Below are 115343 nucleotides of genomic sequence, written 5' to 3' on the forward strand. Positions count from 1 at the left end.
CTTTACCTTTAGACTTACCAGTAACGTCAACTTTGTGCACGTCATTGAATAATTCTACAGTGATTTCTTGAGCAAGTGCGAACTCACCCTCATCACCGTTAAGGCGAAATTCCCACAGACAAAGCCCAGCTTCTACGCCAGCTTTAGCAAAATGACCTGCTTGTGGTTTGTTAACGCGACTCGCTTTTTTAGAGCCTGTAGTTACTTGAAGAGCGCGGTAACCGTCTATCTCAAGAGTTTTTACTTGAGTTACACGGTTCGGCTGAACTTCAACAACAGTCACTGGAATTGATACACCGTCTTCTGTGAAGACGCGTGTCATTCCAACTTTACGACCGACTAGACCAATAGCCATTGTTATAACCTCTTACCGTCTTAGGGTTAACCTAAGCTGATTTGAACATCAACACCAGCAGCCAAATCTAAACGCATTAAAGCATCAACAGTTTTTTCTGTTGGCTCAACGATATCGATTAGGCGCTTATGAGTACGGATCTCATACTGATCACGCGCGTCTTTATTAACGTGCGGTGAAGTCAGTATTGTGAAACGTTCTTTACGTGTTGGTAAAGGGATCGGACCACGAACCTGAGCGCCAGTGCGCTTGGCCGTTTCCACGATCTCGCCTGTAGACTGATCGATCAACTTGTGATCGAACGCTTTAAGGCGGATACGGATTCTTTGGTTTTGCATTACACCAAACTCCAATCTAAATTTACACGACAAAAAAAGCCCCTCACACATTCATATCTAATAGATTGAAAGCGGAGCGCTATTTTCACTAATTCGACCCCCTATCGGGGCCGCTGTTGCAAACCCAACCTTGCGGTTGGCACTTGATGAGATATAACCTAATTAAAAGCTTCTCAACAAGCGGACGCATATTATATGTGCAATTATGTAAATACACAAGCTAAAAATACGTACGTTTTCTATTTTATAACCTGACTGCTAATTGCCGCCAAGCTAACTTCGATTCTATCGAAGGATGGTCGCATATCATACAGCCTTTGCTAAATACATCAAGCAATAAATTAGCGGTTCAATGACAAACCGCTAACGCTGTAGTTTCGACTAGCTAAAACTAATTGAGCCTCGACCGCCACGATTACCACTGCTGCGCTTGTTGGCACCGCTTTGTGATTCACTATTACCAGACTTATGGCGTGGGTTGCTGCTTTTTGGCTTATGACCGCGGGCATTGTCACTGCTACGTTGACCATCTTGATGATCAGCATGCGGCTTCTTCGGACGGGCATCTTTAACAGGTCGAGTATCGAGTTCTGTAACCGGTACCTTATGGATCGGGTCAAAGGCTTCGATTGGACGACGCTCGATAACTTGCTTTGTAAGGCGTTCAATGTCTTTTAACTGCTTCATTTCATCATTACTGACTAATGACACGGCTTCACCGGTGGCACCAGCACGGCCAGTACGACCAATACGATGCACATAATCTTCAGCAACATTAGGTAAATCAAAGTTAACAACATGTGGTAACTGGTCAATATCAATGCCACGTGCAGCAATATCAGTTGCCACTAAGATTTTAACTGAGCCATCTTTAAAAGCAGCCAAAGCTTTGGTACGTGCGCCCTGGCTCTTGTTACCATGAATAGCAGCAGCGGTAAGGCCTTTGCTTTCTAAATGTTTTGTTAAACGGTTGGCACCGTGCTTGGTACGGGTAAAGACCAATACTTGCTGCCAGTCATTTTCTTTAATAAGGTGGGTTAACAAGGCCGACTTACGGCTCTTATCAACTGGACATAACCACTGCTCAACACTTTCAACTGTGGTATTTGCCGGGCTAACCGAAATTTCGACTGGGTTATTGATCATACCCTTGGCCAGTTTTCTGATGTCATTTGAGAATGTTGCAGAAAACATCAAGTTTTGACGATTCTTTGGTAAAATATTAAGGATTTTACGAATGTCATGAATAAAGCCCATGTCTAACATCCGGTCAGCTTCATCAAGCACCAATACTTCTAACTGGTTAAACCGAACAGCACGTTGGTTATAAAGATCCATTAACCGGCCTGGTGTCGCGACTAACACGTCGACCCCTTGACGTAATTTCATCATTTGTGGATTAATTTTAACCCCACCAAACACTACAGCAGAACTTAATGGCAAATGCTTACTATAAGTTGCAACGTTGTCAGCAACCTGAGCCGCTAGCTCGCGAGTTGGGGTTAAAATAAGTGCGCGAACCTGATTGTTTTGTGCCCGTTGGCCTTGTGACAGGTTTTGCAAAATTGGTAAGGTAAAACCGGCTGTTTTACCAGTGCCAGTTTGCGCTGCAGCCATTACGTCTTTACCTTCAAGTACCGCAGGAATAGCTTGTGCTTGAATAGGAGATGGCGTGTCATAACCTTGTTCGGCAACTGCCTTTAAGATTTCAGCGGATAGGCCAAGGGTATCAAAACTCATAAGTTGTCTCTTTATATTGCCATGACATAGTCCACGGCTTTAACGAACGGCGACCGGATTATCTAAGCAGTATAGATCGCCAATCGACAAAAGGCGTGTATTCTACAGTAACTCCCAGCTAAGTGTTAGCGATAACAGTCGGCGCCAGATAATTACCAAGGCCAGCACATTATAATTTAGATATCGGCGTTTTATTTAAACGCTGCTGCCATGAGATAATTACTCGGGCCTAACATATTTTGCTTTTATACAGTCTTTTCCTTAAAATCTGCGCACTTTGCTTTATTAAATCGTTAAAAACCGATGGATCAATTATTTTTTATTACTGACTCTAACCTTGAACAGCTAGAGCTAGTGTTTGCTCCTGCCATTATTGGGATCAGTTATCTGGTAGTGATAGCGGCTGAAATGGGTGACAAAAGCCAGTTAGTCTGCATGGTACTTGCCGCTCGCTATCGCGCTGGGCCTGTCGTGGTAGGCGCAATTGCCGCCTTTGTCTTTTTAAACTCGATGGCCGTTGTGATTGGGCTGACATTAACCCAGTTAATAGAATTGAAATACCTCAGTGTTGTGGTTGCCGTGATGTTTTTGGTCTTTGGGATCCAGACATTGCGCCACATCAATCAATCACATGATCAAACTGACACTGTTGATTTTTCAGCATCTCGACTCGTGCTAACGACTTTTGTTTTAATTACGGTTGCTGAATTTGGCGATAAGACCCAGCTAGCAGTCGTAGGACTTAGCACAACACAACCACCACTTTCAGTTTGGATTGGCGCAACGCTAGCACTAATATCTACCACCCTGCTAGGTGTTTGGTTAGGCCGCACGCTGTTACAGCGGATTTCGATGACGTTGTTACATAAGGTAAGTGGCAGCTTGTTTATTATCTTAGGTTTAACCGCTGGCTATCAGGCATATCAGCTGTTTAGATAAATCAGCACGGGCCGGTCAATGACCGACCCGTTGATGAAACTAACTATTGATTTGATTATACCGATTGCATTAAATGATCACATACTTAATGCAATCGGTATTACAAACTGTACCCAGACTCTTCATGCTCTGAAATATCAAGCCCGGTCATTTCTTGCTCGACATCCACCCTTAAGCCATTGGTAAAGTGAGCGACTATTTTAAATAAAATCCAACTGACCACTGCGGTATAACCAAAAGTTGCGACAACCCCGATCACCTGCACCCCAAATTGTTCCGCCATGGTTTCATTGCCAGCAGCAAAACCATAGCCACTAAACACGCCCAATTCGGTTGAGCTAAAAATTCCAGCTAATAAAGTTCCTAAAATACCGCCAACACCATGAACCGGAAAAACATCAAGCGCATCATCGATTTTTAGTTTTTGCTTGATATATACCGTGGCATAAAAACAGACAAAGCCAGCAGACAAACCAATAATCAACGCGCCGCCAGGACCGACATAACCTGAAGCAGGCGTGATGGTACCTAACCCAGCGACCATGCCTGTAACAATGCCTAACGCACTTGGCTTACCAAATTTTTTCCATTCAATTGCCGCCCAAGTAATCGCGCCCATCGAGGCAGAAATATGGGTCACAATAATCGCCATCGCGGCATCACCGTTAGCAGCCAGGGCACTGCCGCCATTAAAGCCAAACCAACCGACCCACAACATGCCAGCGCCGGTGACCGTCATGGTCATGTTATGCGGCAACATTGCAGTCGTTGGAAAGCCTTTACGTGGCCCGAGCATTTTTGCCGAAACCAAGGCTGCGACACCGGCTGTAATGTGCACCACTGTACCACCGGCATAATCGTATAAACCCAATTGCGCTAACCAACCACCACCCCATACCCAGTGGGTAATTGGTGCATAGACTAATAACATCCACGCGGCGCAAAATAACAATACCGCAGAAAACTTCATGCGCTCAGCAAAACCGCCAATAATCAGCGCTGGTGTTATTATCGCAAAGGTCATTTGAAATAACATGAATAAGGGTTCAGGAATATCGCCAACTAAATCATCGCGGCCAATACCAGCCAATAACACCTTATCAAGACCGCCAATAAAGCCATTGCCGCTGTCAAAGGCCAATGAATAACCAATCACTAACCATAAAACAGAGCCGATGGCTGCAATTGAAAAACATTGCATCAAAATCGACAACACATTTTTACTGCGAACTAGGCCTCCGTAAAACAATGCCAAACCCGGCAGAGTCATGAATAACACTAAAGCCGACGACGTTAATACCCACGCAGTATTCGCACCATTTAACGATTCTTGTTGTGCGGTTGCACCAAATGAAAACAAACCAAAGGCAACGGCTAAAAACTTTACCAGCATTGTCATTTAAATAGCCTCTGGACCTTCTTCTGATGTCCTGATCCGGATCACCTGCTCAAGCTCGGTCACAAATATTTTGCCGTCTCCGATCTTTCCGGTATGGGCAGCTTTAACAATCGCCTCAATCACAATCTCTTCACACTCATCGGTAGTCGCAATTTCAAGCTTTACCTTAGGTAAAAAATCAACGACGTATTCGGCACCACGATATAACTCGGTATGACCTTTTTGGCGGCCAAAGCCTTTGACTTCAGAGACCGTAACGCCCTGAACACCAACATCGGCTAATGCTTCTCTTACATCATCAACTTTAAAAGGTTTTATAATTGCAGTTATTAGTTTCATTGCGCATTCCATTATCGTTAGGTGAGAGTCATTTAATGCAGGATTCAAACCATAAGTATTTTATGTTTAAAATCAAACAAATAAGCAACTAACACTTTAATCAAAGTCACGCAACGCACCAATAAAGAGCATCAACAAGGCTTATTCGACCCATTATCGTGCAACAACTAAACAAATTGAGCCATTTTAGCGCGTCGTGCACTTTATTGGTGATGGCATCATAACCACCACGCACCCAATCACTGATGATTGCTTATCGAAATCAACATGCTATGTTTAAGTAAGCGAAGGTACGCAAATAATAGACGGGAGCGCTATCATGATGATAATTTTCGGCGAACAAGAAGTCAGTTCAGATCTCGACAAGGGAACGCTCGAGTGTCCTGTTTGCCAGTGCCAGCAAGCTTTTTCTCATCAGCAAACCCAGCCGTATTTCTATGTGTTTTTTATAAAAACCTTCAAATTATCGCTCAAAAGTGATTTTTTACTCTGCAGCCACTGTGGCTCTTGTTATGATCCGCAACGGCTTGAGTCTCCCAGTGATTACCAACAAGCCATTGATAAAATGGTGCTGTTACGGGTACTGTGTTATCTAGCGACAGGTTACGGCGATACCACTTACAGTCGCCAACGTCTAATCGATATCTATTTCGAACACACACAGATCACCATTGCAAATAGTGATATTACCAATCAAATGATCGCAATTGCTAACGGTCAAAGCCCGACCTTACCTTACCTGCAACAGCAAAAGATTTTCCTGAGCCACCAAGCCAAACAAAAAATAATTTTAGCCAGTTACCAATTTGCTAATCAATCGTGCTTGATGGAGCCAACGGATCAAGACAGAATCAATCAAATTGGCGCAAACATCGATGTCTTACTGCCAGAAATAGAGTATCTGATCGGGTCAATCACCAGCCATTAATTGCAACAGGCTTAATGATCAGGTTAATTTGCGCTACAATTGTTTCTTTTTATTCGGAACATCCTGATGCAATTAGACCAACAAACTCAAGATCAGTTAGACGCTGCCGCCTTTCGTCGCCTGCTTAAGCACCTTGACCACAACAAAGATGTTCAAAATATCGATTTAATGATTTTGGCCGATTTCTGTCGTAACTGTCTCGGTAAATGGTATAAAACCGCTGCCGACGAGCAAGGCGTTGAGATGTCGGATGAACAAGCCCGTGAGCGGGTTTATGGTATGCCATACTCACAGTGGAAAGCCGATCATCAATTACCAGCAACGCCGGAACAGCTGGCCGCCTTTGCTGCAAAAAAATCATGATCGTAAGCCTGCACCAGCAACAACTGGTCGAGTTATTTGCCAACCAGAGAAGTTGGGAAGATCGTTATCGGATGATTATGCGTTTAGGCAAGGCCTTGCCTGCGTTAGACGATGAGCAAAAAACAGATGATCGACTGCTTAGTGGTTGCGAAAGCAAAGTCTGGTTTATCGGTCATTACGACCAAGCTAGCATGCACTTGAACCTAACTATAGATTCCGACGCCAAGATAATTAAGGGCTTAATTTCAATTATCATTAGCGCACATCAAGAGCTAACGTTCGAACAAGTTCAACAATTTGATTGCGTCGAATTTATCGAACAACTCGGTTTGCTTAGCCATTTAAGCCCTTCTCGTGGCAATGGCATTAAGGCAATTATAGAAGCGATTAGGTTATTACAGCCGTGTGCTTAGCTCGTTGGCTCTTTAACTTGAGTTAACTTACTAATCACCCGCGCTACGGCAACAAATCCAAAAGTTGCCGTCACCACGGTGGCAGCACCAAATCCTGACGAACAATCCATTTTCATTGGCCCATCAGTTTGAGATTTTTGCTGGCACACTTCGCCACTCGCGGTCGGATAAACCAACTGCTCTGATGAAAAGACACATTCAATTTGAAAGCGACGTTTCGGATTTTTAGTAAAGTTATGAAAGCGGCGTAACTCATTTCGCACTTTAGCTGCCAGTGGGTCTTGATATGTTTTGGCTAAATCTGCCACTTGAATTTTGGTAGGATCTTGCTGACCACCGGCCCCGCCGACAGTAATAATCTTAATTTTGTTGCGCTTGCAATAAGCTAACAAGGCAACTTTAGCCTTGATGCTATCGATTGCATCAATCACATAATCAAAATCTTTAGTAATTAATTGTGCCAGATTGTCAGGATCTACAAAGTCTTCAACTTGATTAACCACACATTCAGGATTAATCGCCTTAATGCGCTGCGCCATTACCTCAACCTTTGACTGGCCGACAGTATCGACGGTAGCGTGGATCTGACGATTAGTATTGGTAACACAAATATCGTCTAAGTCAATTAAGGTGATTTCACCTATCGCGCTGCGTGCTAAGGCTTCTGCTGCCCATGAGCCAACACCACCAATGCCGATAACACAAACATGCGCTTGTGCTAACTTTGCTACGGCCTGTTCACCATAAAGCCGCTTGGTGCCACCAAAACGAAGATCAAACTGACTAGACATTACCATCCACCAATACTGTACCACTAAAATTAAGTGGGGCATTATCCTCGTTTTGATTATCGAACGCCAGCATCATCTGCGCAGAGTTAGCACTAGCGCAGATGATGCGGTGTAGTTATTGATTAACGGCAGTTTAGGCTGATTTTTTCCAACAATGACATCGCAATATTATTGTCATAATAAGCCGCTTCATTAATAAAAGATCCATACACCGTTTGTTCGCCCTGATAACAAACCTCTTCGCCGGCAAAAGTGACAAAAATCGGCTGGCCAGGTGCAATGGCAGCAAAGTCCTTATCTTGAATATCGCGATGGATCATGCCGGCACGTTCGCCAGACTCGGTCAGCGGTAAATTGATGCACTCAAGGTAACGATATGCGTCAACGGTTTCAGGCAGTTCAGGTAAACGCCCGGTATTATCAAGCTCAATAAAATCAAGGATCAGTGAGGTCATTTTCTCACTTTGATCAAAGACATCATGGCGGATCACCGATTGTGGTACCGGTCCCACTTCAACCATCACACTCATCGGTGCAATGCTCGAAAGAAAATGATGCTCGTCATTGGTTTTATGATCTTCATCGCAACAAATCACCAATTCAGGCATGTGCATTTTAACGTAAGCGGCCAGCTGATTATAAAACTTACCTTTAGCGGTCAATAATAAGGTCGGTCCCATATTCGACGTGGTCGTATGCAGGTCAATAATAAAATCAACTCGCGCGTCCCCCTTAGGCCCGAGCAACTTATTTATTTCCTTAGCTCTTACTTCTTCAACACTGGTTAAACCCGGCTGCGCTAATTCATCACGGTTAAAGCGTCGGTTAAGATCATTATCGACATAACGTTTATTTTCTTGATGCGCCTGAGGGTTACCAAACAAGGTTTCAGTAACAAAGCTGCTACGCTGGATTAGTTCTAGATTTTCTTGCCACTTCTTTAGCAGGTAAATTCCAGTGAACTCATTGCCATGAGTACCACCTACAATCGCTAACTGTTTGATCATTTATCTATCCTTTATCATCGATGACTCAGTACATATTTACTTTGTTACATCTTAACCAATTTTTGTCCGCTTTATCATTACCTATTATGGTAAGTAATTACAATTAGTTATAAGTAAAATTGAACGCATTATGCGGGTAAACTTAACACATAATAAAGCGCATTAACTATCTGCAGCACGCTTAATACCTGCAACATTGGCTTAAGCACTCGTTTAATCGGCAAGTGCCACTGCAGCATCAATGACGAAAACTCATGATCATGCGCTTTTTTTGCTAAAGCGACTGCGATTAAGGTGCCAAGAAAAATAATCCACACTTCCAAGGACAGAATAGCCGCAAAAGCCGCATAGAAAAATGTCATCTGCGCACTAAAGTGCTGGCTCTCTTGAAATATAGGTACACAAGCGGCTAAATATGCCCAAGCGATCACCAACCATAATTTGGTTAATACCGTATATTGAGCTGTGCCAGCAGCCTCACCTTTAAGAGCGACGGCAACCCCCAGTACCCCCCATACCAAAGCAATATAGGGAAATACTTCTAAATAGTTCATCTAATTCATAATCCTTAAAAATAATCTGCCCGCTGTTGGTAGGCACGACCAATATGCTCAATCAACAATCTGACCTTCTCAGGCTGATGGCGAGTATAAGGATAAACAGCGTAGATCCCTAACGAACGTGGTTTATAATCGGTTAATAGCGCAATTAAATCACCATTACACAAATCTTGATATACGCAACAACGAGGCACATAAACGATACCGCACCCAGCCAATGCAGCTTTTCGTAACGCCTGCGCATTATTAGTCGAAAAATTTCCTGAAATTCTAACCGAATGCTCTTGGCCATTTTTTCTCAAACGCCAATCACACGCCCCTTGGGCCTGATAAGCATAAGCAAGGCAGTTAAACTGAGCCAAATCGTCAATAGTTTGTGGCTGACCATTAGCCGTGATGTAACTAGGTGCGCAGCACACTACCCAATTTGATTCCATCAGCGGTTTAGCAATCAAACTGGAATCAGCCAACACCCCGGTCCTAATGGCCAAGTCGAGCCCTTCTTTCACTAAATCAACAAATTGGTTTTCAAGCCGCATATCTATGGTTAAATTCGGATGCTGCTGACTAAACTGTGCCACCGCCTCAGACAATAACAACTCGCCTGAAATAGTCGGCACAGTCATTTTTATTACCCCATTCAAGCCTTGACTAAAATTACTCACAGCGCTCACGGCATCATTTACTTGACGATGAATATCTTTAGCGTGCTGGTAAAGAATTGCTCCGGCTTCGGTTAAGTGTAAACGTCGGGTCGTGCGGTGCAGCAGCTGCACCCCTAACTCATTTTCTAATTTAGTAATTTTTTTACTCAGGGCTGGGGTGGAAATACCCGCAATTTTGGCTGCTTTATTAAATGATTTGGCCTCGACCACAATAGAAAATAACGCGAGTTCATTAGCATTCGACATTAATTACACCGTTTTATGAAATAATAAATTAATTTACAGGCTATATATTAACAATATTTTTAACGATAAATTAAACCCTCGTTAATTTATTGCCAAAAAAAGTCTAATGTCACTAGGGAGCAGTTGTCAGACCAAGATGACATTATGTTTTGACCATAAATTTGTTAAGGTTAAGCGCAATTAATGAGCTGTAAATAGTAGCCCTGAATCAATCTAAAGAAGGCGTATGTATGCTGGCGAAGAAATATCAAGAATTTAGTAATCTAATCACCGAATTTCTGCCGCAAGAGCGGGTAATATCAAACCTAGCTAAATGCTTAGCTTACGGTACTGACGCCAGCTTTTATCGTCTAACACCACAGTTAGTCGTTCAAATAGATAATGAAGTCGAGTTAGTAAAACTCGTTATCGCCGCGCAGTCGGCAGAACTCGCTGTTACTTTTCGTGCCGCAGGCACCAGCTTGTCAGGACAAGCGCAATCAGACTCTATTTTAATTATGCTAACTAATAGCTGGCGTAAGCATCAGGTCCTAGATTTAGGCCTTAAGATAAAGCTTGATCCTGGCGTTATCGGCAGTGACGCCAACAAATACCTCGCGCCTTACGGCCGAAAAATAGGTCCCGATCCTGCGTCGATCAATACCTGTAAAATAGCGGGTATTGCAGCTAACAATGCCAGTGGTATGTGCTGTGGCGTCGCCCAAAATAGCTACCATACACTTGCTAGTATTCGGGTTGTTTTGAATGATGGCGCGATATTAGATACAAGTAATAGTTCCAGCATAGAACAATTTAAAATATCTCATGCCCCGCTACTTGCTAGTTTGAGCCAATTGTCCCAGCAAACAAAAAACAACCAACAATTACATCAATTAATTGAGCACAAATATCGGCTTAAAAATACCACAGGTTATGCGATTAACTCGTTAATCGATTTTGAAGACCCGATCGATATCTTAGCCCATTTAATGATAGGTTCAGAAGGCACCTTAGGGTTTATTTCCTCAGTGACCTACCATACCGTTGTTGAGCACAAGCATCGGGCGTCATCACTGGTATTTTTTCCGGATATCGAAACAACCTGTAATGCGGTCAAAGCCTTAAAAAAAGCCAATGTTGCGGCGGTTGAATTACTTGATCGACGCTCCCTGGCCTCGGTTAGCCAAATGCCTGGCTTACCTGATTTTATTAATCAACTCGACAGTAACGTTGCCGCACTATTAATTGAAACCCGCGCTGCCAATCAACAATTATTAAGTAACCAGACCGCGGAGTTAGTTGAGATATTAGCGCAATTCGAACAAACTAATTGCATCGACTTTACCAGTGATGCCGAGAAATATTCAGCATTGTGGGCAATCCGTAAAGGCACGTTCCCTGCCGTTGGAGCCATGCGCGAAACTGGCACTACTGTTATCATTGAAGATGTCGCCTTCCCCGTTGAACACTTGGCGGCCGGGGTTAAAGACCTGCAACAGTTGTTCGATAAATATCATTACGATGAGGCGATTATTTTTGGCCACGCCCTTGAAGGTAATCTGCACTTTGTGTTCACTCAGGATTTCTCAACTGAGATCGAAATAAAACGTTATCAAGATTTTATGGATGATGTTTGTCATTTAGTTGCGGTGGAGTATCAAGGCTCACTAAAAGCCGAACATGGCACGGGTCGAAACATGGCGCCATTTATTGAACTGGAATGGGGACAGCAAGGTTATCAGCTAATGCAGCAGATTAAATTGTTATTTGATCCCAAAAATCTGATTAATCCTGGGGTCATTATTAATGACGATCCTAAGGCGCATATCAAACACCTTAAAGCGTTACCCGCCGCCGATGAAATTGTCGACAAATGCATTGAGTGTGGCTTTTGTGAACCCGTGTGCCCGTCTAATCAACTCAGTTTTAGTCCGCGACAACGGATCACCAGCTACCGTGAAATTCAACGCTTGCGTCGCAGCAACCAAGACCCTGAACTGTTACATCAACTAGAACAAGATTTTAGTTATTTAGGAGTCGAGACCTGTGCTGCAACCGGGTTATGTGCTGATCGCTGCCCAGTTGGCATTAATACCGGCGATCTTATCCGTAAAATCCGCTCACAAAACAATGCCAAGCACCAGTCGCTCGCCACCAGCCTTGCGAATAACTTTAGCCGCATTGAAGCGGCTAGTAGGATAGCACTGACTGTCGCAGGTCTGAGTCATAAACTGCTTGGCAACAAACTAATGACTCGCATAACGGGCAGCCTGCGCCATTTAACCAATAATAGTTTGCCGCTGTGGACAACATATACGCCAACCAAAGCTAAAACCAAACACAAAACTATTAAAATTGAATACAATAATCAAGCGCCAAAAGTAGTTTACATGCCAAGTTGCGCCAGTCGCAATATGGGGCCAGCGGTTATTGCCGCAGAGCAACGCTCTTTGCCAGAGGTCACTTATCAATTATTGAAAAAAGCAGGATTTGAAGTTATCCGCCCCGACTTCTCTGGTCAGTGTTGCGGCATGCCGTTTAATAGCAAAGGCCTGTTTGAACAAGCGGACGCCAAACGTCACTCTTTGACTCAGCAGCTACTTAATCTTAGTAATAACGGCGAGTACCCTATTTTATTTGATACCAGCCCCTGCAAGTCGATGATGCTTGAGGATCCCGCGGCGGCTTCGGCCCTAAAGATCTATGAACCAGTAGGTTTTATTAACGAGATCCTCAGCCCGTATCTAACATTTACCCCGGTTGATGAAACGGTGATGTTGCATGTGACCTGTTCAAGTCAACGGATGGGTCTGCATCAGCAAATGGTTAATTTAGCCGAACGCTGCTCAAGTGATGTGGTGGTGCCAGAGAACATTGGTTGTTGTGGATTTGCTGGTGATAAAGGTTTTACCACGCCCGAGCTTAATGCCAGTGCGCTCGCCACGTTAAAAGCCCAGGTTCCTGCGGGTTGCAGCAACGGTTATAGCAACAGCCGAACTTGTGAAATAGGCCTGTCACACCATGCGGGCATTGATTATCAATCGATTATTTACTTGGTTGATAAAGCCACCAGCGTTAATGAAGCGACTTAAGCCCTACTATAATTAAAGGTTTGGGGTGATATATTCACCCCAAATCAGCTTAAGCGCGGTCCTTAAACTGTAATGGACTCTTAAAGAAGTTTTTACTGATCGCGACCAAATGATTCCAGCGGCCCAGTAACTTTTTTTGATAACGCGTTTCGTAATCAAGCGCCGTCCGATCATCACTAACCCAGCTGTCGTTTAATAGCTTTTTTGCGTACATCACCGCGTCGGGTGAACGCTGAGTTAGCTGCTGAGCAAACTCTAATGCTTGCGCATAAGGATCATCACAAACCTTAGTGACCAAGCCGTACGATAATGCCTCACTGGCGTCGAATATTCGCCCGGTCATCGTCAGCTCTTTGGCAATATCAATCCGAGTTAACTCACGTAAGGTTACGGCCAAACTCATGTCTGGGATCAGGCCCCATTTAGCTTCCATAATTGAGAATCGACAATCGGGCGATGAATAACGAAAGTCAGCGCCCAAAGCAATTTGCAGGCCGCCGCCAAAACACGAACCATGAACAACCGCAATCACCGGCATTGGCAATGAACGCCATAAATAGCCAACATCTTGCGCAAGGTTTGACGGGGAATTATCTGTCTTTTTTAACAGAGTATGGACATTGAGCGGATTTTTCATCACCGAGGCCATATCAAGCCCAGCACAAAAACCTTTGCCCTGCCCTTTGAGGATCACCGCACGGATACTGCGGTTAGCTTTAAGTTCAGCTATCGTCTTGGTAATAGCATCGAACATCGCCATGTCGAGGGCGTTATATTTGTCAGGTCGGTTAAGACTGACAATGGCGATGTGTTCTTGGTATTCAATTTCAACTCGATTGCTCATAATGCACTCTATTGGCCAGACCAGTAGGGTGAATTAAAACACCTATTTGAATTTATTACTACTTAATTAGCCTAATGTTTAAGCTAATTATACCCGTGACCATTGGAAATTCAGGAGTTTGTGGTGTGAGTAAAATTCTATGTACAAGGCGCGCGATTGAGCAATAGCTGGCTATTGTGATTGAGCGCAACGCCGTAAATAGAGTTTTAAGCCGCTATAAAACCTGCAACATTTTTGGCTGAAATTTTATTTAAGCCTATTTAAGAAAAGTGCTGTTCGAGTTCGTCGGCGCCACCAATGAGTTGACCACTGATAAATATTTGCGGCACGGTGCTGCTGCCACTAATAGCTCGCAATGACAACAAGCTTGCGTCTTGCCCAATTACTACTTCTTCAAAGCTTAACTGCTTATCGCGTAATAATTGCTTGGCTCTGGCGCAATGCGGACAGCCGGCTTTAGTAAACAAGCTAATATCAACTGGGGCAACCGCGTCTTGATTAATATAGCTGAGCATAGTGTCGGCATCTGATACTTCAAACGGGTCGCCAGGCAAATCAGGTTCAATGAACATTTTCTCAATCACCCCATTTTTCACCAACATTGAATAGCGCCAGCTGCGTTTGCCAAAGCCAATATCCTGTTTGTCGACTAACATGCCCATGCCTTGGCTAAACTCACCATTGCCATCGGGGATTACGGTAATATTGTCAGCTTCTTGATCGGCCAACCAAGCGTTCATCACAAAGGTATCGTTAACAGAGATACAGACAATTTCATCAACGCCATTGGCCTTAAAAACAGCCGACAGTTCGTTATAACGCGGTAAGTGAGTTGATGAACATGTTGGGGTAAATGCGCCAGGCAAAGAAAAAACCACCACGGTTTTATTGGCAAAAAGCTGATCAGTTGTAATGTCTAACCATTGATCATTGGCTCTGGTTTTAAAGGTAACCGCTGGTACTGTCTGACCTGATTTGTCTGCTAGCATAATCTGCACTCCGTAATGAATTAATATTGCTTAAGTTGGTTTCACCAGTATGGACACTAATTGCCATTTGCACTAACCGGAAATTACTATCTTAACCATAGGTAAAATCTATCATTGAGTAATTTACGATTAACGATCATAACGAATAGCGTTGATATACCATAACTTATCACCACTAGGCGTCTTTACGACCACTTCGTCATCAACTTCCTTGCCGATAAGCGCACGAGCCACCGGCGAATCAATCGTAATGTGTTGGTTAGCGACATCGATTTCATCAGGCCCAACAATCCGGTACGTCACGGCTTGCTCTTGCTCATCTTCTATTTCGACATAAGCACCGAAATAAACTTTTCCCTCTTGCGATGGGGCGTAATGAACAATGGTTAACTCATCGAGTCGCTTCATCAAAAAACGCAAGCGTCGGTCAATAGAACGCAATTCTCGTTTGCCTTCTTTATACTCGGCATTTTCACTGCGGTCGCCCAAGGCTGCAGCCTCTGAAACCGCCCGAGTCACTTCAGGGCGTTTAATTTTCCACAAGTATTTCAACTCTTGATCAAGCTTATTCCAACCGCCTAGCGTCACTAAATTTGTTTTCATATTATTTGTTTTCAAGTCTAACTTAGGCTGATTCTAATACAATCGAATTTTATTAGGTATACTGATCGCCAATAAAAATTGTCGCGAGTTACCAATGTCATTAATAGTCAATGCCCTAGCCAGTGAATTAGCGGTTGATCCCACTCACATTAAAACGGCGATCAACCTATTAGACGGAGGCGCAACCGTGCCTTTTATCGCCCGTTATCGTAAAGAAGCAACCAATGGCTTAGACGATACCCAACTACGTCTGCTGGCTAAACGCTTAAGTTATTTACGCGCCTTGGCCGAGCGCAAGCTCACCGTAATAAATACTATTAGTGAACTCCGTAAATTAACCCCGGCGCTTGAGCGACAAATTAATCAACTCGACAATAAAACACAATTGGAAGACCTCTACCGGCCGTTTAAGTCGAAACGTCAAACCAAAGGCCAAATTGCTATCGCGGCAGGCCTCGAGCCATTAGCAAATAAGCTGTTGGCTGCGCCACAGACATCACCGCTGCAGCAGGCCAAGTTATTTATTAATCCCGCCCAAGCAATTACCAGCGCAGCTCAAGCACTTGACGGTGCAACGGCCATATTAATTGACCGCTTCGCCAGCGAGCCACAATTAATGGTCCAGATCAGAGATTACGTTTGGCACAATAGTCAATTAGAGTCCAAAGCCGCGCGCAAAAAGACCCCGCCGCTGGCCACTCAATTGGTCGACAAGTACCGTAATTATCTCAGTTATAGCGAGCCGCTAAAAAGAGTACCGTCGCACCGGGCTTTAGCAATGTTACGCGGCCGTAATGATGGGGTGCTCCAGCTCACTCTCAATTGTGATCCCCACCAGCAAGGCAATCGTTGCCTTCATGCTATTTTAAAAAAGTTTAACATTAATAACCAAGGTCGAGCGGCCGATGACTGGTTAATCGATGCGGCGACCCAATGCTGGAAAACCCGTATTTACCCTAGCATCGAAAATGAGTTGCTGGCGAAAGTCCGAGAGCAAGCCGATCAGCAAGCGATTGAAGTATTCGCCACTAACCTTAGTGACTTATTGCTCGCAGCACCGGCCGGAGAACATATTACCATCGGCTTAGATCCCGGCATTCGAACCGGTGTTAAGGTCGCGATTGTCGATGGTACGGGTAAAGTACTGGCCACCGACACCATTTACCCGCACCCGCCACGCAATCAATGGCAACAATCGATGACCACACTGGTTAAATTAGTTAAACAGCACCGAGTTAGTTTGATTAGCATTGGCAACGGCACTGGCTCACGCGAAACTGAAAAGTTAGTGCTGCAATGTAAAAAGGAGCATCCAGATTTTACTTGCACTAGCCTAATGGTCAGTGAAGCGGGCGCTTCTGTGTATTCCGCCTCTGAATTGGCCGCCTTGGAATTTCCACAAATGGATGTCTCCTTGCGTGGCGCAGTTTCTATTGCGCGGCGACTGCAAGATCCTTTAGCTGAGTTGGTTAAGATTGAACCCAAAGCCATTGGCGTTGGTCAATACCAGCACGACGTCAACCAAACGCAACTATCACAGCGTTTAGATGAAGTCGTTGAAGACTGTGTTAATGCGGTTGGGGTTGATTTAAATATGGCATCAGCACCGTTGTTATGTCACATCAGTGGCCTTAACAAAACGCTCGCGGCTAACATCATTGAGTATCGTGAAACCCACGGACGTTTCACCAGCCGCCAACAGTTACTCAAAGTGACACGGCTCGGCCCTAAAGCTTATCAGCAGGCTGCCGGTTTTTTACGGATCAACCAAGGCAAAAATCCACTCGACAACTCATCGGTTCATCCCGAGGCTTATGCTGTAGTTAAAGCGATGGCCACCAGCTTAGATCAAAGCGTCGGACAACTGATTGGCAATAGTCATAAATTAGCCCAGCTCAGTCCGGCCCAATTTACTGATCAGCAATTTGGCTTGCCGACCATTGAAGATATAATTGAAGAGCTCGACAAACCAGCGCGTGACCCCCGCCCTGAATTTACCACCGCCAGCTTTAAAGAAGGCATTGAGTCGATAAAAGACTTACAGCCAGCAATGATCCTTGAAGGCATTATTACCAATGTCACCAACTTTGGCGCTTTTGTCGATATTGGGGTTCACCAAGACGGCTTAGTACATATCTCAGCGTTAAGCGATCGTTTTGTCAGTGATCCCCGAACCGTGGTTAAAACCGGGCAAATTGTTAAGGTCAAAGTGCTCGAAGTCGATTGTCAGCGAAAAAGAATCGCCTTAACCATGCAACTTACCGCATCAGCATCAGAAAAAGAAAAAGTTGCAGCCGTGCAAAAAAACCAACAAACAAGCCGCAGCAACCTGCGCATAATAGTGGTTTTGCCGATGCATTTTCACGCGCTAAAAAAGGCAGTTAGTTAACCTGAGTTTGGATAAGCATTAAATTTGTTGTGATAAAGAACTGGCATTTAAGGGTTGTGATGCTTGGTTGTAAAAGGCATCGATATGACTAGACCGTCTTTTTAGGGTTGCTTGAAATTCCGGATCTTGCGACAGATTAATTCGGCGGTTAAAGCTGTCTGATTCAATTTGATGTAACGGCCGATATCCATCTTCAGTTTCATCACGCCCGGCGGCCAGTATGTCCTGACGGGCTTGTTGGGCCATCTGATCAGCCTTCATCGCCACCCGGCGATCTTGGCTTGATGGCTCAGCTGGCGCTAAAGCGGCGGCCTTTATTTGACGAGCTTTTCTTAAGGTCGCTTGCGGATCGTTAGCCACTACTGATGTATCTATTGACACCTCGCCTGATACGGCATATTTACCGCCATCAGGGCCAGTTTCATAACTGTAATTTGGAGCGCCCGCATATTGACCACCGGTTGCTGAGTGCGCCATTTCATGAGCCACCACTACCGCGTCACGCTGAGCCAATTCTGTTATTTTATGCTGTTCAGATTCGCTATAGCGACCACTGGGTTCATTAGCTTCGTCTGGAGTGGTTGGCGGGTTTTCTTCGGCCTGTTCTTTATTCTCAGGATCTTGTTGCGAGCCCTGCTGATTACCTTGCTGCTCTTTCTCTCGCTCAATTTCTTCCGGTGTCATCACCGTCGGCAGATCGTAAGTGGGATTAGTTACAATAGCTGGCTGTTGACGACTAGCGTCATGCTGCGAAGCCGTTGCTTGCTCTTTTAGGCTGGGCTCTACCGCGCCAGTAGGCGGAATGATCGGCCGAACCGCGTTATCTTGTACAACACGGTCGGTCGCAGGATTAGTAGTAACTAAGCTAACATTGGGATAATTGGTCGTTATATTCATAACTTTATTACAATATTAAACGCGAGTATCGATTAAACTGCCAACCACTTCATCTGCGGTTGAAATAACCGTAGCCGACGCGAGCGCTTGATGCTCAGCTACACGTAAATTAACAATATCTTCGGTCGCAGAGGTTTTTGGCCTGGAATCAAGCTGACTGACAGACTGTGCCGCTTGCTCGGTATCCGCAGTGCTAGCGTTATTGCTTGAACGATTAGCGATATTGGTCGCGCTTTCGGTCGCAAGCTCGGTCGCTTGTTGATAACCTGCAATTCCAGCATTAAACGCCGATTGAATTTCCATAGATGCCTCCGTTGATTTACAAACACCATAACAGTTCAATTATTATACAAACCACAACTAAATAGTAGTCTTTTTTACTAAAAATAGGTTGTTCTAATCGCCATTTTTCTTACTGTGTTTGATCTTGCTGTTGCTGTAATTGCCACACGGCTAGCATATGTTTTAGCAAGTTATTGATCCGTTGAGGACTATGCTTGGCTGCTAAACTATTATTAAGTGCTGGCACCGGATATTCACCCGCTTTCATATGCGTAAAGATCAAGCCAAATAGATCAAACAAAAAGGTCGCAAAATCGCCATCAAGGTAAACTTGCTCCCATGATACCCGCCCTTGCTCGGTATATGGCCGTAAAATTGACTCTAGCCGCTGGGTATAAATAGTGACTTCTGATTGACCGATGCATTGGCGTTTGATCATTTGTAGAAAGAGATCGAGACATTCACCGCGCGGCACAATATTAAAAAAGTCTGGTGCCGCTCTCATTAATTTATCGCCGTTTTTAGATCGGGCCAACACCGAGGCATAAAATAGCTCGAGCATATGAACCATTGCCCGATCAAAAACGCGCCCCTTGGGGCGCTGGGTTGCTATATTAGCGGCTTTATCGGTGGCAACTTGCTGTAGGACAATTTCACAGGCTTGACAAGCGTCGAGTTCATTGCTGATTAATTGACTTAACTTATCGGTCAAATCTGCAGGCACATTGCTATTTTTCAGCGCAATGCTAATGCCTTGTTCAAGCCAACTAGATAACTGCACCGCGACCTTTGCGTCGCAGTCCTTAGCGCAACTATGTTTGTTACTGCATTTCATACCATCCCCTTTATCAAAAACAGCGAAATCTGGTTGTTATATGCACAAAATCCTTAAGAATAACTACCGTAACATACCAAATTTTAAGCAGTACAGATAAAGCCATTAAGCTGCTCAATAAATAACTCGAGGTCGGTAATAAAGGGCGCATGTGACGCCTTGCCAAAAACAAACTTATCACTGCTAGGTACTAACAAATCAATTTTCTTAACTGCCCGCGAACTCACTAACGAATCAAGCCGACCATACAGCCGTAAAAATGGCTGCTTTACTTCAACCAACTGCTGGCGCAAGTCGACAGTTGCTAATAAATTCAGCCCCACTTTCAGTGCACGCGGATCAGGTAACGGCCGCTGTTTTAATACTTGATGCAGCGCTTTAATATCTTGGCGTGCCGACACACTGCCCATGGCTTGAATCGCCAAAAAGCGATCTAGCGTTGCTGAAAAATCATCGGCTAATTGCTGCTCGAACGTCGCTAACACGTCAGCGGCAATTCCAGGCCAATTAGCTTGCGCGACAAAATGAGGCGAACTAGCAACAGTAATTAACTTAGTCACGCGCTCAGGATAAGTTAGCGCGGCTTGAGTTGCGACCAAACCACCCAGCGACCAGCCTAGCCATACAGCAGGCTCGTCGATAGCTGCAACGGCTAAGTCGACCCAGTCGGCCAATTCAGCACTGACCAGCGGCTGTTCGCTTAAACCAAAGCCCGGCAAATCTATGGTATAAACCCGATAATCGAGTGCAAGTTTGTCAACAACCTGGTGCCAAACTCCGCCATTAAGGCCCCAACCATGGATCAGAACTATCGCCGGCCCTTGCCCCACCACTTCAACATGCAGTGGGGTGCTATTAAGGTGAGTTGCGATAGCCGTTACTGCGGCCGCATTTGATAAGTCATCAAGGATCGGGGTCGATTTAGTCATTTGCTACACTTAGCTCACATGAAAATTAATAATATCAGTTTAACATCATGGTCACGCCAATGGGTAACCCAGCCGCTCGCTAAGTTGCGCCAGCAATTACCCCACCGCTGCCTGTTATGTTTTCAACAAACCCAAGCTTATCACCAGCATTTGTGTAATTGCTGCCGAACTGATTTGCCTTATCCACCTTTTCTCTGTTTAGGCTGCGCCAGCACACTAGCTAGCGACAGTGCTTTATGTGGCACCTGCCTACATCAGCCGCCACTGCATCCGCTGCTCACCGCTAGCGATTATTTATCGCCACTTAAGGAGTTGATATCCGCCTTAAAATATCGCGGCAATAGCCAAGCTGCATTTGAATTGGCCCGTCATCTGAGCCGACGGGTTGAGCACAGTATCAGTCAAGGTTATATTAACAAACCCGAATTATTAATTCCGGTGCCGCTGCACCGTTGGCGTTTGTTAAGCCGTGGCTTTAATCAAGCAGAGTTAATTGCCAATCACTTAGGCCAGTTACTTAACATTGCCGTTGCTACTCCGTGCCAACGAGTGATCGCTACCCCAGCACAAGCCCAATTAAATGCCAAGCAACGTCGTCACAATTTAGACGGCGCATTTAGTTTCCCCGCTACTTTAGCCGTTGATAACATTGCGTTAGTTGACGATGTCTATACGACAGGCGCCACGATGAACGAATTAGCAAACACGATTACCAAGCATCAGCCGATAGATATCCAGTACTGGTGCATCGCCAGAACCCTAATATAACAGCAGCCTTGGATTTGGAGATTAAGATCAAATTCGCTGTCGTTGCGATAAAATTAACGATAGAATGGATATAACCTGACCAATAAGGTCAAGATTAATAGAATAAATAAGCAGCAATAGTCCAGAGGCTTTCAATGATTACAATTTCCGACACCGCGCAAGTTCATTTTTGTGAACTTCTCAGTAACCAGCCTGAAAATACCGCTATTCGCGTATTTGTGGTTAACCCTGGTACGCAGAATGCCGAATGTGGTGTTTCTTACTGCCCACCAGAAGCACTTGAAGATACCGACAAAAAATTTGAATACACAGGTTTCTCAGCGGTGGTCGACGCCCAAAGCGTGCCATTTCTTGACGAAGCTTCTATCGATTACGTTACTGACAAAATGGGCTCACAGCTTACGCTAAAAGCGCCAAATGCAAAAATGCGTCAAGTCAGTGAAGATGCACCATTAGTCGACCGAGTTGATTACTTCATTCAATCTGAAATCAACCCTAAACTAGCCAGTCATGGCGGTCAGGTTACTTTAATGGAAATTACCGATGACGGTATTGCCGTATTGCAATTTGGTGGCGGTTGTAATGGCTGTTCAATGGTTGATGTGACATTAAAAGAAGGCATTGAAAAAGAGATGCTTGAAATTTTTGCTAGCGAGTTAACTGCTGTAAAAGACATGACTGAACACCAATCAGGTGATCATTCTTACTATTAAGCCCAGCTAAGTAGTGACAGGATGAATATCGTCGCCCTTTGCCATTACCGCCAAGGATGGTGGTACTTAAATGTCTGGAACTGATTTCCTGCCATTGCATCACGACATTGCATGCAGGGATGCATGTACTTAATCTTTGCACCTGAGCATGGATGCTCGTGATTAGAGTAACGCAGGAGCAGTTACCGAGGAGCATCAAGATTGACCGTTCATCCTGAACATCGTCGCTCCTTGCAGTCCATTGCACCACGACATACCGTTCATCCTGAACATAAAAAAAGACACCCTAGGGTGTCTTTTTTATCTGGCTAAACTATTAATGTATAAAATAAAAATTCAATACATTAAAGGTTTAAAGAAGAATTACTTCTTAGAACCAAGTGCGCCAAAACGCTTGTTAAAGCGATCTACACGGCCACCTGAAGAAACTTCTTTTTGCTTACCAGTATAGAATGGGTGACATTCTCCACATACGTCAAGTGCTAGATCTTTACCAACAGTTGAACCAACGTTGATTACGTTGCCACAAGAACAAGTCGCTGTGATTCCGGTGTATGCTGGGTGAATACCTTGCTTCATAATAAAACCTCAAAATAGTTCGCATCGCTATCAAACCCTAAGTCAGACACCATACGAAGTTAATAAACATAAAATAGGGCGCGAATTATAAGTCAATACTTATTAACTTGCTAGTATTTTCGGCAGCAACAAACTGCTTAAGATCACGGATAGAATATTGTCCGCGACTCAAATGGCTCAAGTAGCGCTTCTAATTAAGCGACAGTCAGATTACACTAATTGCAATTATGTTATTACCACGCTGGAACCCATGTCCGACGCCAAATTAGTTGAAGTTGCACTGCCAATCCCCTTACGCCAACAATTTAGCTACCTGTGCCCTAACGACCTTTCATTGCCAGCTATCGGCAGCCGGGTTGTTGTGCCTTTTGGTAGTCGTCAACTTATAGGGTTAGTCACCGCCCACCCCGAACAAAGTGAGGTTAATTTAGCGAAACTGAAAACGATCAGTGAAAGCCTCGATCAAACTGCATTGCAACCAACCAGCATTCGCCGGCTACTAAGCTGGGCCAGTGATTATTACCTTTACTCATTGGGCGAAATATATCACCAAGCAATGCCGAGTTTGTTACGTAAAGGCGAGCCTGCTACGCTGGTTCCACCGCAAGTTTGGCAAACCACCGCTCAAGGTCAACAAGATGTCGATTTAGGCCGAGCGAAAAAACAAAGCCAAGCCTTAGCATTAATCAAAGCAACGCCGTTACTATCAACAGCGTGCTTACGTCAGCTCGACATTAGCGCAGCAACTCAAAAAGCCTTGCTTCAAAAAGAACTGATTGAACAAGTAAGCCAACCACTACCAGCCCCTTGTGCTTGGTCCGCAACTGACATTAATACAGACGATCGCCACAGTTTAAACCCCGAACAAGCGATTTGTGTTGCCGCGCTCAATCAACAAGCGCAGTTTAATATCAGCTTATTATTGGGCATTACCGGCAGCGGTAAAACCGAAGTTTATCTGCAAGCTATTGAGCGTGTGATCGAACAAGGTAAACAGGCGCTTATTTTAGTGCCCGAAATTGGTTTAACCCCGCAAACCCTGCATCGATTTCAGCAACGCTTTAATGTACCGATTGTCTTTTTACATTCAGGTCTTAATGATAAAGAGCGGTTAGACGGTTGGCTCAAGGCGAATAGCGGTCAAGCAGCGATCATTATTGGTACTCGCTCTGCCATTTTCACCCCAATGCTTAAGCCTGGTATTATCATTGTTGATGAAGAACACGACAGCTCCTTTAAGCAACAAGACACCTTTAGATATCACGCCCGAGACTTGGCCGCGGTACGATCGCGCCTGGAAAACATTCCATTAATTCTCGGCAGCGCAACCCCCTCGCTTGAAACCTTACAAAATGCCAAGTCTGGTAAGTATCAATTACTAACACTAACTAAACGTGCCGCCAATGCCAGCGAAGCAAGCCACCAAATTATTGATATCAAAGGTGTGCCCTTGCAAAGCGGCATGTCTCCACAACTGCTTGAACTATTACGTCATCACTTGACCCGGGGCAACCAAGTGATGCTGTTTTTGAACCGACGCGGTTACGCACCAGCCTTGTTATGCCACGAATGCGGCTGGCTTGGTGACTGCCAACGTTGCGACGCCCATTATACGGTGCACCAACGCTATCAATATATTCAATGCCATCATTGTGGATCGCAGCACCCAATTCCCAGACAATGCCCTGACTGTGGTAGCACCCAGTTAGTCACTGCTGGTGTTGGCACCGAGCAATTGGAGATAACCCTTAACGAGTTATTCCCTGATTTTAAAACCGTCAGGATCGATCGCGACAGCACCCGACGCAAGGGCGCACTGAATGAGTCGATTGCCGGCATTAATAACAATGACTACCAAATATTAATTGGCACCCAAATGCTGGCCAAGGGGCACCATTTTCCCAATGTCACGCTAGTCGCCCTGCTCGACGTCGATGGCGCGTTGTTTAGCGCTGACTTTCGCGCCAATGAAAAACTCGCACAACTCTATTTACAAGTTGCAGGCAGAGCAGGACGTGCCAGCAAACCGGGACAAGTAGTGTTGCAATCGCATCATCCCGAGCATCAGCTGTTACAACGTCTAAGCCGTGAAGGTTACCTGCCCTTTACCGAGTCGGCCTTAGCGGAACGGCGAGCCGCCCAACTGCCCCCCTTTTGGCATATGGGCTTAATCCGAATTGAGTCGCACGATCTTAGTCATATCAATCAATTTGTTAACGAGCTTAATCAGCACAGCAATAATTTGTTACGTCAATTAAGCAGTAAAGAAAATCCGGTTCGTCAAATTGGTCCGATGCCGGCACCGATGGAACGCCGTGCTGGCCGTTTTCGCTGGCAAGTGATTTTTGAGTCGTCAACACGCAGTCAATTACATAAGTTTTTTGTCGTATTAACCGCACAATTAGCCAAAACAAAATCGAATCGAAATGTTCGCTGGTCACTCGATATCGATCCAACGGACATGGTTTAGCACAAATAATCAAAATAACTGAAAAGGACGGGGTTATTTTCGATTTTTGCGTCCTTGCTAGCTAGAGCCTGAAACCTATTTGGGGTAGACTTGAATGCAGCCTGACCAAGGTTTCTTGGTCAACTCTATTTAATCTAGCTAGTGGTGAATCAACCTGATGAAAGAGAATATCCAACAATTACTTGAACAAACTGTCGCAATTTTGAAGCAGCAAGGGATTTTGCCTGCCGATGCCGCACCTAGAATTCAGGTAGATCGAACCAAGGATAAGTCTCACGGTGATTTCGCGACCAATCTAGCGTTAATGACCGCTAAGCCGGCCGGTAAAAATCCGCGTGAATTAGCCCAGTTAATTTGCCAATATTTACCGCAATCAGCAGTGATTGAAAAAACTGAAATTGCAGGCCCTGGTTTTATTAACTTTTTTGTTGCCGACAATGCCCTAACCGAGCAGCTCGAAGCCGCGTACCATGATAGCGCTTTAAATGTCACTAAGACTAGCGCCGCTCAAACTATCGTGGTCGATTACAGCGCGCCTAACCTTGCCAAAGAAATGCATGTTGGCCATTTACGTTCAGCGATTATCGGCGATAGTGTCGTACGGACGTTAGAATTTTTAGGCCATAAAGTTATTCGCCAAAACCACGTTGGCGATTGGGGCACCCAGTTTGGAATGCTACTAACCTACATGGAGCGCTTGCAACAGCAAGGTGGTGAAATTTCGATGGAACTGCACAACCTCGAAAAATTCTATCGCGCCGCTAAACAATGTTTCGATGATGATCCTTCATTCTCAACTCGAGCCCGTGAGTTAGTGGTATTGCTGCAATCAGGCGATAGCAAGTGTAAGGAGCTATGGCAGCAGTTTATCGATATTTCGTTAACCCACTGTCAAGCAGCGTACGAGATGTTAGGTGTCAGCCTAACCCGTGAAGACGTCAAAGCAGAGAGCTCGTATAACGATGATTTACAAAACGTCATTAACGAACTTAACGAGCAAGGCCTGTTAGTAGAAGACAATGGCGCCCAATGTGTATTCCTTGACCAATTTAAAGGTAAAGACGGCGAGCCATTACCGATTATCGTCCAAAAAACCGGTGGTGGTTTCTTGTATGCCACGACAGATTTAGCCGCGGTAAAATATCGTAACAACATCTTAAATGCCGACAGAGTATTGTATTTTGTAGATGCGCGCCAAAGTTTACACTTCCAACAAATTTTTACCCTCGCTAAAAAAGCCGGCTTTGCCAGCGAAGCGATGTCCTTAGAGCATATGGCCTTTGGCACAGTGATGGGTGAAGATGGTAAACCGTTTAAAACCCGTTCTGGCGAAGTGGCTAAGCTAGCCGATTTACTGATTGAGTCTCAGCAACGCGCTTATGACTTGGTTAAGCAAAAAAATCCTGACATGAGCGAGTCTGAACTAAAAAGCATTGGTGATGTAGTTGGTATCTCAGCGGTGAAATATGCCGATTTATCAAAAACTCGAACCAGTGATTACACCTTTAGTTTCGATAGCATGCTGAGCTTTGAAGGCAATACTGCTCCTTATCTGCTTTATGCTTATACGCGTGTATCAAGCATCTTTGCCAAAGCCGGTGTCGCTGCAGACGCACTTGAAGGTGAGATCAGCCTTAATAGCGAACAAGAGAAAGCCTTGGGCAACAAGCTAATGCAGTTTAACGATGCTGTTAACAATGTGGCCGCTAAAGGTTTACCGCATGTAATGTGTAGTTATTTGTTTGAATTGGCCGGCGCGTTCTCAAGCTTTTATGAAGCATGCCCGATCCTTATCGCTGAAGATCAAGCCGTTAAAAATAGCCGACTAAAATTGGCCGCGCTAACGGCAAAAACCTTGCAGCAAGGTTTATCATTGCTGGGGATCAAAACGCTGGAGCGGATGTAATAAATGGCGGATTACGCTAAAAAAGGTAAGCCGCGCGCCCCTGCGAATAAAAAAAACACGCGCCGGGGCAAAGCGACTCCGCCGCCAGCGCCTGCAAGCCGTACCGGACTGTGGGTTATGCTCGTACTGGTACTGCTAGCGATCGCCGGTTTTAGTTATTTTTTGTTTGCTATCGGCGGTAAAGCAGACCAAGTTCAAGCGCCTGTAGCCCCAACAGCCAATCCTAAACCTAGCCCTAAACCAGCAGCATTGCCGCAAGCGCCGCAACAAAAATGGCAATATATAGAGCGGTTAAAAGACAAAGAAGTGGTGGTTGACGTACCCAAGAAAATAATTAGCAATCAACAGTTTAGATTACAATGCGCCAGCTACAAATCATTGGGACAGGCCGATGGCCTTAAAGCAAAAATTGCTTTCCAAGGCTTTGAGTCCCACATCAAAAAAGTTCAAGGTAGCAGTAGCGATTGGTACCAGGTCTATTTAGGTCCATTTAAGACCCGGCGCAATGCCGAAGCAGCCCGTCACCGCATGCAACGCGCGCGTATTAACGGTTGCCAAATTTATTTTTGGCAAGGCTAACACCACTAAGGCGTAACCTCGGGTTATGCCTAGTCCCCTTGAAATAACAAAGTTAAGCCCCATCTATTCTTTATCAATTACTTCGGGTTTTAGACCCATGTCACAAAGGGATAAACCATGACCACTATTGTTTCTGTACGCCGTAACGGTAAGGTTGTTATCGCTGGCGATGGCCAAGTTTCATTAGGCAATACCGTAATGAAAGGTAACGCCAAAAAAGTACGACGCTTATATCACAATAAAGTACTGGCAGGATTTGCTGGCGGCACCGCCGATGCTTTTACTTTATTCGAACGCTTTGAAGCCAAATTAGAAATGCATCAAGGCCACCTCACCAAAGCAGCGGTTGAGCTGGCTAAAGACTGGCGCAGCGACCGTGGCTTACGTAAATTAGAAGCATTACTGGCCGTTGCTGATGAAACTGCCTCTCTTATCATCACTGGCAACGGTGACGTTATCCAGCCTGAGAACGATCTTATCGCGATTGGTTCTGGCGGCCCCTTTGCTCAGGCCGCGGCGACAGCCTTGCTTGAAAATACCGATTTAGATGCCCACGAAGTGGCCACCAAAGCATTAACTATTGCTGGTAATATCTGTGTGTTCACCAATGGCTACCATACTGTTGAAACCCTAGATGCATCGGATAAGGAAAAATAGCATGTCACAAATGACCCCAAGAGAAATCGTTTCTGAATTAGATGCCCACATTATTGGTCAACAAGACGCTAAACGTGCCGTCGCGATTGCGCTGCGTAATCGCTGGCGCCGGATGCAACTTAATGATGAACTACGTCAGGAAGTTACCCCGAAAAACATCTTAATGATTGGGCCGACAGGTGTCGGTAAAACTGAAATAGCCCGTCGCCTCGCTAAACTGGCCAATGCCCCATTTATCAAGGTCGAAGCGACCAAATTCACCGAAGTGGGTTATGTTGGTAAAGAAGTAGACCAAATTATTCGTGATTTGGCCGATGTTTCTTTAAAAATCGTCCGCGAGCAGCAAATAAAGAAAGTGAAATTTGCCGCTGAAGAAGCCGCCGAAGAACGTATTTTAGATGCGTTGTTGCCACCCGCGCAAACCGGTTTTGATGATGCACCAACCACTGACAGCAAAACTCGCCAAATCTTCCGTAAAAAATTACGTGAAGGTCAGCTAGACGACAAAGAAATTGAACTTAATGTCGCGGCTCCTCAGGTTGGTGTTGAAATCATGGCGCCTCCAGGCATGGAAGAGATGACGAATCAGTTGCAGGGTATGTTCCAAAGCATGTCGAATACCCCGACCAAAAAACGTAAGCTTACGATTAAAGAAGCACTAAAAGTGGTGCAGGAAGAAGAAGCGGCCAAATTAGTTAATCAAGACGACCTCAAAGAACAAGCAATCGAGTTAGCCGAGCAAAATGGCATCGTGTTTATTGATGAAATTGACAAAATTTGTAAACGTGGTGAAGCCTCGGGCCCTGATGTATCACGCGAAGGTGTTCAACGTGACTTACTACCGCTCATCGAAGGCTGCACGGTTTCAACCAAACATGGCATGATTAAAACCGATCATATTTTGTTTATTACTTCGGGCGCTTTCCAGGTATCAAAACCTTCTGACTTAATTCCAGAGTTGCAAGGCCGACTACCGATCCGTGTTGAGTTAAGCGCATTAACGAGTAATGATTTTATTCGGATCCTAACCGAGCCTAACGCCTCGTTAACCGAGCAGCATAAAGCGCTGTTAGCGACTGAAGGCGTAACGGTTGAATTTACCGAAGATGGTATTAAACGCATCGCAGAAGCAGCATGGCAAGTAAACGAGCGCACTGAAAATATTGGTGCCCGTCGCCTTCACACTGTGCTTGAACGCTTAATGGAAGAAGTATCGTACCATGCCTCTGATCGCAGCGGCGATCATGTCGTGGTTGATCAAGCTTATGTTAATAAGTACCTTGGTGCTCTGATTGAGAATGAAGACTTGAGTCGCTTTATTTTATAATCACCAGCCAAACGACCAATTTTATTGGTCGTTTGGCTAATTTTTTTTGATTATTGATAAAAATCAATGACAATGTAACAACTAACAAGTAGGATGCTAGGCCTTGATTTAAAACAGGTTTTATAGCTCCGCCATGATAGTTCAACGTAAAACCATCTTACATTGTCAATCATCACTGCTCGAATTAACCTTTAATGATGGTTATCACGAGATGTTATCCTTTGAGTTACTAAGAGTTCACTCGCCAGCGATCGCACGCCACCCCAGCAATAATTTCCCACTACTGGTCAACAATAAAGCCTTTGTTAAAATAACGACGATCACAGATGTAACAGATTCCGGCTTAACTTTGAGTTTTGATGACGGTCACAACGCCACCTACATTTGGTCATATCTTTATCAAGTCGCCAAAGATCAGGATCGACTCTGGATTAACTACCTCAAACGATTGAATCAAGCCAGCCAGCTAAAACGTCAGCCCTTAGTGCTTATCTCGGGCTAATCACGCTTAATGACCGCAGCTTGGCGGATCTTGATAATATAATAAATATCTGCAATTGAAATAAAGACGTTTAATACCAATACCGGCAACGCGCCTATTAACGCGCCATAAACAGCAAACATCACCGCCCCAATCAAATTCCAACATCGAAGCTTTAGCATATCTTTAAGCATCAACGAATAAGCAACAATAACCGACGCGACCAGTCCAAACCATTCAACTGCATTCATTGCATCCATAATGTCACCCTTATTAAATTTTTCATCATTGTAGCAAAGCCATTATTTTACTCGAGTTAACAAGCTCAATAATGTTATCGGGCTCAAATAAATAACTTATTAGCTGTAATATTTACAAAAAAAACACTTCACTTATTGGCTGCTTGGGCTACTATTTGATTAGAAAATAATTAGTTAAATACCGGAGTTTGCCATGCAATACAATACGTCTGAATTATGTGACATCTATCTAGATAGCGTTGATGTTGTTGAACCTATGTTTGCCAATTTTGGTGGCCGCAATTCTTTTGGCGGCGAGGTAGTGACAATTAAGTGCCATGAGGCCAATGGTCAGATCAGAGATGTATTACAACGCGACGGCTCTGGCAAAGTATTAGTGATTGATGGCGGCGGTTCGTTAAGACGCGCCTTAGTCGATTTTGAATTAGCACAACTGGCACTTGATAATGACTGGGAAGGCCTGATTGTTTATGGCTGTATTCGAGACGTTGATCTAATTGATGATATTGAATTAGGCATTCAAGCCTTGGCGTCAATTCCGGTATTGGCCAGCGACATCAACGATGGTGAACTCGACATCCCTATTAACTTTGGTGGTGTGACCTTTTTACCTGAAGATCATGTGTATGCCGACTCAACCGGCATAATATTGTCGCCTGAACCATTAGATCTTGAATAATAGCGCCCGCGCATTACCGCAGCAGTGACATCACAGCTGCGGAAACCTTAACCTGCCCTTAGACTTTGTATCAACTTTTTTATTAGCCTTTATATTAGTCTTTGCATTAGCCTTTATAGCCACATCTTGCCCAAAAATAGTATAAAGTATCAGCCAATTAAACTAATTTGAGCCTGCGATGAATCCCTTAATTTTTGCTGATAACAGCTACCTCGACTTATACCTGCATGCTCGCTTTGGCGAAGAACGTCTCGGCCAGAAATTATCCTTGCCGGTTCAAGCAGATTTAGCCGAGTCTCTAACTCGCTTTAAGGCAGATGGTGTACGCTTTGTTTTATTAGGCATACCCGAAGATATCGGACCGCGGGCTAATTTAGGGCGTGGCGGCGCCGATCTTGGTTGGGCCGCTTTTCTTGAACGCTTTTGCAACTTACAGCACAATGCCTATATAAAAGGTGGCGAATTGGCTTTGCTGGGTCATATTCAGTGTCATGATTTGCAAGAACAAAGTCACCAGCTTGATCCACAAATACCGCAAGATCTCAGTAAACTACGCCAATTAGTGGCCCGACTCGATCAGCGAGTAAGTGAGGTCGTTAGCGCGATCGCCCGCCACGACTTAATTCCTATTATTATTGGTGGCGGCCACAACAATGCTTATCCGATAATTGAAGCCATCAGCCAAGCAAAATCGACCCCAATCGCAGCCGTTAACCTTGATCCTCATACTGACTTTAGAGCGCTTGAAGGTCGTCACAGTGGCAATGGTTTTAGCTATGCCAGTGCTCAAGGCCTGCTCAGTCATTACTTTTCGCTTGGCATGCATGAATTAAAAAATTCAGCGGCTAATCTTAAGGCGCTTAATGACCACCACTTTCGCGCGATTAGCTATCAGCAAATTTGGAGTCGACGCGAACTGAGCTTTGAACAAGCGTTGCAGGTTGCCATCAGCTATTTAAACGACAGCGGTCAACCGATTGGGGTTGAGCTTGATTTAGACAGCATTTCGTTTATGCCGGCCAGTGCTTACACCAATTGTGGCGTCAGTATCAGCGATGCCCAATATTATGTTCATAGCATCGGGTCACAACCTAACAGCTGCTACCTGCACTTAGCCGAAGGTGCGCCAATGCAACATCCGGCAGGCCTAAGCGCTGGTAACAGTGATGTTGGCCAAGCTTACGCGACCTTAGTAACCAGCTTTATTCAAGCAAAACAACGGATCGGTGCATAGAACAGGTCCGGCAACTATCCAATCATTATCCCACCATGTAAGTACCGGTACCAAACGCGATATGGTCACCTTTTTCGTTATGCAATTCCATTCGTGCGACAGCCACCTTGTTGCCCGCACGAATCACCTGAGCTGTTGCAATAAATTCTTCACCGCGCCCAGGGCGTAAGTAATCAATCCGTAGATCAATAGTGCCTAAATTTTGTAAGCGGTTAAATACGCTCTGCTGTTCAATGATCTCCATATTTTCTAGTACGCCAGCAAACACCACCATGCCGCCGGCGACATCTAAAATAGTCGCGGTAACGCCACCGTGTAAAATACCATGCACGGTATTGCCAACTAGCTCTGGTTTCATTTTAATAGACAAGGTGACTGAGTCTTTTTGATAACTCACAATCTCTAAGCCAATCAGCTGATGAAATGGCATTTGTTGACCAAAGAACTCCGCGATCATCGCGCGGACATCATCCGCTTTTAGTTGTTGTGACATGCTCTACTTACTCCTTGTCGTTCACTGCAATATTCCACTGTAGATAAAACAGTCGATTTAAACAAGTATTTTAGTGAGACAATCTTGCCGCTGTCATTTACACTAACGCCTTAACTCATAAAGGCAGTATCACTAGTGACACCAACCGAACAATCGATGACATCTCCAATTCAAGTACTGAATCAAGTATTTGGTTACAGCGATTTTCGCGCTGGCCAATTAGACATCATCAATTGCGCCATAGCGCAACAAGACTGCTTGGTCATTATGCCGACCGGTGGTGGCAAGTCTTTATGTTTTCAAATTCCGGCGTTGTTGATGCCTGGTTTAACCATTGTGGTGTCGCCGTTAATCTCACTAATGAAAGATCAGGTCGATAGCCTACAAGCCAATGGGGTCAATGCGGCTTATCTCAATTCAAGCCAAACCCGCGAACAATCAATGGCCATCCTTAATGCAATGCAGTCGGGTGAAATTAAACTGATTTACGTCGCGCCTGAGCGATTAATGCAACACAGTTTCTTGCAGCGGGTGCAGCAGTTGCATGTTTCGATGATTGCAATTGACGAAGCGCACTGTATTTCGCAATGGGGTCATGACTTTAGGCCAGAATATGCCACCTTGGGCCAAATAAAAACGCTGTTGCCGCAGGTACCGGTAATGGCTTTAACGGCAACCGCTGACGATGCGACTCGTCAGGAAATCATTGAACGCTTAAACCTGATCCAGCCTCATTACCATCAGGCCAGCTTCGATCGACCCAATATTCGCTATACCTTGTATGAAAAGTACAAACCTTTTGCCCAGCTACAACAATATTTAAAATCGCAAACGGATAACGCCGGCATTATTTATTGCACCACTCGCAAACAGGTCGAAGAAATCGCGTTTAAACTGCAACAACTCGACCATAAGGTCATGGCTTACCATGGCGGCATGGAGCATATCGATCGGCAATCGGTTCAAGATGCATTTATCCGTGGCAATATTGATATTGTTGTCGCCACGGTTGCCTTTGGCATGGGCATCGACAAACCCGATGTCCGCTTTGTGATGCACTATAACATTCCAAAAAACATCGAGTCGTATTACCAAGAAACAGGTCGTGCAGGCCGTGATGGCATGAATGCCGAAGCCGTAATGCTGTACGATCCAGCCGACATTGGTAAAGTAAGGTTTTTAATCGAGCAAGGTAATAACCCACACCAGCAGCAAGTGGAACACCAAAAGCTCAGCGCAATGTCAGCCTTTGCCGAGGCACAGACCTGCCGCCGCCAAGTCTTACTCCATTATTTTGGTGAATATGGCGGCACTAAATGTGGTAACTGCGATATTTGTCTTGATCCACCGTCGCATTTTGATGGCTCAACCGTGGCACAAAAGGCGTTGTCTTGTGTGTACCGCGTTAAGCAAAGTTTTGGGGTCGGTTATGTGATTGAGATATTACGCGGCTCGAAAAACCAACGTTTGCTTGATTACGGCCATGACAAATTATCAACCTATGGTATTGGCATCGAACACAGCACAGAATATTGGCTCAGTATTTTTCGTCAAATGATCCATTTGGGTTATTTGCGACAAGATATCACCCGCAGCTCAATTTTAGTGCTCACGCCAGCGGCCCGCGCCGTGCTGACGGGTGAGCAAACGATTGAACTCGCCGTGCCGCGATTGCAAGCCATCACCAAAAGCTCGAGCAAACGTTCACGCAAAGACGATTACGATTACGATGAGGTATTATTTGCCAAGTTACGCAGCCTGCGGAAAAAACTTGCCGATGAGTTAGGTAAACCGCCTTATGTTATTTTTAATGATGCGAGCCTAGCCGAAATGGCGGAACAACAACCGCAAACTCCATTTGAGTTGTTAAAAATCAATGGTGTAGGTGATAGTAAGTTAGAAAAGTTTGGTGACCAATTCTTAGATGTTATCCGCCAATATCAATATGATTAATAGTGGCACAAATTTCGCTTTAATATTAAACCCAGCGAACAACGACTGAATTTATCATGACCAAACTGCTATTGATTATATTATTACTGACAACCGTGCTAGCCGCTAAAACCGCCATCGCTAGCACGACAAGCGACCGTGATACCGCAGCCACCTTTAAACAGTCAAGCCAACAAAATAAAATAAAGCTCAGAGTAACCCATCAAATATTTAAGATCGAAAAAATTAATGATACTGCACCGCTGGCGCCAGTAAAGCGCCCTTCAATCAGGGGCAAGGCATTTCAGCGTCAAAAATACGCTAAGGTCAACAACCAGCCGGTTATTAACACCACCAAATAACACCTGATTGCGCGCTACTTACTTATCGCTAATTGGTCAAATATCAGGATTAAACCGCCTAATACGACCTTTGACTAATAGAGATGGCCCCTCGTTTTACGTTATATTAATTACCATATCTAAAATTTTACTTTATTGTCGCTAAAATCATTTGACTGCTAGCCTTAACAGCGGTACAAATAACATCAAGCCACAAATCGATAACACAAATTTAACTTATTACGAGAATTACGCTTCATGACCTTAAACTACAGCATTCTAAAATCTTTACTGCTCTTGCCATTATTTGGTGCGGGTTTGTAGAGCTGTAGTTAATTCTCAGAATACAAAAAACCCGCACCAGCTGCGGGTTTTTCTGTATTTGGTCATCTAATTTTACGTAAACATCTATAACGAGAAGGAACACGACAATGTCGGATCAGGTCATTATCTTTGATACTACCTTACGCGATGGCGAACAAGCCTTGGCTGCAAGTTTAACCGTAAAAGAAAAATTGCAAATTGCCCTCGCGCTCGAACGTTTAGGTGTTGATGTAATGGAAGTTGGTTTTCCTGTTTCTTCTCCCGGTGATTTCGAGTCCGTTCAAACCATTGCCAGAACGGTAAAAAATAGTATTTGTGCCGGTTTGTCTCGTGCAGTTAAAGCCGATATCGACGCGTGTGCCCAAGCGTTAAAAGTGGCTGAGCGCTTTCGCATTCATACCTTTATTTCAACCTCGACCATTCATGTCGAAAGCAAACTAAAACGTAGCTTTGACGATGTATTAGAGATGGCGGTTGGCGCGGTAAAACACGCGAGAAATTATACCGATGACGTCGAATTTTCATGTGAAGACGCTGGGCGAACCCCGATCGACAATTTATGTCGAATGGTTGAGGCGGCGATCAACGCAGGTGCCACCACCATCAATATTCCAGATACGGTCGGTTATACCATCCCAAGTGAATTTGGCGGCATTATTCAAACCTTATTCAACCGTGTACCAAACATCGATAAAGCGATTATTTCGGTGCACTGTCACGATGACTTAGGCATGTCGGTCGCTAACTCTATTACCGCCGTTGAAATGGGCGCGCGTCAAATCGAATGTACAATAAACGGTATTGGTGAGCGTGCAGGCAATTGCTCGCTAGAAGAAGTCGCAATGATTTTAAGCTTACGCCAAGATATTTTAGGGGTAAACACCAACATAAAGACCCAAGAGATTTACCGCACCTCGCAGTTAGTGAGCCAATTGTGCAACATGGTGGTACAACCAAACAAAGCGATTGTCGGTGGCAACGCGTTTTCACATTCATCTGGGATCCATCAAGATGGTATGTTGAAGGCAAAAAACACTTACGAAATCATGACTCCGGCTTCGATTGGCCAACCTGAAAAATCATTGAACATGACCTCGAGATCAGGGCGTCATGTCATTAAACACCGCATGGGTCAGTTAGGTTATCAAGAAGCTGATTTCAACCTTGACGATTTATATGATTCGTTTGTTAAATTGGCCGATAAAAAAGGTCAAGTCTTTGATTATGACTTAGAAGCATTGTTGTTCTTTAATCAACAAAAAGACGAAAATGATCATTACGAGCTAGGTTACCTGAGTGCTCATTCTGGCTCAGGCATGTTGGCGACCGCTAGCGTCAAATTAATCATTGATGGCAAAGATGTGGTAGAAGCTGCCACTGGCAATGGTCCAGTTGAGGCGGCATACAAGGCGATTAATCAAATTACTAACCTGAATATCGACATTATTGATTACTCTTTGGAATCAAAAGGAGAAGGCGAAAATGCCTTGGGTCAGGTTGATATCGTCGCCAAATACAATGGCCAAAGTTTCCATGGTATGGGATTAGCAACTGATGTAGTACACGCATCGGTGCGCGCCTTATTGCACGTATTAAACTTGGTTCACCGAGCCGACTTAGTGGCCGACAAAAAACAACAAATACAGCAGCAAAAGATAGCTGGCGTTTAATAACTTATATTTATAGCATTTTACAGTAGGAAGATGATGAGCAATTCAAACTACAATATCGCAGTATTAGCTGGTGATGGCATTGGCCCAGAAGTGATGGCTGAAGCCATTAAAGTATTGGCTGCAGTGCAACAAAAATTCAATTTTACTCTTAACTATAACGAGCTACCTGTTGGCGGTTACGCAATCGATAACTTCGGCCAGCCATTACCACCGCATACTCTTGCCGGTTGTGAAGCGGCTGATGCTATTTTGTTTGGTTCGGTTGGCGGCCCGAAATGGGCTAACCTAGCGCCAGACGATCAACCTGAGCGTGGCGCTTTATTACCGCTGCGTGGTCATTTTGAATTGTTTTGCAACTTACGCCCAGCGCGTATTTACCCGCAGTTGGCCGAGCTATCACCACTAAGAGCCGATATCTCAGCCCGTGGTTTTGACATTTTATGTGTGCGTGAATTAACCGGCGGCATCTATTTTGGCAAGCCTAAAGGCCGCGAAGGTGAAGGCGAAAATGTTGCTGCATTTGATACCATGCGTTATAGCCGCAAAGAAATTGTTCGAATTGCCCGGATCGCGTTTGAGTCAGCTAAAGAACGTCGCGGCAAGGTGACTTCGGTTGATAAGGCCAACGTATTAGCTTGTTCGGTATTATGGCGTGAAGTGGTTGAAGAAATCGCCACTGAATATCCAGAAATCGAGTTAGAGCATATTTATATCGATAATGCTGCGATGCAAATGATCCGCGATCCGTCGCAATTTGACGTTTTATTATGTTCCAACTTAATGGGTGACATATTATCGGACGAGTGCGCGATGATTACTGGTTCAATGGGCTTGTTACCTTCTGCTAGCCTTAATGCTGAAGGTTTCGGAATGTTTGAACCCGCAGGCGGCTCAGCACCTGATATCGCCGGCCAAGGCATTGCTAACCCGATTGCGCAAATTCTGTCTGCAGCGATGTTATTACGTTTTAGTCTTAAATTAGACGATGCGGCACAAGCGATTGAAAGCGCGATTATTCACGCCCTAGAAAATGGTTACCTAACCCGTGAGTTAGCGAAAAACCCGAGCGATGCTAAAAGCACTAGCGAAATGGGTGACTTTATCGCGCAAGCGATCTTAGACCAAGACTCACCAACGGAGCAGCACTAATGGCTAAAACTCTTTACGACAAAATTTGGCTTGATCATATTGTACGTGACGAACCGAGTGAAACTCCGTTAATTTATATCGATCGTCATTTGGTCCATGAAGTAACCTCGCCACAAGCATTTTCTGGCTTAAAAAGCGCAGATCGCCCATTACGTCATGTCGAAAAAACATTTGCGACTATGGATCACAATACCTCGACCAAATCGCGCTCACTTGACGCCTGCAGTGAACAAGCGCGGATCCAAATCACCACTTTAACGGATAATTGTGATGATTTCGGGGTTCAACTGTATGACATCAACAATATTAATCAAGGTATCGTGCATGTTATGGGCCCAGAACAAGGCATGACTTTGCCGGGCACAACTATTGTTTGTGGTGATTCACATACCGCAACACATGGCGCGTTTGGGGCGTTAGCTTTTGGTATTGGCACCTCAGAAGTCGAACACGTGATGGCGACCCAAACCCTAAAACAGCAAAAAGCTAAATCGATGAAAATCGAAATTATTGGCGAAGTTGGTCTCGGCATCAGCTCCAAAGATATCGTGTTAGCTATTATCGGTAAAATCGGCGCCGCTGGCGGCACTGGTTATATTTTAGAGTATTGCGGTGAAGCAATCGAAAAGTTGTCAATGGAAGCACGCATGACCATTTGCAACATGAGCATCGAATGTGGCGCAAAAGCCGGCATGATTGCCCCAGATCAAATTACCTTTGATTATCTTGAGGGTCGCCCTTATGCGCCTAAAGGTGACGACTGGTTGGCTGCTGTCGCGTACTGGAAAACCCTAAAAACTGATGACGATGCAGTATTTGATGCCGTTGTTCAACTTAATGGTGCCGACATTGCGCCACAACTTACTTGGGGCACTAACCCAGGCCAAGTTATCGCAATCGACCAATTAGTACCATCACCGCAAGATTATGCTGAATCGGTTGACGCTGAATCTGCCCAAAGCGCGCTTGATTATATGGCATTATCAGCCGGCCAACGATTAACAGATGTTAGTATTGATAAAGTCTTTATCGGCTCATGCACCAATAGTCGAATTGAAGATTTACGTGCCGCCGCAGCCGTGATCGAGGGCAAGCATGTTGCGCCATCGGTTAGTGCTATTGTGGTGCCAGGGTCCGGTTTAGTGAAAGCGCAAGCTGAACGAGAAGGCCTAGATAAAATATTTCTCGACGCCGGTTTTGAATGGCGCTTACCGGGCTGTTCAATGTGTTTAGCAATGAACGATGATCGTTTAGAGCCTTACGAGCGCTGTGCTTCGACCAGCAACCGTAACTTCGAGGGACGTCAAGGTCGCTTAAGTCGAACGCACTTGGTTAGCCCAGCCATGGCCGCTGCCGCAGCATGCGCCGGGCACTTTGTTGATATTCGCAGCTTCAATTAGGATCAGCTAAAAATGAATAAATTTACTAAACACCAGGGATTAACCGTCCCGTTAGATGTCGCGAATATAGATACTGACCAAATCATCGCTAAACAGTTTTTGTCTAGAATAACCCGCGATGGTTTTGGCGTTAACCTATTTCATGACTGGCGTTACCTTGATGAGGCTGGCGAGCAAGCTAATCCTGAGTTCAATCTGAACAAGCCGAAATTTAAAGGTGGTAGCATTTTATTAGTGCGTGAGAATTTTGGCTGTGGCTCAAGTCGCGAACATGCGCCATGGGCGCTAGCCGACTTTGGATTTAAGGTAATTATCGCCCCAAGTTTTGCTGATATCTTCTATGGTAACGCGATCAATAATGGATTAATTCCGGTGCGATTGACCGAGTCTGAGGTTGATCAGTTATTTGCACAAACGACCGAAGGCGCTCAAATTACCGTTGATTTAGAACAACTAACCGTAACGGCTCCTGATGGCACTAGTTTTGATTTTACGATTGATCAATTTCAACGTGAATGCTTGATTAATGGACTCGATTCAATTGGTTGGACTTTGCAACACCTCGCTCAAATTGAAGATTACGAGCAATCAATCCCGGCTTGGCGACGTTAGGATAAAATGTCAGCAGCGGGGTAAACTACCGCTGCTGTTTTTCAGCCGCTATTATAAACTGGCATAATATGCCGCTAGGTTGTCAATGTCTTGGTTTGATAATGCACTAGCCATTGGCGCCATTACTGCCGAGGGCCGCTGACCACTCTTAAAATTAAGCAATTGTAACTTTAAATATAATTGCTTTTGCCCCGCCAAGTTAGGGTATAAATCAATTTGAGAGATCCCTTGCTCACCGTGACAATTTTGACAAATTAACGCCTTGTGCTTGCCCGCCTCAATATCAGCACCCGCCATAACACTGCTACTAAGCAACAAAATTAACCACCATACCTTCATTGTTCTACTCCCAAGATAGCAATGGGTAATCACCTTGTTGATGTAAAAATACATCCATTTCCTCACGCGAGGCAAAGCGACAGGTAAAGTCGCCTTGAATATAATGACAACCCATATTTTGTAACTGCACAAACTCTGATAATGAATCGACCCCAACCGCGGTCACCGTCATATCCAATGCCTGGGCCATTCGGATAATGCCTTGAATCAAATTTGCCGTTGTTTGATTATCCTCTAATTGTGAAACATAACTGGCCGATAGCTTAAGCCCTGAGAATGGAAAGCTGCTTAAGTCTGAAATATACGCACCACGCTCGCCAAATTTATCATATTGCAAGGTTAAACCCATCAAGGTCAGCTCCTGCAAAATATCTTCGAGATCAAGCCATTGAGTCGCCATGTAACTTAATGGTAACTCAACCGACACTTGCTCGGCAGCGATGCCGTGCCGCTCTAAAATTTTAGCAAACGACTGCGCAATATGACGATTTCTCAATTGACCATGGGATAAATTAATGGCGACCGAGATATCGCTATAACCCTTGGTCTGCCAGTGCTTAAGATCGATGCAGGCTTGCTCAAACAACCATAAACCCAAGTCAGACATAATGCCACTGGCTTCAGCCACGGCGTAGATATCTTCTCCTTCGATCAGGCCATGCTTTGGGTGCCGCCAGCAAACCATCACCTCAAATTCGGTCACCTTATTACTGGCCAAATCTAAAATCGGTTGATATAGCGTTTTTAGTTTGCCACAGGTAAGTGCTTTAACAATATCTCGGCGTAAATTAAAATGTTTAACCGCCTGTTCGTTTTGCTGCTCACCAAAACATCCAATTCTTTCATTAGCATACCAGGCTTTTTGCAGAGACGACTCGGCGTTCAAGAACAATGAATCAGCATCACTGCCCTGCTCTGGGTAGTAAGCAATACCTAAGCGAATATCAATATCAAAGCTATCTTGAGCAACCACAATGTTTTTCTGGTTTACCTTATCTATTTTTGCCGCCACCACTTCGAGCGCTGAGGTATTAGGCAGATCGGGTAATAATATCGCCAAACGGGTTTGTGACATCCGCGCCAAAGCGTCTTCACTGCGTAACGCACTTCGTAACATCGTGCAATAAGCGGATAATAGCTCACTGCTTTTAACCGTGCCTACCTCAAAAGCCAGTGACTCAATTTCAGTGATATCGAGATAAATAACCGCGACAGTGAGCTTGCGTCTTCTAGCGCGTGCTAACATGCCTTCAAGCCGATCTTTGGCTAAAATATCATTGGCCAGTCCGGTCGCTAGATCATAATTGGCGAGAAAAACCCCGGTCTGTTGCAGCTCCTTCTGGCGAGTTGTGTCGACTGATACCCCGACAAAGTTCTCAATTTCGCCATGTTTATCATAAACAGGTTTTATCGAAATATCGGCCCAATAATAACTACCATAGGGATAGGTGAATTTTAAATTACCGCGCCAACTGTTTTTTATTTGTAGGGAATCCAACATGTTATTAAAAATAAATGGGTCTTTCACAGAACCGTTTAGCAATGAAATATGACGACCGATTAACTGGGCTGATTTGTAACGTGACTGCTGCTCAAACGCCTCATTTATATAAATAAACTCTCCTTGCGGATTGAGGGTAAAAATAGCCAACAACGCCATCTCATTAACGGTCTCTAAAGCCTTTATCCGTACTGGTAATTGTGCGGCTTTTTTGGTCGCTATCGTTAATAACAAGCCCTGACTAGCACTAAAACGGTCACGCATTGGTTGTTGATGAAATTCAACGTCTAGTACTTGTTGATTAAGCTCGACCTGAATCCGGCAGGTCGACGCCTCCATTGGGGATATTTGGGCTAATAACACTGGCGGCAATACAGAACGGACATGCAAACCCTGTAAGTCGTCACGAGAACGACCCAACAGGCTAGTCATCGCTTGATTTATTTTGGCAATATTACCGAGATTATCCATCAGCAAGGAAGCCGTTGGTAATAAATCAAACAACGAATCAGTTAGATCGGTCGCTTGTTGTACTTTTTGCAAATGCACTTGGTGAGCGGAAATTTCAATCGTTTGGATATGAATAAAGGGTTCGCCAGCAAATTCGACCCGATGAGCGGTTAGTTTTACTAACTGTAACTCTCCGCTTGCAGTTACTACGCTAAGATTACATGAGCGATCGCGATCATTTAATAACTTAGTAAGCTCGGTCGACAACTGCCAATCAGCAACATTAATAATGTCTGAAAACGTCTGCGAGCTTAAAACTTGCTGACTTAAACCGCACAAGATTTGCGCGCAGTCATTGGCTGCGACAATAGTGAAACTTTCGGGGGTGATCAGAAACTCGCCAAAACTCGATTTTTTAAACAAAGTTAGCTGGCTCTCTATTTTATTGACGCTCCAGTCGCAGTGAGTCACTACCATAAATTGCTCTGATGACATCGTCAAAGTAGCAAGCGTCAAATTTACAGATCGAACCGACTGATCGGCGCATAATAGCGTTTGCTGGTATGCCTTAGGAATTGAATGACCACGGACTTGTTTGAGAAAATTTGGCTCGTCAGCAGGCAATAGCATTGAGAACGGCTTTCCGATCAACTTAGTGCCAGAGTATCCACTGCGCAAGATAAATTCATCAGAGGCTTGCACCACAATGCCTTGTTGATCAATTGTGACTTGATGCAGTCTGAAAAACTGCACCAACAATTCGTCCGGCTCACTGACGTTCATCCCTGGGAAGTCAAACAATTTACTGTCCATCTATTTTTGTACCCCCTACTGCGACGCTGATGTATAATTTGTCCATTCCACTAGGCTCCATCCTGTTTTTGCGACCAAATAAAATTATGAGCGACAAAGATTTACCCGATAAAATAAACTCTACAGCAGCCACTGAGTTCAGGCAACAAGGATATCTTGCTCTGATGATAAAAACATCATGGGATAACTTTGCAATTCAAGCTCAAATAATAGTTGAACAGTTAGGCGCTACCGTGCTTTCGCGTGAGGTAGGGGCCGATCTGTGTCATTGGCGTATTGACTTTGAGGGTACTAAACTGGGCTTGTTTTACGAAGATACCAGCGAGAGTTGCTGGCTCGAATTAGAACAGCGCCAAGAACAAGAAGTATTAGATTTTATCGCGACCTTACTAAGGGATTTCCATGGACACTAACATTCACCAACGTAACGAAGATTACGCCTTGTTGACCCCAGATTTAATTTTATATGCGATCGAATCAACCGGTATTTATCCAACGTCTGGCTTGCTGGCTTTAAACAGCTACGAGAATCGCGTTTATCAATTTACCGCCGAAGATAATATCAAATATGTGGTGAAGTTTTATCGTCCTGGCCGTTGGCAAGCACCACAGATAATTGAAGAACATCAGTTTACGCTTGAATTAGCCGCGCAAGAAATACCCGTGGTCGCACCAAGTTTAATTAACGGTGAGAGCTTACACCTATATAGTGGCTTCTACTTTACCTTGTTTCCTTGTCAGGGCGGTCGTCAGTTTGAAGTCGATAACTTAGATCATCTCGAATGGGTTGGCCGCTTTATTGGCCGAATTCATAGTGTTGGCTCAACCAACACATTTAAACATCGCACCGCTTTTAATCTCGACAATTACCTTTATCAACCGCAGCAGTTATTAAATAATTACGACGGCATTCCCAGCTACCTACGGCATAACTTCAATAAAGATCTGGGCCAACTAATCGATTTAGCCTCCGAGCAATTTGGTGACTTTGACGCACTGCCAACTATCAGGATTCATGGAGATTGTCATCCTGGCAATATTTTATGGACAGATAGCGGTCCGCATTTTGTTGATTTAGACGACAGTGTTAATGGCCCGGCAATTCAAGATTTGTGGATGATGCTCAACGGCGAGCGATCACATCAATTGTTGCAACTTGATATTCTACTTGAGGGTTATCAAGAATTTAACGACTTCGATCCGGCACAGTTACGCCTGATCGAGCCACTACGAGCGCTGCGCATGGTCAATTACATGAATTGGTTAGCAAAACGTTGGCAAGATCCTGCATTTCCGCGGAACTTTCCGTGGTTCAATACAGACAGATATTGGGAAGAACAAGTATTGGCGCTTAAAGAGCAAATTTACGCCTTACAGCAACCAGCCTTGTGCTTACCGACTCATTATTAAAGTTGACCGCTTGGATCAACGGTCACCATAAACTTTATGATACGCTTACTACACTTTTATTAAGGAATCGCAACAATGAAGAAAATTAGTGTCTTACTTTGTGCTCTACTGTTAAGCCCGCTGGCTTTAGCAGCCCAGTTTGTCGAAGGAACCCATTACGAGGTATTAGCTCAAACGACAGCCTCGAAAACACCTACAATCGTTGAATATTTTTCGTTTAAATGCCCAGCCTGTTATCGCTTTGAACCACTAGTCGATTCAATGTTAGAAAACAAACCTGACAATATTACATTCAAGAAAAACCACGTCGATTTCGTTGGCGGAGCTACGGTTGGCGCTGAATTAACCCATATTTATGCGATTATCGATTTACTCAAAGTAGATGAAAAGTTAACGCCTGCGCTATTTAATGCGATTCACCAACAACATAAAACATTTCCAAACTTAAGTGATTACAAAGCGCTATTTGTTGCTAACGGAGTCGACGCTGACCAGTTTGATAAGGCAGCTGCGAGCTTTATGGTTAAAACTCACGTTTCAAAAATGCAACGTAACACCAAAAAGTTTGGGGTTAGCGGAGTTCCTACTTTTGTGATTAACGACAAATACAAAGTGATCACGCGATCTTTAAAAAGTAATCAACAATTTGAAGAGTTAGTGTTCTTCTTGGCCAACAAACAAGACTAATACCAGAAAAAACCCACAAAAAAGGCCGCAATTGCGGCCTTTTTTATTGGGAAAATTCGCTTATCCGGTACTCAGGTTACTTATGCGAAATAAACCCAATTGCCTCATAGGCTTTAGCGAGTGTTATCGCAGCACGTTCAGACGCACGCTCAGCGGAGTCTTTCATAATAGCTAATAGCGCTGTTTCGTCTTGACGCAATTGATAATAACGTTGTTGTACAGGTTCAATAAATGACAATACGGCATCAGCGGTATCTTTCTTTAAATGACCATACATCTTGTCTTCATAATCTGGCACTAACGACTCAACACTGCGACCGGTCGCACAAGAGAGTAAAGTCAGTAAATTTGAAACGCCTGGTTTTTCAGCCGTATCAAAATAAATCCGTGATTGCTCATCAGAATCGGTCACTGCCCGCTTTAACTTTTTACTAATTAGCTTCGGATCATCAAGCAGCATAATGTAATTATTCGGATTTTCATCTGATTTTGACATTTTTTTGGTCGGCTCTTGCAAGCTCATCACACGAGCACCAACTTGTGGAATGTAAGGTTCTGGCACCTTAAAGACATCGCCATATAAGTTATTAAAACGCGTGGCTATGTCACGCGTTAGCTCAATATGTTGCTTCTGATCTTCACCGACCGGCACTTGATCTGCTTGATAAAGCAGAATGTCAGCGGCCTGCAATACCGGATAGCCGTACAAACCAACATTAATATTGGACGCATGACGTTGTGACTTATCTTTAAATTGGGTCATCCGATTTAGCTCACCCATTTGAGCATAACAGTTTAAAACCCAGCCTAACTGTGCATGTTCTGGTACCTGTGACTGAACAAAAATAGTGCTTTGCTTTGGATCTAAACCACAAGCAATATACATCGCTAGACAGTCGAACACGCGCTCTCGCATTAGTTTTGGATCTTGACGAACCGTAATTGCGTGCAAATCAGCCAGCATAAAAAAGCAGTCATTTTTTTCCTGCATCACTAGCCACTGGTTAATTGCACCAATATAGTTACCAATAGTTAAACCACCAGATGGCTGAATGCCACTTAAAACAACAGGTTTTGACATAGTTTTTTATCTCTCTACTTTTTTATACCAGCGAGCTGCTGGCGCATTTGATCAACAACGACTTTATAATCTGGTTGGTTAAAAATAGCCGAGCCAGCGACAAACATATCGGCCCCGGCAGCGGCTATTTCAGCAATATTATTAACTTTAACGCCGCCATCGACTTGTAACCTAATATCACGACCACTTTGATCAATTAACTTTCGAACCTGACGCAACTTGTCTAAGGTTGATGGAATAAAACTTTGACCACCGTAGCCTGGGTTAACCGACATCAATAAAATGACATCTAACCTGTCCATAATAAACTCAAGACAACTCAATGGTGTGCCAGGATTTAGTACCACTCCAGCCTGACAGCCTTGTTCTTTAATCAGCTGCAAAGTCCGGTCTAAATGCTGAGTCGCTTCAGGATGAAATGTAATAATTGACGCACCAGCTTTGGCAAATTCAGGGACCAGTGCATCGACAGGCGATACCATCAAATGCACATCAATCGGTGCAGTAATGCCGTAATCGCGCAATGCCTTGCAGACACCGGGGCCAAACGTTAAATTTGGTACATAGTGGTTGTCCATGACATCGAAATGAACGACATCGGCTCCTGCGGCTAATACTTTATCAACATCTTCACCAAGCCGAGCAAAATCAGCAGACAAAATAGACGGCGCAATTAAAAAATCGGTCATTGCAATTCCAGATAGCGTTAAAAGAGCCAATTCTACAGTATGGTACGATGCTGGGCTAGTTTTTGTGCGAGTGATGGCGCGATGACTCGTGTTTAGACAACTGCAACCAAACTATCGCTTAAACGATGTGCACCTGATGCAATAAACGTGAGTGGTCACACCAATTTTTAGTTAAAAACTATACCAAGCTCACATAACTAGATATAATGTCAGGTCGCGTCGCTAACCGCTGTTACTAACTATTAGCTATCCAACTAATAGATATAATTGGCTTTATCGACTATTATTTTATGGTGTTCCCTTTACCTTGACGAGGATCTATGTCTTTAATAAAAAAACCGCAACAGGATCCAGTGATAGACTGGTTTCTTTCGCAATGTCACCTGCATAAGTATCCGAAAAAGAGTACCTTGATTCATCGCGGTGACGCTGCAGATACCTTGTATTACATCGTCGAGGGCTCAGTCGCCGTATTAATCAAAGACGATCAAGGTAAAGAAATGATTTTATCTTATCTGTCAAAAGGTGACTTTTTGGGTGAGATGGCTTTGTTTGAAGACGAACCAGAGCGTACAGCGTGGGTAAAAACTCGCAGTGCCTGTGTTATCGCTGAAGTGTCTTTCACTCGATTTAAGCAACTTATTCAGGTTAATCCTGAAATATTAATGCGCTTATCAAAGCAAATTGCCGGTCGACTGCAAAGTACCAGTGAAAAAGTCAGTGATCTTGCTTTTCTTGATGTCACAGGCCGAATTGCCCAAACGTTACTTAATTTGTGTAAGCAGCCCGATGCAATGACGCATCCTGACGGCATGCAGATCAAAATAACGCGCCAAGAAATCGGCCAAATCGTCAGTTGTTCAAGAGAAACTGTCGGTCGGGTACTTAAACTATTGGAAGAGCAAGGGCTAATTTCAGCTCATGGCAAAACCATTGTGGTGTTTGGTACCAGATAACAACCACTGTTTAGCCGATATAACTTATCGGCTAAATATTTTTACACCTGCAATCACATCCGACCAGACAAGCCAGCGCAACAAGTTGAAAACATTCAACTTTAAATACTCGCAGTTCAAAAAACCCACAACTTTTTATTTTTAACGAGTAAAAACTCTATACTAAACTAATTTCTGTTGTTAACATCGAGATAACACGAATTTCAAACGAGCGTTTTGAACAATAAATATAAAGCTCATATTCGCCATTATCAAATAACAGATTGAGGTTACCATGCCAGAATACAAAGCTCCGCTAAAAGATATCGAATTTGTAATGAATGATGTTCTCGATTTCGAGCAACATTATGCCAACCTGCCAGGGTGTGAGGAAGCAACTCCAGATCTGGTCAATGCTATTTTGACTGAAGCAGCCAAGTTTTCTGAAGAGGTATTATCGCCATTAAATCAAATTGGTGATCAGCAAGGCTGTACTCGACATGATGATGGCAGCGTAACCACACCGGCAGGTTTTAAAGAAGCCTACCAGCAATATGTTGAAGGCGGTTGGCCGTCACTATCTCATGATATCGAATTTGGCGGTCAGGGCCTACCTGAGTCACTAGGTTCAGTGATCAGTGAAATGGTTGGTGCTGCCAACTGGTCTTGGGGCATGTACCCTGGCCTAAGCCACGGTTGCATGAATACGCTAGCGAGTCACGGTACCGATCAACAAAAACAAGCTTATTTACCAAAATTAGTCAGCGGCGAGTGGACCGGCACTATGTGTCTTACCGAACCGCATGCTGGCACCGATTTGGGCTTACTACACACTAAAGCGATTCCAAACAACGACGGCAGCTATAATATTACTGGCACCAAGATCTTCATTTCGTCTGGCGAACACGATATGAGTGATAATATTGTTCACATCGTATTAGCCCGCCTACCAGATGCCCCTGCTGGCACCAAAGGCATTTCATTGTTCATCGTGCCTAAGTTTGATATTGACGGCCAAGGCAATGTCGGCGAGCGTAATGCCGTTAGTTGTGGCTCGCTTGAACACAAAATGGGTATTCATGGCAACTCAACGTGTGTAATGAATTTCGATAACGCTAAAGGCTTTTTAATTGGCGCTGAAAACCGTGGTCTAAACTGCATGTTCACCTTTATGAACACCGCACGTATTGGCACCGCGATTCAAGGGTTAACCGCAGCAGAAAGTTCATTTCAAGGCGCATTGGCGTACGCGAAAGACCGTCTGCAAATGCGTTCATTAAGCGGCGCAAAGCAACCTGAATCGGTCGCTGATCCTATTATTGTTCATCCAGATGTTCGCCGCATGCTGCTTACTCAGAAAGCCTTTGCTGAAGGCAACCGTGCAATGCTGTACTTTGCCACCCAACAAAATGATATTGCACACTTAAGTGATGATGTTGAGCAGCGTAAAGCAGCCGAAGATTTATTATCATTCTTAACCCCTATCATGAAAGCATTTATGACAGAAACTGGCTTTGAAGCAGCTAACCACGGTGTTCAAGTCTTTGGTGGTCACGGTTATATTGCTGAATGGGGCATGGAGCAAATTGTTCGTGATAGCCGCATCTCTATGCTTTATGAAGGTACTACTGGTATTCAGGCCCTTGACCTATTAGGTCGTAAGGTCTTAATGAGCCAAGGTGAATTACTGAAAAACTTCACCAAGTTAATTCATCGTTTCAACAAGTCACATAGCGACAACGAAGCAATGGCGCAGTTTACTGCACCTTTAGCTAAGCTAAACCAGGAATGGGGCGAGCTAACGATGGAAGTTGGCATGAAGGCGATGCAAGACAAAGACGAAGTTGGCGCGGCGTCAGTTGATTACCTAATGTATTCTGGTTATGTTTCACTCGCTTACTTCTGGGCTAAAATGGCTGCCGTTGCACAAAGCAAGCTTGCTGAAGGCACTGATAATCCTGAGTTCTACCAGGCTAAAATCGATACTGCACGTTTCTACTTCGCACGTATTTTACCGCGTACCTTGTCGCATGCAGCGATGGTAAAAGCGGGCAATGAAAGCTTAGCCGCGATTGACGAGCAACACTTCTCGTTCTAATTATCGCTGGTAAGATGATCAAAAAGGCCTCGTAAAAACGAGGCCTTTTTTATTGCAGTAACTAATTGCTGATACAGTGCGCACTATGACCACAGTGACGCTAACACCAGCGAACCAAAGAAGCACAAACTTACTCTAGTTGGTATGACGCGATAATAACCGCATTGCGCGGCGTTATCTCGCGCTGACAAAAATTGACTAATGACACCTGATAACCGTGCTGCTCTAGATACAACACCCGATCGAGCAATAACCAGCGCTCAAGCAATTGCCGAAAAGCATGAGTAACAATCTCAATCCGGCCATTAGTTAATCGTCGCTGCCATCCAGCCTGCTCAAAAGAGTCAAAGTTAGTATCGGCCGGCAACTCGATATTTTTTTTAGCACAAGCCCAGTGACAAAATTGCTCAAAGGTCGCCGTTAACATCGACTGTTTAATTGACGGCAAGGGAATATACTGATCACTATCACGCAATGAACGCTGCAACAAATCAAAACCCAACCGCCAAGCCACTTCGATGGCACGATGTTTTTTCTCACGCTCGGTCGCCACGACCGTTTGTTGTACCGATAGGTTTAAATCGCGTCGAGCCAAAGCCAAATCACTGGCTTGGACTACTGCCGATAACGGCTGATAAACAGTGGTAGTAATTAAATGATAACAGCAGGGTGCGAGCAGAATGTCCTGCGTTTTAGTCTGTTGTGCCTGCTTAAGCAGCTCAAGATGCAATTGCCCACAAGCGTGCAGCGCGACGATCTGCTGCTTAGGCTGGGTCACCAAATCGGTACTTGGTTGCAAAACATCGGCTTGCACAAAAGTCTGATTAACCAAAAATTTATCCGAAAGCAGCTGCCCTTGTTGACACAAATGATCCTGCCACTCAACACTGACAACGGTTCGTTGTTGTTGGTAGCTAATCAATCGACCCAAATGGCCCTTGCCAGCACACCACTCTAGTACTTGATGGTTACTTGGAGGCACCAAGGCAGCTAACCGTTCGATCTGAGACCACTTACGCCCTTTTATCCCGGCTTTAAATCGATCAGGACAAGCCGTAGATTCGACAACTGCCTCGCTCATCGAGAGCGGTTTAATGCAATCAAGAGTCGGCTCTAGATAATCAGCAAACGTACTGCGCAATAACTGGTCATCACCATCGAGCTGTTCGATATCTGTTAACGAAAGGCTATTGAGAAATTCGACCAAGCGGGTATTTTCCGGCCAAGGTAAACTAAGATGCTGAAACGGTAATATTTGCCAATATTGCCGAGTTTGGCTTAACACCTGATCTATGGTCGAAAACTGGGCCGAAAAATTCATGGTTATTCTGGGCTGTCTTCTAATTCTAGAGAACTATCAACTAACTCATCATCTGGCTGAAGCCATTGGCTCATCACAGCAACAGCTTCGGCTTTACCGATAATCTTCAACGAAGAAAAGGCTTGAATCGTAATATTGCCACCAAACTCGACGCAATCTTTACGGGCTTTAAGCACCGCAGCTTTACGAGCGCCCGACTTTAGCTTATCGCACTTGGTTAACAAGCCCAAAACAGGTAAATCACTGGCAACAGCCCAACGGATCATGTTGACATCAAGATCTTTAAGCGGATGACGAATATCCATCATAATCACTAAGCCGCGTAAACAATTACGGCTTTGCAGATATTCACTTAATGATTTTTGCCATTTAAGCTTCATATCCAGTGGTACTTTTGCGAAACCATACCCTGGTAAATCGATCAATCGACGCTGTGGGTCAAGAGAAAAGATATTAATAAGCTGAGTTCGCCCTGGTGTTTTACTCGTACGCGCCAAGGTGTTTTGACGAGTAATAGTATTTAATGCACTCGATTTTCCGGCATTAGAACGCCCGGCAAAAGCGATTTCATAGCCTAAATCGGCTGGCATATGCATATGCGCAATATTTGGCGCACTGGTTAGGAAAGTCGCTGCTTCAAAATTGATTTTAAGATCTGACACTATATTTGCTCCAAAAGTTCAGCCAATAGACTACGAGCTGATTACTTTTTCATTTTTTCATGTAGAATAGCTGGTTTATTAGCTTATGTCGGGGAGTTTATCATGCCTGCAGGGCTTGTGAGTAATAGCAATCATAATAAAACAGCAAAAAGTTGGGACGCCATGAAAAAAGTAGCAATAGCACTCTCGCTTTTGGCAGGTCTGGTTGGCAGTGTAAACGCCGCTGGTAATGCAGAAGCAGGGAAAGAAAAAGCAGCGATGTGTGCTGCCTGTCACGGACCTGATGGTAATAGCTTGATCGATATATACCCCAAGCTGGCCGGTCAACATTCAGATTATCTAATTAAGCAATTGAAAGATTTCAAATCAGGGGCACGTAAAAACCCTATTATGATGGGGATGGCTGCGGGGCTTTCTGAACAAGATATGGCTGATATAGCCTCTTACTATCAGTCTGTTGGTATGACTGAAGGTACCAGCACCGAAGAATCTGTGCTGGTCGCTCAAGATCTATACCGCGGTGGTGACATGGAGCGTAAGATAGCTTCATGTATGTCTTGTCACGGCCCTAGAGGCAATGGCAGCGGTTTGGCTCGATTCCCTAAGATCTCAAACCAGCATGCACCGTATATTGAAGCGCAGCTTAAAAGCTTCCGCAGTGGTGAGCGTCAAAATGATCCTCAGTCAATGATGGCTGATACAACCGCCAAGTTAACCGATGCAGAAATATCTGCATTGGCCACTTACTTAGGTGGTTTACACTAAACGCGACTAACTCGCGTTTTAAAAACCCGCTTTGGCCTCGCCAACGCGGGTTTTTTTAGCGCTATAATTTATGAATAATCGTGCCTGACCGACTATTCAATAACAAATAGGTTAACAAAAAAGCAACATTAGAAGGATTTCAAGTACGAACATGAACAATAAAACATCAATTATCGACAATAAAAGAGAGAACACCCCGACTTGCCGTGCAATAATGACCACTATAACATTGAGATATCCGCCATTACGTAAACGTCAAGATAAGCAAAAGTAGATATATGTCAATCAGTTACATCTTCTCTGTTATTTTTGTTAAAAATAAAAAACAAAAAACACTTGTACTCCTGCCATGAATCATTAAAGTATCACCCAGTTAAACGCAGCTCAGAACAATAATAACAATTTAATAATAATATGCATTTAACGACTATTTACTAAAATTTAAAAACAATAATAAACAACACATTTGTGTTTCGGTATCACTTAGATATCAATTTATAAGACTTTATTTTAAAGTCAGCCTGTTTTTCAGGAAAAATAATAAAAAGTCATTTAGGTGACAATGAAAACTTTGTTTTCAGTTTATAACCAGCCCTACCTTATTAGGAGGCAGCGCAAGGATTGCGTAATATTCACAAGTTGTGAATGATGGTTGAAGTCATTTGACTTAAAAATAATAAGAAGAAAAAACAATAATAAAAATATTTTGTTGGTAAGTTAACTTTCTTTCAGATTTGCATATTGATTCAAATCTGAGAGTGGTGTAAAACCACTGGGCGGCAGAGAAATCTGCCGCTTTTTTATTGCTAAAAAATAATTTCAACATCATCTCAATAAAAACTTTGAGTTTGACCGCACGTTTTTTAACCTGATTAATGAAATTTCTGCCAAAATCTGGTATAAAGCATCCTAATTATCTTCTGTGTATATATAGCTATGACTCGCATCAAAAAAAACCGGACCGAGAAGTCTATTGGCGCTGCCAAGAAACCCTTATTAAAACAATCTGAAATGCAAAGCAAATTAGCAAAAAAGAAAGGCAAAGGCCGCCCTGCTGGTGCGAAAGCCAATATCGACGGTGTTAAGAAAAAAACGAAAAGCCAATCTAAATCATCGCACGGTGATCAAGATCTGCGCATTGGCAGTAAAAAAGCGATTTCATTAATTGCTACGCCACCCTCAGCACCAATGATGCCAAAGGTTAAAGTTAAGAAAACTAAAACGCCAAAGCCAAAACCTGTAACAACGTTAACGCCACAGCAAGAGCTTGAGCAGATTGAAGCTGATGTTCGCCTTAATGAGTTACTCGACATCCTTGATAATGAGCAAAACATCTCGGCTGAAGACCAGCAGTACGTTGACCAAATATCAGCTCGCCATCAGGAACTAATGATTGAGTTAGACTTAGTCGAAGATGAGGATGACGAAGAAGAATCAAGCGAACAGCCAGAGCAGGATATTTTGGCAAGATATGACAATGTAGATCTTGATAACTTTAGAGATTAGCAGTGAGCATTAATATTGGTTTGATCCTAGTCGCCATTGTTATTGTGGTGGCTTTGGCTGTTTACGCCGGTAAATTGCTGAGTCAACTGACAATGCAAAAAAAGCAGCTGGCGCAACAGCTAGACGCGCAGCAGCAAACAATCAACGCCCGCAATGAAAAAATAGCTGAAAGCATTCGCTTAATCGCCAAAGCTTTGGTTGAACAACAATGCGAGCTATCTGAGGGCGCCATCCGGATCAGTCGTTTACTTGAAACTTATCATGTTAACGGTGACGCTAACTACCCACAGCAGTTCCCGGCGATTCACCAACTGGATCAGCAATTAGCGCAGTACCCGACGCATAAGGCGTACAAGGCACTAAAACGTCAAGAGCGCATGCGTTTTGATGTTAAACGCGCTCAATGGGAGCAAGAGTTACAAGTAGCCATTAGCGAAGAATGTCGTAATTTGCTAGCGTTTAATTTGTAATTAACCACCCGCTGTGACCCGTTTCGGTTGCAGCAACTCCCAGCTTATCAATCCAGTGACTACCCTATCAATCGAGAAACAACCTCCCCTATCAATATTATGTGAACTCGCGCCCAGCCAGACTAAGGTTGAATAAAATCGACCAAATCAATGATTGCGTATTTGTGGTAGTCACGTTAACGTAACAACCACATTAAAATCATGGAAAATAAGATAGGCGCATATGCATTACCAGACAGATGATATAAACATAACAAAAATCAAAGAATTATTACCACCAGTCGCCTTGCTAGAACGATTTCCACTGAGCCAAACCGCTTCGAAGACCGTCTTTGAGTCACGCGCTGCGACCCATAATATTTTAACCGGCCATGATGACCGATTGCTCATTGTGGTTGGTCCTTGCTCTATTCATGATACCGATGCAGCTATCGAATACGCAAACCGCTTAAAGGCCCTGCGCCTAAGTCATGCCAATGAGCTTGAAATAGTGATGCGGGTATATTTCGAAAAGCCACGCACGACTGTTGGCTGGAAAGGCCTGATTAATGATCCTGCGATGGATAACAGCTTTCATATTAATGACGGTTTGCGCATTGCGCGTAAATTGTTACTCGATGTTAATGAATTAGGCCTGCCAACGGCTGGCGAATTCCTCGATATGATTACCCCACAATACATTGCAGACTTAATGAGCTGGGGCGCTATTGGCGCACGTACTACCGAGTCTCAGGTTCATCGTGAACTAGCCTCTGGTATGTCATGCCCGATCGGTTTTAAAAATGGTACTGACGGCACAATTAAAGTGGCGATCGATGCCATTGGCGCCGCAAGTGCACCGCATAATTTCTTGTCAGTGACTAAATATGGTCATTCAGCGATTATCCAAACTGCGGGTAACGAAGGTTGCCATATAATTTTGCGCGGTGGTAAAGAGCCAAATTATAGTAAAGAACATGTTGCTGCCGTTAACGAGCAACTGACCAAGGCTAAACTGCCTAATAATATTATGATCGATTTTAGCCACGCTAACAGTTCAAAACAGTTTAAACGTCAATTAGACGTGACAACTGATGTTTGTCAGCAAATTAGCCAAGGCGATAGCTCGATCTTCGGTGTGATGGTCGAAAGTCACCTAGTTGAAGGCCGCCAAGACTTTATTGACGGTAAAGCAGAGACTTATGGTCAAAGTGTTACCGATGCCTGCATTGGCTGGTCAGACACAGAAACTGTATTACAACAGCTGGCTGACGCTGTAAAAGCTCGCCGCGCACTATAGTAGTGCAAAGATGGCCTAACGCCCGTTAGGCCATTCTCATCACAACCATCAAATAGCTATATTCGCGCTAGCCAATCAATGGTAAAATTGTCGCTTCATTTTTGCTAATAAGTTCCTTGTCCTATGTCTCAACAAGCTGATCAACCATCAACCGGTATTCGGGTAAATAAATTTTTAAGCGAAGCGGGTTATTGTTCACGCCGTGAAGCCGACAAGTACGTCGATTTGGGCATTATTACCATCAATGGTGATAAGGTAGTTATGGGCATGAAAGTACAACCGGGCGACGAAGTAAGAGTCAGTGGTAAGCTGATTGGCACTAAAGCTGATCCCGTTTACATTGCCCTTAATAAACCCCAAGGCATTACCTGTACGACTGATCAGCATATTGATGGCAATATTATCGACTTTGTTAATTATCCTGATCGTATTTTCCCGATTGGCCGTTTAGATAAGCCCTCTGAAGGCTTAATTTTATTAACCAATGACGGCGATATTGTTAATAAAATCTTGCGGGCTGGCAACAACCACGAAAAAGAGTATGTGGTCACGGTTGATAAAACAATCGATGGCAATTTTATCTTTGGCATGGGCAATGGTGTGCCGATCCTCGAGACTGTCACGAATAAGTGTAAGGTCAAGCAGACGGGTCCACGCAGCTTTGAAATAATCTTAACTCAAGGGCTTAATCGCCAAATTCGCCGAATGTGTGAACATTTCGGCTTTCGCGTACGTAAGCTAAAACGCATGCGGATTATGAACTTGACAGTAGACAACCTGGCAACAGGCGAATGGCGTCATTTAAACAAACAAGAAATGACTGGCCTTAATCAGCTGATTGCCGACTCGACCAAAACCAAGGAAGCGTCAACGTCAACTGCCAGCTATCGTGACAAACCAATCGCGGCACGCAGCGGTAAGTTATCGGTTGGCCGTTCAACTGACCGCCGCAGCGAGCGTCAGCCAAAGAAAGAGAAGTACGCTTACACCCCAAACAAAAAGAGCTAAATTAGTCATTTAGCTCAGTTAGTAAGTTTAGGGCAATCATTTGACTGCCCTTCGTATCTCATTCAGGGGATATTGTTAAGCCGTTGGCTCGCCATTAATACTTAATGCCATCGCTTCGGCCACTTTAATCCCATCAATTGCAGCAGACATAATACCGCCAGCATAACCTGCGCCTTCACCAGCAGGAAACAATCCGCGAACATTAATACTTTGATACTCACGGTCACGCTTAATGCAGATAGGTGACGAAGTTCGTGTCTCTACCCCAGTTAACGTCGCTTCATCCATCGCAAAACCATGAATTTTACGATTGAAGGCCGGCAAGGCTTCGCGCAAGGCTTCATTACAATAGTCAGGTAATAAGCTGGTCAAGTCGGTTAATTTGATCCCCGGTTTGTATGATGGATTAACAGCACCTAACTGTTCAGACGATTTACCTTTCATAAAATCACCAACAAGTTGCGCAGGCGCATCGTAATTTTCACCACCTAACTTAAACGCAGCACTTTCTAGCTGACGTTGCAGTTCAACTCCGGCCAATGGGTCACCCGGGAAATCACTCGGATCAATACCGACCACAATTGCACTGTTGGCATTCATTTCGTTACGTGAATATTGGCTCATGCCATTAGTAACCACGCGATTTTCTTCTGAGGTCGCCGCAACCACCGTACCACCGGGACACATACAAAAACTATAAACAGAACGGCCATTTTTACAATGGTGCACTAATTTGTAATCTGCAGATCCCAATACCGGATGACCAGCCGACTTGCCAAAGCAGGCTTCATCGATTAGCGCTTGTTTGTGTTCAATTCTAAAACCAACAGAAAACGGCTTAGCTTCAATGTAGACCCCTTTTTGGTGGATCATATCAAAGGTATCACGCGCACTATGGCCAATTGCCAGCGCGATATGTTTCGACTTAATCTTGTCGCCACCGTTAAGCGTTAACCCAACGATTTGACCGTCTTCAATGTCCAAATCGTCAACTCGGGCACTAAAGCGAATTTCACCGCCAAGCTCGATAATCTTAGCGCGAATTTTCTCAACCATGGTGACTAATTTGAACGTACCGATGTGCGGCTTGCTGACGTACAGAATTTCTTCCGGCGCGCCTGCATCAACGAATTCATTAAGTACCTTACGGCAATAATGCTTACGATCTTTAATTTGAGTCGACAATTTACCATCAGAAAAAGTGCCAGCACCGCCTTCACCAAACTGAACATTAGATTCGGTATTGAGTTCCTTTTTACGCCAAAAACCAAAAGTATCTTTGGTTCGTTCACGCACTTCCTTGCCACGGTCAAGGATGATTGGTCGAAAGCCCATTTGAGCCAAAATAAGCCCGACAAAAATCCCACAAGGGCCAAAACCTATCACCACAGGACGGTCACCAAAGTCTTCTACGGCGCTGGTAACATACTTATATTCCATGTCTGGCGTTGCTTTAACACTTTGATTGTCACTAAATCGCTCTAATAACATCGCATCATCTGTCGTTTCAACATCAACGGTATATAGCAAAATGATATTACGCTTCTTACGCGCATCGATACCGCGGCGGAAAATAGTGGTATTAATTAATTGCTCACTGCGTATTTTAAGCGTAAACATGATGATGTTAGCCAGATCTTGTTCTGTGTGATCTAAGCCCAGTTTTAAGTTGGAAAGTCGTATCATGATAAGGTCCCGATTGTGTTACTTAGCTATAGTAAATTGGCGCTATTGTACGCCTTTTTGGTGTTTGCGGCAGGGAATTAATCGCGCCAGCTAGCAGATAGCACATTTATCTGATTTGAGATTTGATATATGCTCAGTAGTAGGTATGATCTGGGCGCTTTATTTTATTTTTCGGAGAACCCCAATGACATTCGTCGTCACCGACAATTGTATTTTATGCAAATATACCGATTGTGTATCTGTCTGTCCTGCTGACGCATTTCACCAAGGGCCAAATTTTTTAGCGATTAACCCTGACGATTGTATTGATTGCGATTTGTGCACTCCAGAATGCCCCGCCGGTGCAATTGTTCAAGAAGATGAGTTGGCAGTAGACCAGCAAAACTTTGTTGAACTAAACGCCGAACTCGCGCAGCTGTGGCCGAAAATAACCGAGGTAATTGCCGCCCCTGCTGATGCCGACCAATGGAATGGCGTTAGCGACAAACTGCAATACCTCGTCATTGAGTAAATAGATATTCTAGCCAGTGTCCATCCAGAAACTGCGAAGCAGGACACTGGCTATGTGGTACAGGGATGTGCCAACATTTTCAACTTGTTGAAAATGTTGGCGAAGTAAAACCACGTTTTACGGTAGCGTCTCCAGAAACAGACAAGGATGTCTGTTTCTGGACGATAACTAGCCAAATTTCGACTAGACTTATCACTCAATTAAGCAAAGGTGATGTCATGTATAATGAAATATTACGCTTTTGGTTTGAAGAATTAAGCCCAGCACAATGGTGGATAAAAGATCTAGCGCTGGACCAACTGATTGAGCGGCGTTTTGGCGAAATACACCACAAAGCAAGCTTATGTGAATTATATACTTGGCGTGAAGAAGCGCGCGGTCGACTGGCTGAAATCATTGTACTGGATCAGTTTTCTCGTAACATCTACCGCGAATCACCCTTAGCCTTCGCTTGTGACCCCTTGGCATTATCTTTAGCTCAGCACGCCATCAGCCTCGGTGCTGACCAAGAATTACCACCGCAACAACGCAATTTTATCTATTTACCATTAATGCATAGCGAATCATTATTAATCCACCAAACAGCACTCGAGCTATATACCAGCAACGCGTTAGCCGATAATTTAAACTTTGAGATCCGTCATCATAAAATAATTGAGCAGTTTGGTCGCTACCCTCACCGCAACGAAATCCTTGGCAGAGAGTCAACAGCCCAAGAACGGTCGTTTTTAAAGCAATCAGGTAGTAGTTTTTAATCGATGGCGCGAAAAGTTACTTCAAACTTGAGGTCATAAGTGAGAAAATAATACCCTATTATTTATCATACAAAGAATAACACTAATGAATAAGCCTCAGCGTGAACTGACGTTACGATTTTTAGCAGAGCCACAGGACGTAAATTTTGGCGGCAAAGTACATGGCGGCGCCGTCATGAAATGGATCGATTTAGCAGCTTACGCCTGTGCTGCAGGATGGAGTGGTCGTTACTGTATTACGGCCTATGCCGGTGGCATTAGATTTGTCGCACCAATCCATGTCGGCAGCCTAGTCGAAGTAACTGGCAAGGTTATATACACGGGTAATTCATCAATGCACATTGCACTTGAAGTAACCGCTTGTGATCCTAAGTCACTCAACAAACGTTTAACCACGCACTGTATCGTCATTATGGTTGCGGTTGATGAGGCAGGACAAAGCATTCAGGTACCGAAATGGGAACCTGAATCAGAATCTGATAAGCGCCAGTACACTGCAGCGGTTAAGCTGATGGAAATGCGCAAACAGATCGGCGAAGAAATGCAAATTTTTGTCGATTAATCACGATGGAGCCATTAACAATTAATCTTTGTTAATGGCTCGCCTGAACTGCATCTCTAAATTGCTCAGCAATTGCCACAAACTCCATTTCACAAGCTTCAAATGCCACAACTACCCGTGGATCGAAGTGACTACCACGACCTTTTAAAATAACTTCTTTAGCCTGCTCATGGCTAAATGCCGGCTTGTAGACCCTTTTGCTAAGCAAGGCATCATAAACATCCGCTAAGGCCATTAAACGCCCTGACAATGGAATATCGTCACCACGCAAAGCATTAGGATAACCGGAACCATCCCACTTCTCATGGTGCGTTAACGCAATTTCCCGTGCATAGCGTAAAAATGAATTACTGCCCATTTGTTCTTCCGCAACCAGCAACGCATCCGATCCTAGCTGCGCATGCGTCTTCATGATGACAAATTCGTCGTCGGTTAATTTACCCGGTTTTAACAGGATGCTATCGACAATGCCAACCTTGCCAACATCATGTAATGGTGCCGATTTATACAGTAATTCAATGGTTTCAAAATTAAGCACGGCGCTAAAATCAGGATGACTGCTTAAGTGCTCAGCCAGTACTTTGACATAACGTTGGGTCCGTAAAATGTGGGCCCCGGTTTCGTTGTCTCGCGTTTCAGCTAATGAGGCCAGCGCTAAGATAGAAGCATCTCGGGTCAATTTTAATTCGTTCTGATAACCTAACAAGCGCTCAATCATCAGGTTAGTATCGCGTGCCATTAAGCCAAATTCATCCTGGCTCACCACAGGTACTCGCACAGTTAGGTCGCCTTGCGCTACGGCAGCTAACGCCGCGGTTTGTTGCGCCAAGTAACACGTTAAATTTTTGGCATAAGACAAAACAATACGCACACTGTAAATAAGAAACGTCACCATAATTAGGGCTATTTCAAACAAAATACTCGTGCGTGCCTCAGTGGCCCCTAAGGCTAACCCTTCACTTAATAACCAATCTAAATCTTTATTGACCACCAAAAATAGCACCAGTGCCATGCTAACGATAATCAAGATCGCGAGTAGACTAAATTTTTGAGAAAATGAGACTATCGGCCCCCGCTCAATCGGCTGGTCTGTGACAGAAATATCACTTAACAATTGACGTTCAGCCAATAGAGCCAAGTCGATCGCAACAAACAGACCTAATATCGCCATGCCAACAATAACCTTAGCGTTACTATGCCAAGGCGTATCAAATATCAGCCAATTTACTGCGGCCAAGCCAATGCCAGCAGTGATAAAAAGTGCCAAATCGATCGTCAGCTGAGTCGTAACCTTAGCGCCAGAACGATTCGCTATTCGACGGATCAGTAACTCGCGCAAAGGGTACGCAAGCAGTAAAGGAGCCATCAGCTGGATCGGGGAAATAGCCTCAAGAAACGGACACACCTGATCGCCATAAACGGCAAATAACACCGTCGCGATCAAGTAATGGCACAGCGCTGCATAGCGACTAGCATGACTGCGTTCTCGAGTACTTGGCATCACCGATGGTAATAAAGTAGGCTCAACTAGTTTTTTTTCAATCATTAAAAACCCCTTTAAATTGGTATAATTTAATCACTTTGATCGCACAACACAAGACAACCGAACTTCGCCAAGCAAAAGTAAAAGCAAAAAAAAGGGACTGAATAATCAGTCCCTTTTTATTATTTACCTTTAATGTCGGTAAATACTATTTTGGTCCACCGCGGTTAGCGCGCTTACGATCGTTTTCTGTAAGAAGTCTCTTACGGATACGAATGCTCTTTGGTGTTACTTCAACTAGCTCATCATCATCGATAAACTCTAGAGCTTGCTCTAGGGTGTAAATGATTGGCGTAGTAAGTACCTGAGCTTCATCAGTACCTGATGTACGAACGTTAGTTAACTGCTTGCCCTTAAGAGCGGTAACAGTTAAATCGTTCTCACGGCTGTGAATACCTAAGATTTGACCTTCGTAAACTTCTTCAGCATGCTGAGTAAATAAACGACCACGTTGTTGTAAGTTAAACAACGAGTAAGTCAAAGCCTTACCAGTAGCGTTAGAAATTAATACGCCGTTAGAACGCTGGCCGATGTTGCCGCCTTTGTGTGGGCCGTATTCTTCAAACGTATGGTAAATTAGACCAGAACCAGAAGTCATAGACATGAAGTCAGTTTGGAAACCGATAAGACCACGTGAAGGCATATCGAAATCGATACGAACACGGCCTTTACCGTCTAACTGCATGTCATACATTACAGCTTTACGGATACCAAGTTTTTCCATTACTGTGCCTTGATGCTGTTCTTCAACATCAACAGTAACTTTTTCCATTGGCTCCATTAGTACGCCATCAACTTCTTTGAGGATAACTTCAGGACGAGAAATCGCCATTTCGAAACCTTCACGACGCATGGTTTCGATTAAGATACCTAGGTGAAGTTCGCCACGACCCGATACTTTAAACTTATCCGAGTCAGAACCTGCTTCAACGCGTAATGCAACGTTATGAATAAGCTCTTGCTGTAAACGCTCTGCAATGTTACGAGAAGTAACAAATTTACCTTCTTTACCAGCAAACGGAGAGTTGTTTACTTGGAAAGTCATGGTTACAGTTGGTTCATCAACGCTCAACAATGGTAATGGCTCAACACAATCAACGGCACAAACAGTGTCAGAGATTTTTAGTTCGCCAAGGCCAGTGATTGCAACTAAGTTACCCGCACAAGCTTCGTCCATTTCGTGACGTTCTAAGCCTAGGTAACCCAATACAGTACCGACTTTAGCTTTACGAGTAGTACCGTCAGCCATTGAAACAACAACTTGTTGGTTAGGAGCAACCTTACCACGGGTGATACGACCAACGCCGATAACGCCAACGTAAGAGTTGTAATCTAGCTGTGAAATTTGAACCTGTAATGCGCCTTCAGCGTCACCTTCAGGAGCTTCAACATTATCAACGATAGCTTGGAACAATGGTTCCATGTTGTCAGACTCAACGTCTAAGTCCATTGTTGCCCAACCGTTTAATGCAGAAGCATAAACTACGGTGAAATCTAGCTGTTCATCAGTCGCGCCTAAGTTATCGAATAAATCAAAGATTTGATCCATAACCCATTCAGGACGAGCGCCAGGACGGTCAATCTTGTTAATAACAACGATTGGCTTTAGGCCTTGAGCAAATGCTTTTTGCGTAACGAAGCGCGTTTGAGGCATCGGGCCGTCAACTGCGTCAACTAGTAGCAATACTGAATCAACCATCGACATGATACGTTCAACTTCACCACCGAAATCGGCGTGACCAGGAGTATCAACGATGTTGATGCGGTGATCATTCCAGTTAATCGCAGTTGGTTTTGCTAAGATGGTTATACCACGTTCTTTTTCAAGATCGTTCGAATCCATTACACGCTCTTCAGCTTCGCCGCGTGTTTCAACTGTACCAGATTGCGATAACAATTTATCAACCAATGTTGTCTTACCATGGTCAACGTGAGCAATAATTGCGATGTTACGCAACTTGCTGATATCAGTAATATTATTTGACATTATATCTCGCCTAAACATGAGTGATTACGAAAGTTGCAATCATTCGGGGGTGACTAAATTTTAGGCGACAAATTCTACAGGCTTGCGGGTCTAAAAGCTATCTATTTAATCGGTGGCTTTAGCACAAAGCTTGCTTAAGTGGTAATAATTAGACATAAAGCACAGAACACTCTAGATTAGACTGCTATTGCACCAGCATAACGCACCCAAGCAGCGCACCATAATGGTGCACAAGCATGATCAGATTGGTGCGTAACATAGTCTAAAACCACAACACAAAACAAGTATCATCTAAGTATCAGCTACTTAAAAAAATGGCATGGTTTTAGCTACTAATATTCCAGTTGAATTTTATTATTATCTATTTTGAAGGAAACATCAGATGTCTGTAGAAAATGTTTTTGAGTTAATTAAAGAAAACGACGTAAAATTTATTGATTTACGTTTCACCGATACTAAAGGTAAAGAACAACACATTAGTATCCCAGCACATCAAGTTAATGAAGACTTCTTTGAAGACGGTAAAATGTTCGATGGTTCTTCAATTGCTGGCTGGAAAGCAATCAACGACTCAGACATGGTGATGATGCCTGACCCGGCAACAGCAGTGATGGACCCATTCACTAACATCCCAACCTTGAACATCCGTTGTGATATTTTAGAACCTGATACGTTGCAAGGTTATGACCGCGACCCTCGTTCAGTTGCTAAGCGCGCAGAAGAATACATGCGCAGTGCTGGTTTTGCTGACAATGTATTGTTTGGTCCTGAGCCAGAGTTCTTCTTGTTTGATGACGTGCGTTATAAAAACGACATGAACGGTGCTTCTTACTCTATCGATGATAAAGAAGCATCTTGGAACTCAAATACTAAATATGAAGAAGGCAATACCGGACACCGTCCAGGCGTTAAAGGCGGTTACTTCCCAGTATCTCCAGTTGATTCGGCGCAAGATATCCGTAGCGCGATGTGTTTGATCATGGACCAAATGGGCCTAGTTGTTGAAGCGCATCACCATGAAGTAGCAACAGCTGGTCAAAACGAAATTGCTTGTCGTTTTAACACTATTGTTGCTAAAGCCGATGAAATCCAAATTTATAAGTATGTTGTTCACAACGTCGCTCACGAATTTGGTAAAACTGCTACCTTTATGCCGAAGCCATTAGTGGGTGATAACGGTTCTGGTATGCACTGTCATATGTCTCTTGCTAAAGATGGCGAAAACATCTTTGCCGGTGATAAGTACGGCGGCTTGTCTGAAACAGCACTGTACTACATCGGTGGTATCATCAAGCACGCTCGTGCATTGAATGCATTTACCAATGCTTCAACTAACTCGTACAAGCGTCTGGTACCTGGTTTCGAAGCGCCGGTAATGCTTGCTTACTCTGCACGTAACCGTAGTGCATCAATCCGTATTCCGGTAGTACCATCACCGAAAGCTCGCCGCATTGAAGTTCGCTTCCCTGATCCAACGGCTAACCCATATTTATCATTTGCTGCGCTATTAATGGCTGGCCTTGACGGTATTAAAAACAAGATCCACCCAGGCGAAGCAATGGACAAAGATCTATACGATCTTCCTCCTGAAGAAGCAGCAGAAATTCCAACAGTCGCTGAGTCTTTCGACGAAGCTCTAAAAGCACTTGATGCAGATCGTGAATTCTTAACTGTTGGCGGTGTATTCTCAAACGATTCTATCGATGCTTACATTGCATTGAAGAGTGAAGAAGTTGAACGTTTAAATCTAGCTGTTCATCCAGTTGAATTTGAAATGTACTACAGCGTATAAACTAAGCAACCTTAGTATCGCTTAAGTATTACATTTAGCTAGTCCAAGCCCGCCTCGTGCGGGCTTTTTGTTATTTGCCCTTGCAAGATTTACCAACACAGGTGATAGTTGACCATCACGGCTGTTTTGATTAATTTATGGATAAGCCCGTTCAGTGTTTTTCAATATGGAGCCGTTATGAAATTACTATCGTTAACAACTATCATCCTGATTGCGTCAGTCATCGGCTTTAATGTAACTGCAACAACTGTCTATAAAAAAGTGCATGCCGATGGCTCTATCTCTTATTCCGATCAGCAATTTACTGGCGCTGTTGCCACTGAAGTCACGCTTAAAAACACCTCGAAGTTACCGTCAACAGTCGTCAAACATCAGCAAAATTCAAGCTTAAAAAAACCACCTCAGGTGAGTAAACCACCCGAGGTCAGCATTGTAAGCCCGCAACCACAGCAAACAATCCGCGCTAATGACGGCAACCTAACCATTGTGGTGCAATCGACACCTAGCTTAAACGATGAATTAAAAGTTCAGTTATATATAAATAATACCCCGTATCAAAACCCCAGCCAAGCCACTGTTTTTAATGTGAAAAATGTAGATCGTGGTGAAGTAAGAATAAAAGCTGAACTACTCAATCAGTTTGGCAACATTCTTGCAACCTCTTCTGAGACCATCGTTTATCTGCATCGAGCACGAGTTAACCGCGCCAATTAGGGGATTTCTTCCCCAACATTGTCGATACAGATCAACGACAAACTATTACCGCACCACCTTGGTGCGCGTGATATAGTGATAATTAAATATATGATTACAACCCGTTAGCAGGCCTCGCCGGCTTGAGTGTAATGGTATTACACACCATAGATTAATATTTTCATGTCATTAAAATAATTATTAGCATCGTATTTGGAGCCCTTAATGCCGCAACACTTGGATCACGAAATTCTCGATCAATTAGTCACCAGTATTCTGATCATTAATAACGATTTTGAAATTTGTTATGTCAATGCCGCAGCCGAGCAACTCTTCAAGCAAAGTAATAAGCGCATGATTGGGATCGGCTTAGCCGAACTTTACCGTGAGTTAAGCTCACAGCGACAGCTGTTTGAACAAGCGCTAGCCGATCAACAAGGTTTCACCGATAACTTAGCCAGTCTCACTTTTATCGACGGTGAACATATCACGATCGATCTTTGCACCAGTCCTATTTATTGGCAACAACAGTCAGCACTATTGTTAGAAATTCGCCAGGTAGATCAACAGCAACGCATCTCAACCGAAATGCAGCAGTTAACCCAGCAACAATTAGCCAAAGATCTCGTGCGCGGCCTCGCCCATGAGATTAAAAACCCATTGGGCGGCTTGCGTGGCGCCGCTCAACTACTGCATCGCCAACTCACCGATGAGTCAAAAGAATATACTCAGATGATTATGGAGCAAGCCGACCGACTCAATAATTTGGTTGACCGTTTGTTAGGTCCCAATACACACGTTAGTCATACCAGTCATAATATTCATCAGATTATTGAAAAAATAATTAAATTGGTCAGCTTTGAGCTGCCTAATGCCATCGAAATTAACCGAGATTACGATCCCAGTATTCCAGACATCACCATTGATCCTGAGCAAATACAACAAGCCTTGCTTAATATCATTCAAAATGCGATTCAGGCATTAGGTCAGCAAGGAAAAATCACCATTTCGACCCGGGTTGTCAATCAAGTCACCATTGGTGGCACTCGCCATAAATTAGCCTTAGCAATAAAAATTATTGATGACGGCCCCGGTATTCCGCCCGCGTTAAAACAAACCCTATTTTATCCGATGGTAACGGGACGAGCAGAAGGCACTGGCCTTGGGTTATCAATCGCACAAACCTTAATTCAACAACATCATGGTCGGATTAGTTTTAATAGTCATGCCGGTCATACCGAGTTTACCGTAACCATTCCGGTTAAAAATTAAAGGAGTTATCATGACAGAACAAGTATGGGTATTAGACGATGATAGCTCTATTCGTTGGGTCTTAGAAAAAGCGTTAGGAGCAGCCAAAATAAGCTGCGCCAGTTTTGCCGCCGCCGAGAGCCTATGGGAGGCATTGCAGCACGAACAACCCAGTGCGATAGTGTCCGATGTTCGCATGCCTGACACCGACGGCATGGTCTTGCTGCAACGAATTCAACAGCACTTTCCAGAAGTACCAGTTATTATCATTACTGCCCACTCAGATCTCGACAGTGCTGTAAGTGCTTATCAAAGTGGTGCTTTTGAGTATTTACCCAAGCCTTTTGATATTGACGAGGCGATCAGCCTGATCCAGCGTGCTATCACACACAGTATCGAGCAAAGCAGACGGCGTAAAAAAGTCACCAAAGTCACATCAGCCGCCCCTGAGATTATTGGTGAAGCACCAGCAATGCAGGAAGTATTCAGGGCTATCGGCCGACTGTCCTCGTCGAGTATTAGTGTCTTAATCAACGGTCAATCTGGAACAGGCAAAGAGCTAGTAGCCAAAGCTTTACATAAACACAGCCCACGTAAAGAGCAAAATTTTATCGCCTTAAATATGGCGGCTATTCCGAAAGACTTGATCGAGTCTGAGTTATTTGGCCATGAAAAAGGTGCCTTTACCGGCGCCAACAGCGTGCGCCAAGGTCGCTTTGAGCAAGCTAATGGGGGCACGCTGTTTTTAGATGAAATTGGCGATATGCCGCTCGATGTTCAAACAAGATTATTGCGAGTGCTGGCCGATGGTCAGTTCTATCGCGTCGGCGGTCATCAACCAATATCGGTCGATGTCCGAATTATTGCCGCAACCCACCAACATTTAGAGCAATTGGTTAACCAAGGTGACTTCCGTGAAGATTTGTTTCATCGGCTCAATGTTATCAGAATCCATATTCCGAGTTTAAATGAGCGCAGAGAAGACATCCCGGTATTAACGAAGCATTTTCTGTTGCTGGCGGCGAAAGAGCTCAATGTAGAACCGAAACAATTAAGCAAAGAAGCCGAAGTTTTCTTAGCTAAACTTGCTTGGCCCGGCAACGTCAGACAATTAGAAAACTGTTGTCGCTGGTTAATGGTGATGGCTTCAGGTCAGGAGATTTTAGTAAGCGACCTGCCTCCTGAACTGACCGAGGCAAATTCACAACTGACCCAACCTAGTGACTGGCAACAAGCATTACGTCAGTGGTGTGATCAGCAGCTGAGCGAAGGTAACGAAGCGATTCTTGAACAAGCTTTACCAGCATTTGAGCGCACTGTCATTGATTGTGCCCTCGCAAATACCTCGGGTCACAAACAGTTGGCCGCCAAGAAACTCGGCTGGGGCCGAAATACCTTAACCCGAAAATTAAAAGAGTTAGGTATTTCGTAGCCAATTTAAGCTAATACCAATTGGTATTAGGGCAACGTATTGCGACAGCCGTTCAGATTAATGTTCGGCGTCATAACCACCGTGATGCTTGCCCTGACGCTTACCATGATGTTGCATTTTTTTCATCTGCTTACCGATCATTTTTAAATACTTCGCTTGCTGCTCAGCATTTAATAGCTGATAAATACCGTGCTTGATCTCTATTTGCCCAACAATGTGTGCTTGGCGCTGCTCGCTCGCTTGAGCCAACAATTGCTTAACCGCGGCCGAATCAAATTCTGATGCGCCCAATATCGCCTGTAATTGCTCTCGAGCCTGCTGGCGCTGCGCTTTCATTTGGTCTTTGATTTCGGTTTTGCTCAAACGAGGATTCGCCTCACGGTGCTGGGTCATTAACTGCTTAATTTGCGCTGATTGTTGATCGGTTAAATCTAACCGATTGGTCAATCGTTCGATTCGGTGTTCACTGCGATCGCCGTCCATTTTTGCAGCAGCCGGCATTACCGCACTCATCGCGCCAAGGCCGGTAATCATCGCAACTGTTAATAATAATTTTGTTGAATGTTTCATAAATATAATCCCACTGTTTTAATCGTATTGAGTTTTGTTGAGTCATTTGTAGTTTACGTTCTCGGTTGTAAAGCAACGCTTAATTTATGTAAAGCAGTGTAAATAAACTGTGCTTTTAACCTATTTAGCCATAAAATAATCCAATGAATAAAAGTAAACTACTCGTCATTGAAGACGACATCGAACTGTGTCAGCTGTTAGGTACCTTATTAGCACTCGAAGGATACGACATAGACTCGGCTCACGACGGCCGCACCGGTTTAGCGATGGCGTTAACAGGGCAATACCAATTAGTATTACTCGATGTAATGCTGCCTCAACTCAATGGTTTTGAAGTGTTACAAGGTTTGCGCCAGCAAAGTAACCTGCCGGTATTGATGTTAACCGCCAAAGGCGATGAAATTGACCGGGTAACCGGACTTGAGTTTGGCGCCGATGATTATCTGCCCAAACCTTTTAACGATCGCGAGCTACTGGCCAGAATTAAAGCTATTTTACGCCGAACTCAGGCCCATGACTCCAAAAGCCAACCCTTAATCCATGGCGACATAGAACTAAACCCCGGACGACAAGAAGCCAAGTGCCAAGGCGTGATTATTGACCTTACTGGCACCGAATTTTTGTTATTACTCGAGTTAATCAAACAAGCAGGTCAATTACTCGATAAAAACCAGCTCAGCCAACAGGTGTTAGGTAAACGCTTACAGCCGTTTGATCGCAGTCTTGATATGCATCTTTCGAACTTACGTAAAAAACTGCCTGCGGCGGCCGACAATAGCCCGCGGATTAAAACCGTGCGAGGCCATGGTTACATTTGGTTAACCAATGCCTAAGCAGCTATTCTTCAAGCTATTACTTGGCTTTTGGCTGATTTGCGTGTTAATTGCCGGCGCGGTCATCGCGCTACCGGTCATTATCGATCAGAAAGTAGATTTTAAAAAACAATTAATCCGTACTCATCAACAGTTTGCCCAGCGGCTGAGCAATTCAACAGATTTAGCGCGTCAATTACGTCGGCTCACACGTACCAAACAAATATCAATGCCTAACCCGCGTCAACACGACAAAAGGCAGCATCGCGCTTTGTTTATCACCAGCGAAAGCGGCGCCGCGCTAGGCTTCACTCCATTGCCGCCAGATATCAACAAAGCGATCAAGCGACTGAAACATAAAAACCGCCCCCGTCGTTATCATTTTAAACAATCAATCGTGTTTGGCCCTTACCCCTTCATCCATCAAGGCAACTCTTATCAGTTGTATGTCAGAGAACATCGTCCCGAAATTTACCGTCACTACCTCAGCTCGCTCAGTGAGAACCGCTGGTTGTTACTCTTCGTGATGGCCCTAGTCAGCGGTTTATGTTGTGCTTTTTTTGCCTGGCACATTACCCGACCAATAAAATCGCTTGAGCGAACGGCTAAGCAATTAGCCTTGGGACAGCTATCAGCAAGAGCACAGCCGTTAACGCTGCGTCGGCGTGATGAAATTGGTCAATTAGCCCATTCGTTTAATGAAATGGCCGAATCAGTTGAGCAGATGATGCTGAATCAGCAGCGCTTACTCAGCGATATCTCTCACGAATTACGCACCCCACTAACCCGACTGCAACTGGCATTGGCCATAGGTCGGCGCCAACAAGATGGCCAGCTAGCTCAGGCGTCTCGGATCGAACAAGAAGCAAATTTAATCGACAAAATGCTGCAGCAATTACTGGTATTATCACGACTACGCATTAACAACAGCTTGCCGTTCACCAAGGTAGCTATCGCCGAGTTACTGGATGACATTATTGATAACGCCATTTTTGAAGCGCGCCAATATGATAAAACTGTGACCTCGCAACCATCACCTGACATCACCATCGATGCCCTCGAAGAGCCGCTAGCAAGCGCGATAGAAAATGTGATCCGCAATGCTATTAGCTATGCCAAAACCAATGTAACGCTTAGCACCAGCCTTAGTAAAACCCACTTAACGATTGCAATCGAAGACAATGGCAGCGGCGTGCCTTCTGAGCACCTTGATAAATTATTTGAGCCGTTTTACCGAGTATCTGATGCCAGAGAGCGACGTTCTGGTGGTACAGGATTAGGCTTAGCTATCGCCAGCGAAGCCATTGCGCGGCATCGAGGCAGCATTAACGCCTATAACACAGCGCATGGCGGATTAAACGTGGTAATTAACATTCCACGTCATCAATAAAAATATTAATTGACCGACAGAAAGCACAATTTTAGCGCTTTCCTTTGGATAATAGCGCGGGTACAATGGCGTTATTATTCGATAACACATGCAAATCATATGTTACACGTTGCACTCTTCGAGCCCGAGATCCCACCCAATACGGGCAATATTATCCGCTTATGTGCCAATTCCGGTTTTCATCTTCACCTTATCGAGCCGTTAGGTTTTGATCTTGACGAAAAAAAAGTTCGCCGAGCCGGGCTTGATTACCGTGAAATGACTAACGTTACGCGTCATGCCAACTATCAAGAGATGTTAGCGACCGTGCAGCCAAGCCGAATATTTGCTTGTACTACCAAAGCGACCCAAAGTCATAGTGCGGCGACCTTTGCCGACGGTGATATGTTGTTATTTGGCCCTGAAACTCGCGGTTTGCCTAGCGAAATAATTGACAGCCTGCCACCAGAACAGCGAATTAGAATCCCAATGCTACCAACGAGTCGCAGCATGAACTTATCCAATGCCGTGGCAGTTATAACTTATGAATGCTGGCGTCAGCTAGACTATATAGGTGCAACTTAAGATGAAACATTCAACCAGACTTCGCCATTGCAAACGTTTAAGAAAGCGTCATCAATCGTACCGTCGAATGGAGTTCTATAGCGATCATGTCATGACGTCACCGTCGCAAGAACAAGAACAAGCAGGAGCCAACTGTCATTGGCCGCAAGAAGATCAGGCACAAAAAAGCCAACTTAATAAAAAGTCGGCTTAGTTAACCTGAGCACAGGTTAGTTAAACAAGTAATTACTCGACTGTTTTAGCGCGACTAAGTAGTTCTTTAGCCGCCTGCAGTGGGGCTTTGTTTTGATATAACACTTGATAAATCTGATCAGTGATCGGCATTTCGACCCCTAAACGCTTAGCCAGTAAATACACTTCCTTGGTATTTCTATAACCTTCAACTACTTGGCCAATATCGCGCTGAGCCTGTTCAATATCAGAACCTTGACCTAATGCTAAGCCAAAACGGCGGTTTCGCGATTGGTTATCGGTACAGGTTAGGACTAAATCGCCTAAACCAGCCATGCCCATAAAGGTCGCGGTGTCTGCACCCATCGCATTACCTAAGCGACAAAGCTCAGCCAAACCACGTGTAACCAGTGCGATACGCGCATTGGCGCCAAAGCCTAAACCATCGGACATACCAGCGCCAATTGCGATAACATTTTTAACCGCGCCGCCAAGCTGAATGCCAATAAAATCAGAATTTTGGTAAACTCTAAACGTCTTCTCACAATGGAGCAAACTTGCTAAATCTTCCGCGAACTCTTGTTGTGATGCTGCCACAGCGATAGCAGTAGGCAAACCAGCCGCCATTTCTTTAGCAAACGTTGGCCCAGACAACACAGCCAACGGAATATCTTGGCCTAAGATTTCACGAGCAACATCTTGTAATAATCGCCCGGTGTCCGCTTCAAGCCCCTTGGTTGCCCAAGCCACGCGATGCGCAGGTGTTAACAATGGCTTCAAGCGTTTAAGCATGTCAGCAAATGCAAAGCTTGGCACTACCACTAATATCTCAGTGGTTGCGGCGACAACCCGAGCTAAATCGGCGTCGGGCACTAACGATGGTGGAAAGCTCACCCCAGGCAAGTACTTTTCATTGCCACCATCTTCAATTAGTTGCTTAATGTGTGCGCTATTGTGAGCCCATAATAAAGTTTTCGTACCTTTTCGGGCTAAACAAATAGCAAGGGCGGAGCCATAAGACCCCGCCCCTAACACAGCAATATCTGCTGATTTCATCGTCATATTAAGCGTCTGCGCTTTGACCTTCAGCTGCACCGCTAGCTTCTTCTTGGCGCGACTGAACGTATTGTGAGAACAACGCGTCAAAGTTAACTGGGGCCAAGTTTAACTGTGGGAAAGTACCACGGCTTACAAGGCTAGCAATAGCTTCACGTGCATATGGGAATAGAATGTTTGGACAGTAAGAACCCACTGAGTGAGCCATTTGGTTTTCTTCAAGACCAGAGATAGAGAAAATACCAGCTTGTTGAACTTCAGCCAAAAATGCCGTTTCTTCGCCTAATTTAGCCGTTACCGTTAACGACAAAACGACTTCATAAACATCGTCAGATAATTTCTTGCTGCGAGTATCTAAATCCAATTTAACTTCTGGCTGCCACTCTTTTTGAAATATTTCAGGCGAGTTTGGCGTTTCAAACGAAATATCTTTGGTATAAATACGCTGGATATTAAATGCTGGGCCTTGCTGTTCAGTCTTTACTGCGTTTTCATTAACTGCATTTTCGTTAGCTTCTGACATAAATATTCCTACCTTGGTATTATTCTTAAAGTTTAATGCTAAAGGCCTAAGCCTTTAGCAAATTATCTAATTCGCCGCTGGCATTAAGTGCCATTAAATCATCACAGCCACCAATCGGCTGTTGATTAATAAATATTTGAGGCACCGAAGTGCGTCCGGTTAACGTGATCATTTCTTCACGTTTTTTTGGCTGAAGCTCAATATCGATTACATCAAATTCGATGTCTTTTTGCTGTAAAACTGATTTTGCCTGGTGGCAAAATGAACACCATGAACGGCTATAAATTGTTACTTGAGCCACGTGACTATCCTCAATTATTTCTTGGTCAACGGTAAGTTAGCTTCTTTCCACTTACTGATACCGCCTTGCAGATTATGAATATTAGTAAACCCTGCTTTGTGCAACATTTGGCATGCCTGCGACGAGGTCATTCCAGTATTACATACAATAATGATGGGGCTATCTTTTACTTTTTCAAGGCTAGCTAGTTCATTATTTTTAATTTGCGATAACGCCAAATGACGTGAATTAATGATATGACCTTTCTTAAAATCATCTTGAGCACGCACATCAACTAATACTGCATTCTCACGATTTAACAGTAAAGTCGCTTGTTGGTGACTTACTTGTTTGATTGGTGAGGTGCTGGTTTTGATGACCGTAAAGATCAGAGCGCCAAAAATACCAATCCACGCAGCAGCAAGGAGTGGGTTAGCCTGAATAAATTCTATATATGGTTGCATTTGGGTTCCGGTTTAATTCACAGATTATTTAGCGCGTTAGTATATACCCAAATGCCGTTAAAATGCAGACCCCAATGATAATTATCGATTTTAGCGTTACACCGCCAACGTTTAAATATAGCCATCTAGTTGCGCCAATACCAGTCTAGGTGACGCAAACCGTATTGTTCACGGACCACAAAATGAGCCATGATGTTTTTTTACCGCGTATTTATGTAATACGTATCGCTCGATGACAATGCACTTGCAATAATTTAGGCATAACCTATATCACCTTGGTTAGTACTTAATACTAATTAATACTGTCGTCACCGTTATTTATCAGTATATTAACAACTAATCTTTTTAATCTCACATTGACCGTGTAAAATGTGAGTCCTGATATCTGGTAAAGGAAATTGACTTCAATGCTTACAGTAAAAAAACCGCTCGTTTTAGTTATTCTTGATGGCTGGGGCCACCGTGTAGATAAATCACACAATGCGATTGCGCAAGCGAATACCCCAGTACTTGATGAGTTGTGGCAAAAATACCCTCATACCCTGATATCAGGTTCTGGTTTGGATGTCGGCCTGCCAGACGGTCAAATGGGTAACTCTGAAGTTGGCCACGTCAATATTGGCTCAGGTCGTATCGTTTATCAAAATTTCAGTAAAATAAACAAAGCGATTGAAGATCAAGAGTTTGAAAAAAACCCCGTATTTATTAAGCATATTGATCAGGCCGTTGCAGCCGGTAAAGCTGTGCACTTAATGGGACTGTTGTCACCTGGTGGCGTCCATAGCCATGAAGATCATATCGTGGCATTAATCAAACTTGCCGCGCAGCGTGGCGCCAAAGAAATTTATTGTCATGCTTTTCTTGATGGCCGCGATACTCCACCACGCAGCGCATTAGCCTCGATTGATAAACTAGTCACATTATTTGCCAGCCTAAAAGTCGGTCAATTTGGATCCTTGATCGGGCGGTATTATGCACTTGATCGCGACCAACGCTGGGATCGGGTCGAAGCTGCTTACGATCTATTAACTCAGGGCCTCGCCAAAAATCAATATGGCTGCCCAATTGAAGCCCTAGAGCAAGCTTACCAACGCGATGAAAACGATGAGTTTGTCAGCGCATCTGCGATCACTAAAGCCGACGGCAGCACAGTTACCATTAACGATGGTGACGCTTTATTTTTTATGAATTTTAGAGCAGATCGAGCCCGCGAAATAACCCGAGCTTTTGTTGATAGTGATTTCAGTGGTTTCGAACGTAAAACCAAGCCAAAACTCTCAGGTTTCGTTCAGCTAACCCAATATGCCGACGACATTGCTGCCCCGTGCGCCTTCGCGCCAGTGCAATTAACCAATGTGTTAGGCCAGTGGTTACAAGATCACAACAAAACCCAACTGCGTATTTCTGAAACTGAAAAATATGCCCACGTGACATTTTTCTTTAACGGCGGCGTCGAAGAAGTTTTCAAAGGTGAAGAGCGGATCCTGATCCCTTCACCAAAGGTCGCCACCTACGACTTACAACCAGAAATGAATTCAGAACTCTTAACCGATAAATTAGTGGACGCCATAGCCAGCCAAAAGTATGACGTGATTATTTGTAATTATCCCAATGGCGATATGGTTGGTCATACAGGCGTGATGTCTGCCGCGATAGCAGCCTGCGAGGCAGTGGACCATTGTGTCGGACGCGTGGTCGATGCTTTAGCAAAAGTCGATGGTGAATGCTTAATTACCGCTGATCATGGTAATGCCGAGCAAATGCTTAATGAAACTACACGCCAGGCCCATACCGCTCATACCACAGAACCTGTCCCGTTCATTTATGTTGGCCGTGCCGCGACACCTATCGACAATGGCAAACTCAGCGATATCGCCCCGACCATGCTAACTTTGCTTGGCATGGAAATACCTGCTGAGATGACCGGTAAGCTATTAATGAAACTTAGTTAAGCGGTTGAAGTTTTTTCAATTCAATCAAATCATTGCTGTATTACTAATTTTTACGATTAGTAATATCAGCAGCGCCGCACCTGAAAAAGAACAACTGACTGAAGTTAAGCAGCAATTAAAACAACGTCAGACATTATTAAAATCACAGCAACGCCAACATAAAAAACTGCTCACAAAACTCAAACAAACTGAGTTAAATATCGCGGCAACAGCCGCAAAATTGCACCAGACTCGCCAAGACTTAACAGCCAACAAGCGCCAGCAACGCCAGTTAGCTAAGCAACAGGCCAAACTGAGTCTTTCGAGCCAGCAACAACAGCAAGCCTTGGCTAAACAACTGGCAAGTGCATATATGATTGGTGATAACGATTTAATTCAAGTACTGCTCAATCAAGAACAAAGCAATAAAATAGAACGCTTATTGGGTTATTATAGCTATATTAATAAAGCCAGATTAGCCGCGTTAGATCAGTTAAAAGCCACCAAAGACAAACTATTAAGCGTTGAGCAAGCAGTTAAAAAATCAGCACAAAAATTAGTCCAATTGGTGGGCCAGCAACAGCTTGAAACCAATAAACTCGCTAAAAATAAAAAAAACAGAAACAGCGCGTTAGCGACTCTAAATCAGCGTTACCTCGCCAACAGCGTCACGATAGAACAACTGCAATTATCAGAAGTTGACCTTAAACGCTTGATAAAAGAAGCAAAGAAGCCTATCGCGCCAAAGCAGCAACCACTGCAAGGCTTAGCTTCGCGCAAGGGTAAACTAAAATTACCGAGTAAAGGTAGATTAATCAACAAGTTTGGCCAAGAACGACAAGGCAGTCGTCGCTGGAAGGGCATCATAATCAACGGCCAAACAGGCCAAGCGGTTAATGTCATATCCCACGGTAGAGTATTGTTTGCCGACTGGATTAAAGGGTTTGGCTTAGTAATGGTTGTTGATCATGGTAAAGGATACATGACGCTCTATGGTCATAATCAAACCTTATTAAAACAGGCCGGTGATTATGTCCAGGCCAATGAGCAGATTGCTTTATTAGGCCAAAGTGGTGGTCAAAACAAACCTGTTTTATATTTTGAGCTACGCCATAAGGGCAAGGCTATTAACCCAATACGCTGGCTTAAGAGCTAATTAGGAGTAATCTCGACCATGATAAGGGCTGTACTAATTCGTCGTATTTTTGGCTGCTGGCTGGCTGTAGTGACTATTTATCTGAGTCTAATGACCAATGCTGCTGCGGCGCACCCAGTGCAAATAGCCATTGTTATTGATGATATCGGCTACCGTAAAACAGATATTAGTGCGATTAAATTAGCCGGCGATTTTACTTTTGCTATTGTGCCATTTGCGCCACTAACCCACCACTTAGCTGTTGCAGCCAATAATCATAACAAAGAAGTGATCGCCCATATCCCGATGGAAGCCCTGAGCAGCAACCACCTATTAGGCCAAGGCGCTATCACTGCCGATATGGATAAAAGCCAACTCGTCGAGCAGCTGCGCTCTGCGATTCAGGACGTGCCTTACGCCAAAGGCATTAATAATCATATGGGCAGTAAGTTGACCACGATGACCCAACCCATTCATTGGATTATGGAGCAACTTTCACACAGTCAGCTCTATTTTCTCGATAGTAAAACATCACCACACTCAGTTGGAGAATCGATCGCAGCTAAATATGGCATTCAAACAGGTCATCGTCATATATTTCTTGATAATATCCGCGAGCAAGCCGCGATTGAACAGCAATTCAATCAATTAATCAGGATTGCCAAAAAGCATCAATCGGCGATTGCGATTGCCCACCCCCACCCACAGACCATTGCTTTTTTAAGCTCGATAGAGCAGCGACTGCGCCGTCATAATATAAAACTCGTGCCATTATCTAAAGTTCTAACTCACACCAACAAATTAGCCAAGATTACAACTACGCTTGCGCTTCCTGCCACTGACGCTCAAACCAATAGCCAACTCAATTAGCAATTGCTCTATTGTGCGCTATATTTATTTAAACTTGATCTGTCACAGCTAAATACTCAATAAACTCACTGATAATGTCTAACCAGCGTTGTCATTCGATTTATTTTAGGTAGAATCAATTTGGTTTACTAACGGCGGTTATAAGCTGGTATTGCACTGATAATAATAACTTTTATAAAATAAGGAAGATTTCTATGACAGCAGGAAAACCACCTGTCGCATTATTAAAAACTTGGCTTTGGATGATGTTAGATGCAAAAGACGAACAATTACGCAAGCAAGGTGAAACAAAGATAATCGCTACCTTCTCTAATCTCAAAGCAGCAATAGACTACCTAGAAAGCAATGATGTTAAAGTATAGCTCCGGTGCAATTTACGCTTAATCACTGAGCGCTAACTTTATAATAATTTGCACAAAAAAAAGCAGCCTAAGCTGCTTTTTTTGACGACTCTAGAATATTATTCCATCGCCGCCTTGAGTTTTTTCATCGCATTTTTTTCAAGCTGGCGTACCCGCTCGGCAGAAACCTGATAATACGCGGCTAAATTTTGCAAGGTGGTTTTATTATCATCGAGCCAACGCGCTTGCACAATATGCTGGCTGCGCTCATCAAGCGTTGATAACGCGCTGCGTAACTTACGATTAGCATGATATTCCCAGTTTTTCGCTTCAACAGATTCAGCAACATCAGAAGACTTGTCTTCAAGATACTGCGTCGGTGCGAAAGAAGAAGTACCACTGTCATCATCATCGGTCGACAAATCAAAGGCACAATCACTTGAGCTCATTCGATTTTCCATTTCGACCACGTCAGAACTTGAAACACCAAGCTCTTGAGCAACATGATTGACTTCATCTTGATTAAACCAACCAAGACGCTTTTTATTTTTTCGTAGATTGAAAAATAACTTACGCTGAGATTTAGTGGTTGCTACCTTGACTATCCGCCAGTTTTTTAGCACATACTCATGAATCTCAGCCTTAATCCAATGCACGGCAAAAGAAACCAAACGCACCCCAACATCGGGATTAAAGCGTTTAACCGCCTTCATTAATCCAACATTACCTTCCTGAATAAGATCGGCATGAGGTAAGCCATAACCCGCATAACTTTTAGCGACGTGGATTACAAAACGTAAATGAGACATAATCAGCTGCTGCGCCGCTTCTAGATCACCACCGTGAAATAGACGTTCAGCTAACTCACGTTCTTCACTTGCTTCAAGCATAGGTACTCGAGCTGCTGCCGAGACATAAGCCTCGATGCTGCCTGAAGGTACCGCGATTAACGAATTTGAGTGGATCCCTAAGCTCATAGAACAACCTCTATTTTAAAACTTGTTTCGATACTATCATGCTAAGACGGAGATCACCATAGGATCAAGATCTCCTTTTTAAGATAAACTTGATCCTGCGTAACCCTGATCTACTCTCACTTAACAACGTAGTTTATTACAGTTGATTTTCTGGCTCAATCTCATGAACATGCCGGGTAACTGAACCATAAGCTCCTAACCAACCCAAGCTGGCACCACCGACAATCAACCACAAAAATTCATTAAAGCTTAAACCCGTGAGGGTAAAATCACTGCCAAACTGACCGACCAAATTAACCAATGCGTCTTCCATCCACCACAACATCATTGAGACACAAAGCCAGGCAATGATGCCACCAATTAAGCCATACCAAATTCCGGTATATAAAAACGGTCGTCGAATAAAATCATCGGTTGCGCCAACCAGCTTCAAGACTTCAATTTCATCGCGCCGATTTAAAATCGACAAACGAATCGTATTGCCAATCACCAGTACCACAGCCACTAACAGCAGAATGCCCAACGCCAGCACAGCATCTTGCAACAATTTAATAATCGCACCAAGCTTTTCTAGCCATGCAATATCGAGCTTGCCAAAGTCGACTTCGCGCTGTTGCTCTAACTTATCAAGCAACAACCGCGCACCATCAGGGCTCGAATACTTAGTCGTTGGCGCCACTAAAAGTAAAGCCGGTAATGGGTTTTTATCTAAATAATCAAGCGCCTGACCAAATCCTGACAATTGCTTAAATTCAGCCAAGGCTTGTTCCGATGAAATATGATGAACACTCGCCACTTCAGGATAAAGCAAAATACGATTACTGAGTTTTGTAGTCGCCGATTCACTAAGATGCTCGGTTAAAAACAGGGTGATTTCGGAAGCGCTATCCCATGAGGTTTGCAGTTGCTCACTGTTTTTCAACAACAAATGCAAGGTCGCTGGTAACGCTAAGCTCACGCCAAGCACGGCCATCGTCAACAAAGACGAAAACGGCATACGCCACAATTCGCCCATGCTAGCCAAGGCTTGTTGCAAATGGCGAATAAAGAACATTGTCACGACATGACCCGGTTTCATTTGACCAGCAGTGGGGGATTTTCGTTGTTTAAATAGCAGACTCAATCTAACATATCCTTGATAAATAAGGCTTAAGCAACAGGCTCGAAATCACTATATCTTAAGTCAGTTGAGGCCAAACCGTCATTAATTAATTGCCCTTCGCGCAAGGTTAAGGTGTGATATTTTAATCGAGCAATCAAACCAAGGTCGTGCGTTGCAATCAAGACCGCTACCCCGACCGAGTTTAAGTCTTCAAATAGTCGAATAATTTCGAGCGATAACGCGGGGTCTAAATTACCCGTTGGCTCATCTGCTAATAATAATGGCGGCTTATTAACGATCGCTCGCGCAATGCCAACCCGCTGCAGTTCGCCACCGGACAGGCTAACAGGCAAGCTGTTGACCTTATCGAGTAAACCGACCTTGTCTAAAGCAGCTGCAACCCGGCGTTTAATATCAGATAAATGATAACCTTCAATAATTAGCGGCAAGGCAACATTGTTAAATACACTGCGATCCATCAACAAACGATGATTTTGAAAGATCATGCCAATATCACGCCGCGCAAACGGGATCTGGCGTTTGGTAATTTTATTGAGATTATGGCCATTAATAAAGACTTGCCCCGACGTTGGACGCTCCATCATCGCGATCAATTTCAACAAGGTACTTTTACCAGCACCTGAGTGACCAGTTAAAAAAGCCATTTCCCCGGCCTTAAGCTGAAAATCAACTCGATTTAATGCCTGTTGACCACCAGGGTATACCTTACTGACTTGTTCAAATCGAATCATGCGCCGGGCTACCTATTATCAAATCCATTCGTTTTACAATATTAAGGCGATTTCAATACCAAGACTAATTATTCATCCTTGGCAAATAATGCCTCAATAAAGTCTTTGCTATTAAAGTCGCGTAAATCGTCGATGCCTTCACCCACCCCGATATAACGGATCGGAATGCCAAATTTATCGGCCAAGGAAAAAATAACGCCGCCTTTAGCTGTGCCGTCTAATTTAGTAATCGTTAGCCCGGTCACCCCGACAGCTTCATTAAATAATTTAACCTGACTAATCGCATTTTGGCCAGTGCCAGCGTCTAGAGTCAGCATCACTTCGTGTGGCGCTGTTGCATCAAGTTTTTTCATTACTCGCACTATTTTCTTGAGCTCATCCATTAGGTGCGCTTTGTTTTGCAATCGTCCGGCGGTATCTGCGATAAGCACATCAATATTACGCGCTTTGGCCGCCTGCACCGCATCGAAAATCACCGACGCACTGTCAGCGCCAGTATGTTGGGCAATCACCGTAATATCGTTACGTTCGCCCCACACTTGCAGCTGCTCAACCGCCGCAGCTCTGAACGTATCACCTGCCGCCAAGGCGACCTTTTTACCTTGTTGTTGGAATTTTTTCGCCAGTTTGCCAATGGTGGTGGTTTTACCAACGCCATTAATACCAACCATCAAAATAACATAGGGACCATTTTCGTTGCTGGCCACCAAAGGTTGTGATACCGGCTCAATAATAGTTGCCAGCTCTTGCTGTAATAGGCCATAAAGTGCCTCACCGTCTTTAAGCTGCTTGCGACTGGCGGTTTCAGTTAAAGATTTAATCACTTTTAAGGTAGTATCGACCCCAACATCAGCGATCAGCAATTGCTCTTCTAACTCTTCAAACAAATCGTCATCAATCTGTTTGCCTTTGAATAAACTCAAAAAACCGCTGCCAAAATGCTGCTTAGTACGCTTTAAACCTTCTTTTAAGCGGCTGAAAAATCCTGCTTTTTCACTGGCTACAGGTTCTGTGCTTTCAACAAGTTCTGTTGATTCAGTTACCACCTCGGGCTCGCTATCAGCTAATGCTTTGCTTGCTGCCGTGGTCACGATTGGATCGATAACCTCGTCAACTTCCGGCGCTGCGGCTTCAATAAGCTCTGGCTCAGTAACCTGTTCAGCCTCAACTTCAACATGCTGTTCATCTAGGGTATCGGTGCCAGTGTTAATTTCTTCAACTGCGGTATCAACATCGGTTTGCTGCGCTTGCTGTTCTTTATCACGACCGAGGCCAAGCCAACCTAATATGCCTTTTTTCGCCATTTCGACAAAATCCTCTAACTGCTATTACGTTTTAGACGCTGAACTTGCTAAAATAGCGCCTAAAGAAAAATGTAGACTGCGATAATAGCAAATAGTAACGGAATGAGGTAGCAATGGCTTCGGTTAAAAAGAGTTCAAGAGGATCTAAGGGACAATCTGGACAAATTCGGATCATCGGTGGCCAATGGCGCAGCCGAAAACTGCCGGTCCATGATGTTGATGGCTTACGCCCAACCACTGACAGGGTTAAAGAAACGGTATTTAATTGGCTTGCTCCTTACATCGATGGCGCGCAATGTCTCGACTTGTTTGCCGGCAGTGGTGGTTTGTCTTTTGAGGCCTTATCGCGTTTTGCCGATTCAGCGTTATTACTGGAAAAAGATCGTAGTGCGGCACGCCAACTCAGCGAGAATTTAACGATGTTAGGCTGTGACAACGGTCAAGTTAAAAATACCGATAGCCTTACTTTTTTGGCCAGCTCTGCTAGCCAACAATTTTCACTGGTATTTATCGATCCACCATTTCGTAAAGATTTGTTAGAGCAAAGCTGCCAATTGCTTGAGCAGCAAGGTTGGCTTAGTGACGATGCGGTAATATACCTTGAAATGGAATCTGAATTATCTCAGGTAAAATTACCCGATAACTGGCAATGTTTAAAAGAAAAAAATGCCGGTCAGGTTAATTTCTCATTGTGGCAGCGCACTAATTAAGCCACCATAAAAAAGGCCGCCTAGTGGCGGCCTTTTTATTAAACAGCTATTACATGTTCGGGTAATTGGGCCCGCCACCGCCTTCTGGTGAAATCCAAGTAATGTTTTGACTCGGATCTTTTATGTCACAAGTTTTACAATGGACACAGTTTTGGCCGTTGATTTGAAAACGTTTTTCGCCATTTTCTTCAACAATTTCATACACACCCGCCGGACAGTAACGCTGGGCTGGCTCAGCCCATTTTTCTAAGTTTACTGACAAAGGAATCGATTGGTCAGCCAAGGTTAAATGGCAACGCTGATCTTCTTCGTGATAGGTATTAGACAAAAATACCGATGACAACTTATCGAAACTTAATTTACCATCAGGCTTAGGGTAAGCAATTTCTTTTGATTGACTCGCTAACTTAAGCTGCGCGTGATCTAGGCTGTCATCTTTAAGATTAACCGGCAATTTACCACCAAACACATTTTGGTCGATGGTATTAAACGCACCGCCTAAAATGGTGCCAAATTTATGCATTGCCGCGCCAAAGTTACGTGAACTATAAAGTTCTTCGTAAATCCACGACTGCTTAAACTGCTCGCCATATTGGGTTAATTCGCTAACGGCGGCATCGCCCTTGGCCAATTCAGCCACGATAACATCAGCAGCAATCATGCCCGACTTCATCGCGGTGTGCGATCCTTTGATTTTGGCAAAATTAAGCGTGCCAGCATCACAACCAATGATCAAACCACCAGCAAAGCTCATTTTAGACAATGAGTTTAAGCCGCCTTTAGCGATTGCACGAGCACCATAAGACAAGCGAGTACCGCCAGTTAGGTATTTGGCAATTTGAGGATGATGCTTATAACGCTGGAATTCATCAAATGGGCTGAGGTATGGATTGCTATAATTTAAATCAACAATCAAGCCAACAACCACTTGATTATCTTCAATGTGATACAAGAAACCACCCCCAGTCGCGCCATCATTTAGTGGCCAACCTGCGGTATGAACTACCTTACCTTGCTGATGTTGCTCGCTAGGTATAGTCCAAATTTCTTTAATGCCTAAACCATAATGCTGCGGGCTACGGCCTTCATTGAGGTTAAATCGATCCTGTAGTTCTTTGCCTAAATGGCCACGACAGCCTTCAGCAAAAATAGTGTATTTGGCGTGTAATTCCATACCGGGCATGTACGAGTCTTTTTGCTCACCACTTTCGCTAATACCCATATCGCCGATTAAAATGCCTTTAACTGCACCATCTTCGTGGTACAAGGTTTCAGCAGCGGCAAAACCTGGGAATATTTCGACCCCAAGTTGCTCAGCTTGCTCACCAAGCCAGCGACAAACATTGCCCAAACTAACAATATAGTTGCCTTCATTGTGCATGGTTTTAGGCACCAGCATATTCGGGACTTTTATGCTGTTAAACTCACCGTTAAACATAAATATATCGTCGACAACCACTTCGGTATGTAGTGGTGCGCCGAGCTCTTTCCAATTAGGAAAAAGTTCGTTCAGTGCTTTTGGCTCAAAGACCGCACCAGATAAGATATGCGCGCCAACTTCAGAGCCTTTTTCAACCAAACAAACCGTGAGTTCTTGCTCTTGTTCTTTTGCTGCCTGCATTAAACGGCAAGCCGCCGATAAACCGGCTGGGCCGGCACCAACGATGACAACGTCAAACTCCATCGATTCACGTTCCATATTCTGCTCCTCTATCGCTATTGCTCGCGTAACTATTTTTATAATATTTATTATGATTATTCATTAGCGCAAAACTTACGTTAACGTCAACTAGACCAACCAGCACGATAGCCGATATTAACCCTGCGGTACAGTCGTAATGAATAAACTTTCGACTACATTACAGGAATTAAACAACCGTTTTAAACTTTGTGCAAGTTAATTTTTATATTATTTACTGACCTGATGTCGTTATTGGACGGCGCACTCGCTTAATAACATCGTTACCGCTTGTCTCAACAAAGCTTCCGACCCCTTACGGCCACTAGTGCCACACGGCCGACAACAAGCAGACCAAGATTGCTGTTGCAGCACTTTAAGGATCAGGATCTGCTGAAATTGAGTTGATAGTTGCGTTAATTGCTGGCCCTTGCTCCAAATCAGTTGTGCAATCGAATGAGCCACCAGCTCAAATGGCCGGCCACCAGCGGTAAACACCTCAATATTTGAGAGATCTTGGGTCTTAAGCGGCTCAGATCCCACGACGTCGCTCAGCAAGCCAACCACCAGTTCGAATTCCAGCGCCTCAAATTGTGCACTTAAGGCATACCCTAAGTTGTGATAAAAATTTTGCTGAGCCAAGTTAATCAATTGCTGATGTGGCTCGCTGACCTGCAGCGGTTTTAATACGATCGCAGAATGGGTGCCGCTGGCACTGTCACGATTAAGCCCCAATCGCAGGGGTTGATAATTTAACGCCTGCCAATAATCGAGTAAATCGGCGGTCGCGCCAAAGCTGGCGCCAATAAAATCGAGCTGGTTGGCTTGTGCCCACTGCTCAATTTGCTGATCTAACTGCAGACCAATGCCATTACGGTGCAACTGTGGCTGCACCGCAATGCGCATAATCCGGCCATAACGATACGCACCCGCTTCTTGCAGCCCAACTTGAGCCATTAGCGACTGTGGCAACAGATGCCCGCGCAAGCGACGCTGTCCCAACCAAATCTGCTGCGCTAACGCCGGCTTAATGTCGCCCTCGGTTAACACTAGCGCGGTAGCCACCAATTGCTGATCTATTGTCGCTATAAATATTGTTAAGTCTGGAGCGTCTAATAACTGACGAAAGTCAGAAGGTGACGTTTGGTAATGCGCTAATACCAACAAACCAAAGAGCTGCTCTAGCAAGCTGGGGTTGTCCAATAACTGTCGCTGACTAAGTTGACTAAACTCAAGCTGTTGGCGGCCGTGCTTACCAGCCATAGCTTCAACAAGTGAATCAACATTCGCCGCTTCAGATTTTAGCCCGAGCAGTTGATAAGTCAGCTGCTCTAGCGGATCTTGCTCAGCCCACCGGATTGGTTGATTAAGCCCGGCGGTGCGATACCCCGGTGATATTTCAGCTAGGCGTTTAATAAAGCGCAACGCAAAACCACGACCAGTGCCTTCGTACCCATGCAGGGTTGTCGCAAAGACCAATCGTGAATAGGTGGTCGCTAAGGTCGCCAACATCGCTGTCGGGATTGCGGCCGCTTCATCCACCAGCACTAAATCGCTATCTGGTTGCAGCTTTATCAAGGCATCAGGCGCAATAAACTCAATGGTCTTGCCCTGCCACGTAAGGCAAAGCTTAGTGATCTGCGCACCATCGAGCAGTAACGCCGCATGTTTAAAGACCGACTGCACCGCGGCAACTGTTGGCGCGGTAATGATAATGCGAGAAACTCGGCTGGCTAAGAGCTCGGCGGCGGCAATACCCAAGGCTGCAGATTTACCACGGCCACGATCGGCACTAATCACTAACGGTCGTCGGCGGTGACCAGTAACCGTTTTAACTATCTGTGCCACCGCATGCTGTTGTTCCTCACTTGCATAAGGGGCAATAGTCGCAAGCTTAGGCTCGTTAATCACCACGTTGCTTAACTCGGGCAGCGGTGTATCAGGCGTTAGCACATAACAAGACGATTGCGCCTTAATGATGGTGATAGCTCGGCGAATAAAATAACCCGTTACGCGGTCAACATCTTGGGGGGTTGCGACATAACGCACGTAATCGGGATCGGCGAAGCTTGGCCACTCCTTAAAATCAGGACAAATGATAAAACAAATGCCGCCACCCGCTAAGGTGCCACTGACCACCCCGAACGCATCGGGGTTAAAGCCACTGTAGCCGTTAAACACCAACTGCTGATATTCTTGACCGAGCACTGATTTAGCCTTATTGATCGCAAGACAACTTGACCACGGCCCGTCGCCTAACCAACAGCAAGACTGGGCAGTTAACTGCTCAGCCAACAACTCAGTTGCCCACGACTGAGGTCCACTAAGCACCACCACACTCCGGTGGTTACTCTGCTGGCCATGTTGGGCTAATTGCTCAATAAAACTTTTAAAATCATTCACGTCAATCTATCCACTTAATCGTTCCAATCTCACGAAACTCATATTATAACCTTATTATTTTTGTTAGATTAGATAAAAATTTAAACAATCGTTTACTGGAGATCACCATGTTAGCTACTTCTATCAGCCCTCGTTTTCTTGAAACTGATGCCCTAGGCCATATCAACAATACCGTTCTGCCAATGTGGTTTGAAGCCGCGCGTGAGCCGGTTTTTCGAATGTTTTCCCCCGAGCTCGATCTTAAAGACTGGAAGTTAATGCTTGGCAAGTTTAGCGTTACTTTTCACGCCGAAACCCACTATGGCAGCGAAGTCGAAATAAAAACCTATATCAGTCGGATCGGTGGAGCCTCGTTCGATGTTTATCAAGAATGCTGGCAAAATGGCACAAAAACGGTCAGTGGACTCACCACCATGATTAATTTTTGCCATCAGGAAAAGAAAAGCCAACCGCTGCCTCAACACATAATCGATTTAATGAAAGAGCACTTTATCGAGCTGGCTCAATCTTAATGCGTTAACCCACCAATTTAAGGTATAGTGCCCGCGATTACTTTTGTGCTAATCGGGGTGCCCCGATATTAGCCATTTATCCCAACCCGCTTGCTCAGATAAGGATTTTCGGCGATGTCAGTGCCTTCTGCTTTACCCTCACGGCCGCAAACCATCAAGATAATTTGGCTAATTTGTCAATTTGAACTGGTTAGAGTCGCCCTCACCAAGCGCGGTTTAATGCTGGTTATTGCCTTTGCCATTAGTTGGCTGCTGTTGTTAAAATATCCTATTTATCAAGCCGCTGCTATTTTAAGTAACCCGAGCTACTTTAATGACTTTTTCCTGTTCTCACAAACTATCAATCTTGAGTACCTGCTTGCTTGGCCCTACCCTGAGCTAGCCGTTTATTGGTTGATTGCTGCTTTTGTGTTTCCGTTGACCAGTGTGTTATTTGCCAGCGATCAATTAGCGTCAGATCATAACCGGGGCACATTACGCTTTATTGCCCTACGCGCCACTCGTAATCAATTATTATTTGGCCGATTCATTGCTCAACTTATTATTGTTTTTAGCGGCATTGTGCTTACGCTTGGAGCAACCATGCTGATGGCGTTAATTCGAGATCCATCATCGCTGCTCGCCGCAACCAACCAATTAGTACTGATTGGCACCAACTTATTCATTTTATGTTTACCCTTTATCGCCTTAATGAGTTTGTTTAACTGCATTTTTGTTTCTGCACGTTTGAGTGTCGTTGCCACCGTGATTGTTATTCCACTATTAAGCAGCATTATTGGCCTGGCGGCACTTGGCTCACCCGGCTTAAGTTCGCTGTTAATTATCCTACCGGGTCAACAGTTAACGTCTTTGGTTCAGGCTGATGCAATGTCATCGCTTAACAGTGCGATAGTGCCGTTGGCCCAAACCGTCTGTTATCTGGTATTAGCCCAACAGATATTTGCCCGGAGAGCACTATGACTGCAATTATCCAATGCCGAGATTTAACCAAGCGCTTTGGCGGCAAACTCGCGTTAAACCAAGTTAGCTTCACCTTAGGCGCCAGTTCTGATGAAAGTCGAGGTGATGGTTTTAACAGCCCACGGCGTGGTGCAACCGCACTTGTTGGTCCTAATGGTGCGGGAAAAACCACCTTGTTTAATATTTTAGCCAACTATCAGCAACCGAGCAGCGGTGACATAACCCTGCTTGGTCATGCTCCCGGTGCCAGCGCTTTGCTCGGTCGGATCAGTTCATTACCGCAAGATGCCCTGCTTGATCCAGCTTTTACCATTGGTCAGCAGCTAACGTTTTACGCCAAACTGCAAGGGTACACCAGCTCAGGCGCTCAGCTTGAAACCGATCGCGTATTACAATTAGTGAATTTGAGTGAGGTCTTGTCTTTGCGACCAACGAGCTTAAGTCACGGCATGAAAAAACGGGTCGCTATCGCTCAGGCATTGATTGGTTCGCCGCAACTGGTGCTATTAGACGAGCCGACTGCCGGTCTTGATCCGGCCAGTGCTCGTCAAATAAGAGCGTTGATCGCCGATTTATCAGAGCAAGCGCACTTTATTATTAGCTCACACAATTTAAGTGAACTAGAGCAGCTGTGTGACACGGTGTTGTTACTTGAACAAGGCGTAATGAGCCAACAGAAAATTGGCCATGCCAACGATAACTTAGTGCAGCACCTTAGCCTGCAACTCGTTACTCCAGCCGATAACGAAGTCGTTGCGCTGTTAAATAAATTATCGGGCCTGATCTCATTAAATAACCAACAAAAGAATCGTCTGGTTATTAGTTACAACGGCCAAGAGCAACCGCGCTTTGATCGGTTATTGCTCGACTGCCTTTATCAACATGGCATTGATTACCGACAACTGGTTAAAGGCCAGTCGCTAGAACAGCAATTGTTTGATTAATTAATGGCAATAAAAAAGGCTAGCATTCATCAGAGCGCTAGCCTTGTTGGTTAAATTAAAGTTAAGGTTAATCCCAGTTTAAAATAACTTTTCCTGACAATCCTGAGCCCATGGCGTCAAAACCTTGCTGGAAATCATCAATGTTAAAATGATGGGTAATAATTGGAGAAATATCGAGGCCTGACTGAATTAAACTGGCCATTTTATACCAAGTTTCAAACATTTCACGGCCGTAAATTCCTTTTATCACCAATCCTTTAAAGATAATCTGATCCCAGTCAATTGACATATCTGACGGCGGAATGCCAAGCATCGCAATGCGGCCACCGTGGTTCATGTTTTTAAGCATGCTTTGGAACGCCGACGGTACGCCAGACATTTCCATGCCGACATCAAAACCTTCGGTCATGCCAAGGTCGCTCATGACATCTTCAAGTTTCTCTTCCATCACGTTAACCGCACGGGTCGCGCCCATTTTCTTGGCAAGTTCAAGACGGTAAGGGTTAACATCAGTAATTACCACGTGGCGCGCGCCAACGTGTTTACAAATAGCGGCCGCCATAATGCCGATTGGCCCGGCACCGGTAATTAAAACGTCTTCACCAACCAAGTCGAACGACAACGCAGTGTGCACCGCATTACCAAACGGGTCGAATACCGCAGCTAAGTCATCTGAAATATCATCAGGTAACTTAAAAGCATTAAACGCTGGAATAACTAATAACTCTGCAAATGAACCTGAACGGTTAACGCCCACGCCAATAGTATTACGGCATAAATGGGTACGGCCACCGCGACAGTTACGACAATGACCACAGGTAATATGGCCTTCGCCTGATACGCGGTCGCCAATGGCAAAACCTTTAACTTCTTGGCCAATGCCAACGACTTCACCAACATATTCATGACCAACAACCATTGGCACCGGAATAGTACGCTGTGCCCAGTCATCCCAGTTATAGATGTGCATGTCGGTGCCGCAAATCGCCGTTTTACGGATCCGAATTAATAGATCGTTATGACCCATTTGTGGCTCTGGCGCGTCGACCATCCAGATGCCTTTTTCGGCTTTGACTTTACTTAATGCTTTCATGAAATAACCTTAAGCTCTTTACCGACTTCGATAAATGCAGCAATAGCCTGATCTAACTGAGCTTTGGTGTGTGCAGCAGACATTTGAGTACGGATACGTGCCGCGCCTTTAGGGACCACAGGAAATGAGAAACCAACAACGTAAATGCCTTTCGCCAGCAGCTTGTTTGACATTTGCTGTGCTAATTTCGCATCACCTAACATCACAGGTACAATCGCGTGATCCGCACCCGACATCGTGAAGCCAGCAGCAGCCATTTCACTACGGAAATATTCGGCATTCGCTTTAACGCGGTCGCGTAGCTCTTGGCCGTCTTCAAGCATATCTAATACTTTGATTGAGGCCGTAACAATCGCTGGTGCCAGCGAGTTTGAGAACAAATAAGGGCGTGAACGTTGACGCAACCATTCAACCACTTCTTTACTGGCTGAGGTAAAGCCGCCTGACGCGCCGCCAAGTGCTTTGCCTAACGTGCCAGTAATAATGTCAACTCGGTTCATCACGTCGCAATGCTCGTGAGTGCCACGACCAAGATCACCAACAAAACCAACAGCATGTGAGTCATCAACCATTACCATTGCGTCATACTTATCAGCAAGATCACAAACGCCTTTAAGGTTGGCGATCACGCCGTCCATTGAAAAGACACCGTCAGTGGCAATTAATTTAAAACGAGCACCAGCTTCAGTTGCCGCAATTAATTGCGCTTCAAGTGCAGCCATGTCGTTATTGGCGTAGCGAAAACGCTTAGCCTTACATAAACGCACGCCATCGATAATTGAGGCATGATTAAGTGCATCGGAAATGATCGCGTCTTCAGGGCCTAATAAGGTTTCAAATAAACCGGCATTGGCATCGAAACATGATGAATACAAAATAGTATCTGGCATGCCAAGGAATGAACTCAGTTTATTTTCCAGTTGCTTATGAATATCTTGAGTACCACAGATAAATCGCACCGACGCCATACCAAAGCCATTGTTATCTAGGCCATGTTTAGCAGCGGTTATAAGATCAGGGTGATTGGCTAAACCTAAATAGTTGTTAGCACAAAAATTAATAACTTCACCAGCGGATACTTCAATGCCAGTATCCTGCGGTGAAAGCAGCTGACGCTCTTCTTTGTATAGGCCGTCGGCCTTCACTTGAACGAGCTGTTGCTTAATAAAATCACTAAATGAACCAGACATGATGTCTCCTAAAAAATGAACGGGTATGTTCGTCGTTAGTATAGCGCCATGTGCGGCGCTGTACGGTGCGAGTATAGGAGTATGTTACTGGTATTTGTGATACAAATCCGTTCTATCGGGCCAGAATAGCAGCACTATTAGTTTTTTTCGTGTTAACAAGTTGTTTCAACTATAAAACAATGAAATAACAACATGTTATACGTAGCTTGTAATCTGGTTATCAATATTACTAATCGAGGGTCGGTGAAATATCATCACTGTTCATTAATTCGCGATAGTTTTTCTCAATTTGATTGAGATGAGTACGGCCCTTATCACTAATATGGCCCTTAAAAATACAAATTACTTTAAGCACGCCCGCTGAAATTGTTGCTTGGGTAATTTCTTCCTCACTCTGGGTTTGTTGGTAACTAATCCAAAAGGTCACCACTAGTTTCAAGGTTTGGGCCAAATCATTAAGCATGTCATCGTCGAGATCAATATAACCTTGCTCGCGGATCTCAGCCAAGCTGGTGATAATTCGATGATAGAGCCGCTTTTGAGCAACCAGATAGCGCTGGTGCAGCTCTTTGTCTCGAGCCAAAATGTCGGTCAAGTTGGCGTAAAAAAAACGAAAGCGCCACATCGAATAAAAAACCCGATCAACGTAATACATCATTTCATCCATACCGACGCTTTCGTGATGCTGCGGCTGAAACATTTGGTCAAGATTTTGTTCATACAGGGTATAGATAGAACGAATAATATCGTCCTTATTACGGTAATGGTAATAAAGATTGCCGGGGCTAATATTGAGGTGGGCCGCAATATGATTGGTTGATACATTTCGCTCACCAAGCAAATTAAATAACTCGATGCTTGCTTGGATAATTTTATCTTTGGTTTTCATTAGTATCTGTTTTGCTTAGTTGTTATTAAGAATATATCTAGGGCACAAACCACCAGCGAACTGTTATTTTTTCCAAAACAACGTATGATAAAGCCTAGTCAGACTCGTACTCCCCCTATGAGTCAATGTAACCTGTTCACAGACAACAAGCAAAATGAATAGACACTTATATACCTTTTTTTTATACCTACTTACGCCAATTATCTTAGCTTATCTTGGCTATAGAGCGTTACGATCGGCCGATTATCGCGGCAGGGTTGGCGAACGCTTCGGCTTTAATAAATTTAATGTCAGCAAACCGGTTATTTTAATCCATTCGGTATCGGTTGGTGAAACCATTGCTGCTACGCCATTAATCAATAATTTGCTCTGCAACCATCCCGATCATCAAATTGTGGTAACAACGAGTACTCCTACTGGCAGCGCCACTGTGATCAAAGCATTTGGCAATCGCGTTACCCATTGTTATTTACCGCTAGACTTACCTGGTGCGATGCAACGATTCTTGCATCGATTACAGCCTGCCATTTGCATTATTATGGAAACGGAATTGTGGCCCAACATGATTCATCAGTTGCACCAACGCCAAATTCCGACCTTACTAGCCAATGCCAGAATGTCTGAAAAGTCAGCCCGTGGCTATCATAAAAAAGCCGCACCATTAATGGCCGAAATGTTAGCTAAAATAACGCAAGTATCAGCGCAATTTGCCAGTGATGGTCAACGTTTCTCAGATTTAGGCTTAGCGGCAGAAAAATTAAAAATTACCGGCAGCATCAAGTTCGATCTTAAGATTTCACCTGAATTAATCGCGCAACAAATGCAGTTAAAAGCAGCGTGGGCCACTCAGCGTCCGGTTTGGGTCGCAGGTAGTACCCACCCAGTTGAAGATCAGCAAATTTTGCAGGTTCACCAACAATTGTTACTGCAACTACCCGAGTTATTACTGGTTATTGTGCCGCGCCATTCGGAGCGATTCGACGGAGTCAGTCAACTGTGCCAAAGCATGGCGCTTAGTTTTGTCAAACGTAGCGATGACGAAGCACCAAGCCTCAAGACCCAAGTTGTAGTAGGCGATACCATGGGCGAATTATTACTGATGTGCGGGGTGGCGGATGTCGCTTTTATTGGCGGCAGTTTAATAGAGCGTGGCGGCCATAACCCACTAGAACCCGCCGCTTTAGGCAAGCCGGTATTAATGGGTCCACATGTCTTTAATTTTAGCGACATTTGTCAACGTTTAACCGCTGCCAAAGGTTTAACGATCGTCGAAGACCCATCTCAGCTCAGTCAAGAGCTGCAACGCTTATTTAACGATAACAACCAGCGACTGACCATGGGTCATAGCGCTCAAGAGTTTGTCAAAAGCAACCAAGGCACTCTGCAACGCCTTGAGCTGTGGGTTAGTAAGCAGCTAGCAATAACCAATACTTAAACCTGGCTAGGAGTTAAGCTTGCACTGCCATTGCTTGCTGATAACCTTGCAATAACTGTTGCCACTGCTGCGGACCAAAATGAAAAACGCCAAGTTGGGCTAATTCTTTCTCAAAAGAGCGTAATAACCGGTCGAGGTTTTGCTGGCACCAGGCACCAGCCTCGGCTTTTATTTCACCGCGATCAAAATCAATTAACCAAGTTTGCTGGTTGTTGTCGATCAAAATATTGTGGGCATTTAAATCGGCGTGATAAACCCGCGCCCGATGAAATTCTGCAATCGTTGCACCAATCGCCGCCCATTGCGATTCTGTTAGCGGCCCTTGTGTTAACAAGGCCACCAGATCCTGACCATTGTCGACCATCTTCATCAGTAAATCGGCCCGATAAATTAAGCCAGTTTTGGTCACTTGCGCTGCCACAACGCGACAAGCCGGTAACTGCAGTCGCTCTAATTCCACCAATAACGAAAATTCGCGATAAGCCCTAGTTTGTTCGATACTGCTAAACCAATAACAATCTGTTATTAATTTACCAATTAAACCGCCACGATAATAATGGCGTAATACCATAGCCTGCTCTGGCAGGCCGACAAACCAGGTGACATTACGGCCATGAGATTGACCTAAAATCTGCTGTTGTTGCTGCCAATACGAGGGCATAAACCACGCCCGATCGACCACGGCGTCTAAATGACCAATAAGCCACTGATTATCTGATTGTTGCAGGTGTAAAACCACAGAGAAATATCCATCGAATAATTTTCGCTAGTTTAGCCTAATCGGCGACGGGTTTATACCTAAGCGATTTGACGATTCATTTAGAACTTATGATAAACTCAAGATCTCTGAGACAACCAATAAGTTTACCGCCATGAATTACCCCGGACATCAGCCGCAATCTATTTGTATTCTACGTTTAAGTGCCATTGGAGACGTCTGCAATGCTGTCGCCGCAGTGCAAGCCATTCAGCGCCGCTGGCCAGAAACAACCATCACATGGGTGATCGGTAAAGTAGAAGCTATGCTGCTTGAAGGATTACCAGGGGTCGAATTTATTATTTTTGACAAAAAATCCGGCTTACAAGGTTATAAAGAACTCAAGACAACGCTTAAAGGTCGCCAGTTCGATGTTTTATTGCAAATGCAGGTCGCGCTGCGAGCTAGCCTCGCCAGTTGGTGCATCAAAGCCAAGTACAAAGTAGGTTTTGATAAAAAACGAGCGAAAGAAGGCCAATGGTTGTTTGGTAATCGTAGAATTAAGGCACAAATAAAACCTCACGTACTCGACGGTTTCATGGCCTTTGCCGAAGTCACAGGGGTAACAGATCTCACTCCGCAATGGCAAATGCCACTAAATGAGCAAGACCTCAACTGGGCCAATCAACATTTTGATCCCGATCGCCGAACTTTAGTTATTGCACCAGCCGCCAGTAAAGCCGAGCGAAATTGGCAGGCTCAGCACTATAGCGCTATTGTTAACTATGCTCACGATAAAGATTGGAATGTTATTTTATGTGGCGGTCCGACAGCATCAGAGCAACAGCTTGGACAATTGATCAATGATAGCTGCGAGCAGCAACCACTAAATTTAATTGGTAAAACAACGTTAAAGCAGCTGCTAGCAGTATTAAAACAAGCTGATGTGGTGTTAGCGCCAGATACCGGCCCAGCACATATGGCCGTCACCGTAGCTACGCCAGTTATTGGTTTATATGCGCACAGTAACCCTGCGCGAACAGGCCCATATAGCTATCAAGAGTTTGTCGTTAGTACTTATATTGAGACCATCGTAGAGCAAAAGAAAAAACCTATTTCGATGATCAAATGGGGCACCCGGGCTAAAGGCGAAAACTTAATGGACACAATTAAAGTCCAAGACGTAAAAAACAAACTAGAAACGATGATTTTAGAGCTTGATTTGGCCCCAAAACGTTATGGTGGTTTCGCTAAAAAAACTCAATCATAAAGATGGCCCAGGTGTAAGTTCTGCAGTAAGGCTAAAATTTTTGAGCGCCTACAACGTGAGGGCGCAATATCTACTTTCCTGAAGCCTTGCTGCAATACGGGGCTATCATGTCCCTAAGTAAATTATAGCTTAACAATCAAGAGATAAATTAGGCTTAATGCGCCCGAGATTAATCATGCTATTGACCACGGTCGAGATATTAATCACAATAGCGAAAAGTTTTAATCGCAATATCTATTAGGTAACCCAATGCATACAAAAGCAATATACCCAGGAACATTTGATCCCGTCACTAATGGTCATATTGATTTAGTTGAGCGCGCCTCAAAATTATTTACCGAAGTCATTGTTGGTGTCGCTAATAGCCCGAGTAAAAAACCGCGCTTTACACTTGAGCAGCGAGTAAATTTAGCTAAGGCTGTTACTCAACACCTTGATAATGTAACTGTAGTTGGCTTTAATGGCTTGCTGGTTGATTTCGCAAGGCAGTATCAAGCCACCGTATTAGTTCGTGGCCTGCGCGCGGTTTCTGATTTTGAATATGAATTTCAATTAGCCAATATGAACAGACGGCTACACCCAGATCTTGAAAGTGTCTTTTTAACCCCATCGGAGAAAAATTCTTTTATTTCATCGACACTAGTAAAAGAAGTTGCGCTACACGGTGGCGATGTCAGCCAATTTGTCCCTGATATTGTTTCTGATGCGCTGAGTCAATAAGTTATGAAAGTAGTTCGTCTAAAATAAAGGTCTAGTTATGTGGGATTTCCTAATAATAACTATCTAGTGATCATAATCACTTTTAAAACGACTGATAGACTTGATCAAAATACCCTCATCTCATAAGATGGCTTGGAATACTTTAATATTATCTGGGATGGGATGTGAACAAAGAAAATGTTGCGCTAGTTCTAACGAGCTGTAATCGATTTGATTTACTTGAAATGACTTTAGCCAGTTTTTTCAAATTCAATACTTACCCTATCTCTCAGCATATCATCATTGAAGATAGTCATAATCTAGTGCAATTAACAAAAGTGCTAGATAAGTTCCCTGCTATTGATTTCATCGTATTAAATAACGATCCTCAATTAGGTCAAATGAGAAGCATTGATAAGGCTTATGCATGTGTAACTGCTGAGTATATTTTTCACTGCGAGGACGATTGGGAGTTTTATCGAGAAGGTTTTATCGAAGACTCATTTGACGTCCTAAAATCAGATGAAAAAATTGTAACCGTTTGGCTACGAGAACAAAATGATACTAATGAGCATCCAGTTGAACCAGAACTTTTCGACAGCACTTCCACCAAACCCATACAATATCAGATCATGTTACGTAACCATAAGCGTCGGGCTAATTCAGCCCTGTGGCACGGCTTTACATTTAATCCAGGCTTGAGAAGGCTGTCTGACTATCAAATACTTGCACCTATAGGTGAATTGGCTGGTGAACTTAACATGAGTGAGATTTATCATCAAAAAGGCTTCAAAGCGGCAATTTTCCCAACGGGTTATGTGCGGCATACAGGTGACCATAGGGGGATCAGGTATAAACTCAGCCAAAATCAGCTAGCTAAAGATTTTTCGGTTTTCTGCAAACGAATTAGCGCTGCGTTCTGTCGAATTTTCGGCATTTAATTTACATTAAAAAGTACAAACCCTTGAAGCCAATTAATTTTTTTAGCGACCACTAATTGGCTATACCTATCTGGATTAATACGAAGTCAGTTTGTTCCGAATAGGTATCGCTGGCATAAGCCACAGCCTTTTTAGCAACAGCTCTTTAGCTAAAAATAGTGTATAAGTTCAAATGATGATTAATTATACTTCTCTTGAACTTACCTGCTAACGCTCAAAGAAAGTAAGTCGTCCATCATTACCTAACGTTTAATCTTAGGTAATGATGGGATATTATTGCGATGATGAATAAGCTCCAGTTCGAAATGGATTTTTTGTACCCAGCGCTTCAACCGATGTTTTTTTGCCTCTCTACGGTCGGACACTTGATTAATTTCACTGCCAAAATCTCCATTTAAGATAGGAGACGGCTGTGCCACAAAACATCTTAATTGTTTCTCGAACCAATACTGAATTTCAACATCGATTGGCCTAGCGATTGGAAATGCATGAGCCATTAACTTCTCAGCTCCAGATAGAGAAACAAATTGGCCAGTATTAGTAGAAGGTATTTTCTTGGCGGTACTCAATGACAAGTTGTCACCTATTGATACCGTATCAATTACTTTTTTTACCTTACTACCATGAGACAATTTAATATAATCCCAATCATTAGATATCATCGGAATATTTTTAATATATCCGTTAATATGCTCAGTCAAAATAGCATCGTCTTCCAAAATTAATGCATAATCTAGCTGCTCAGCGATAATTTTCTCATAACAACGCACGTGGCTTAAGTAACATCCAATTTCACCATCATTTAATATCTTATGGTACTTTTGTAGGTTAATGTCTAGATCGAATATTTCGCTCTTTTCTTGCTTGCTTAAATCACTTCCCCGCACAGCGGACACACGCTCAAATTCAAGGCCAAGTTTGTCGAATTGCTGAGCAATAGACACCAGTCGATCTTGACTTGAGTCTAGATTAATCACAAATATTTTAAATTTAACTATTGCCATAATATAATTTAACTCGTGTAAATTAGTAATAGATTAGAACTATAAAGCTCCACTATTGTTCTCTCTTGTTAACCTTAACCGATTGATCCACTTGAAGCTCATACAATTTAGCTTCTTTCATAAATGCATAATAGGCCAGAATAATCGACAAAATAAAACCGCGCTTACCAGAAAATATTTTTCGCTGAAAAAGCAACTCTTTAATAAAAACTAATGGGAAAATAAATAACAACTTAATTATCGAAAAGTTTTTATTTTTATCAAATTTTTCCTGAGATTTTAGCGATGAGTATAAATTATTCTTATGGGTTAAAACTTCAATATTACCATAACCATAATGCGTCAACGTTTCACTGATAAAAAGCTCTTTCCCTTCTACCGTAGCGCTTTCATGTACCAGACGACTACTATCGAAACATGCTAAAGATTTTTTATATAATCTATTGTTATTAGGTTTCTTTGACCAAGAAGATAGCGCTTCACCCATAAAAATATCATCACGTAAGCAACGGATATTAACGTACTTATCCTGAGTAACAAGCTCTTTGAAGCGCTCTGCTAAAGCAGGAGTAACCTCTTCATCGGCATCAAGATTCAAGACCCAATCATGACGGCATAACCCCATGGCAAACTGTTTTTGTTTTGCATAACCAGGCCAAGAGTTTACAACAACAGTTGCACCAAGCCCTTGTGCTATTGCTACTGTACGATCACTACTACCAGAGTCCACAACAATAATCTCATCAGCAAAGTTCACGCTTTGAAGTGCTGTCGCGATATTTTTTTCTTCATTCAACGTAACAATAAAAACACTGATCGGTAGTTTTTTCATATAATCATCTCTTAAACTTGAACTAATATTTCGGTAATTAATATTTATATACACCAAAAATTGGCAGCCCTGCCCATATATTAAACACAAAAAACGCTAAAATTTAAGATCTTAGCATCAAAAACTAATTATCTTTAATAAAAGATATACTTGCTTATCTGACCGGTCTGCAATTGAATTATTCCAAAATACATATTTTAAGTAGCGTAGCAGGCATGCTGACTTATGGAGTAACCACAACTTGTGACTTTTAAAACAACTATAAGCTCAGACTCCGCATTTAGTCTTATTTTCTGAGCCATTTTGGATGATAGTTTAGAGTGCGTCGCTTAGTATAACCGGAAGCCATAATAACAGTAAGATTTTAGCTACGAATAACTACCCTTTCGGCATTACATCAGCAGTGCGCGAAGTTTATCCCTGTAATACGCCAATAAAAAACAATGTTTCAACACAAATTTTTATTTAAACAAGAAACTTTCATTTCTGGCAATGCTCACAAAACACGCTTGCCCGCTGACCAATTTTTAGCTCTTGCAATATTTGTCCACACTGAGTGCACGCTTGGCCACCACGCCCATAAACATGCAATGATTGGGCAAAGTAACCTGGCTTGCCATCGGTCTGGCTGAAATCTTTAAGCGTGGTACCGCCCTGCTTAATCGCAGCGACTAGCACGTTTTTGATCACTTCAACCAGCTTAGACAATTGCTTTTCCGGTACCTGATTGGCTGGGGTCCGCGGATCAATTCCAGCTAAAAACAATGCCTCATTTGCGTAAATGTTCCCCACGCCAACCACCACAGGGTTATCCATAATAACCTGTTTTATCACAGCCTTACGCTTTTGACATAGCGCAATTAAATGGCTCGCATTAAAATCATCAGTCAGAGGTTCTGGGCCCAACTTACTAAATACCTGGTGTGTTTGTCCTGGCGCCGCGAACAACAAAGCCCCAAAACGACGCGGATCATTCAAGCGTAAAACCTTGTCGGCCACCACTAAATCGAAATGATCATGTTTTTTTAAGGCACTATCGCGCGCAATGACCCGCAAACTGCCCGACATGCCTAAATGAATAATAATATCGCCAGCGGCCGTTTCAATAATCAGATATTTCGCGCGGCGCGAGACATTAATAATACGCTGGCCGATCAGTGTTTTTAGTTGCTCAGTTGGAATATCCCAGCGTAATTTTGGTGTTCGAACGATTATATCGCTAATCACTTGCTGATTAAGATGTTGGCTAACGCCTAATTTACTCACTTCAACTTCGGGTAATTCAGGCATTATGACTCTTTAACTAATTCAAGCGACTGCAACGTTAATTGCGCAATTTGTGTTGATGGAATTTTCCACGTGGTTTGGCTCAAGATATCGGTAACCAATCCCGCCGTTGGCTGAACCCACAAGCGGCGAGGCTCTTGCGCTGCAGCTAACCAAATCACGACGCGGTACCCCTGCTCATCGCTACTAACAAGCATAATATCGCCAGTTAGCCCTAACCAACGATCAATCAATAGTTGCGTTGCCTGTTGGCCTTGCTCGCCACTAAGTGATGCCTGAGACGACGTAACAAGCCAATTGCGCCCTAATCGTTCTATAGTGCCGCTAGGGTATTCCACCGTTAAAATCATGCTGCCAGCAGGTAATACAGGCGCAGATTCACCCTCAGCGTTATCGACTAACTTATTACTCATGGTATTAAAAATAAGAATCATCGCTATGCATGAAAAGATTAATACATTGTTCCAGGTGCGCTTGGTTAGTCTCACGAGATTACTCTCTGATTTAAAAGATCAGTTTACCGTATTTTGGTCACAAAAAAAGCCCGGTATTAACCGGGCTTTTTTTTGAGGTTAGATAACCTCGTACTAAGATCAAATAGCAATTACTTGATTTTAGCTTCTTTGTACATAACGTGCTTACGTACAATCGGGTCGAACTTTTTAAGTTCTAGTTTCTCTGGCATAGTGCGTTTGTTCTTATCAGTCGTGTAAAAATGACTGCTAGCACTTGAAACTAATTTAATTTTTTCGCGCATTTTTTAATTCCTTAAACCTTTTCGCCACGGGTACGCATTTCTGCTAATACCACATCAATACCTTTCTTATCGATAATACGCATACCTTTAGCAGTAAGACGTAATTTAACGAAACGATTTTCACTCTCAACCCAAAAACGGTGAGTGTGAAGATTTGGTAAAAAACGACGACGCGTGTGGTTTTTTGCGTGCGATACGTTGTTACCTGTAATTGGTCTTTTACCAGTTACTTGGCATACTTTAGACATGTCAGTCCTCCAAAAATAAACTTCTAAGCTCGAGCTTTTAATGTGCCCCGTTTGGCCGTCGCCCGAGGCACAAATGAGGGCGCGTATCCTACAGCACATTAAAATTCAAAGCAAGCAATGTTCAATAATGAGACGATATAAGTTGCTTTTTCGCCTCAAAACAAGAATTAGTTCACAAAAAACGCTCCAAAAGTCCAAAAGAACCTTGGTCGCTATATTAGCCCGTTATCTGCAAAAGAATACGGATTTCCAAAGCCGATAATGACATGATCTAGGATCGATACATCAATCAATATTAGTGCCGCTTTTATTCGATTAGTGATGCGAATATCAGACTGACTCGGCTCGGAAATTCCCGACGGGTGATTATGACTTAAAATAACCGCCGCAGCATTATATTTTATCACTTGGCGAACAATTTCTCGCGGATAAACATTTGCCGCATTAATTGTACCGCGAAATAGTTCCTCGCATTGCAGCACTTGGTGCTGATTATCAAGGTAGATCACAACAAAGCTTTCATAAGGTAAATTGACCAATTTCGCCTGTAAATAATCCATCGTTTGCGCCGAACTGGTTAATGCCACAATTTGTTGTAGTTGTTGTTTAAGGCAGCGCTTAGTTAGCTCGGCACTCGCCTGTAGCTGCGCATATTTGGCCTCCCCGAGACCAACCTGTTGGCAAAATTCAGTTTTAGACGCCTGTAATAAGGCCGGTAAACTACCAAAGTTGACCAACAAATTATTGGCCAACGCCACGGCAGATAGGCCCCGCACACCTGTGCGTAAAAATATCGCCAACAATTCTGCATCGGATAAGGCGCTTGCGCCCTGTGCTAATAATTTTTCTCGCGGCCGCATTTGTTGTGGCCAATGTTTGATCGACATATACGATTCCCAACCAGTAAAGTTCCCTTTGCGGATCCCACCGATAAATCACAGTGAACCTTCGAGTTATTGGTGGTGAACGGTTATTAGTATGGACAAAATTCATTAACTTGACTGAAGTGTGATATCTTATTGGCCATAAGTTAATGGTTATGCTGGTTAAATATACACGTGAAAAATAAAAAGATCGTACTAGGCATCACAGGCGGTATCGCCGCCTATAAATGCGCAGAATTAGTTCGTCGCCTTAAAGAACGTGGCGCTGATGTTCGTGTGATCATGACTCATGGTGCAAAAGAATTTATCACCCCACTGACCTTGCAAGCCGTTAGCGGCCATCCGGTCAGCGATAGTTTGCTTGATCCTGCTGCAGAAGCCGCAATGGGACATATTGAGTTGGCAAAATGGGCCGATTTAGTACTCATTGCGCCAGCTACCGTTAACGTTATCGCCTCGATTAATGCCGGGTTAGCCGGTGATTTACTCACCACAGTATGCCTAGCGACGGCGGCACCCATTGCGATTGCGCCGGCGATGAATCAGCAAATGTACCGAGCAACTGCAACTCAGCACAACATTACCAATTTAAAAGCCCGCGGAATAAAAGTATGGGGCCCAGGTAGTGGTGAGCAAGCTTGTGGTGATGTTGGGCTAGGCAGAATGCTAGAACCGATGCAATTGGTTGAACTTGTTCAGCAGCATTTTCAACCTGCTCAGCCTAAGTTTAAAATATTAATCACCGCTGGCCCAACGAGAGAAGCGATTGATCCTGTTCGTTATATTAGCAACCACAGTTCAGGAAAAATGGGTTTTGCATTAGCTAAGGCTGCCGCTCAGCTCGGTGGCGAAGTCACTTTAATTAGCGGCCCTGTTTCATTAACAGCGCCAGAGAATGTCACTCGCATTGATGTTGTCAGCGCCAAGCAGATGCACCAACAAGCGCTAGCGAAAGCCGGACAGGTGGATATTTTTGTTGGCTGTGCCGCCGTTGCTGATTACCGCCCTGTTGCGATTGCGGATCAAAAAATCAAGAAAAATGATGACCAAATGACCATTACCATGGTTAAAAATCCTGACATTTTGCAAGATATATCATTAAGCAACAACCGCCCTTTTTGTGTTGGTTTTGCTGCTGAGACTCAAGATGTTGAAACCTATGCCCGGGGTAAGCTCCAGCGCAAAAAACTCGACTTGATTGCCGCCAATAATGTTGCAATCGCCGGCCAAGGCTTTAATGCCGATCAAAATGCCCTGACCCTATTCTGGAAAGATGGCCAACTTGATCTGCCTTTGGCCAACAAAGAACAATTAGCTACTAAGTTAATGGTTGAAATTCTTAGCCATTTCCATAACAAATCATAAGCAGGACTTTCGCTACATGGCCGTCACAAAAAAAATAAATCGTCGCGAGCAAATTTTACAAGCACTAGCCCACATGCTTGAAACGCCAGGACGGCGCATCACTACCGCTAGTTTAGCCAAGGAAGTCGGGGTTTCAGAAGCGGCGCTTTATCGCCACTTCCCTTCTAAAGCCCGGATGTTTGAAGGGCTAATTGAGTTTATTGAACAATCGATTTTATCGCGCGTTAATATTATTACCAGTGATGAAAAAAACACCTTGTTACGTTGTTATCGCTTAATTCAGCTTATTTTACTGTTTGCTGAAAAAAATCCCGGCATTACCAGAATTATGACTGGCGACGCTTTATTAGGCGAACACGACAGGCTTAGAGAACGCATGTCGATGCTCTTTGATAAGCTAGAAACTCATCTTAAGCAAATATTGCGCGAACGTAAATTACGTGAAGGAAAAAGCTTTGATATTGATGAAAGTCAGTTAGCCAACATGCTACTCGCTTATGCCGAAGGGCGGATTACTCAGTACGTACGCAGTGAGTTTAAGCTTAAACCGACCGACGGTTTTGAACAGCAATGGCAGCAGTTTGCTAAATTACTTGGCTAACGTGGCGCCACATCTAGCATTGTGCCTAGCGCATCCATTTACAAAGCACAGCAGCCATCGAGCACCCAGCCTGCAGTGTTTTACCCTTAACGATCTGAGGAGTAAGCAGATCGTTAAGGCCAGCGGCATCTAAGTGACTAATCATGTATTTAATAACTTCGGCTAACTATATCGATTCGGAACTGCAGTCAGAATTTGGCGCAATACCACCCTGCTTTTTACCGGTTGGCAATAAGCGGCTATTTTATCATCAACTTAAAACAATACCATCGGATCAAACCGTGGTAATGATGCTGCCACAAGGCTTCACGCCTGAATGCTATGATTTACAATTTTTGCAAAAAAATCAGATTATATTATTGTATTTACCGACCCACCTTAACCTCGGTGAATCAATTGCCTATACGTTAAACTCATTAAAATTAGATCACGATGAGCCACTGTATATTTTACACGGTGACACTTTAATTGACGACATGGCGAGTACACCTAATACCCTTGGTGTTAGTAAAGTAGCGGAAAATTACAACTGGTCAGAATATCAAATAGAGACAGGCTTACTGCTGCGTTGCGATCCCAACGATCATAATCGCAGCGACTTAATTGCCAATGGTTTTTTTAGCTTTGCCGCCCCTAACATACTGATTAAACATATATCGCTGGCCAAGTGGGACTTCATTGAAGGCGTTAATGGCTATCAGCAAGAAGTAGGTATGCAGGCGGTACTTAGCCAACGCTGGCTTGATTTTGGTCATATCCAAACCTATTATGCATCCAAATCAGCCATCACCACACAACGCGCGTTTAATGAAATGAAAATTAACCAGCGAGTGGTCTGTAAAACCAGCAGCAAAGCCAATAAATTAGCAGCAGAAGCAAACTGGTACCGCAATATTCCAGGGCCACTAAAAATATATACTCCACAATTACTTGGCTGGCAGCACCATGCGAACAGCTTTGAATACAGTATTGAGTACCTGCATTTAACCGCGCTCAACGAACTTTACGTGTTCAGTAAATTGCCAGCTTTTGCGTGGCGAAAAATTATTAATGCCTGCTGCCAATTTATCACCGACGCCCAGCAGTTTGCTGCGCCAGCGAACGCGATTCAAGCCAACATCGAGCGATTATTTACCTATAAAACACAGCAGCGGCTGGCAGATTACGCCCTGACTAATCGAGTTGATTTAGACCAGTCCTTAACTATTAATGGGCGGCAGCACCTAAGCCTAACGCAATTATCAGTTGCAAGCCAAAAACTATTACCTACTGATAATAAACTCAATAACGTCATTCATGGGGATTTGTGTTTTAGTAATATTCTTTATGATTCTAGAACCGCTTCAATTAAAGTGATTGATCCCCGCGGCATCGATGAGCACGATAAACCAACCATTTATGGCAACAGTTGGTATGACATCGCCAAACTAGCTCACTCAATTATTGGCCTTTACGACTTAATTATTGCGGGTTACTTTACCGCTAATCGCGCTGGCAATAAGCTAAGTTTTGATCTTGCCATTACCGAGCGGCACGAGCAGATATCGGCTATTTTTATTGAACTGATTGCTAAAGAGTTTGAGCTGTCGGCCAACCAACTTTATGCGATGCAAATTCAATTATTTTTATCAATGTTACCGCTGCATGACGACAGACCCGATCGCCAGCTGGGTTTTATCTGTAATGCTTATCGGCTGTACGACAAAATAACAAACTGATAGCTCGTTTTTTATTTTATTAGTCCAGTTAAAACAACCAACAAAAAGCGCAGCGCTAGCTTAAAACATCTTATCGATGCTCCAAGCTAGCAGGTAGATAGAATTATACGCCGTACTGATCGCGATAAGCAGTTACACTTGCTAGGGTGTCTGTGAGTTCACCCTTTTCGGTCAAATAGCCAATTAAATCGGTCAGAGTAACAATTGAAATTACGGTCGCACCGTAGTCACGCTCAATTTCCTGAATGGCAGACAACTCGCCTTTCCCTTTCTCTTGACGGTCAAGGGCAATTAAAACCCCTGCCAACGTTGCGCCATTATCATTAATAATGTCCATTGACTCACGAATCGCCGTGCCTGCAGTGATCACATCATCCACTAACATCACTTTACCGGTTAACTCGCTACCGACTAAGCTACCGCCCTCACCGTGAGTTTTCTTTTCTTTACGATTAAAGCAATAAGGCATGTCGATGTCATGAACTTCGCACAACTGTAACGCCGTGGCACTAGCAATCGGAATGCCTTTATATGCAGGGCCGAATAATAAATCATAATCAATGCCACTGTCTATTAATGCTGCAGCATAAAAACGCCCTAACCGTGCTAAATCACGACCGGTATTAAACAAACCAGCATTAAAAAAGTAAGGACTGGTACGACCCGATTTTAAGGTGAATTCGCCAAATTTAAGCACGCTACGTTCTAGTGCAAACTCAATAAAATCAATTTGATATTGTTTCATGTTAGTTCCTTACTTCAGTGTTTCTAACTGTTTGGTGAATAAATCTTTAATGCCATCGTTCGCTAACGCCAGCATTGCTAGCAACTCATCATGGCTAAATGGTTCGCCTTCGGCGGTGCCTTGCACTTCAATCATCTTACCATTGTCGGCCATCACAACATTCATATCGGTTTCAGCCGCTGAATCTTCTGGGTAGTCTAAATCGCAAACCGCTTGGCCTTTATAAATACCAACAGACACGGCTGCAATCATATATTTTAGCGGATTTTTCTTGATCATCTTCTGTTCAAGCATGTAATTAATTGCATCAACCAACGCCACACAAGCACCAGTAATTGAAGCTGTGCGAGTGCCACCATCGGCCTGAATAACATCACAGTCGATAGTAATAGTGAATTCACCTAATACTTCAAGATCAACCGCAGCACGCAATGAACGGGCGATTAATCGTTGAATTTCTAATGTACGGCCACCTTGCTTGCCGGCATTGGCTTCACGGCGCATTCGAGAATGAGTAGAACGCGGTAACATGCCATATTCGGCGTTAATCCAACCCTGACCTTTGCCTTTAAGAAAACGCGGCACACCAGTTTCAACGGTGGCATTACACAATACCTTAGTGCCACCAAACTCAACCAATACCGAACCTTCTGCATGCTCAGTAAAATGACGGGTGAATTTAACGGCTCTGACTTCGTCATTAGCTCGGCCGCTTGGACGGATATTTGTTTCGCTCGATGCTGCTTGCTGGCTCATGGCTGTACCTTAATTATTGGGGCTGTTCAAATTGCCCGCTATTATAGAGACACTCACCCAGATTGGCTATCGCCATTGCCCGATCTCAGCAGCAAGTTTATACTGATAGTAAAAATAGACAGGGGAAACAACATGATCCACAGCATGACTGCATTTGCTCGCCAAGAAACTAATGCCGACTGGGGCAATGCTAGCTGGGAAATTCGCTCGGTTAATCAACGCTATCTCGAAACCTATATTCGATTGCCAGAACAACTGCGTAGTTTAGAGCCTATTTTACGCCAACGTTTTCGCAACCGACTGCAGCGCGGCAAAGTAGAATGCAACCTGCGTTTTGAACCGCTTAAGGATCAAACATCCCTCAACATTAATAATAAATTGGCCAGTCAGGTGATAAAGCAAGCCAACTGGGTAATACAGCAAGCCGGCAGTGGTTCAATTAACCCGCTTGATATTCTTAACTGGCCCGGAGTAATTGCAGCGCCAGAACATGACATGGACGAAATTAATACCGCCTTGCTCGCGCAATTTGAGCTCGCGATTGAACAGTTTGTCGCCGCCCGTGCTAGCGAGGGTGATAATCTGAAAACAATGATAGTGACCCGCCTTAACGCCATTAGCGAATTAGTATCGACGATCAGGAAACAAATGCCGACGATAATCGAATGGCAACGCCAGCGACTAAATAAAAAATTCGACGAGGCAAAAATTCAGCTCGATCCAGAACGGTTAGAACAAGAATTAGTCTTGTTGGCGCAAAAAGTTGATGTAGCAGAAGAACTCGACCGACTCGATAGTCATGTCAGCGAAACACAGAAAATAATGAAAAAAGGCGGTGCTTGCGGCAGACGCCTCGATTTTATGATGCAAGAATTTAACCGTGAAGCCAATACCTTAGCCTCAAAATCAATCAACAGTGACATTACCCAAGCCAGCGTTGAATTAAAGGTTTTAATTGAACAAATGCGGGAGCAGATCCAGAATATAGAGTAACATCTAGTAAAACCCAGACAGATCCAAAATATTATATTAATGACCAACCAAGCCCCACAAAAACCAAAGCGTTGGAGTGATATATGGACAGCTTAACGGTTAAAGAAGTCGCATCAAAAGCGAAAGGGGCACCAGGCCGGTTTTCGGACGGAAATGGGTTACATCTTCAAACTACATATAATAAAAAAGGCACTTAGAGTGCCTTTGTGTAGAAGTTTATGCTGCTTTTTTCTTTTTGGGACCACTAGTATCTATACCATGAAATTTATTTTCATCGCTCAGCATTTGAGGTGCAGACTTTAATAAAAGTTCCATAGCTCCCCCTAGACGAGCATACACATCTTCCGCACCGAATAGACTTTTATCTTTTTGGATTGCTTGTTTCATAATATGAATTCCTTAAGCTTCCTCGCCCCAGTCATATATTATTTATGATATATAAAGCCTATATAGTCAATGTTTAATATTATTAATTTTGATCTGGAACAACGCTGTTATTAATCGTCTCTGTAAAAGCGGACAAAAATTATACCTGAAATATTACTGAAGAATCAACAAAATTAACTATGAGAATTTTTTCACAGCTAATTCTAAGTCATCTTTTGAAATCTTTAACCTAAGTGTAGGTTCACTATTTTCCACTCGCGAAAAACCAAAGCCACAATAATAATCTATCAGTTTTTTCGTAGTCGGGCCTACGATTTCCACAGCATCACCGTCTGTAGCAGAAATAAAGAGAAGAGACGCAATAAGAGTAATCATTACCATGCGCCCGTTTAATGGATGATTCTCGTTATCTCGAATAAAGCTTTCTATAAATTGAATCTCTAGAGTCTTTTCATTGAAATCATATTCCCCTAACATCGCACCGTCAGGAACACCATCTTGCTGAATTTTAACTGTAAATTCAAATTTATCGTCAGAATTACCGAACTGTCCGAATCCCCAACCCCATTCCAATTCAGCATAACCAGATGTAAGAATTCTATAGTCGTGGTCTGAAATAGGCCCTACTTTTAAATCTAAACCTTGTTGCTCCAGAATCATTTGCAGACTATTAATTACCGCCGAGCTGATTTGATCTATGTTCAATGACCTTCCCTTCTCATTAATTTAGTGCCCCAAGGTTAATCCCTTACTAGGCCATAATCAATAAATATGCTCAATAGAAGTAAATATATTGGCTATGTTCTCCATAAATGCTGCTATGTGTGTAATCAATTGAAAGTGTTGCTATTTGACAAAGCAAGCTGGAGCACATAGGTACCGCTCTAGAGTCCCACGGATGGGTTTACGGCGACTTGCTGTTCTAATGGCAACACTTTAGTACAACAGAGCCAAATATATTGAATAGGCAACAAAGAGGCACGGTGAGGCGACCTCCTACCACGCGGTGGGTAAATTGGTGAGTAAGAAACAAATAAAGATAAAAACAAGATGCAAATTACAACAAAAAAACAATCATACTCAACAAGCAGATCCGGAACATTGAGTAAAAAACCGACCTCAAACTATAACTTGGGGCTGACATCTCCCCTTAATATTTATATGAGCTAAAACGCCATTGAACGGCAAAACCCTCATGCAGCACAGATGCAAAACATACTTATTTTGCATACGTTTTACTTTTGATATATCGTTAACTTAAAATTAGCGGGATTGAAAAATAGATGAAACTTAACTGTGATATGGGTGAAAGCTTTGGTTCGTGGACTCTAGGCCTAGACCAAGCGGTTATGCCGTGGGTCGACATGGCCAATATTGCCTGTGGCTTTCATGCGTCCGATCCTGACGTAATGGCGAGCACCATTAAAAGCGCCATTGAACATCAGGTTACTATTGGCGCCCACCCAGGTTATGACGACAAGAAAGGCTTTGGTCGTCGCTCAATCCCTTGCTCGTTAACTGAGATTACCCACTTAGTGGCATATCAAGTCGGTGCAATGCAGGGCATGTGCGCGCTTTATGGCGCGGATGTCAGTTATGTTAAACCTCATGGCGCGTTATATAACGACATGATGAACAATCTTGAGATATTTTCTGCTATTGTCGACGGAGTTGCTAGTCAGGCCGCTAAACCCGCTTTAATGATTTTGGCGACTTTCGACCATCAAAAATACCAAAAATTAGCAGCGCAGCAAGGGGTTAGATTATTGTTTGAAGCCTTTGCAGATCGGGCTTACACCCCCGATGGCAAGCTGGTGCCACGTTCTGAACCAGGCGCAGTATTACATCAGACCAGTGACATTATTAAACAAGTAGTGAGGCTGGCTGACAGCAATGAAATTGTGGCAACCGATGGTTCTGTACTCCGTATTAAGGTTGATACTGTCTGTGTTCATGGTGATAATGCCGAATCCGTGGCTTGTATTAAAGCGCTAAAACTCGCGCTGACACAATCTGAATAACGTGATGAAGATACGTTTAGTCCAAGTATCTGAAACGGCTCTAATGGTCTATTTTGGCGACAAAATCGAAACCTCATTGCCACAGCAGATAGCTCGCTTTGATCAAATAATTACGACCCAATTGGGGGCTGCGATTACCGATGCTATCCCTTCGTATACCTCATTGTTACTAGAATATAATCCGTTAAAAATAACCATTGAACAGTTAATGACCACCGCTCAGTTGGTGGTTTCTCAGTTAGTTCAACCGCATCTAATTCAAGAGCCTGCCACTATTGTATTACCGGTTTATTATGGACTAGAAGTCAGCCCAGACCTTGTGTCAGTTGCAAGGCAACATAATTTATCGACCGCACAAGTGATCACCATTCATAGCCAGCGGGATTATACGGTGTGCGCGATAGGTTTTGCGCCAGGTTTTGCTTTTTTAGGATCGGTTGATCCGCGCATAGCAACGCCTAGACATCGTAAACCTCGGTTAAAAATTCCAGCTGGCAGTGTCGGCATTGCCGATCAGCAAAGTGCCGTTTATCCGAATGACAGCCCCGGCGGTTGGCAAATCATTGGGAATTGCCCTCGCCAGTTATTCGATCCTACTGGCGATCCTATCATGCCTTTTAAAGTCGGAGACAAGGTAAGATTTAAACCAATAGATATCGAAAAGTACCAAAGTCTTGGGGGGAAATTATGTCTGGATTGGAAGTAGTTAATCCCGGGTTTTTATCACTTATTCAGGATCTTGGCCGTCATGGTTCGGCATATTTAGGGCTTAGTCCTGGGGGACCAATTGATCTGCACGCGTTTTGCTGGGGCAATAAGTTACTGGGTAATTCGGCCAATGCCGCCGCGATCGAGATAACCTTGGGTCAAGCCAGCTTTAAAGCAACAAAAGACACTTTACTTGCCCTCACCGGGGCAGAAATGCAAGCAACAGTCGATGACCAGCCACAACCCAATTGGCATACCTTTGTCCTCAAAAAGGGCCAAGTATTAAGCTTAGGTATAGCTCACAGTGGCTTACGCGCTTATGTTAGCGTAGCGGGAGGCATTAAAGTACCGTTAGTATTTAACAGCGCAGCAACCGTTTGCCGCAATCAACTAGGTGGCCTTGCTGAAGCTAATAATGAATTTGGATTGGGTAATAAATTACGTCAAGCCGATCAGCTTCCGGTCAACGACTTAGCATTAACTGGCTCACCGCTGATTCACCATGGCGTGCCAGTTCGCTATGTTCCAACTTACCCAGCTGAAATTACGATCTGTTTAATTGAGTCGTATCAATGTGATGCTTTTAATGACCAACAGAAAGCACTGTTTTATCAAAGCCAGTACCAAGTGACTCCTCACAGTGACCGCATGGGCATTCGTCTGGCAGGCCCGTCAATCAGTAGTGAGTTATCAGGCATAGTATCAGAGGGGATCGCACTGGGCTCGGTGCAAATTCCACCAGACGGCCAGCCGATTATTTTACTCAATGACCGTCAAACATTAGGCGGTTACCCCAAACTTGGCTGCATAGCTAGGCGCGACCTTTCTAAAATAGCGCAGGCACGACCTGGTACCATTGTGCGTTTTCAGCCCGCGAACCTGCAACAACAAACAAAAAAATGGTGCGAGTTTATGCGGTTTTTTAAGCTGTAAGTATCTCTTAAATTTTAAATTGGGCAACTAACTGACGTAAGTTACCACCGAGCGACGCTAAATCTTTTGAGGCTTCAGCTGTTTGCTTAGAACCATCAGCGCATTCATGCGCGGCATCGGATATCGACAAAACATTCTTATTAATATCTACGGTTGTCGCGCGCTGCTCTTCAACGGCTGCGGCAATCATTTGGTTCATGTTATTAATATCATCTATTGATTGCGATACTGCCGAAAAACGCTCACTGGCAGCTTGCGCTTGCTCTACAACCCCTAGCGTCGAACGCTGGCTTTGCTCCATGACTGTTACCGCCTTTGCTGAGCTAGCTTGTAATTTATCAATGACATCGGTTATTTCAGTCGTCGAACGTTGGGTCCGACTCGCTAACGCTCTGACTTCGTCGGCAACCACCGCGAAACCTCGACCTTGTTCACCAGCTCTTGCGGCTTCAATTGCAGCATTTAGGGCCAGTAAATTCGTTTGCTCTGCGACGCCTTTGATGACATCGAGCACCGCTATAATTTGACCACTGTGTTGCTCAAAATCATTAATCACCGCGGTTGCCGAATCAATCTGCTGGGCCAAGTTATTAACCGCGTCGACCGTTGATTTCATGAGGTCATAACCCTCGTTAGACTGCTGGTTAGCCTCATCAACCGCAATGACCATATTGCCAATATGACTGGCGACTTCTTCAATCGCGCAAGTCATTTGC

117 protein-coding genes (1 of these 117 running past the window's edge) are annotated in these 115343 nt (G+C 43.9%); 62 read left to right on the forward strand and 55 right to left on the reverse strand.

Annotation, left to right across the window (positions count from 1 at the left end):
* The 3 genes from HRU23_09195 to HRU23_09205 form a co-directional block, all read right to left on the reverse strand.
* Positions 1-355, reverse strand: a 355-nt coding sequence (locus HRU23_09195; GenBank protein NRA54304.1) for a 50S ribosomal protein L3, incomplete at its 3' end; no start/stop codon positions are given.
* A gap of 26 nt (positions 356-381) precedes the next feature.
* On the reverse strand, positions 382-693 hold the full coding sequence (rpsJ, locus tag HRU23_09200) for a 30S ribosomal protein S10 (protein NRA54305.1): 312 nt from the start codon (positions 691-693) through the stop codon (positions 382-384).
* Between the two features lie 381 nt (positions 694-1074).
* A complete protein-coding gene (locus HRU23_09205) occupies positions 1075-2433 on the reverse strand; it encodes a DEAD/DEAH box helicase (protein ID NRA54306.1) in 1359 nt (452 codons plus the stop codon).
* A 303-nt stretch (positions 2434-2736) separates the two neighbouring features.
* Here HRU23_09205 and HRU23_09210 point away from each other — a divergent pair, with 303 nt between their 5' ends.
* Positions 2737-3372 carry a TMEM165/GDT1 family protein gene (locus HRU23_09210; protein ID NRA54307.1) on the forward strand — a complete coding sequence of 212 codons (636 nt, stop codon included), beginning with the start codon at positions 2737-2739 and terminating at the stop codon, positions 3370-3372.
* 100 nt (positions 3373-3472) lie between these two features.
* On the opposite strand, the gene HRU23_09215 is transcribed toward HRU23_09210, so the two are convergent.
* Positions 3473-4771 (reverse strand): ammonium transporter, encoded by a 1299-nt coding sequence (locus HRU23_09215; protein ID NRA54308.1) that lies wholly within the window; start codon positions 4769-4771, stop codon positions 3473-3475.
* Complete coding sequence (locus HRU23_09220; protein NRA54309.1) at positions 4772-5110, reverse strand: P-II family nitrogen regulator; 339 nt, start codon at positions 5108-5110, stop codon at positions 4772-4774.
* A 319-nt stretch (positions 5111-5429) separates the two neighbouring features.
* On the opposite strand from HRU23_09220, the gene HRU23_09225 reads away from it, so the two are divergent.
* The 3 genes from HRU23_09225 (at position 5430) to HRU23_09235 (ending at position 6814) form a co-directional block, all read left to right on the forward strand.
* Positions 5430-6038: a hypothetical protein gene (locus HRU23_09225; GenBank protein NRA54310.1), complete on the forward strand. Its 609-nt coding sequence runs from the start codon at positions 5430-5432 to the stop codon at positions 6036-6038.
* 66 nt (positions 6039-6104) lie between these two features.
* Positions 6105-6401 (forward strand): DUF1244 domain-containing protein, encoded by a 297-nt coding sequence (locus tag HRU23_09230; GenBank protein NRA54311.1) that lies wholly within the window; start codon positions 6105-6107, stop codon positions 6399-6401.
* Positions 6398-6814, forward strand: a complete 417-nt coding sequence (locus HRU23_09235) for a SufE family protein (protein NRA54312.1) — start codon at positions 6398-6400, stop codon at positions 6812-6814. The genes HRU23_09230 and HRU23_09235 overlap by 4 nt, the downstream gene beginning before the upstream one ends.
* Here HRU23_09235 and tcdA read toward each other — a convergent pair.
* The 4 genes from tcdA to HRU23_09255 all read right to left on the reverse strand — a co-directional run bounded on the left by tcdA (position 6811) and on the right by HRU23_09255 (position 10083).
* Positions 6811-7611 carry a tRNA cyclic N6-threonylcarbamoyladenosine(37) synthase TcdA gene (tcdA, locus tag HRU23_09240; protein ID NRA54313.1) on the reverse strand — a complete coding sequence of 267 codons (801 nt, stop codon included), beginning with the start codon at positions 7609-7611 and terminating at the stop codon, positions 6811-6813. The genes HRU23_09235 and tcdA overlap by 4 nt on opposite strands.
* 116 nt (positions 7612-7727) lie before the next feature.
* Positions 7728-8612: an aspartoacylase gene (locus HRU23_09245; protein ID NRA54314.1), complete on the reverse strand. Its 885-nt coding sequence runs from the start codon at positions 8610-8612 to the stop codon at positions 7728-7730.
* 128 nt (positions 8613-8740) lie between these two features.
* The gene (locus tag HRU23_09250; protein ID NRA54315.1) at positions 8741-9166 is read right to left on the reverse strand and encodes a hypothetical protein; all 426 of its coding nucleotides are present in this window, start codon (positions 9164-9166) and stop codon (positions 8741-8743) included.
* A 14-nt stretch (positions 9167-9180) separates the two neighbouring features.
* Positions 9181-10083, reverse strand: coding sequence for a LysR family transcriptional regulator (locus tag HRU23_09255; protein NRA54316.1), 903 nt, complete (start codon positions 10081-10083; stop codon positions 9181-9183).
* A 230-nt stretch (positions 10084-10313) separates the two neighbouring features.
* Here HRU23_09255 and HRU23_09260 point away from each other — a divergent pair, with 230 nt between their 5' ends.
* Positions 10314-13154 (forward strand): FAD-binding oxidoreductase, encoded by a 2841-nt coding sequence (locus tag HRU23_09260; GenBank protein NRA54317.1) that lies wholly within the window; start codon positions 10314-10316, stop codon positions 13152-13154.
* A 49-nt stretch (positions 13155-13203) separates the two neighbouring features.
* On the opposite strand, the gene HRU23_09265 is transcribed toward HRU23_09260, so the two are convergent.
* The 3 genes from HRU23_09265 to greB form a co-directional block, all read right to left on the reverse strand.
* Complete coding sequence (locus HRU23_09265) at positions 13204-13998, reverse strand: crotonase/enoyl-CoA hydratase family protein (GenBank protein NRA54318.1); 795 nt, start codon at positions 13996-13998, stop codon at positions 13204-13206.
* Positions 13999-14258: 260 nt separating this feature from the next.
* A complete protein-coding gene (locus HRU23_09270) occupies positions 14259-14987 on the reverse strand; it encodes a glutathione peroxidase (GenBank protein NRA54319.1) in 729 nt (242 codons plus the stop codon).
* A gap of 129 nt (positions 14988-15116) precedes the next feature.
* Positions 15117-15590 carry a transcription elongation factor GreB gene (greB, locus tag HRU23_09275; protein ID NRA54320.1) on the reverse strand — a complete coding sequence of 158 codons (474 nt, stop codon included), beginning with the start codon at positions 15588-15590 and terminating at the stop codon, positions 15117-15119.
* 94 nt (positions 15591-15684) lie between these two features.
* On the opposite strand from greB, the gene HRU23_09280 reads away from it, so the two are divergent.
* A complete protein-coding gene (locus HRU23_09280; GenBank protein ID NRA54321.1) occupies positions 15685-17979 on the forward strand; it encodes an RNA-binding transcriptional accessory protein in 2295 nt (764 codons plus the stop codon).
* Positions 17980-17997: 18 nt separating this feature from the next.
* Here HRU23_09280 and HRU23_09285 read toward each other — a convergent pair whose 3' ends face one another.
* From HRU23_09285 to bioH, 4 genes are all read right to left on the reverse strand, one after another.
* Complete coding sequence (locus tag HRU23_09285; GenBank protein ID NRA54322.1) at positions 17998-18876, reverse strand: hypothetical protein; 879 nt, start codon at positions 18874-18876, stop codon at positions 17998-18000.
* A 15-nt stretch (positions 18877-18891) separates the two neighbouring features.
* Complete coding sequence (locus HRU23_09290; GenBank protein NRA54323.1) at positions 18892-19179, reverse strand: hypothetical protein; 288 nt, start codon at positions 19177-19179, stop codon at positions 18892-18894.
* A gap of 109 nt (positions 19180-19288) precedes the next feature.
* Positions 19289-19993, reverse strand: a complete 705-nt coding sequence (locus tag HRU23_09295; protein ID NRA54324.1) for a hypothetical protein — start codon at positions 19991-19993, stop codon at positions 19289-19291.
* Positions 19994-20076: 83 nt separating this feature from the next.
* Complete coding sequence (gene bioH, locus HRU23_09300; protein ID NRA54325.1) at positions 20077-20922, reverse strand: pimeloyl-ACP methyl ester esterase BioH; 846 nt, start codon at positions 20920-20922, stop codon at positions 20077-20079.
* 18 nt (positions 20923-20940) lie between these two features.
* Here bioH and HRU23_09305 point away from each other — a divergent pair, with 18 nt between their 5' ends.
* Complete coding sequence (locus tag HRU23_09305; GenBank protein NRA54326.1) at positions 20941-21690, forward strand: hypothetical protein; 750 nt, start codon at positions 20941-20943, stop codon at positions 21688-21690.
* Positions 21691-21824: 134 nt separating this feature from the next.
* Positions 21825-22403 (forward strand): Fe-S biogenesis protein NfuA, encoded by a 579-nt coding sequence (nfuA, locus tag HRU23_09310; protein NRA54327.1) that lies wholly within the window; start codon positions 21825-21827, stop codon positions 22401-22403.
* 363 nt (positions 22404-22766) lie between these two features.
* Here the strand turns inward: nfuA and rpmE are convergent, their stop codons facing one another.
* Complete coding sequence (rpmE, locus tag HRU23_09315; protein ID NRA54328.1) at positions 22767-22982, reverse strand: 50S ribosomal protein L31; 216 nt, start codon at positions 22980-22982, stop codon at positions 22767-22769.
* Between the two features lie 250 nt (positions 22983-23232).
* Between rpmE and priA the strand changes: the two genes are divergently transcribed.
* From priA to HRU23_09345, 6 genes are all read left to right on the forward strand, one after another.
* Entirely contained in the window at positions 23233-25452 is a 2220-nt protein-coding gene (priA, locus tag HRU23_09320) for a primosomal protein N' (protein NRA54329.1), read from the forward strand.
* Between the two features lie 157 nt (positions 25453-25609).
* Positions 25610-27358: an arginine--tRNA ligase gene (gene argS / locus HRU23_09325; protein ID NRA54330.1), complete on the forward strand. Its 1749-nt coding sequence runs from the start codon at positions 25610-25612 to the stop codon at positions 27356-27358.
* A gap of 3 nt (positions 27359-27361) precedes the next feature.
* Positions 27362-27937, forward strand: a complete 576-nt coding sequence (locus HRU23_09330; GenBank protein ID NRA54331.1) for an SPOR domain-containing protein — start codon at positions 27362-27364, stop codon at positions 27935-27937.
* A 117-nt stretch (positions 27938-28054) separates the two neighbouring features.
* Complete coding sequence (gene hslV / locus HRU23_09335; GenBank protein ID NRA54332.1) at positions 28055-28594, forward strand: ATP-dependent protease subunit HslV; 540 nt, start codon at positions 28055-28057, stop codon at positions 28592-28594.
* Position 28595: 1 nt separating this feature from the next.
* Positions 28596-29921 carry an ATP-dependent protease ATPase subunit HslU gene (hslU, locus tag HRU23_09340; protein ID NRA54333.1) on the forward strand — a complete coding sequence of 442 codons (1326 nt, stop codon included), beginning with the start codon at positions 28596-28598 and terminating at the stop codon, positions 29919-29921.
* A gap of 133 nt (positions 29922-30054) precedes the next feature.
* On the forward strand, positions 30055-30423 hold the full coding sequence (locus tag HRU23_09345) for a DUF971 domain-containing protein (GenBank protein NRA54334.1): 369 nt from the start codon (positions 30055-30057) through the stop codon (positions 30421-30423).
* On the opposite strand, the gene HRU23_09350 is transcribed toward HRU23_09345, so the two are convergent.
* Positions 30420-30662 carry a YgjV family protein gene (locus tag HRU23_09350; GenBank protein NRA54335.1) on the reverse strand — a complete coding sequence of 81 codons (243 nt, stop codon included), beginning with the start codon at positions 30660-30662 and terminating at the stop codon, positions 30420-30422. The two genes, HRU23_09345 and HRU23_09350, sit on opposite strands and share 4 nt — an antisense overlap.
* A gap of 193 nt (positions 30663-30855) precedes the next feature.
* On the opposite strand from HRU23_09350, the gene rraA reads away from it, so the two are divergent.
* Together rraA and HRU23_09360 are read left to right on the forward strand one after the other, a co-directional pair.
* Positions 30856-31341: a ribonuclease E activity regulator RraA gene (rraA, locus tag HRU23_09355; GenBank protein NRA54336.1), complete on the forward strand. Its 486-nt coding sequence runs from the start codon at positions 30856-30858 to the stop codon at positions 31339-31341.
* A gap of 178 nt (positions 31342-31519) precedes the next feature.
* Positions 31520-32575, forward strand: coding sequence for a formimidoylglutamase (locus HRU23_09360; GenBank protein ID NRA54337.1), 1056 nt, complete (start codon positions 31520-31522; stop codon positions 32573-32575).
* Positions 32576-32600: 25 nt separating this feature from the next.
* Here HRU23_09360 and HRU23_09365 read toward each other — a convergent pair whose 3' ends face one another.
* Positions 32601-33068 carry a thioesterase family protein gene (locus HRU23_09365; protein NRA54338.1) on the reverse strand — a complete coding sequence of 156 codons (468 nt, stop codon included), beginning with the start codon at positions 33066-33068 and terminating at the stop codon, positions 32601-32603.
* A gap of 156 nt (positions 33069-33224) precedes the next feature.
* Here HRU23_09365 and recQ point away from each other — a divergent pair, with 156 nt between their 5' ends.
* The 6 genes from recQ to leuD all read left to right on the forward strand — a co-directional run bounded on the left by recQ (position 33225) and on the right by leuD (position 40499).
* Complete coding sequence (gene recQ, locus HRU23_09370) at positions 33225-35021, forward strand: DNA helicase RecQ (protein NRA54339.1); 1797 nt, start codon at positions 33225-33227, stop codon at positions 35019-35021.
* A gap of 56 nt (positions 35022-35077) precedes the next feature.
* Positions 35078-35362 (forward strand): hypothetical protein, encoded by a 285-nt coding sequence (locus HRU23_09375; GenBank protein NRA54340.1) that lies wholly within the window; start codon positions 35078-35080, stop codon positions 35360-35362.
* Between the two features lie 410 nt (positions 35363-35772).
* Positions 35773-37335 carry a 2-isopropylmalate synthase gene (gene leuA, locus HRU23_09380; protein NRA54341.1) on the forward strand — a complete coding sequence of 521 codons (1563 nt, stop codon included), beginning with the start codon at positions 35773-35775 and terminating at the stop codon, positions 37333-37335.
* Positions 37336-37371: 36 nt separating this feature from the next.
* Positions 37372-38487 (forward strand): 3-isopropylmalate dehydrogenase, encoded by a 1116-nt coding sequence (gene leuB / locus HRU23_09385; GenBank protein ID NRA54342.1) that lies wholly within the window; start codon positions 37372-37374, stop codon positions 38485-38487.
* Entirely contained in the window at positions 38487-39887 is a 1401-nt protein-coding gene (gene leuC, locus HRU23_09390; protein NRA54343.1) for a 3-isopropylmalate dehydratase large subunit, read from the forward strand. The genes leuB and leuC overlap by 1 nt, the downstream gene beginning before the upstream one ends.
* 12 nt (positions 39888-39899) lie before the next feature.
* On the forward strand, positions 39900-40499 hold the full coding sequence (gene leuD, locus HRU23_09395) for a 3-isopropylmalate dehydratase small subunit (GenBank protein NRA54344.1): 600 nt from the start codon (positions 39900-39902) through the stop codon (positions 40497-40499).
* Positions 40500-40550: 51 nt separating this feature from the next.
* Here the strand turns inward: leuD and HRU23_09400 are convergent, their stop codons facing one another.
* Positions 40551-40838 (reverse strand): c-type cytochrome, encoded by a 288-nt coding sequence (locus HRU23_09400; GenBank protein NRA54345.1) that lies wholly within the window; start codon positions 40836-40838, stop codon positions 40551-40553.
* A 4-nt stretch (positions 40839-40842) separates the two neighbouring features.
* On the reverse strand, positions 40843-43602 hold the full coding sequence (locus HRU23_09405) for an EAL domain-containing protein (GenBank protein ID NRA54346.1): 2760 nt from the start codon (positions 43600-43602) through the stop codon (positions 40843-40845).
* A 164-nt stretch (positions 43603-43766) separates the two neighbouring features.
* On the opposite strand from HRU23_09405, the gene HRU23_09410 reads away from it, so the two are divergent.
* The 3 genes from HRU23_09410 (at position 43767) to HRU23_09420 (ending at position 45699) form a co-directional block, all read left to right on the forward strand.
* Positions 43767-44015: a DUF3630 family protein gene (locus HRU23_09410; protein NRA54347.1), complete on the forward strand. Its 249-nt coding sequence runs from the start codon at positions 43767-43769 to the stop codon at positions 44013-44015.
* Positions 44005-45012, forward strand: a complete 1008-nt coding sequence (locus HRU23_09415) for a serine/threonine protein kinase (protein NRA54348.1) — start codon at positions 44005-44007, stop codon at positions 45010-45012. Before HRU23_09410 ends, HRU23_09415 begins: the two co-directional genes overlap by 11 nt.
* Before the next feature lie 75 nt (positions 45013-45087).
* Positions 45088-45699: a thiol:disulfide interchange protein DsbA/DsbL gene (locus HRU23_09420; protein ID NRA54349.1), complete on the forward strand. Its 612-nt coding sequence runs from the start codon at positions 45088-45090 to the stop codon at positions 45697-45699.
* 76 nt (positions 45700-45775) lie between these two features.
* On the opposite strand, the gene trpS is transcribed toward HRU23_09420, so the two are convergent.
* Positions 45776-46780, reverse strand: a complete 1005-nt coding sequence (gene trpS, locus HRU23_09425) for a tryptophan--tRNA ligase (protein NRA54350.1) — start codon at positions 46778-46780, stop codon at positions 45776-45778.
* Positions 46781-46794: 14 nt separating this feature from the next.
* Positions 46795-47469, reverse strand: coding sequence for a ribulose-phosphate 3-epimerase (locus HRU23_09430; protein ID NRA54351.1), 675 nt, complete (start codon positions 47467-47469; stop codon positions 46795-46797).
* A 320-nt stretch (positions 47470-47789) separates the two neighbouring features.
* On the opposite strand from HRU23_09430, the gene crp reads away from it, so the two are divergent.
* Positions 47790-48425 carry a cAMP-activated global transcriptional regulator CRP gene (gene crp / locus HRU23_09435; GenBank protein ID NRA54352.1) on the forward strand — a complete coding sequence of 212 codons (636 nt, stop codon included), beginning with the start codon at positions 47790-47792 and terminating at the stop codon, positions 48423-48425.
* 274 nt (positions 48426-48699) lie between these two features.
* Positions 48700-50502, forward strand: coding sequence for an acyl-CoA dehydrogenase C-terminal domain-containing protein (locus HRU23_09440; protein ID NRA54353.1), 1803 nt, complete (start codon positions 48700-48702; stop codon positions 50500-50502).
* 130 nt (positions 50503-50632) lie between these two features.
* On the opposite strand, the gene HRU23_09445 is transcribed toward HRU23_09440, so the two are convergent.
* Both HRU23_09445 and HRU23_09450 read right to left on the reverse strand, forming a co-directional pair.
* The gene (locus HRU23_09445; protein NRA54354.1) at positions 50633-51823 is read right to left on the reverse strand and encodes a methyltransferase; all 1191 of its coding nucleotides are present in this window, start codon (positions 51821-51823) and stop codon (positions 50633-50635) included.
* 2 nt (positions 51824-51825) lie between these two features.
* The gene (locus HRU23_09450) at positions 51826-52485 is read right to left on the reverse strand and encodes a YihA family ribosome biogenesis GTP-binding protein (GenBank protein NRA54355.1); all 660 of its coding nucleotides are present in this window, start codon (positions 52483-52485) and stop codon (positions 51826-51828) included.
* Positions 52486-52647: 162 nt separating this feature from the next.
* Between HRU23_09450 and HRU23_09455 the strand changes: the two genes are divergently transcribed.
* From HRU23_09455 to rluF, 5 genes are all read left to right on the forward strand, one after another.
* Positions 52648-53250 carry a cytochrome c4 gene (locus HRU23_09455; GenBank protein ID NRA54356.1) on the forward strand — a complete coding sequence of 201 codons (603 nt, stop codon included), beginning with the start codon at positions 52648-52650 and terminating at the stop codon, positions 53248-53250.
* Between the two features lie 936 nt (positions 53251-54186).
* Positions 54187-54756: a GTPase-activating protein gene (locus HRU23_09460; protein NRA54357.1), complete on the forward strand. Its 570-nt coding sequence runs from the start codon at positions 54187-54189 to the stop codon at positions 54754-54756.
* Positions 54757-54758: 2 nt separating this feature from the next.
* Complete coding sequence (locus tag HRU23_09465; GenBank protein ID NRA54358.1) at positions 54759-55226, forward strand: DUF2489 domain-containing protein; 468 nt, start codon at positions 54759-54761, stop codon at positions 55224-55226.
* Positions 55227-55449: 223 nt separating this feature from the next.
* A complete protein-coding gene (gene aroG / locus HRU23_09470) occupies positions 55450-56505 on the forward strand; it encodes a 3-deoxy-7-phosphoheptulonate synthase AroG (protein ID NRA54359.1) in 1056 nt (351 codons plus the stop codon).
* Between the two features lie 123 nt (positions 56506-56628).
* On the forward strand, positions 56629-57513 hold the full coding sequence (gene rluF, locus HRU23_09475) for a 23S rRNA pseudouridine(2604) synthase RluF (protein NRA54360.1): 885 nt from the start codon (positions 56629-56631) through the stop codon (positions 57511-57513).
* 75 nt (positions 57514-57588) lie between these two features.
* On the opposite strand, the gene HRU23_09480 is transcribed toward rluF, so the two are convergent.
* A complete protein-coding gene (locus HRU23_09480) occupies positions 57589-59199 on the reverse strand; it encodes an NAD(P)/FAD-dependent oxidoreductase (protein NRA54361.1) in 1611 nt (536 codons plus the stop codon).
* 184 nt (positions 59200-59383) lie between these two features.
* Between HRU23_09480 and HRU23_09485 the strand changes: the two genes are divergently transcribed.
* From HRU23_09485 to HRU23_09495, 3 genes are all read left to right on the forward strand, one after another.
* Positions 59384-59710: a ferredoxin family protein gene (locus HRU23_09485; GenBank protein NRA54362.1), complete on the forward strand. Its 327-nt coding sequence runs from the start codon at positions 59384-59386 to the stop codon at positions 59708-59710.
* A gap of 218 nt (positions 59711-59928) precedes the next feature.
* The gene (locus HRU23_09490; GenBank protein NRA54363.1) at positions 59929-60465 is read left to right on the forward strand and encodes a DUF924 domain-containing protein; all 537 of its coding nucleotides are present in this window, start codon (positions 59929-59931) and stop codon (positions 60463-60465) included.
* 85 nt (positions 60466-60550) lie between these two features.
* Positions 60551-61027 (forward strand): acyl-CoA thioesterase, encoded by a 477-nt coding sequence (locus HRU23_09495; protein ID NRA54364.1) that lies wholly within the window; start codon positions 60551-60553, stop codon positions 61025-61027.
* 31 nt (positions 61028-61058) lie between these two features.
* On the opposite strand, the gene HRU23_09500 is transcribed toward HRU23_09495, so the two are convergent.
* Both HRU23_09500 and typA read right to left on the reverse strand, forming a co-directional pair.
* Positions 61059-62528 (reverse strand): HD domain-containing protein, encoded by a 1470-nt coding sequence (locus tag HRU23_09500; GenBank protein NRA54365.1) that lies wholly within the window; start codon positions 62526-62528, stop codon positions 61059-61061.
* Between the two features lie 190 nt (positions 62529-62718).
* Positions 62719-64557: a translational GTPase TypA gene (typA, locus tag HRU23_09505; protein ID NRA54366.1), complete on the reverse strand. Its 1839-nt coding sequence runs from the start codon at positions 64555-64557 to the stop codon at positions 62719-62721.
* Positions 64558-64939: 382 nt separating this feature from the next.
* On the opposite strand from typA, the gene glnA reads away from it, so the two are divergent.
* From glnA to glnG, 4 genes are all read left to right on the forward strand, one after another.
* Positions 64940-66349 carry a glutamate--ammonia ligase gene (gene glnA / locus HRU23_09510; protein ID NRA54367.1) on the forward strand — a complete coding sequence of 470 codons (1410 nt, stop codon included), beginning with the start codon at positions 64940-64942 and terminating at the stop codon, positions 66347-66349.
* A gap of 177 nt (positions 66350-66526) precedes the next feature.
* Positions 66527-67063 (forward strand): hypothetical protein, encoded by a 537-nt coding sequence (locus HRU23_09515; protein NRA54368.1) that lies wholly within the window; start codon positions 66527-66529, stop codon positions 67061-67063.
* Positions 67064-67279: 216 nt separating this feature from the next.
* Positions 67280-68314, forward strand: coding sequence for a nitrogen regulation protein NR(II) (gene glnL, locus HRU23_09520; GenBank protein ID NRA54369.1), 1035 nt, complete (start codon positions 67280-67282; stop codon positions 68312-68314).
* A gap of 10 nt (positions 68315-68324) precedes the next feature.
* Entirely contained in the window at positions 68325-69725 is a 1401-nt protein-coding gene (gene glnG / locus HRU23_09525) for a nitrogen regulation protein NR(I) (GenBank protein ID NRA54370.1), read from the forward strand.
* A gap of 57 nt (positions 69726-69782) precedes the next feature.
* Here glnG and HRU23_09530 read toward each other — a convergent pair whose 3' ends face one another.
* Positions 69783-70295 (reverse strand): Spy/CpxP family protein refolding chaperone, encoded by a 513-nt coding sequence (locus tag HRU23_09530; protein NRA54371.1) that lies wholly within the window; start codon positions 70293-70295, stop codon positions 69783-69785.
* A gap of 143 nt (positions 70296-70438) precedes the next feature.
* On the opposite strand from HRU23_09530, the gene HRU23_09535 reads away from it, so the two are divergent.
* From HRU23_09535 to HRU23_09550, 4 genes are all read left to right on the forward strand, one after another.
* A complete protein-coding gene (locus tag HRU23_09535; protein NRA54372.1) occupies positions 70439-71128 on the forward strand; it encodes a response regulator in 690 nt (229 codons plus the stop codon).
* The gene (locus HRU23_09540; GenBank protein NRA54373.1) at positions 71121-72497 is read left to right on the forward strand and encodes a HAMP domain-containing protein; all 1377 of its coding nucleotides are present in this window, start codon (positions 71121-71123) and stop codon (positions 72495-72497) included. The genes HRU23_09535 and HRU23_09540 overlap by 8 nt, the downstream gene beginning before the upstream one ends.
* Before the next feature lie 99 nt (positions 72498-72596).
* Complete coding sequence (gene trmL / locus HRU23_09545; protein ID NRA54374.1) at positions 72597-73061, forward strand: tRNA (uridine(34)/cytosine(34)/5-carboxymethylaminomethyluridine(34)-2'-O)-methyltransferase TrmL; 465 nt, start codon at positions 72597-72599, stop codon at positions 73059-73061.
* Between the two features lies 1 nt (position 73062).
* On the forward strand, positions 73063-73254 hold the full coding sequence (locus HRU23_09550) for a hypothetical protein (protein NRA54375.1): 192 nt from the start codon (positions 73063-73065) through the stop codon (positions 73252-73254).
* A gap of 32 nt (positions 73255-73286) precedes the next feature.
* Here HRU23_09550 and gpsA read toward each other — a convergent pair whose 3' ends face one another.
* The 4 genes from gpsA to HRU23_09570 are packed head-to-tail and all read right to left on the reverse strand — an operon-like array spanning position 73287 to position 75555.
* Complete coding sequence (gene gpsA / locus HRU23_09555; GenBank protein ID NRA54376.1) at positions 73287-74288, reverse strand: NAD(P)H-dependent glycerol-3-phosphate dehydrogenase; 1002 nt, start codon at positions 74286-74288, stop codon at positions 73287-73289.
* A gap of 7 nt (positions 74289-74295) precedes the next feature.
* Positions 74296-74811, reverse strand: a complete 516-nt coding sequence (secB, locus tag HRU23_09560) for a protein-export chaperone SecB (protein ID NRA54377.1) — start codon at positions 74809-74811, stop codon at positions 74296-74298.
* Positions 74812-74857: 46 nt separating this feature from the next.
* The gene (grxC, locus tag HRU23_09565) at positions 74858-75112 is read right to left on the reverse strand and encodes a glutaredoxin 3 (protein ID NRA54378.1); all 255 of its coding nucleotides are present in this window, start codon (positions 75110-75112) and stop codon (positions 74858-74860) included.
* A gap of 14 nt (positions 75113-75126) precedes the next feature.
* Entirely contained in the window at positions 75127-75555 is a 429-nt protein-coding gene (locus HRU23_09570) for a rhodanese-like domain-containing protein (GenBank protein NRA54379.1), read from the reverse strand.
* A gap of 407 nt (positions 75556-75962) precedes the next feature.
* Here HRU23_09570 and HRU23_09575 point away from each other — a divergent pair, with 407 nt between their 5' ends.
* From HRU23_09575 to HRU23_09590, 4 genes are all read left to right on the forward strand, one after another.
* Positions 75963-77507: a 2,3-bisphosphoglycerate-independent phosphoglycerate mutase gene (locus tag HRU23_09575; GenBank protein NRA54380.1), complete on the forward strand. Its 1545-nt coding sequence runs from the start codon at positions 75963-75965 to the stop codon at positions 77505-77507.
* Between the two features lie 4 nt (positions 77508-77511).
* Positions 77512-78642 (forward strand): peptidoglycan DD-metalloendopeptidase family protein, encoded by a 1131-nt coding sequence (locus HRU23_09580; GenBank protein NRA54381.1) that lies wholly within the window; start codon positions 77512-77514, stop codon positions 78640-78642.
* An 18-nt stretch (positions 78643-78660) separates the two neighbouring features.
* On the forward strand, positions 78661-79491 hold the full coding sequence (locus tag HRU23_09585; GenBank protein NRA54382.1) for a divergent polysaccharide deacetylase family protein: 831 nt from the start codon (positions 78661-78663) through the stop codon (positions 79489-79491).
* Positions 79492-79685: 194 nt separating this feature from the next.
* Complete coding sequence (locus HRU23_09590) at positions 79686-79853, forward strand: hypothetical protein (GenBank protein ID NRA54383.1); 168 nt, start codon at positions 79686-79688, stop codon at positions 79851-79853.
* Positions 79854-79951: 98 nt separating this feature from the next.
* Here the strand turns inward: HRU23_09590 and rpoH are convergent, their stop codons facing one another.
* The 4 genes from rpoH to ftsY all read right to left on the reverse strand — a co-directional run bounded on the left by rpoH (position 79952) and on the right by ftsY (position 83967).
* Entirely contained in the window at positions 79952-80809 is an 858-nt protein-coding gene (gene rpoH, locus HRU23_09595; protein NRA54384.1) for an RNA polymerase sigma factor RpoH, read from the reverse strand.
* Positions 80810-80945: 136 nt separating this feature from the next.
* Positions 80946-81887 carry a cell division protein FtsX gene (gene ftsX, locus HRU23_09600; protein NRA54385.1) on the reverse strand — a complete coding sequence of 314 codons (942 nt, stop codon included), beginning with the start codon at positions 81885-81887 and terminating at the stop codon, positions 80946-80948.
* A gap of 71 nt (positions 81888-81958) precedes the next feature.
* A complete protein-coding gene (gene ftsE / locus HRU23_09605; protein NRA54386.1) occupies positions 81959-82663 on the reverse strand; it encodes a cell division ATP-binding protein FtsE in 705 nt (234 codons plus the stop codon).
* A gap of 68 nt (positions 82664-82731) precedes the next feature.
* Positions 82732-83967, reverse strand: a complete 1236-nt coding sequence (ftsY, locus tag HRU23_09610) for a signal recognition particle-docking protein FtsY (protein ID NRA54387.1) — start codon at positions 83965-83967, stop codon at positions 82732-82734.
* A 113-nt stretch (positions 83968-84080) separates the two neighbouring features.
* On the opposite strand from ftsY, the gene rsmD reads away from it, so the two are divergent.
* A complete protein-coding gene (rsmD, locus tag HRU23_09615) occupies positions 84081-84677 on the forward strand; it encodes a 16S rRNA (guanine(966)-N(2))-methyltransferase RsmD (GenBank protein ID NRA54388.1) in 597 nt (198 codons plus the stop codon).
* Positions 84678-84726: 49 nt separating this feature from the next.
* Here rsmD and HRU23_09620 read toward each other — a convergent pair whose 3' ends face one another.
* Both HRU23_09620 and HRU23_09625 read right to left on the reverse strand, forming a co-directional pair.
* Positions 84727-86376 carry an electron transfer flavoprotein-ubiquinone oxidoreductase gene (locus HRU23_09620; GenBank protein ID NRA54389.1) on the reverse strand — a complete coding sequence of 550 codons (1650 nt, stop codon included), beginning with the start codon at positions 86374-86376 and terminating at the stop codon, positions 84727-84729.
* A 231-nt stretch (positions 86377-86607) separates the two neighbouring features.
* Positions 86608-88758, reverse strand: coding sequence for a tRNA(Met) cytidine acetyltransferase (locus tag HRU23_09625; protein ID NRA54390.1), 2151 nt, complete (start codon positions 88756-88758; stop codon positions 86608-86610).
* Positions 88759-88865: 107 nt separating this feature from the next.
* On the opposite strand from HRU23_09625, the gene HRU23_09630 reads away from it, so the two are divergent.
* The 3 genes from HRU23_09630 to HRU23_09640 all read left to right on the forward strand — a co-directional run bounded on the left by HRU23_09630 (position 88866) and on the right by HRU23_09640 (position 91174).
* Positions 88866-89270, forward strand: a complete 405-nt coding sequence (locus tag HRU23_09630) for an acyl-CoA thioesterase (protein NRA54391.1) — start codon at positions 88866-88868, stop codon at positions 89268-89270.
* Positions 89271-89384: 114 nt separating this feature from the next.
* A complete protein-coding gene (locus tag HRU23_09635; protein NRA54392.1) occupies positions 89385-90230 on the forward strand; it encodes an ABC transporter permease subunit in 846 nt (281 codons plus the stop codon).
* Positions 90227-91174: an ABC transporter ATP-binding protein gene (locus HRU23_09640; protein ID NRA54393.1), complete on the forward strand. Its 948-nt coding sequence runs from the start codon at positions 90227-90229 to the stop codon at positions 91172-91174. The genes HRU23_09635 and HRU23_09640 overlap by 4 nt, the downstream gene beginning before the upstream one ends.
* Before the next feature lie 67 nt (positions 91175-91241).
* Here the strand turns inward: HRU23_09640 and tdh are convergent, their stop codons facing one another.
* The 3 genes from tdh to HRU23_09655 form a co-directional block, all read right to left on the reverse strand.
* A complete protein-coding gene (tdh, locus tag HRU23_09645) occupies positions 91242-92267 on the reverse strand; it encodes an L-threonine 3-dehydrogenase (GenBank protein ID NRA54394.1) in 1026 nt (341 codons plus the stop codon).
* A complete protein-coding gene (locus tag HRU23_09650) occupies positions 92264-93457 on the reverse strand; it encodes a glycine C-acetyltransferase (GenBank protein ID NRA54395.1) in 1194 nt (397 codons plus the stop codon). Before HRU23_09650 ends, tdh begins: the two co-directional genes overlap by 4 nt.
* A 229-nt stretch (positions 93458-93686) precedes the next feature.
* Positions 93687-94346, reverse strand: a complete 660-nt coding sequence (locus tag HRU23_09655; protein NRA54396.1) for a TetR/AcrR family transcriptional regulator — start codon at positions 94344-94346, stop codon at positions 93687-93689.
* Positions 94347-94500: 154 nt separating this feature from the next.
* Here HRU23_09655 and waaA point away from each other — a divergent pair, with 154 nt between their 5' ends.
* Positions 94501-95781, forward strand: a complete 1281-nt coding sequence (waaA, locus tag HRU23_09660) for a lipid IV(A) 3-deoxy-D-manno-octulosonic acid transferase (GenBank protein ID NRA54397.1) — start codon at positions 94501-94503, stop codon at positions 95779-95781.
* Between the two features lie 13 nt (positions 95782-95794).
* Here waaA and HRU23_09665 read toward each other — a convergent pair whose 3' ends face one another.
* The gene (locus HRU23_09665; protein NRA54398.1) at positions 95795-96520 is read right to left on the reverse strand and encodes a 3-deoxy-D-manno-octulosonic acid kinase; all 726 of its coding nucleotides are present in this window, start codon (positions 96518-96520) and stop codon (positions 95795-95797) included.
* A 133-nt stretch (positions 96521-96653) separates the two neighbouring features.
* On the opposite strand from HRU23_09665, the gene HRU23_09670 reads away from it, so the two are divergent.
* The 3 genes from HRU23_09670 (at position 96654) to HRU23_09680 (ending at position 99388) form a co-directional block, all read left to right on the forward strand.
* Positions 96654-97748, forward strand: a complete 1095-nt coding sequence (locus HRU23_09670) for a glycosyltransferase family 9 protein (GenBank protein ID NRA54399.1) — start codon at positions 96654-96656, stop codon at positions 97746-97748.
* A gap of 249 nt (positions 97749-97997) precedes the next feature.
* On the forward strand, positions 97998-98468 hold the full coding sequence (coaD, locus tag HRU23_09675; GenBank protein NRA54400.1) for a pantetheine-phosphate adenylyltransferase: 471 nt from the start codon (positions 97998-98000) through the stop codon (positions 98466-98468).
* Positions 98469-98632: 164 nt separating this feature from the next.
* A complete protein-coding gene (locus HRU23_09680; GenBank protein NRA54401.1) occupies positions 98633-99388 on the forward strand; it encodes a glycosyltransferase in 756 nt (251 codons plus the stop codon).
* Between the two features lie 242 nt (positions 99389-99630).
* On the opposite strand, the gene HRU23_09685 is transcribed toward HRU23_09680, so the two are convergent.
* The 7 genes from HRU23_09685 to radC all read right to left on the reverse strand — a co-directional run bounded on the left by HRU23_09685 (position 99631) and on the right by radC (position 104403).
* Entirely contained in the window at positions 99631-100392 is a 762-nt protein-coding gene (locus HRU23_09685) for a glycosyltransferase family 25 protein (GenBank protein ID NRA54402.1), read from the reverse strand.
* 52 nt (positions 100393-100444) lie between these two features.
* Positions 100445-101224 carry a glycosyltransferase family 2 protein gene (locus HRU23_09690; GenBank protein ID NRA54403.1) on the reverse strand — a complete coding sequence of 260 codons (780 nt, stop codon included), beginning with the start codon at positions 101222-101224 and terminating at the stop codon, positions 100445-100447.
* A 480-nt stretch (positions 101225-101704) separates the two neighbouring features.
* Complete coding sequence (gene mutM, locus HRU23_09695; GenBank protein NRA54404.1) at positions 101705-102514, reverse strand: bifunctional DNA-formamidopyrimidine glycosylase/DNA-(apurinic or apyrimidinic site) lyase; 810 nt, start codon at positions 102512-102514, stop codon at positions 101705-101707.
* Positions 102514-102999, reverse strand: coding sequence for a hypothetical protein (locus HRU23_09700; GenBank protein ID NRA54405.1), 486 nt, complete (start codon positions 102997-102999; stop codon positions 102514-102516). Before HRU23_09700 ends, mutM begins: the two co-directional genes overlap by 1 nt.
* A 116-nt stretch (positions 103000-103115) precedes the next feature.
* Positions 103116-103268, reverse strand: coding sequence for a 50S ribosomal protein L33 (gene rpmG, locus HRU23_09705; GenBank protein ID NRA54406.1), 153 nt, complete (start codon positions 103266-103268; stop codon positions 103116-103118).
* An 11-nt stretch (positions 103269-103279) separates the two neighbouring features.
* Positions 103280-103516: a 50S ribosomal protein L28 gene (gene rpmB, locus HRU23_09710; GenBank protein NRA54407.1), complete on the reverse strand. Its 237-nt coding sequence runs from the start codon at positions 103514-103516 to the stop codon at positions 103280-103282.
* A 212-nt stretch (positions 103517-103728) separates the two neighbouring features.
* Positions 103729-104403 (reverse strand): DNA repair protein RadC, encoded by a 675-nt coding sequence (radC, locus tag HRU23_09715; GenBank protein NRA54408.1) that lies wholly within the window; start codon positions 104401-104403, stop codon positions 103729-103731.
* Between the two features lie 165 nt (positions 104404-104568).
* On the opposite strand from radC, the gene coaBC reads away from it, so the two are divergent.
* The 3 genes from coaBC to HRU23_09730 all read left to right on the forward strand — a co-directional run bounded on the left by coaBC (position 104569) and on the right by HRU23_09730 (position 108084).
* A complete protein-coding gene (gene coaBC, locus HRU23_09720; GenBank protein ID NRA54409.1) occupies positions 104569-105765 on the forward strand; it encodes a bifunctional phosphopantothenoylcysteine decarboxylase/phosphopantothenate--cysteine ligase CoaBC in 1197 nt (398 codons plus the stop codon).
* 16 nt (positions 105766-105781) lie between these two features.
* Complete coding sequence (gene slmA / locus HRU23_09725; GenBank protein ID NRA54410.1) at positions 105782-106366, forward strand: nucleoid occlusion factor SlmA; 585 nt, start codon at positions 105782-105784, stop codon at positions 106364-106366.
* A 143-nt stretch (positions 106367-106509) separates the two neighbouring features.
* Positions 106510-108084, forward strand: coding sequence for a capsular biosynthesis protein (locus tag HRU23_09730; protein ID NRA54411.1), 1575 nt, complete (start codon positions 106510-106512; stop codon positions 108082-108084).
* 103 nt (positions 108085-108187) lie between these two features.
* On the opposite strand, the gene pyrE is transcribed toward HRU23_09730, so the two are convergent.
* Positions 108188-108829 (reverse strand): orotate phosphoribosyltransferase, encoded by a 642-nt coding sequence (gene pyrE, locus HRU23_09735; GenBank protein ID NRA54412.1) that lies wholly within the window; start codon positions 108827-108829, stop codon positions 108188-108190.
* A 9-nt stretch (positions 108830-108838) separates the two neighbouring features.
* Positions 108839-109552 carry a ribonuclease PH gene (gene rph / locus HRU23_09740; GenBank protein ID NRA54413.1) on the reverse strand — a complete coding sequence of 238 codons (714 nt, stop codon included), beginning with the start codon at positions 109550-109552 and terminating at the stop codon, positions 108839-108841.
* Between the two features lie 165 nt (positions 109553-109717).
* On the opposite strand from rph, the gene HRU23_09745 reads away from it, so the two are divergent.
* Positions 109718-110578 (forward strand): YicC family protein, encoded by an 861-nt coding sequence (locus HRU23_09745; protein NRA54414.1) that lies wholly within the window; start codon positions 109718-109720, stop codon positions 110576-110578.
* Between the two features lie 216 nt (positions 110579-110794).
* Here HRU23_09745 and HRU23_09750 read toward each other — a convergent pair whose 3' ends face one another.
* Together HRU23_09750 and HRU23_09755 are read right to left on the reverse strand one after the other, a co-directional pair.
* A complete protein-coding gene (locus HRU23_09750) occupies positions 110795-110965 on the reverse strand; it encodes a hypothetical protein (protein ID NRA54415.1) in 171 nt (56 codons plus the stop codon).
* A 177-nt stretch (positions 110966-111142) separates the two neighbouring features.
* Positions 111143-111670, reverse strand: a complete 528-nt coding sequence (locus HRU23_09755) for a hypothetical protein (protein NRA54416.1) — start codon at positions 111668-111670, stop codon at positions 111143-111145.
* A gap of 578 nt (positions 111671-112248) precedes the next feature.
* On the opposite strand from HRU23_09755, the gene HRU23_09760 reads away from it, so the two are divergent.
* From HRU23_09760 to HRU23_09770, 3 genes are read left to right on the forward strand one after another with little or no spacing between them, the layout of a single operon-like run.
* Positions 112249-112986, forward strand: a complete 738-nt coding sequence (locus HRU23_09760; GenBank protein ID NRA54417.1) for a 5-oxoprolinase subunit PxpA — start codon at positions 112249-112251, stop codon at positions 112984-112986.
* Positions 112987-112990: 4 nt separating this feature from the next.
* Entirely contained in the window at positions 112991-113692 is a 702-nt protein-coding gene (pxpB, locus tag HRU23_09765) for a 5-oxoprolinase subunit PxpB (protein ID NRA54418.1), read from the forward strand.
* The gene (locus tag HRU23_09770) at positions 113674-114627 is read left to right on the forward strand and encodes a biotin-dependent carboxyltransferase (protein ID NRA54419.1); all 954 of its coding nucleotides are present in this window, start codon (positions 113674-113676) and stop codon (positions 114625-114627) included. The genes pxpB and HRU23_09770 overlap by 19 nt, the downstream gene beginning before the upstream one ends.
* A gap of 7 nt (positions 114628-114634) precedes the next feature.
* On the opposite strand, the gene HRU23_09775 is transcribed toward HRU23_09770, so the two are convergent.
* Positions 114635-115343, reverse strand: the end of a protein-coding gene (locus tag HRU23_09775) for a methyl-accepting chemotaxis protein (GenBank protein ID NRA54420.1). 1619 nt of this gene lie beyond the right edge of the window; 709 of the gene's 2328 nt are visible here — the last part of the coding sequence; its start codon lies beyond the right edge, outside the window; its stop codon occupies positions 114635-114637.

It is taken from the genome of Gammaproteobacteria bacterium (assembly GCA_013214945.1).
GTDB lineage: Bacteria > Pseudomonadota > Gammaproteobacteria > Enterobacterales > Psychrobiaceae > Psychrobium.

Bases quoted from the DNA above. Each gene is read 5' to 3' on its own strand.
- pyrE (NRA54412.1), bottom strand. From the start codon at position 108,829: ATGAAACAATATCAAATTGATTTTATTGAGTTTGCACTAGAACGTAGC.
- HRU23_09350 (NRA54335.1), bottom strand. From the start codon at position 30,662: ATGGATGCAATGAATGCAGTTGAATGGTTTGGACTGGTCGCGTCGGTT.
- HRU23_09650 (NRA54395.1), bottom strand. From the start codon at position 93,457: ATGTCTGGTTCATTTAGTGATTTTATTAAGCAACAGCTCGTTCAAGTG.
- coaD (NRA54400.1), top strand. From the start codon at position 97,998: ATGCATACAAAAGCAATATACCCAGGAACATTTGATCCCGTCACTAAT.
- rpmE (NRA54328.1), bottom strand. From the start codon at position 22,982: ATGAAGCAAGGTATTCACCCAGCATACACCGGAATCACAGCGACTTGT.
- rluF (NRA54360.1), top strand. From the start codon at position 56,629: ATGTCTCAACAAGCTGATCAACCATCAACCGGTATTCGGGTAAATAAA.
- HRU23_09365 (NRA54338.1), bottom strand. From the start codon at position 33,068: ATGTCACAACAACTAAAAGCGGATGATGTCCGCGCGATGATCGCGGAG.
- HRU23_09495 (NRA54364.1), top strand. From the start codon at position 60,551: ATGAATAAGCCTCAGCGTGAACTGACGTTACGATTTTTAGCAGAGCCA.
- HRU23_09770 (NRA54419.1), top strand. From the start codon at position 113,674: ATGTCTGGATTGGAAGTAGTTAATCCCGGGTTTTTATCACTTATTCAG.
- HRU23_09515 (NRA54368.1), top strand. From the start codon at position 66,527: ATGAAATTACTATCGTTAACAACTATCATCCTGATTGCGTCAGTCATC.
- greB (NRA54320.1), bottom strand. From the start codon at position 15,590: ATGAAAACAAATTTAGTGACGCTAGGCGGTTGGAATAAGCTTGATCAA.
- HRU23_09590 (NRA54383.1), top strand. From the start codon at position 79,686: ATGACAGCAGGAAAACCACCTGTCGCATTATTAAAAACTTGGCTTTGG.
- ftsY (NRA54387.1), bottom strand. From the start codon at position 83,967: ATGGCGAAAAAAGGCATATTAGGTTGGCTTGGCCTCGGTCGTGATAAA.
- pxpB (NRA54418.1), top strand. From the start codon at position 112,991: ATGAAGATACGTTTAGTCCAAGTATCTGAAACGGCTCTAATGGTCTAT.
- leuA (NRA54341.1), top strand. From the start codon at position 35,773: ATGTCGGATCAGGTCATTATCTTTGATACTACCTTACGCGATGGCGAA.
- trpS (NRA54350.1), bottom strand. From the start codon at position 46,780: ATGTCAAAACCTGTTGTTTTAAGTGGCATTCAGCCATCTGGTGGTTTA.
- HRU23_09420 (NRA54349.1), top strand. From the start codon at position 45,088: ATGAAGAAAATTAGTGTCTTACTTTGTGCTCTACTGTTAAGCCCGCTG.
- rpoH (NRA54384.1), bottom strand. From the start codon at position 80,809: ATGAGCTTAGGGATCCACTCAAATTCGTTAATCGCGGTACCTTCAGGC.
- HRU23_09670 (NRA54399.1), top strand. From the start codon at position 96,654: ATGAATTACCCCGGACATCAGCCGCAATCTATTTGTATTCTACGTTTA.
- HRU23_09760 (NRA54417.1), top strand. From the start codon at position 112,249: ATGAAACTTAACTGTGATATGGGTGAAAGCTTTGGTTCGTGGACTCTA.
- HRU23_09630 (NRA54391.1), top strand. From the start codon at position 88,866: ATGTTAGCTACTTCTATCAGCCCTCGTTTTCTTGAAACTGATGCCCTA.
- HRU23_09360 (NRA54337.1), top strand. From the start codon at position 31,520: ATGAATCCCTTAATTTTTGCTGATAACAGCTACCTCGACTTATACCTG.
- aroG (NRA54359.1), top strand. From the start codon at position 55,450: ATGCATTACCAGACAGATGATATAAACATAACAAAAATCAAAGAATTA.
- HRU23_09305 (NRA54326.1), top strand. From the start codon at position 20,941: ATGAAAATTAATAATATCAGTTTAACATCATGGTCACGCCAATGGGTA.
- HRU23_09655 (NRA54396.1), bottom strand. From the start codon at position 94,346: ATGAAAACCAAAGATAAAATTATCCAAGCAAGCATCGAGTTATTTAAT.
- HRU23_09345 (NRA54334.1), top strand. From the start codon at position 30,055: ATGATAGTTCAACGTAAAACCATCTTACATTGTCAATCATCACTGCTC.
- tcdA (NRA54313.1), bottom strand. From the start codon at position 7,611: ATGGTAATGTCTAGTCAGTTTGATCTTCGTTTTGGTGGCACCAAGCGG.
- leuB (NRA54342.1), top strand. From the start codon at position 37,372: ATGAGCAATTCAAACTACAATATCGCAGTATTAGCTGGTGATGGCATT.
- HRU23_09415 (NRA54348.1), top strand. From the start codon at position 44,005: ATGGACACTAACATTCACCAACGTAACGAAGATTACGCCTTGTTGACC.
- glnG (NRA54370.1), top strand. From the start codon at position 68,325: ATGACAGAACAAGTATGGGTATTAGACGATGATAGCTCTATTCGTTGG.
- rpmG (NRA54406.1), bottom strand. From the start codon at position 103,268: ATGCGCGAAAAAATTAAATTAGTTTCAAGTGCTAGCAGTCATTTTTAC.
- gpsA (NRA54376.1), bottom strand. From the start codon at position 74,288: ATGAAATCAGCAGATATTGCTGTGTTAGGGGCGGGGTCTTATGGCTCC.
- HRU23_09400 (NRA54345.1), bottom strand. From the start codon at position 40,838: ATGAAGGTATGGTGGTTAATTTTGTTGCTTAGTAGCAGTGTTATGGCG.
- HRU23_09550 (NRA54375.1), top strand. From the start codon at position 73,063: ATGAAACATTCAACCAGACTTCGCCATTGCAAACGTTTAAGAAAGCGT.
- HRU23_09585 (NRA54382.1), top strand. From the start codon at position 78,661: ATGATAAGGGCTGTACTAATTCGTCGTATTTTTGGCTGCTGGCTGGCT.
- rpmB (NRA54407.1), bottom strand. From the start codon at position 103,516: ATGTCTAAAGTATGCCAAGTAACTGGTAAAAGACCAATTACAGGTAAC.
- HRU23_09575 (NRA54380.1), top strand. From the start codon at position 75,963: ATGCTTACAGTAAAAAAACCGCTCGTTTTAGTTATTCTTGATGGCTGG.
- typA (NRA54366.1), bottom strand. From the start codon at position 64,557: ATGTCAAATAATATTACTGATATCAGCAAGTTGCGTAACATCGCAATT.
- mutM (NRA54404.1), bottom strand. From the start codon at position 102,514: ATGCCTGAATTACCCGAAGTTGAAGTGAGTAAATTAGGCGTTAGCCAA.
- HRU23_09220 (NRA54309.1), bottom strand. From the start codon at position 5,110: ATGAAACTAATAACTGCAATTATAAAACCTTTTAAAGTTGATGATGTA.
- HRU23_09490 (NRA54363.1), top strand. From the start codon at position 59,929: ATGTATAATGAAATATTACGCTTTTGGTTTGAAGAATTAAGCCCAGCA.
- argS (NRA54330.1), top strand. From the start codon at position 25,610: ATGAAAGAGAATATCCAACAATTACTTGAACAAACTGTCGCAATTTTG.
- HRU23_09410 (NRA54347.1), top strand. From the start codon at position 43,767: ATGATAAAAACATCATGGGATAACTTTGCAATTCAAGCTCAAATAATA.
- HRU23_09225 (NRA54310.1), top strand. From the start codon at position 5,430: ATGATGATAATTTTCGGCGAACAAGAAGTCAGTTCAGATCTCGACAAG.
- HRU23_09485 (NRA54362.1), top strand. From the start codon at position 59,384: ATGACATTCGTCGTCACCGACAATTGTATTTTATGCAAATATACCGAT.
- ftsX (NRA54385.1), bottom strand. From the start codon at position 81,887: ATGAAACCGGGTCATGTCGTGACAATGTTCTTTATTCGCCATTTGCAA.
- tdh (NRA54394.1), bottom strand. From the start codon at position 92,267: ATGAAAGCATTAAGTAAAGTCAAAGCCGAAAAAGGCATCTGGATGGTC.
- HRU23_09230 (NRA54311.1), top strand. From the start codon at position 6,105: ATGCAATTAGACCAACAAACTCAAGATCAGTTAGACGCTGCCGCCTTT.
- HRU23_09540 (NRA54373.1), top strand. From the start codon at position 71,121: ATGCCTAAGCAGCTATTCTTCAAGCTATTACTTGGCTTTTGGCTGATT.
- HRU23_09745 (NRA54414.1), top strand. From the start codon at position 109,718: ATGATCCACAGCATGACTGCATTTGCTCGCCAAGAAACTAATGCCGAC.
- HRU23_09260 (NRA54317.1), top strand. From the start codon at position 10,314: ATGCTGGCGAAGAAATATCAAGAATTTAGTAATCTAATCACCGAATTT.
- HRU23_09405 (NRA54346.1), bottom strand. From the start codon at position 43,602: ATGGACAGTAAATTGTTTGACTTCCCAGGGATGAACGTCAGTGAGCCG.
- radC (NRA54408.1), bottom strand. From the start codon at position 104,403: ATGTCGATCAAACATTGGCCACAACAAATGCGGCCGCGAGAAAAATTA.
- HRU23_09620 (NRA54389.1), bottom strand. From the start codon at position 86,376: ATGGAACGTGAATCGATGGAGTTTGACGTTGTCATCGTTGGTGCCGGC.
- HRU23_09255 (NRA54316.1), bottom strand. From the start codon at position 10,083: ATGTCGAATGCTAATGAACTCGCGTTATTTTCTATTGTGGTCGAGGCC.
- HRU23_09480 (NRA54361.1), bottom strand. From the start codon at position 59,199: ATGATACGACTTTCCAACTTAAAACTGGGCTTAGATCACACAGAACAA.
- HRU23_09640 (NRA54393.1), top strand. From the start codon at position 90,227: ATGACTGCAATTATCCAATGCCGAGATTTAACCAAGCGCTTTGGCGGC.
- HRU23_09460 (NRA54357.1), top strand. From the start codon at position 54,187: ATGACTCGCATCAAAAAAAACCGGACCGAGAAGTCTATTGGCGCTGCC.
- leuD (NRA54344.1), top strand. From the start codon at position 39,900: ATGAATAAATTTACTAAACACCAGGGATTAACCGTCCCGTTAGATGTC.
- secB (NRA54377.1), bottom strand. From the start codon at position 74,811: ATGTCAGAAGCTAACGAAAATGCAGTTAATGAAAACGCAGTAAAGACT.
- HRU23_09440 (NRA54353.1), top strand. From the start codon at position 48,700: ATGCCAGAATACAAAGCTCCGCTAAAAGATATCGAATTTGTAATGAAT.
- HRU23_09265 (NRA54318.1), bottom strand. From the start codon at position 13,998: ATGAGCAATCGAGTTGAAATTGAATACCAAGAACACATCGCCATTGTC.
- priA (NRA54329.1), top strand. From the start codon at position 23,233: ATGTCCGACGCCAAATTAGTTGAAGTTGCACTGCCAATCCCCTTACGC.
- HRU23_09685 (NRA54402.1), bottom strand. From the start codon at position 100,392: ATGGCAATAGTTAAATTTAAAATATTTGTGATTAATCTAGACTCAAGT.
- HRU23_09535 (NRA54372.1), top strand. From the start codon at position 70,439: ATGAATAAAAGTAAACTACTCGTCATTGAAGACGACATCGAACTGTGT.
- HRU23_09530 (NRA54371.1), bottom strand. From the start codon at position 70,295: ATGAAACATTCAACAAAATTATTATTAACAGTTGCGATGATTACCGGC.
- HRU23_09250 (NRA54315.1), bottom strand. From the start codon at position 9,166: ATGAACTATTTAGAAGTATTTCCCTATATTGCTTTGGTATGGGGGGTA.
- waaA (NRA54397.1), top strand. From the start codon at position 94,501: ATGAATAGACACTTATATACCTTTTTTTTATACCTACTTACGCCAATT.
- HRU23_09635 (NRA54392.1), top strand. From the start codon at position 89,385: ATGTCAGTGCCTTCTGCTTTACCCTCACGGCCGCAAACCATCAAGATA.
- HRU23_09235 (NRA54312.1), top strand. From the start codon at position 6,398: ATGATCGTAAGCCTGCACCAGCAACAACTGGTCGAGTTATTTGCCAAC.
- HRU23_09215 (NRA54308.1), bottom strand. From the start codon at position 4,771: ATGACAATGCTGGTAAAGTTTTTAGCCGTTGCCTTTGGTTTGTTTTCA.
- HRU23_09750 (NRA54415.1), bottom strand. From the start codon at position 110,965: ATGAAACAAGCAATCCAAAAAGATAAAAGTCTATTCGGTGCGGAAGAT.
- bioH (NRA54325.1), bottom strand. From the start codon at position 20,922: ATGACTAAATCGACCCCGATCCTTGATGACTTATCAAATGCGGCCGCA.
- recQ (NRA54339.1), top strand. From the start codon at position 33,225: ATGACATCTCCAATTCAAGTACTGAATCAAGTATTTGGTTACAGCGAT.
- HRU23_09445 (NRA54354.1), bottom strand. From the start codon at position 51,823: ATGAATTTTTCGGCCCAGTTTTCGACCATAGATCAGGTGTTAAGCCAA.
- HRU23_09570 (NRA54379.1), bottom strand. From the start codon at position 75,555: ATGCAACCATATATAGAATTTATTCAGGCTAACCCACTCCTTGCTGCT.
- HRU23_09280 (NRA54321.1), top strand. From the start codon at position 15,685: ATGTCATTAATAGTCAATGCCCTAGCCAGTGAATTAGCGGTTGATCCC.
- HRU23_09690 (NRA54403.1), bottom strand. From the start codon at position 101,224: ATGAAAAAACTACCGATCAGTGTTTTTATTGTTACGTTGAATGAAGAA.
- HRU23_09730 (NRA54411.1), top strand. From the start codon at position 106,510: ATGTATTTAATAACTTCGGCTAACTATATCGATTCGGAACTGCAGTCA.
- HRU23_09285 (NRA54322.1), bottom strand. From the start codon at position 18,876: ATGAATATAACGACCAATTATCCCAATGTTAGCTTAGTTACTACTAAT.
- nfuA (NRA54327.1), top strand. From the start codon at position 21,825: ATGATTACAATTTCCGACACCGCGCAAGTTCATTTTTGTGAACTTCTC.
- rraA (NRA54336.1), top strand. From the start codon at position 30,856: ATGCAATACAATACGTCTGAATTATGTGACATCTATCTAGATAGCGTT.
- hslU (NRA54333.1), top strand. From the start codon at position 28,596: ATGTCACAAATGACCCCAAGAGAAATCGTTTCTGAATTAGATGCCCAC.
- HRU23_09500 (NRA54365.1), bottom strand. From the start codon at position 62,528: ATGCCAAGTACTCGAGAACGCAGTCATGCTAGTCGCTATGCAGCGCTG.
- HRU23_09375 (NRA54340.1), top strand. From the start codon at position 35,078: ATGACCAAACTGCTATTGATTATATTATTACTGACAACCGTGCTAGCC.
- HRU23_09430 (NRA54351.1), bottom strand. From the start codon at position 47,469: ATGACCGATTTTTTAATTGCGCCGTCTATTTTGTCTGCTGATTTTGCT.
- HRU23_09295 (NRA54324.1), bottom strand. From the start codon at position 19,993: ATGAAATGCAGTAACAAACATAGTTGCGCTAAGGACTGCGACGCAAAG.
- HRU23_09455 (NRA54356.1), top strand. From the start codon at position 52,648: ATGAAAAAAGTAGCAATAGCACTCTCGCTTTTGGCAGGTCTGGTTGGC.
- HRU23_09270 (NRA54319.1), bottom strand. From the start codon at position 14,987: ATGCTAGCAGACAAATCAGGTCAGACAGTACCAGCGGTTACCTTTAAA.
- rpsJ (NRA54305.1), bottom strand. From the start codon at position 693: ATGCAAAACCAAAGAATCCGTATCCGCCTTAAAGCGTTCGATCACAAG.
- rsmD (NRA54388.1), top strand. From the start codon at position 84,081: ATGGCTTCGGTTAAAAAGAGTTCAAGAGGATCTAAGGGACAATCTGGA.
- slmA (NRA54410.1), top strand. From the start codon at position 105,782: ATGGCCGTCACAAAAAAAATAAATCGTCGCGAGCAAATTTTACAAGCA.
- trmL (NRA54374.1), top strand. From the start codon at position 72,597: ATGTTACACGTTGCACTCTTCGAGCCCGAGATCCCACCCAATACGGGC.
- glnA (NRA54367.1), top strand. From the start codon at position 64,940: ATGTCTGTAGAAAATGTTTTTGAGTTAATTAAAGAAAACGACGTAAAA.
- hslV (NRA54332.1), top strand. From the start codon at position 28,055: ATGACCACTATTGTTTCTGTACGCCGTAACGGTAAGGTTGTTATCGCT.
- HRU23_09205 (NRA54306.1), bottom strand. From the start codon at position 2,433: ATGAGTTTTGATACCCTTGGCCTATCCGCTGAAATCTTAAAGGCAGTT.
- ftsE (NRA54386.1), bottom strand. From the start codon at position 82,663: ATGATTCGATTTGAACAAGTCAGTAAGGTATACCCTGGTGGTCAACAG.
- crp (NRA54352.1), top strand. From the start codon at position 47,790: ATGTCTTTAATAAAAAAACCGCAACAGGATCCAGTGATAGACTGGTTT.
- HRU23_09330 (NRA54331.1), top strand. From the start codon at position 27,362: ATGGCGGATTACGCTAAAAAAGGTAAGCCGCGCGCCCCTGCGAATAAA.
- HRU23_09290 (NRA54323.1), bottom strand. From the start codon at position 19,179: ATGGAAATTCAATCGGCGTTTAATGCTGGAATTGCAGGTTATCAACAA.
- HRU23_09210 (NRA54307.1), top strand. From the start codon at position 2,737: ATGGATCAATTATTTTTTATTACTGACTCTAACCTTGAACAGCTAGAG.
- HRU23_09245 (NRA54314.1), bottom strand. From the start codon at position 8,612: ATGATCAAACAGTTAGCGATTGTAGGTGGTACTCATGGCAATGAGTTC.
- leuC (NRA54343.1), top strand. From the start codon at position 38,487: ATGGCTAAAACTCTTTACGACAAAATTTGGCTTGATCATATTGTACGT.